Annotated in this window: 100 protein-coding genes, 2 tRNA genes and 1 pseudogene (1 of these 103 running past the window's edge); 48 read left to right on the forward strand and 55 right to left on the reverse strand. The window is 48.7% G+C overall.

All coding sequences use genetic code 11. The features are described from left to right. Positions 1 to 324 (forward strand): annotated as a pseudogene (locus BM202_RS19660) (hypothetical protein); the annotation flags it as partial. Here the strand turns inward: BM202_RS19660 and BM202_RS19665 are convergent. From BM202_RS19665 to BM202_RS19680, 4 genes are all read right to left on the reverse strand, one after another. Beyond that, on the reverse strand, positions 285 to 3,521 hold the full coding sequence (locus BM202_RS19665) for an FG-GAP-like repeat-containing protein (RefSeq protein ID WP_177236632.1): 3,237 nt from the start codon (positions 3,519 to 3,521) through the stop codon (positions 285 to 287). The pseudogene BM202_RS19660 and the gene BM202_RS19665 sit on opposite strands and share 40 nt — an antisense overlap. Positions 3,522 to 3,889: 368 nt before the next feature. Further along, complete coding sequence (locus BM202_RS19670) at positions 3,890 to 5,002, reverse strand: ligand-binding sensor domain-containing protein (RefSeq protein ID WP_143100718.1); 1,113 nt, start codon at positions 5,000 to 5,002, stop codon at positions 3,890 to 3,892. Between the two features lie 58 nt (positions 5,003 to 5,060). Continuing rightward, positions 5,061 to 8,897: a hydantoinase B/oxoprolinase family protein gene (locus tag BM202_RS19675; RefSeq protein WP_093829273.1), complete on the reverse strand. Its 3,837-nt coding sequence runs from the start codon at positions 8,895 to 8,897 to the stop codon at positions 5,061 to 5,063. A 47-nt stretch (positions 8,898 to 8,944) separates the two neighbouring features. Continuing rightward, entirely contained in the window at positions 8,945 to 9,697 is a 753-nt protein-coding gene (locus BM202_RS19680; protein WP_093829275.1) for a DeoR/GlpR family DNA-binding transcription regulator, read from the reverse strand. 54 nt (positions 9,698 to 9,751) lie between these two features. Between BM202_RS19680 and nudK the strand changes: the two genes are divergently transcribed. The 3 genes from nudK (at position 9,752) to BM202_RS38750 (ending at position 10,770) form a co-directional block, all read left to right on the forward strand. Next, positions 9,752 to 10,333 (forward strand): GDP-mannose pyrophosphatase NudK, encoded by a 582-nt coding sequence (nudK, locus tag BM202_RS19685; RefSeq protein ID WP_093829277.1) that lies wholly within the window; start codon positions 9,752 to 9,754, stop codon positions 10,331 to 10,333. Between the two features lies 1 nt (position 10,334). Then, the gene (locus BM202_RS37830; RefSeq protein ID WP_218160587.1) at positions 10,335 to 10,550 is read left to right on the forward strand and encodes a hypothetical protein; all 216 of its coding nucleotides are present in this window, start codon (positions 10,335 to 10,337) and stop codon (positions 10,548 to 10,550) included. An 85-nt stretch (positions 10,551 to 10,635) separates the two neighbouring features. Continuing rightward, the gene (locus BM202_RS38750) at positions 10,636 to 10,770 is read left to right on the forward strand and encodes a hypothetical protein (protein ID WP_262507699.1); all 135 of its coding nucleotides are present in this window, start codon (positions 10,636 to 10,638) and stop codon (positions 10,768 to 10,770) included. Here BM202_RS38750 and BM202_RS19695 read toward each other — a convergent pair. From BM202_RS19695 to BM202_RS19720, 6 genes are all read right to left on the reverse strand, one after another. Beyond that, a complete protein-coding gene (locus BM202_RS19695) occupies positions 10,767 to 11,495 on the reverse strand; it encodes an endonuclease III domain-containing protein (RefSeq protein WP_093829279.1) in 729 nt (242 codons plus the stop codon). The two genes, BM202_RS38750 and BM202_RS19695, sit on opposite strands and share 4 nt — an antisense overlap. A gap of 364 nt (positions 11,496 to 11,859) precedes the next feature. Next, a complete protein-coding gene (locus BM202_RS19700) occupies positions 11,860 to 14,418 on the reverse strand; it encodes a PIG-L family deacetylase (protein WP_093829281.1) in 2,559 nt (852 codons plus the stop codon). Between the two features lie 182 nt (positions 14,419 to 14,600). Continuing rightward, positions 14,601 to 16,031 (reverse strand): SusD/RagB family nutrient-binding outer membrane lipoprotein, encoded by a 1,431-nt coding sequence (locus tag BM202_RS19705; RefSeq protein ID WP_093829283.1) that lies wholly within the window; start codon positions 16,029 to 16,031, stop codon positions 14,601 to 14,603. Between the two features lie 49 nt (positions 16,032 to 16,080). Continuing rightward, positions 16,081 to 19,368: a SusC/RagA family TonB-linked outer membrane protein gene (locus BM202_RS19710; RefSeq protein WP_093829285.1), complete on the reverse strand. Its 3,288-nt coding sequence runs from the start codon at positions 19,366 to 19,368 to the stop codon at positions 16,081 to 16,083. A gap of 423 nt (positions 19,369 to 19,791) precedes the next feature. Further along, positions 19,792 to 20,316 carry a class I SAM-dependent methyltransferase gene (locus BM202_RS19715; RefSeq protein ID WP_093829287.1) on the reverse strand — a complete coding sequence of 175 codons (525 nt, stop codon included), beginning with the start codon at positions 20,314 to 20,316 and terminating at the stop codon, positions 19,792 to 19,794. Positions 20,317 to 20,343: 27 nt separating this feature from the next. Continuing rightward, entirely contained in the window at positions 20,344 to 23,364 is a 3,021-nt protein-coding gene (locus BM202_RS19720) for a DPP IV N-terminal domain-containing protein (RefSeq protein ID WP_093829289.1), read from the reverse strand. A 263-nt stretch (positions 23,365 to 23,627) separates the two neighbouring features. On the opposite strand from BM202_RS19720, the gene BM202_RS19725 reads away from it, so the two are divergent. After that, on the forward strand, positions 23,628 to 26,309 hold the full coding sequence (locus BM202_RS19725) for a sodium-translocating pyrophosphatase (RefSeq protein WP_093829291.1): 2,682 nt from the start codon (positions 23,628 to 23,630) through the stop codon (positions 26,307 to 26,309). Positions 26,310 to 26,471: 162 nt separating this feature from the next. Next, complete coding sequence (locus BM202_RS19730) at positions 26,472 to 26,744, forward strand: DUF4242 domain-containing protein (RefSeq protein WP_093829293.1); 273 nt, start codon at positions 26,472 to 26,474, stop codon at positions 26,742 to 26,744. Between the two features lie 65 nt (positions 26,745 to 26,809). On the opposite strand, the gene BM202_RS19735 is transcribed toward BM202_RS19730, so the two are convergent. The 4 genes from BM202_RS19735 to BM202_RS36690 all read right to left on the reverse strand — a co-directional run bounded on the left by BM202_RS19735 (position 26,810) and on the right by BM202_RS36690 (position 29,586). After that, positions 26,810 to 28,042 (reverse strand): efflux RND transporter periplasmic adaptor subunit, encoded by a 1,233-nt coding sequence (locus tag BM202_RS19735; protein ID WP_093829295.1) that lies wholly within the window; start codon positions 28,040 to 28,042, stop codon positions 26,810 to 26,812. A 219-nt stretch (positions 28,043 to 28,261) separates the two neighbouring features. Further along, positions 28,262 to 28,633 carry a YtxH domain-containing protein gene (locus tag BM202_RS19740; RefSeq protein ID WP_093829297.1) on the reverse strand — a complete coding sequence of 124 codons (372 nt, stop codon included), beginning with the start codon at positions 28,631 to 28,633 and terminating at the stop codon, positions 28,262 to 28,264. A 50-nt stretch (positions 28,634 to 28,683) separates the two neighbouring features. Next, positions 28,684 to 28,935: a YtxH domain-containing protein gene (locus BM202_RS19745; RefSeq protein ID WP_093829298.1), complete on the reverse strand. Its 252-nt coding sequence runs from the start codon at positions 28,933 to 28,935 to the stop codon at positions 28,684 to 28,686. Between the two features lie 483 nt (positions 28,936 to 29,418). Next, the gene (locus BM202_RS36690; protein ID WP_111348847.1) at positions 29,419 to 29,586 is read right to left on the reverse strand and encodes a lmo0937 family membrane protein; all 168 of its coding nucleotides are present in this window, start codon (positions 29,584 to 29,586) and stop codon (positions 29,419 to 29,421) included. A gap of 475 nt (positions 29,587 to 30,061) precedes the next feature. Here BM202_RS36690 and BM202_RS19750 point away from each other — a divergent pair, with 475 nt between their 5' ends. Beyond that, positions 30,062 to 30,436: a response regulator gene (locus BM202_RS19750; protein ID WP_093829300.1), complete on the forward strand. Its 375-nt coding sequence runs from the start codon at positions 30,062 to 30,064 to the stop codon at positions 30,434 to 30,436. A gap of 92 nt (positions 30,437 to 30,528) precedes the next feature. Beyond that, positions 30,529 to 32,004 (forward strand): sigma-54-dependent transcriptional regulator, encoded by a 1,476-nt coding sequence (locus tag BM202_RS19755; protein ID WP_093829302.1) that lies wholly within the window; start codon positions 30,529 to 30,531, stop codon positions 32,002 to 32,004. 93 nt (positions 32,005 to 32,097) lie between these two features. Here BM202_RS19755 and BM202_RS19760 read toward each other — a convergent pair whose 3' ends face one another. After that, positions 32,098 to 32,733 carry a porin family protein gene (locus BM202_RS19760; protein WP_093829304.1) on the reverse strand — a complete coding sequence of 212 codons (636 nt, stop codon included), beginning with the start codon at positions 32,731 to 32,733 and terminating at the stop codon, positions 32,098 to 32,100. Positions 32,734 to 33,401: 668 nt separating this feature from the next. On the opposite strand from BM202_RS19760, the gene BM202_RS19765 reads away from it, so the two are divergent. From BM202_RS19765 to BM202_RS19790, 6 genes are all read left to right on the forward strand, one after another. Further along, positions 33,402 to 33,821: a response regulator gene (locus BM202_RS19765; protein ID WP_093829746.1), complete on the forward strand. Its 420-nt coding sequence runs from the start codon at positions 33,402 to 33,404 to the stop codon at positions 33,819 to 33,821. Between the two features lie 69 nt (positions 33,822 to 33,890). After that, entirely contained in the window at positions 33,891 to 35,369 is a 1,479-nt protein-coding gene (locus tag BM202_RS19770; protein WP_093829306.1) for a hybrid sensor histidine kinase/response regulator, read from the forward strand. 344 nt (positions 35,370 to 35,713) lie between these two features. Further along, positions 35,714 to 35,896, forward strand: a complete 183-nt coding sequence (locus BM202_RS19775; protein ID WP_245776720.1) for a DUF2188 domain-containing protein — start codon at positions 35,714 to 35,716, stop codon at positions 35,894 to 35,896. 30 nt (positions 35,897 to 35,926) lie between these two features. Next, positions 35,927 to 36,343, forward strand: coding sequence for a four-helix bundle copper-binding protein (locus BM202_RS19780; RefSeq protein ID WP_093829310.1), 417 nt, complete (start codon positions 35,927 to 35,929; stop codon positions 36,341 to 36,343). A gap of 174 nt (positions 36,344 to 36,517) precedes the next feature. Beyond that, positions 36,518 to 37,021, forward strand: coding sequence for a pyridoxamine 5'-phosphate oxidase family protein (locus tag BM202_RS19785; RefSeq protein ID WP_093829312.1), 504 nt, complete (start codon positions 36,518 to 36,520; stop codon positions 37,019 to 37,021). 100 nt (positions 37,022 to 37,121) lie between these two features. Then, complete coding sequence (locus BM202_RS19790; protein WP_093829314.1) at positions 37,122 to 37,850, forward strand: DUF3891 family protein; 729 nt, start codon at positions 37,122 to 37,124, stop codon at positions 37,848 to 37,850. An 80-nt stretch (positions 37,851 to 37,930) separates the two neighbouring features. Here BM202_RS19790 and glgX read toward each other — a convergent pair whose 3' ends face one another. The 5 genes from glgX to BM202_RS19815 all read right to left on the reverse strand — a co-directional run bounded on the left by glgX (position 37,931) and on the right by BM202_RS19815 (position 42,106). Continuing rightward, a complete protein-coding gene (glgX, locus tag BM202_RS19795) occupies positions 37,931 to 40,045 on the reverse strand; it encodes a glycogen debranching protein GlgX (RefSeq protein ID WP_093829316.1) in 2,115 nt (704 codons plus the stop codon). Between the two features lie 142 nt (positions 40,046 to 40,187). Continuing rightward, the gene (locus BM202_RS19800) at positions 40,188 to 40,649 is read right to left on the reverse strand and encodes a ferritin-like domain-containing protein (protein ID WP_093829318.1); all 462 of its coding nucleotides are present in this window, start codon (positions 40,647 to 40,649) and stop codon (positions 40,188 to 40,190) included. A gap of 121 nt (positions 40,650 to 40,770) precedes the next feature. Further along, on the reverse strand, positions 40,771 to 41,118 hold the full coding sequence (locus tag BM202_RS19805) for a DUF3140 domain-containing protein (RefSeq protein WP_093829320.1): 348 nt from the start codon (positions 41,116 to 41,118) through the stop codon (positions 40,771 to 40,773). Positions 41,119 to 41,120: 2 nt separating this feature from the next. Next, entirely contained in the window at positions 41,121 to 41,333 is a 213-nt protein-coding gene (locus BM202_RS19810; protein ID WP_093829322.1) for a hypervirulence associated TUDOR domain-containing protein, read from the reverse strand. Positions 41,334 to 41,353: 20 nt separating this feature from the next. After that, entirely contained in the window at positions 41,354 to 42,106 is a 753-nt protein-coding gene (locus BM202_RS19815) for a YiaD family glycine zipper/OmpA-like lipoprotein (protein WP_093829324.1), read from the reverse strand. 439 nt (positions 42,107 to 42,545) lie between these two features. On the opposite strand from BM202_RS19815, the gene BM202_RS19820 reads away from it, so the two are divergent. Continuing rightward, positions 42,546 to 43,745 (forward strand): alpha/beta hydrolase family protein, encoded by a 1,200-nt coding sequence (locus tag BM202_RS19820; protein ID WP_093829326.1) that lies wholly within the window; start codon positions 42,546 to 42,548, stop codon positions 43,743 to 43,745. Here the strand turns inward: BM202_RS19820 and BM202_RS19825 are convergent. From BM202_RS19825 to BM202_RS19835, 3 genes are read right to left on the reverse strand one after another with little or no spacing between them, the layout of a single operon-like run. Beyond that, the gene (locus BM202_RS19825) at positions 43,729 to 44,847 is read right to left on the reverse strand and encodes a hypothetical protein (protein WP_093829328.1); all 1,119 of its coding nucleotides are present in this window, start codon (positions 44,845 to 44,847) and stop codon (positions 43,729 to 43,731) included. The genes BM202_RS19820 and BM202_RS19825 overlap by 17 nt on opposite strands. A 47-nt stretch (positions 44,848 to 44,894) precedes the next feature. Next, the gene (locus BM202_RS19830) at positions 44,895 to 45,566 is read right to left on the reverse strand and encodes a response regulator transcription factor (RefSeq protein ID WP_093829330.1); all 672 of its coding nucleotides are present in this window, start codon (positions 45,564 to 45,566) and stop codon (positions 44,895 to 44,897) included. Then, the gene (locus BM202_RS19835) at positions 45,563 to 46,882 is read right to left on the reverse strand and encodes a sensor histidine kinase (protein ID WP_093829332.1); all 1,320 of its coding nucleotides are present in this window, start codon (positions 46,880 to 46,882) and stop codon (positions 45,563 to 45,565) included. The genes BM202_RS19830 and BM202_RS19835 overlap by 4 nt, the downstream gene beginning before the upstream one ends. Before the next feature lie 232 nt (positions 46,883 to 47,114). Here BM202_RS19835 and BM202_RS19840 point away from each other — a divergent pair, with 232 nt between their 5' ends. Further along, positions 47,115 to 47,507, forward strand: a complete 393-nt coding sequence (locus tag BM202_RS19840; RefSeq protein WP_093829334.1) for a DUF1573 domain-containing protein — start codon at positions 47,115 to 47,117, stop codon at positions 47,505 to 47,507. Between the two features lie 143 nt (positions 47,508 to 47,650). Here BM202_RS19840 and BM202_RS19845 read toward each other — a convergent pair whose 3' ends face one another. The 4 genes from BM202_RS19845 to BM202_RS19860 form a co-directional block, all read right to left on the reverse strand. Beyond that, entirely contained in the window at positions 47,651 to 48,733 is a 1,083-nt protein-coding gene (locus BM202_RS19845; RefSeq protein ID WP_093829336.1) for a peptidoglycan DD-metalloendopeptidase family protein, read from the reverse strand. A gap of 107 nt (positions 48,734 to 48,840) precedes the next feature. Next, a complete protein-coding gene (gene trxB / locus BM202_RS19850) occupies positions 48,841 to 49,806 on the reverse strand; it encodes a thioredoxin-disulfide reductase (RefSeq protein WP_093829338.1) in 966 nt (321 codons plus the stop codon). Between the two features lie 198 nt (positions 49,807 to 50,004). Next, positions 50,005 to 52,053, reverse strand: coding sequence for an OmpA family protein (locus BM202_RS19855; protein WP_093829340.1), 2,049 nt, complete (start codon positions 52,051 to 52,053; stop codon positions 50,005 to 50,007). After that, positions 52,008 to 52,658: a 7-carboxy-7-deazaguanine synthase QueE gene (locus BM202_RS19860; RefSeq protein WP_093829342.1), complete on the reverse strand. Its 651-nt coding sequence runs from the start codon at positions 52,656 to 52,658 to the stop codon at positions 52,008 to 52,010. The genes BM202_RS19855 and BM202_RS19860 overlap by 46 nt, the downstream gene beginning before the upstream one ends. Positions 52,659 to 53,028: 370 nt before the next feature. Here BM202_RS19860 and hisG point away from each other — a divergent pair, with 370 nt between their 5' ends. The 15 genes from hisG (at position 53,029) to BM202_RS19935 (ending at position 67,740) form a co-directional block, all read left to right on the forward strand. After that, positions 53,029 to 53,889 (forward strand): ATP phosphoribosyltransferase, encoded by an 861-nt coding sequence (gene hisG, locus BM202_RS19865; protein WP_093829344.1) that lies wholly within the window; start codon positions 53,029 to 53,031, stop codon positions 53,887 to 53,889. A gap of 90 nt (positions 53,890 to 53,979) precedes the next feature. Continuing rightward, positions 53,980 to 55,269, forward strand: a complete 1,290-nt coding sequence (gene hisD, locus BM202_RS19870) for a histidinol dehydrogenase (RefSeq protein WP_093829346.1) — start codon at positions 53,980 to 53,982, stop codon at positions 55,267 to 55,269. A 31-nt stretch (positions 55,270 to 55,300) separates the two neighbouring features. Then, positions 55,301 to 55,540 carry a hypothetical protein gene (locus tag BM202_RS19875; RefSeq protein ID WP_093829348.1) on the forward strand — a complete coding sequence of 80 codons (240 nt, stop codon included), beginning with the start codon at positions 55,301 to 55,303 and terminating at the stop codon, positions 55,538 to 55,540. Continuing rightward, entirely contained in the window at positions 55,537 to 55,854 is a 318-nt protein-coding gene (locus BM202_RS39080) for a PIN domain-containing protein (RefSeq protein WP_093829350.1), read from the forward strand. The genes BM202_RS19875 and BM202_RS39080 overlap by 4 nt, the downstream gene beginning before the upstream one ends. Positions 55,855 to 55,920: 66 nt before the next feature. Next, positions 55,921 to 57,105, forward strand: coding sequence for an aminotransferase class V-fold PLP-dependent enzyme (locus BM202_RS19885; RefSeq protein ID WP_093829352.1), 1,185 nt, complete (start codon positions 55,921 to 55,923; stop codon positions 57,103 to 57,105). Continuing rightward, positions 57,102 to 57,605, forward strand: coding sequence for a peptide deformylase (locus BM202_RS19890; RefSeq protein ID WP_093829354.1), 504 nt, complete (start codon positions 57,102 to 57,104; stop codon positions 57,603 to 57,605). The genes BM202_RS19885 and BM202_RS19890 overlap by 4 nt, the downstream gene beginning before the upstream one ends. A gap of 86 nt (positions 57,606 to 57,691) precedes the next feature. After that, positions 57,692 to 58,120, forward strand: coding sequence for an antitoxin Xre/MbcA/ParS toxin-binding domain-containing protein (locus BM202_RS19895; protein ID WP_093829356.1), 429 nt, complete (start codon positions 57,692 to 57,694; stop codon positions 58,118 to 58,120). After that, positions 58,120 to 58,581 (forward strand): RES family NAD+ phosphorylase, encoded by a 462-nt coding sequence (locus BM202_RS19900; protein WP_093829358.1) that lies wholly within the window; start codon positions 58,120 to 58,122, stop codon positions 58,579 to 58,581. The genes BM202_RS19895 and BM202_RS19900 overlap by 1 nt, the downstream gene beginning before the upstream one ends. Then, the gene (hisC, locus tag BM202_RS19905) at positions 58,581 to 59,714 is read left to right on the forward strand and encodes a histidinol-phosphate transaminase (protein WP_093829360.1); all 1,134 of its coding nucleotides are present in this window, start codon (positions 58,581 to 58,583) and stop codon (positions 59,712 to 59,714) included. Before BM202_RS19900 ends, hisC begins: the two co-directional genes overlap by 1 nt. A gap of 16 nt (positions 59,715 to 59,730) precedes the next feature. Then, positions 59,731 to 60,273, forward strand: coding sequence for a hypothetical protein (locus tag BM202_RS19910; protein WP_093829748.1), 543 nt, complete (start codon positions 59,731 to 59,733; stop codon positions 60,271 to 60,273). A 73-nt stretch (positions 60,274 to 60,346) separates the two neighbouring features. Next, the gene (locus BM202_RS19915) at positions 60,347 to 63,688 is read left to right on the forward strand and encodes a UvrD-helicase domain-containing protein (protein ID WP_093829362.1); all 3,342 of its coding nucleotides are present in this window, start codon (positions 60,347 to 60,349) and stop codon (positions 63,686 to 63,688) included. Between the two features lie 27 nt (positions 63,689 to 63,715). Then, positions 63,716 to 64,591 (forward strand): phosphatase PAP2 family protein, encoded by an 876-nt coding sequence (locus BM202_RS19920; protein WP_093829364.1) that lies wholly within the window; start codon positions 63,716 to 63,718, stop codon positions 64,589 to 64,591. A gap of 52 nt (positions 64,592 to 64,643) precedes the next feature. Continuing rightward, positions 64,644 to 65,603, forward strand: coding sequence for a methylenetetrahydrofolate reductase [NAD(P)H] (gene metF, locus BM202_RS19925; RefSeq protein WP_093829366.1), 960 nt, complete (start codon positions 64,644 to 64,646; stop codon positions 65,601 to 65,603). A gap of 188 nt (positions 65,604 to 65,791) precedes the next feature. Next, positions 65,792 to 67,156 (forward strand): glycoside hydrolase family 88/105 protein, encoded by a 1,365-nt coding sequence (locus tag BM202_RS19930; RefSeq protein WP_093829368.1) that lies wholly within the window; start codon positions 65,792 to 65,794, stop codon positions 67,154 to 67,156. A gap of 179 nt (positions 67,157 to 67,335) precedes the next feature. Continuing rightward, positions 67,336 to 67,740, forward strand: coding sequence for a hypothetical protein (locus BM202_RS19935; RefSeq protein WP_143100719.1), 405 nt, complete (start codon positions 67,336 to 67,338; stop codon positions 67,738 to 67,740). An 80-nt stretch (positions 67,741 to 67,820) separates the two neighbouring features. Here the strand turns inward: BM202_RS19935 and BM202_RS19940 are convergent, their stop codons facing one another. Both BM202_RS19940 and rhaT read right to left on the reverse strand, forming a co-directional pair. After that, positions 67,821 to 68,291: a hypothetical protein gene (locus tag BM202_RS19940; RefSeq protein WP_093829372.1), complete on the reverse strand. Its 471-nt coding sequence runs from the start codon at positions 68,289 to 68,291 to the stop codon at positions 67,821 to 67,823. 543 nt (positions 68,292 to 68,834) lie between these two features. Then, on the reverse strand, positions 68,835 to 69,872 hold the full coding sequence (gene rhaT / locus BM202_RS19945; RefSeq protein WP_093829750.1) for an L-rhamnose/proton symporter RhaT: 1,038 nt from the start codon (positions 69,870 to 69,872) through the stop codon (positions 68,835 to 68,837). Positions 69,873 to 70,155: 283 nt separating this feature from the next. Here rhaT and BM202_RS19950 point away from each other — a divergent pair, with 283 nt between their 5' ends. Further along, positions 70,156 to 71,298 carry a glycoside hydrolase family 88/105 protein gene (locus BM202_RS19950; RefSeq protein ID WP_093829374.1) on the forward strand — a complete coding sequence of 381 codons (1,143 nt, stop codon included), beginning with the start codon at positions 70,156 to 70,158 and terminating at the stop codon, positions 71,296 to 71,298. Positions 71,299 to 71,315: 17 nt separating this feature from the next. Next, the gene (gene rhaM, locus BM202_RS19955; RefSeq protein WP_093829376.1) at positions 71,316 to 71,630 is read left to right on the forward strand and encodes an L-rhamnose mutarotase; all 315 of its coding nucleotides are present in this window, start codon (positions 71,316 to 71,318) and stop codon (positions 71,628 to 71,630) included. A 50-nt stretch (positions 71,631 to 71,680) separates the two neighbouring features. On the opposite strand, the gene BM202_RS19960 is transcribed toward rhaM, so the two are convergent. From BM202_RS19960 to BM202_RS19985, 6 genes are all read right to left on the reverse strand, one after another. Further along, on the reverse strand, positions 71,681 to 72,187 hold the full coding sequence (locus BM202_RS19960) for a hypothetical protein (RefSeq protein WP_093829378.1): 507 nt from the start codon (positions 72,185 to 72,187) through the stop codon (positions 71,681 to 71,683). Between the two features lie 299 nt (positions 72,188 to 72,486). Then, positions 72,487 to 73,116 (reverse strand): dioxygenase family protein, encoded by a 630-nt coding sequence (locus BM202_RS19965; protein WP_093829380.1) that lies wholly within the window; start codon positions 73,114 to 73,116, stop codon positions 72,487 to 72,489. A 109-nt stretch (positions 73,117 to 73,225) separates the two neighbouring features. Then, complete coding sequence (locus BM202_RS19970) at positions 73,226 to 74,392, reverse strand: endonuclease/exonuclease/phosphatase family protein (protein ID WP_093829382.1); 1,167 nt, start codon at positions 74,390 to 74,392, stop codon at positions 73,226 to 73,228. 47 nt (positions 74,393 to 74,439) lie between these two features. Beyond that, positions 74,440 to 75,390, reverse strand: coding sequence for a hypothetical protein (locus tag BM202_RS19975; RefSeq protein WP_093829384.1), 951 nt, complete (start codon positions 75,388 to 75,390; stop codon positions 74,440 to 74,442). 76 nt (positions 75,391 to 75,466) lie between these two features. Next, complete coding sequence (locus tag BM202_RS19980) at positions 75,467 to 76,849, reverse strand: sensor histidine kinase (protein WP_093829386.1); 1,383 nt, start codon at positions 76,847 to 76,849, stop codon at positions 75,467 to 75,469. Beyond that, positions 76,849 to 77,529: a response regulator gene (locus tag BM202_RS19985; RefSeq protein ID WP_093829388.1), complete on the reverse strand. Its 681-nt coding sequence runs from the start codon at positions 77,527 to 77,529 to the stop codon at positions 76,849 to 76,851. Before BM202_RS19985 ends, BM202_RS19980 begins: the two co-directional genes overlap by 1 nt. Positions 77,530 to 77,813: 284 nt before the next feature. On the opposite strand from BM202_RS19985, the gene BM202_RS19990 reads away from it, so the two are divergent. Genes BM202_RS19990 through BM202_RS20000 form a run of 3 tightly spaced genes read left to right on the forward strand, consistent with a single transcriptional unit; the run spans position 77,814 to position 81,630 of the window. Continuing rightward, positions 77,814 to 78,353, forward strand: a complete 540-nt coding sequence (locus tag BM202_RS19990) for a (2Fe-2S)-binding protein (protein ID WP_093829390.1) — start codon at positions 77,814 to 77,816, stop codon at positions 78,351 to 78,353. Next, positions 78,350 to 79,369, forward strand: a complete 1,020-nt coding sequence (locus BM202_RS19995; protein ID WP_093829392.1) for an FAD binding domain-containing protein — start codon at positions 78,350 to 78,352, stop codon at positions 79,367 to 79,369. Before BM202_RS19990 ends, BM202_RS19995 begins: the two co-directional genes overlap by 4 nt. Further along, positions 79,366 to 81,630 (forward strand): xanthine dehydrogenase family protein molybdopterin-binding subunit, encoded by a 2,265-nt coding sequence (locus BM202_RS20000; protein WP_093829394.1) that lies wholly within the window; start codon positions 79,366 to 79,368, stop codon positions 81,628 to 81,630. The genes BM202_RS19995 and BM202_RS20000 overlap by 4 nt, the downstream gene beginning before the upstream one ends. A 161-nt stretch (positions 81,631 to 81,791) precedes the next feature. Here BM202_RS20000 and BM202_RS20005 read toward each other — a convergent pair whose 3' ends face one another. The 4 genes from BM202_RS20005 to BM202_RS20020 all read right to left on the reverse strand — a co-directional run bounded on the left by BM202_RS20005 (position 81,792) and on the right by BM202_RS20020 (position 89,470). Next, positions 81,792 to 83,384, reverse strand: coding sequence for a serine hydrolase domain-containing protein (locus BM202_RS20005; RefSeq protein ID WP_093829396.1), 1,593 nt, complete (start codon positions 83,382 to 83,384; stop codon positions 81,792 to 81,794). A 96-nt stretch (positions 83,385 to 83,480) separates the two neighbouring features. Further along, positions 83,481 to 85,274: a glycoside hydrolase family 9 protein gene (locus tag BM202_RS20010; RefSeq protein ID WP_093829398.1), complete on the reverse strand. Its 1,794-nt coding sequence runs from the start codon at positions 85,272 to 85,274 to the stop codon at positions 83,481 to 83,483. A gap of 117 nt (positions 85,275 to 85,391) precedes the next feature. Further along, positions 85,392 to 87,557, reverse strand: coding sequence for a plastocyanin/azurin family copper-binding protein (locus tag BM202_RS20015; RefSeq protein ID WP_093829752.1), 2,166 nt, complete (start codon positions 87,555 to 87,557; stop codon positions 85,392 to 85,394). Positions 87,558 to 87,583: 26 nt separating this feature from the next. Then, positions 87,584 to 89,470 (reverse strand): 3-keto-disaccharide hydrolase, encoded by a 1,887-nt coding sequence (locus BM202_RS20020; protein WP_093829400.1) that lies wholly within the window; start codon positions 89,468 to 89,470, stop codon positions 87,584 to 87,586. 149 nt (positions 89,471 to 89,619) lie between these two features. Here BM202_RS20020 and BM202_RS20025 point away from each other — a divergent pair, with 149 nt between their 5' ends. Further along, positions 89,620 to 90,129, forward strand: a complete 510-nt coding sequence (locus tag BM202_RS20025) for a YybH family protein (protein ID WP_093829402.1) — start codon at positions 89,620 to 89,622, stop codon at positions 90,127 to 90,129. Positions 90,130 to 90,386: 257 nt separating this feature from the next. Here the strand turns inward: BM202_RS20025 and BM202_RS36695 are convergent, their stop codons facing one another. Together BM202_RS36695 and BM202_RS20035 are read right to left on the reverse strand one after the other, a co-directional pair. After that, entirely contained in the window at positions 90,387 to 90,668 is a 282-nt protein-coding gene (locus BM202_RS36695; protein WP_143100720.1) for a hypothetical protein, read from the reverse strand. 270 nt (positions 90,669 to 90,938) lie between these two features. Continuing rightward, complete coding sequence (locus tag BM202_RS20035) at positions 90,939 to 92,651, reverse strand: glutamine--tRNA ligase/YqeY domain fusion protein (RefSeq protein ID WP_093829404.1); 1,713 nt, start codon at positions 92,649 to 92,651, stop codon at positions 90,939 to 90,941. A 390-nt stretch (positions 92,652 to 93,041) separates the two neighbouring features. Here BM202_RS20035 and BM202_RS20040 point away from each other — a divergent pair, with 390 nt between their 5' ends. The 6 genes from BM202_RS20040 to BM202_RS20060 all read left to right on the forward strand — a co-directional run bounded on the left by BM202_RS20040 (position 93,042) and on the right by BM202_RS20060 (position 100,801). Next, entirely contained in the window at positions 93,042 to 94,382 is a 1,341-nt protein-coding gene (locus tag BM202_RS20040; protein ID WP_093829406.1) for a TolC family protein, read from the forward strand. A gap of 91 nt (positions 94,383 to 94,473) precedes the next feature. Further along, a complete protein-coding gene (locus BM202_RS20045) occupies positions 94,474 to 95,637 on the forward strand; it encodes an efflux RND transporter periplasmic adaptor subunit (RefSeq protein ID WP_093829408.1) in 1,164 nt (387 codons plus the stop codon). Positions 95,638 to 95,745: 108 nt separating this feature from the next. Beyond that, the gene (locus tag BM202_RS20050; protein ID WP_093829410.1) at positions 95,746 to 98,994 is read left to right on the forward strand and encodes an efflux RND transporter permease subunit; all 3,249 of its coding nucleotides are present in this window, start codon (positions 95,746 to 95,748) and stop codon (positions 98,992 to 98,994) included. A 252-nt stretch (positions 98,995 to 99,246) separates the two neighbouring features. Continuing rightward, positions 99,247 to 99,882 carry a cupin domain-containing protein gene (locus tag BM202_RS37835; RefSeq protein WP_218160590.1) on the forward strand — a complete coding sequence of 212 codons (636 nt, stop codon included), beginning with the start codon at positions 99,247 to 99,249 and terminating at the stop codon, positions 99,880 to 99,882. Then, on the forward strand, positions 99,851 to 100,213 hold the full coding sequence (locus BM202_RS37840) for a cupin domain-containing protein (RefSeq protein ID WP_218160588.1): 363 nt from the start codon (positions 99,851 to 99,853) through the stop codon (positions 100,211 to 100,213). The genes BM202_RS37835 and BM202_RS37840 overlap by 32 nt, the downstream gene beginning before the upstream one ends. A gap of 114 nt (positions 100,214 to 100,327) precedes the next feature. Then, positions 100,328 to 100,801 carry a Dps family protein gene (locus BM202_RS20060; protein WP_093829412.1) on the forward strand — a complete coding sequence of 158 codons (474 nt, stop codon included), beginning with the start codon at positions 100,328 to 100,330 and terminating at the stop codon, positions 100,799 to 100,801. Between the two features lie 50 nt (positions 100,802 to 100,851). On the opposite strand, the gene BM202_RS20065 is transcribed toward BM202_RS20060, so the two are convergent. From BM202_RS20065 to BM202_RS37305, 7 genes are all read right to left on the reverse strand, one after another. Further along, positions 100,852 to 101,829 (reverse strand): S41 family peptidase, encoded by a 978-nt coding sequence (locus BM202_RS20065; protein WP_093829414.1) that lies wholly within the window; start codon positions 101,827 to 101,829, stop codon positions 100,852 to 100,854. A gap of 295 nt (positions 101,830 to 102,124) precedes the next feature. After that, positions 102,125 to 103,549: an alpha/beta fold hydrolase gene (locus BM202_RS20070; protein ID WP_093829416.1), complete on the reverse strand. Its 1,425-nt coding sequence runs from the start codon at positions 103,547 to 103,549 to the stop codon at positions 102,125 to 102,127. Between the two features lie 67 nt (positions 103,550 to 103,616). Further along, a complete protein-coding gene (locus BM202_RS20075) occupies positions 103,617 to 104,426 on the reverse strand; it encodes a helix-turn-helix domain-containing protein (protein WP_093829418.1) in 810 nt (269 codons plus the stop codon). Positions 104,427 to 104,476: 50 nt separating this feature from the next. Then, positions 104,477 to 105,409, reverse strand: a complete 933-nt coding sequence (locus tag BM202_RS20080; protein ID WP_093829420.1) for a sugar phosphate isomerase/epimerase family protein — start codon at positions 105,407 to 105,409, stop codon at positions 104,477 to 104,479. Between the two features lie 246 nt (positions 105,410 to 105,655). After that, entirely contained in the window at positions 105,656 to 106,408 is a 753-nt protein-coding gene (locus tag BM202_RS20085; protein ID WP_093829421.1) for an SDR family oxidoreductase, read from the reverse strand. A gap of 47 nt (positions 106,409 to 106,455) precedes the next feature. Beyond that, positions 106,456 to 107,022, reverse strand: a complete 567-nt coding sequence (locus BM202_RS20090; RefSeq protein ID WP_093829423.1) for an NADPH-dependent FMN reductase — start codon at positions 107,020 to 107,022, stop codon at positions 106,456 to 106,458. Between the two features lie 71 nt (positions 107,023 to 107,093). Continuing rightward, positions 107,094 to 107,264, reverse strand: coding sequence for a hypothetical protein (locus BM202_RS37305; RefSeq protein WP_177236633.1), 171 nt, complete (start codon positions 107,262 to 107,264; stop codon positions 107,094 to 107,096). 63 nt (positions 107,265 to 107,327) lie between these two features. Here BM202_RS37305 and BM202_RS20095 point away from each other — a divergent pair, with 63 nt between their 5' ends. The 3 genes from BM202_RS20095 to BM202_RS20105 all read left to right on the forward strand — a co-directional run bounded on the left by BM202_RS20095 (position 107,328) and on the right by BM202_RS20105 (position 109,010). Continuing rightward, entirely contained in the window at positions 107,328 to 107,636 is a 309-nt protein-coding gene (locus tag BM202_RS20095) for a hypothetical protein (protein WP_093829425.1), read from the forward strand. Positions 107,637 to 108,091: 455 nt separating this feature from the next. Then, positions 108,092 to 108,295 carry a hypothetical protein gene (locus tag BM202_RS20100; protein ID WP_093829427.1) on the forward strand — a complete coding sequence of 68 codons (204 nt, stop codon included), beginning with the start codon at positions 108,092 to 108,094 and terminating at the stop codon, positions 108,293 to 108,295. Between the two features lie 451 nt (positions 108,296 to 108,746). Further along, positions 108,747 to 109,010, forward strand: a complete 264-nt coding sequence (locus BM202_RS20105) for a hypothetical protein (protein WP_093829429.1) — start codon at positions 108,747 to 108,749, stop codon at positions 109,008 to 109,010. A 96-nt stretch (positions 109,011 to 109,106) separates the two neighbouring features. Here the strand turns inward: BM202_RS20105 and BM202_RS38755 are convergent, their stop codons facing one another. The 4 genes from BM202_RS38755 to BM202_RS20115 all read right to left on the reverse strand — a co-directional run bounded on the left by BM202_RS38755 (position 109,107) and on the right by BM202_RS20115 (position 111,275). Beyond that, positions 109,107 to 109,232, reverse strand: coding sequence for a hypothetical protein (locus BM202_RS38755; protein WP_262507700.1), 126 nt, complete (start codon positions 109,230 to 109,232; stop codon positions 109,107 to 109,109). A gap of 4 nt (positions 109,233 to 109,236) precedes the next feature. Beyond that, entirely contained in the window at positions 109,237 to 109,407 is a 171-nt protein-coding gene (locus BM202_RS37310; RefSeq protein WP_177236634.1) for a hypothetical protein, read from the reverse strand. A gap of 315 nt (positions 109,408 to 109,722) precedes the next feature. Further along, a complete protein-coding gene (locus BM202_RS20110; RefSeq protein ID WP_093829431.1) occupies positions 109,723 to 110,982 on the reverse strand; it encodes a sensor histidine kinase in 1,260 nt (419 codons plus the stop codon). A 211-nt stretch (positions 110,983 to 111,193) separates the two neighbouring features. Continuing rightward, a tRNA-Leu gene (locus tag BM202_RS20115) sits at positions 111,194 to 111,275 on the reverse strand. 151 nt (positions 111,276 to 111,426) lie between these two features. Between BM202_RS20115 and BM202_RS20120 the strand changes: the two genes are divergently transcribed. After that, positions 111,427 to 111,837, forward strand: a complete 411-nt coding sequence (locus BM202_RS20120) for a DUF3127 domain-containing protein (protein ID WP_093829433.1) — start codon at positions 111,427 to 111,429, stop codon at positions 111,835 to 111,837. Positions 111,838 to 111,890: 53 nt separating this feature from the next. On the opposite strand, the gene BM202_RS20125 is transcribed toward BM202_RS20120, so the two are convergent. Continuing rightward, positions 111,891 to 111,963, reverse strand: a tRNA-Lys gene (locus BM202_RS20125). 67 nt (positions 111,964 to 112,030) lie between these two features. On the opposite strand from BM202_RS20125, the gene BM202_RS20130 reads away from it, so the two are divergent. After that, entirely contained in the window at positions 112,031 to 112,774 is a 744-nt protein-coding gene (locus BM202_RS20130; RefSeq protein ID WP_093829435.1) for a tetratricopeptide repeat protein, read from the forward strand. Between the two features lie 51 nt (positions 112,775 to 112,825). Here the strand turns inward: BM202_RS20130 and BM202_RS20135 are convergent, their stop codons facing one another. Together BM202_RS20135 and BM202_RS20140 are read right to left on the reverse strand one after the other, a co-directional pair. Then, on the reverse strand, positions 112,826 to 113,638 hold the full coding sequence (locus BM202_RS20135) for an SDR family oxidoreductase (protein ID WP_093829437.1): 813 nt from the start codon (positions 113,636 to 113,638) through the stop codon (positions 112,826 to 112,828). A gap of 61 nt (positions 113,639 to 113,699) precedes the next feature. Beyond that, positions 113,700 to 115,343, reverse strand: the 3' portion of a protein-coding gene (locus BM202_RS20140) for a T9SS type B sorting domain-containing protein (protein WP_093829439.1). 609 nt of this gene lie beyond the right edge of the window; the window shows 1,644 of its 2,253 coding nt (coding positions 610–2,253); the start codon falls outside the window, past its right edge; its stop codon occupies positions 113,700 to 113,702.

Below are 115,343 nucleotides of genomic sequence, written 5' to 3' on the forward strand. Positions count from 1 at the left end.
CCTGTTTTAAACATCTCAAAACTCAGGGATTCAACCGCACGGGCGGCCCCGATTGAAGACCTCAACTTCAAAAACGATGGTAAGATCATGTTACTCATTGCCATCGTCGTAATGGCTTATGTATTATCCTTAAAAGAAGCGTTTGAAAAAGGCTCCTTGAAGCAGAAGGTGTACCGAAATGGGAGCCATTCCATGTCCGTTTCGTTCTTTCGGCAAGGCATCACCAGTCTGCGTCGTCATGTACAATCATTAGCTCAATTTATCCGCTACTTGGAATCCATTGCTCAATCACTTTTGACGCCCCAATGGATGTATGTCCAGTAATCTGTAAGTAATACACCAAAGCTAGCCGGGATGCTACCACTCAGTTGATTATTGCTCAGATTAATAAGCTCTAAATTAGTTAATACGCTATAACTGTCTGGTATGCTACCAGTCAATCGATTATTACTCAGATCGACAGATTGTAGCTTGGTGAGTGAACTTAGACTGGTCGGCAGGCTGCCACTCAGTTGATTATTCCTTATGGAAAGATATGATAATTTTAAAACTGCACTCAGACTGGTCGGGATGCTGCCACTCAATTGATTATTTTCGAGATGAATAGCACTAGTATTCGTTAGTCCGCTAAAGCTTTCAGGAATGCTGCCGCTCAGTTGATTATTGTTCAATACAAGGTTTATCAGGTTTGATAACGTACCTAAGCTGGCAGGTATATTGCCGCCTAATTGATTCACCGACATGTTAAGATCTTGTAGATTGGTGAGGGCGCTCAGGCTGGTTGGGATACTCCCTCTTAGGTTATTGTCATATAGATTGAGCCCAGTTACCCGACCATTGGTACACGTAACACCAGACCACCCACAGGGATTGCAACCGGTCAGCCAGTTGGTTTTGGACTTCCAGTTTGGCCCATTGGTCGCATTGTAGAGATCCAATAAGGCCGCAGATTCCGCATTGGAACCAGTACAGACCGATATAATAAAGCTGGTTTTGGCCGAAAGTCTGTCAGGTCCTATGGCAGTAATTGTCACACTGCTCACCCCTCCGCTGATGGGAGTACCTGATATCACTCGTGTAGTTGCATCAAAAATCAGCCCATTGGCTGGAGTAATGCTAGCCGAGTAACTAAGCGAATTGGGGGTTTCTGCATCGGTGAAGGCATTGACGGTATAGGAAAACGCAATTCCCACCGTAGCAATTTGATCCGTATTGGTAGTGGGGCGGGGAGGAGTGTTAATGGGCGTACAACTGCCTATACTATTCGCGCAAAACGCAGCAAAATCTCCCCCGCCAAGCAATCCCGAATTGTTCGATAAATCAACCGTATTTCTACACAGTGCCGACAAGCTGGCTGGTAAACAACCACTTAGCTGATTTGAGTACAAAATAAGTGTCGACAGGGCAGGGAGGGCACCTAAGTTGGTCGGGATGCTACCACTTAGCTGATTGTTGCTTGCTATTAAAGATTGGAGATAAGGGAGCGTTGTCAAACTGGCTGGGATACTGCCACTCAATTTATTATTATTTAGTTGAATAGATTGTATACTTTTTAATGAGCCAAAACTAGACGGAATACTATCGGTAAATAGATTGTTTGATAGATCAAGATGTAGTAAGTTAGTCAGCATACCCAGACTGGCCGGGATGCTGCCACTCAACTGATTATCGCTAAGAATGAGCGTTTGTAAGTTGGTAAGGGTGCCCAGGCTGGCTGGAAGAGTTCCAACTAACGGGTTGTTATCCAATCTGAGTTGACTTACCCTGCCCTTGTCAGTACAAGTGACACCATCCCAGGTACAGGGATTACAATTTTTCAGCCAGTTACTGCCGGAAGGCCAGTTTGGCCCATTGGTTGCATTGTAAAAATCCACCAAAGCCGCGTAGTCCGGATGGCTGCACGATGCAGTAATAGTAAAGCTAGTGCTTGACGAAAGTCCGATTGAATTAGTCGCGATAATGTTTACGCTACTCTGCTCTGCGTTCACAGGTGTGCCGGAAATGATACGTGTGGCAGGATTAAAAAGTAAGCCGTTAGGAGGAATAATTTTAGCTGAATAGCTGATTGAACTGGAGGCTTCGGTATCAGTAAAGGCATTGACGGTATAGGAGAATGTTGTTCCTACGGTGGCATTTTGGTTGCCATTAATAGTGGGTTGAGGAGGAGTTCTGGTCGTAATGGTAATGGAAAAACTAGTAGCGGCCGATAGCCCACCAGGGTCCACAGCGGTGATAGTAACATTGCTCACACCAGTGCTGGTAGGCGTACCCGAAATAAGCCGGGTTGTGGCGTCAAAACTGAGGCCGTTGGCCGGATTGATGTTAGCCGAGTAGGTTAGTTTAGTAGGCGTTTGATAATCGATGAAAGCATTCGGGGTATAAGAGAAGGGTTGGCTTATCGTAGATACCTGATTGACATTGGTAATTGACACGGGTGCCGTGTTGACAAAGGCAGTACAGTTTAAAAATACCGAAACAGTGTTGCCTGCCGTTACCAGATCAAGCTTATCATCCCCATTAAAATCACCCGAAGCCATCGAATTAATGCCATTGTTTGTGGTTAGATTGACAGCCGTGCCGAAACTTCCGTTGCCATTCCCCAACAGCACCGATACCGTGTTCGAATTACTGGTCGATGCTATATCAAGCTTACCATCTCCGTTGAAATCATTTACATTTACGGATGTTGGGCTTTTTTCCAGCGCTAAGTTGGTTGGAGAGCTAAAGGTCCCGTTACCAAGGTTGAGTAACACAGAAATAGTGTTCGATTGTAAATTGCCAACCGTCGCTATGTCAATTCGGCCATCCTGGTTGAAATCACCTGATACTACAGACAATGGCAACTGATTCAGATCTAGCCTGATAAGGTCTGATGAAGTAGCGCCAAATTTTCCTCCGTCATCACCCAGCAGTATCCACCCGATTCCAGACTTAACCTCTATCTTCACCAAGTCAGGCCTGCCATCCCCGTTAAACTCTCCTAGAGCTATCGAATTAAAGCCTAAATCGCTCTTCTTGACATAAGCGTCATATTTAGTGATAAATTCTCCTTTGCCATTACCTAATTGTACTGTGATTGCGAAATAAGTATCTGTCGCTATATCAAGATTACCATCTCCGTTGAAGTCGCCAACTACTGAATTACCGCCACTAATATTAGTTTCAGGACCAAATTCCCCGTTGCCCTTATTTAGCAACAACACAAATCTCGAAGAAGTAGACAATCGATCTAAAAGGCCGGCCATTAAGTCGGGCCTGCCATCCCCGTTAAAGTCACCTACCAGTAGCTGATTCAGGCTAATCCCACTCGTTTTAATGGTTATGGTCGTACCAAAGCTTCCGTCGCCATTGCCAGGTAAAATCGATATTGACGATGCATTGGCATTTCCCATTGCCAGGTCATTTTTGCCATCTCCAGTAAAGTCACTTACTACTACTGCCAAAGGTCCACTCACCTTGATGGTGGAAGGGGGGGCGAAACATTGCCCCCACGCCGAATGCGTCAGTGTGATAAGGAGCAACGTACTCAGCCAATTGGATAGGCAGCTATTACCAGTAGAATGGAAAGAAATCGGGTTGAACCTGCTTAAACTGACCGCTAGACGTAATGTTGTAGGCATATTACGGGTGTAATAAGGTGGCAATTTATAAGGCCGAATAGCAGGAGTGTAATTACTCCTTACCTACCTTACAGTTTGTGGTGTAAGGTAGTAAAAAAAGAATTTGTGTTGATTACTATGTGCCGGTTATTCACTTTCAGAGTAATTCCGAATCCACGCAGATATAACCTTTGTTAGCCAACCAATAACATTTCAATACACTGTTATGCAAGTTCAGTACGCTAACTGGCTTCATAAATGAGCCTTCGGGGAAGGTCAATCCCCCTTACTCAGCGAACAAAGCGTAGCTTTTTTCCTTCGTAAATACCAAGTCCTTCGTGTTCGGTTAAGAAAAGCAACGTACCGTCGGCCGTGAACTGCATTTTTAGTACGTTCATCGCAGGGCCAGCGGCATAGGGGCTTCCTCCAGTCCAGGTAAGCGCTGGTTTGAGGATGTTATTCCATTGTTTTATGCTCGATAAATCTGTGCCTGATTTACCCTTGAAAAATCCATTCTGGGAGTAGAAATACAGGCATTTATTAACAGGATTGTAAGCGCTGGGACCAATTTGGTGTCCACCTCGCCAGCCTATTAACATTCCCTTTTGTTTCTTGCCGGTTTTGGGATCTTTGGAAATAGTCTCTATTTCTGTTTCACGGTCTTCTGCTTGCAAAACGGACGTAGCCACTCCGTTTGTAAACCTGGCAATGCTGCCGTGTCTCCTAAACAAGTGTGCTATGCCACCCGACATATAAACGTTTTGTGGGTCCTCGCAAAAGCCACTCACCGGATTCATTGTCATCTCAAGACTATCCATTTTCAGGGGAGAAAAGACTCGTTTCCGGGTATCAAAAACAAAGACATCGCCACCCCATTCGCCCTGATTGAAACCAAGCCACAGGTTATCCTGACGGTCCATAAAACAAACCGGTGGCAGAAACCAGCTACCCTTGTACCGGATCTCAGTATTTTTAGAAAAAGCAGCATCCGGGAAGTAGATTGCATTACCTGCTACATCGACAATGCCTTTATCAGTTATCAAAAAACACTGGTTTTGGCTGTTAAAAACAAGGCCGGTTAACTTGCCAGAATAGCGGGACACTAGGTGCCACGTTTTTTGCTTTTCATCGTAGGACTTGACTAGATGATTGGTTTCGCCGATGACAATATTTCCCTGACGATCTGCACTCAACGCTACGATTGGCGCGTCTGTATCAATGGATATGCCGGGCTCGCCGGATGCTACGTCGATTAATTTAAGCTGGCCTGTTTTGGTAAGCAGCAGGACATTCTTTCCCGTCAAAACAAAATCTTTGTAGCCCTCCGTAGACTGGGCATACGCAGCGCCTGTTTTGAGCAACAGCAGAAAAGTGAGCAGAACAAGTGAACACATTGGACGCATACATGAGTGAGTTACGATCTCCCAGATAACGAGCAATTTGACGCCTAATTTCCACAAGTCATTCCCGGTTTATTCCTACTCCACCGCCCCCAGGCGTTTCAATACGTATGCGCTCGCCGGGATGCATCGCCCGGGTGAAAATGCCCGGTAGTACCTCTTCATTGCCGTCGGTATGAATTAACGTTTGGCGACCCGTTGCACCCGGTTCACCACCGTTTAGTCCATACGGGGCCACCATACGATGCTGGCTCAACAGTGTCGCCTGAACCGGTTCCAGAAACTCAATTTCGCGGATAATGCCGTCGCCCCCGCGCCATTGACCAGCTCCTCCGGAACCACTACGTATGGCAAACTGATGCAAACGGACAGGATAACGTCGTTCAAATTCTTCAGGATCAGTGAGTTTGGTATTGGTCATGTGCTGGTGCACCGCCGACCGTCCATCGGCACCTTCGGTAGCCCCGGCGCCCCCGCCAATGGTTTCGTAATACCCAAAAGGTTCCGGGGTCACTGGTGCGCCGGTTCGAGCCGACTTGCCGAATAGGAAATTATTCATCGTTCCCTGACTACAGGCGGCCAGTCCCAGCGCCTTTAGCAACGTATCGACCAACCGTTGACTCACTTCCGTATTGCCACCCACGACAGCTGGACATTCCGCAGACGATTCGGGGAAGATCGGATTCAGAAAAGAAGCTTCGGGAAGAATCAGGTCAACGGGAACCATCAACCCCTCATTCAGCGGAATGTCACGGCCGCACCACAGCCGAAGGACGTAGAGAACAGCGCTGTACAGAATGGAAATATTGGCGTTCAGGTTGTTCGGGTGCACGCCCGACGTTCCGGTGAAATCGAACGTAATACGCCCATTGTTGACCGTCAGCTTTACCCGGATGATATGCCCGTCGTCGAGAGATTCTTCGGCTAAATACGTCTGACCATCAAGAGGTTTCAGGATGGTGCTGATGGCATCGGTTGCCGACTGCTGCAAGCGGGTCATGTAGTGATGCACCGTTGCTAAGCCATGCTGTTGAACAAGAGTTTGTAAGGTGGTTTCGCCCGCTCGAAGTGAGGCTAGCGCGGCTTCAATATCGGCGCGATTTTCGGCTAGCGCGCGGGTTGGATATGGCCCATCTGTAAAGCGAGTGGCTATTCCGCTGGGCCCTTCCCACTGAAACATGCCCTCTTTTACGATGAACATCGGTTCCAGCACAACGCCTTCTTCCACGAGCGAAACCGCATCGGGCGGCATTGACCCCGGTACTTTGCCCCCAATTTCGGCGTGGTGCGCCCGGTTGATAACGTAACCAATGAGTTGAGGAGTGCCTTCTATATTTCTGTCGGCAAAAACCCCACTCAGCAACGTAACGTCGGGCAAATGAGAGCCGCCATATTTCGGATGGTTGGTAATGATAACATCGCCCGGTTCGAGGGGTAGATTTTCCTTCGCCAGCTTAGCCAGGATGAGTCGTGCGCAAACGCCCAGGCTACCCAGGTGTACGGGTATGTGCGGGGCGTTGGCAACCAGCTCGGCACGGGCATCGAGCAGGGCACAAGAGAAATCGAGCCGTTCTTTCACGTTCACCGAAAAGGCAGTACGTTGCAATTGAGCACCCATTTCTTCGGCAATCGCCCGGAACCGCTGCGTGAAAAGTTCGAGTTGAATAATTTCGTTTGTTTCGGCAACCGTTGGTTCATCGGTGTCTTCAATGTAGTCTACAACTGCGTTTTTGTCGGCCTGTACGATGAGCCGCCAGCCGGATTCGATGAAGGCAGAGGACGTAGTGTTGAGTAGCAGAGCCGGTCCCCGGAACGTATCGCCTTCCTGCAATTGAGTCCAGTCATAAACGGCGTACCCATTGACCTCAATCTGCCTTGCCGGAACGGCGTGGCGATGGCTAACCGGCTGACTATTCACCGGCTTTTCGGTGCTTACGGTGCTGACGATAACCCGAATGCTTTCGACTTCTACGGGCCGTTCAGCCGGGAAATGGCCATACAGATGCTGGTACTTCTGCTGAAAATCAGGTTCCAACTGATTGCTGAATGGTACGTCAATGGTCGCTTCCTGACCCGATAATCGTAAGAATACAGCAACTGATTTTGTTGAAACGGGTACGCTGTTACCAACATCCTGCTTGAGCAAATGAGTAGCTGTATTAATCAGCTCATCAACCAACCCTGGTAGTTCACTTTCAAATTTTGACAACGGTTGCAACACCGATCGTGATGCCATTCGCTCAATTTGGGCTTGTCCAATGCCATAGGCACTCAGTAATCCGCCGTCGAAGGGAAGAATGATGCGTTCCATGCCGAGCAAACGCGCGATGGCACAGCCATGTAATCCCCCTGCACCCCCAAATACTAGCAAGCCGTATTCTTTGGGATCAAAACCACGCGCTACGGAAATCTTCCGGATTGCACCAGCCATCGTTTCATTGGCGATACGCTCAAAACCACGTAGCAGCGCACGCCCGGTAGGAGCGGAGCCCGTTTTGGCTTCAATTTGCTGAATTAACAGATCAAGAGCCGCCTGTGCTTTTTCTGGAAATATCGGAATGCCAAACTGCTGTGCGTCAAGTTTGCCCAGCAGTAAATTAACATCCGTAATGGTCAGTAACGGCGTTTGATCCGGTTCATTCGCCGAACGCAGCCCGGCTCCATAACAGGCCGGTCCGGGATTCGCGCCCGCGCTTTGTGGCCCAACGCGCAATTGTCCAGACGTCGATCCAGTTTCATCGAACCAGCAGACCGACCCGCCACCAGCGGCTACGGTTTCGATGGCGAGCGATGGCAATTGCAGGTCGAATGGCCCAATTTTGGTCGAGAAGCGGTAATCCAGATTTCCCTGAATGCGGGCAACATCCGTGCTGGTGCCGCCCATATCGAGGGTTAGTGTATTTGACTGTAGGAGGCTATCGGCTATGGCGGCTGCCCCAATAACGCCCCCCGCCGGACCGCTCAACAAGCTATCTTTCGGCCGGAATAAATCGGCGCGAACCAATCCCCCCGCGCTGGTCATGATGCGAACGGGTTGGTTGCCAAGTTGCTGTTGCACATTGTCTAAATATGACCGCATAACCGGCGTCAAATAGGCGTCGACTACGGCGGTTTGCGTACGTGCTATGTATTGTGGGGCCGTCGATACGTCGGTCGAAATCGTTACGTAGGGAAAGCCCGCTATTTTTAGGGCATCACGAAGTTTCTGTTCATGAGTGGGATTACGGTACGCATTTAGCAGTGAGACAGCCACTGCATCCGGCATTGCCTGCTGAACCTGGGTAATCAAGGCGGCAATAGCCTGATCAGATAAGGGTGTTAACGTCTGACCATCGGCGGCCATACGTTCAGCTACTTCCAGGACTGAATGGTAGAGCACCTCGGCGGGTGGAATGGCCAATTGAAACAAGTCCGGGCGTTGTTGCGTGCCTATCTTCAAAAGGTCTTTGAAGCCTTTTGTAACGAGCAGCACTATGTTCCCACCTTTTCGTTCCAGTAATGCGTTGGTGCCTTTGGTTGTGCCGAGCCGCATTTCCAGATTCGGAAATGGCTGGTTTATGGGGGTTTGCGTTAACAAGCGAGCGGCTAAAACGGGCGCTTCTTCACCCGTGAAAAGCTCAACGGTTCCCTGAACGGGCGAATCAATTCGCCCGTTCAGGGAAAAACGTCCATTTACTTGCAGTGATTCCAGCGTAAACACCTCATCTGTCTCAACGATGCGTAATTGATACCCATTAAAAATAGGTGCGGTAAGCCAGGGCGCAACGAGTTTTCCATTAATTAGTTGACCCCGTAAGCGGCTACTACTCAAAACTTTGGTGCGGTGCAGGCTTCTATTAGGGTCAAGAGCGAGACCGTCGGTGAAGGTGCCACCAGTGTCAATCCAGATTTGGTACATGAGGTATCACGGTTTTCAGACCGTTGTATGATCCGCAGAAAATAAAGTCAGTTAATCAACGTAACGCCTGCATCACGGTAGGCCGCCACGACTTCCGATGGTGCTTCGTTATCCGTAATCAATACGTTAAACAGGCTTAATGGTGCAAAATAGAGGTATTTGTTGGTTTCTAACTTCGACGAATCACAAAGCAGATACACTTTATCACTCTGTCGGGCGATGGCCAGCGTAGTACTGGCTTCTTTTTCGCTATTAGCGCTGAGACCATGCTGGAGCGAAATACCGTCAATCCCGACGAACGCCCGATTGGCACGGTATCGGGCCATGTGTTCTTCGGCAATGAGTCCATGTACGGCCTGGCGCTCTTTATCCACTTCGCCACCCACTAAATTAATCGTCACCTCCGACGACATTAGTTCAGCCACAATGGGCAACGAGTTCGTTACGACCGTGATACGTTTGTTGCGGATGAATTGACAGAGCCGAAACACCGTACTGCCGCAATCCATGAAAATGACATCGCCCTCCTGAATTTCGTTGGCTGCCAGTTGACAGATGTAATCTTTTCGCTCGGGATTTACGGCTATTTTGTTGGCAAACCGATGCGTATCAGTTGCCAGGCTTACTTTCATGGCACCACCCCGCGTTCGATACAGCAAACCTGATGCCGCTAATTGAACCAGATCGCGCCGAACAGTCATCTCCGACGTTTGCAGTAAAGCGGCTAATTCACTGACTTCAATGGAGCCGCGTTCGTCTACCGTTTGTACAATAAGTCGCTTCCGGTGTTGGAAATTCATAGGCGATTGATTTGTTTTGTTCAAAAATAAACAAACTCAAACAACTTTAAACAAATGACTGCTGAACGCATACAAATAACGGAGGAGAAGCTGCTTTCCGACAACTGGTACGTACTAAAACGTTTTACATTCAAGTATCTGGGTAGAAATGGTCAATGGACAACCCAGCAGCGGGAAGCGTATGACCGGGGAAATGGCGCGACCATATTGCTCCATAATTCGCAAACGGATACGGTTATTTTGACCCGGCAGTTTCGTTTACCAACGTTTGTCAACGGTAACCGCGACGGCATGTTGATTGAAGCCTGCGCGGGATTGCTCGATAATGATCATCCCGATGACGCGATTCGACGCGAAATGGAAGAGGAAACGGGCTACCGGATTCAGCATGTACAGAAGGTAATGGAAGCTTACATGAGTCCGGGTTCGGTGACGGAAAAGCTGTTTTTTTACATTGCCCAGTACACCGCCCATACCGAACGTAACGCCGGAGGTGGCATCGATGAGGAAGAAATTGATATTCTAGAATTGCCCCTGAGTCAGGCGATGGCGATGGTCGCCAATGGGGAAATTATGGATGGGAAAACTATTATGCTCTTGCAATACCTGCGCCTTCAGCAACTAACCCAAAACTAGTATGCTAATTCTCATGGCTGGACCGTATCGCTCGGGCACAAACGACGCGGCCGACCTTATTGCTCAAAATATGCACGATATGGAGGAAGCTGCGCTGGCCATTTACCGCAAAGGTCACACGCCGATTTGTGGCGAATGGACGGTCCGGCGCTCCGGTTGCGTTACCGCTATTAAAAACGGCAGGTTTAACCCAACTCGGCGACGCTATCTTCAATGAAACTTTCCATCCTGTAGCCGTACGATTAATCGATCATTGCGACGCGGTACTACGTGTTGGCGGACCATCCGTTGGAGCGGACGAAATGATGAAGCAAGCTACGTTGAAAGGAAAGCAGACGTTCTGGACGATGGAGGAAATGTCAGATAATCAAGTTTTGCAGAGTAAATCGGCAGGTAAGAACGTAGCGGACCAACAATCCCGATTTATTTTTCACTAAGCATTTAAGGGTTTCTTTCGGGTCGGCGTACTACTCAGGAGAGCGGTTCCTCCGGATTGATAAAAATCACATATGTCGCGTAGCACGCATTCGCTGCACTTCGGATAATACCAGGTACATACCCGCTGTCCGTGCCAGTAAAAATGTTTGTGAAAATTAAAGAGCACCAGTGAATCCAGCGGTAAGTAAGACAACAGTAATGTATGGGCCTTTTCCGCGCTCACTTTAGGGCCAATGAGTCCCAATCGCTGCGTGACCCGATGGACATGCGTATCGACGGGCAGTACCGGCTTATGAAACTTGAAAAGCAGGACAATGGTGGCCGTCTTCAAGCCGATTCCGGGAAGAGCCATGAGCCAGTTCATAGCCTCTTCGGTAGATAGTTTGCCCAGAAAATCAAGGTTGGCCGCCCCCGTTTCCTGGAAGAGGTGCCGCAACAGATTTTGTATGTAAGGCGCTTTTACTTCGGGATAATTAGCCGCTTGTATGGCGTTGATCAGATCGGGGAGTGGCGCATCCCGAACCTCTTCCCAGCTCGGAAATCGGTCGCGCATGGTGCGATAGGCAGTCACTTCATTGGCATGGGTCGTTCGGTGCGACAAAATGGTGCCAACCAGTTCATGCATCGGATCAGAATAGCCCTGAATGGCCTGTGTGCCATATAGTTCGGTCAGCCGCTGATGGGCGCTACGTGTTTTGTCGGCTGGACTGGAACTGGGTTGCATACAAAAACCGGTTGTCGGCTGTTTTGTGATGCTAGTTTGAACCCATGTTCATCAAGAATGTTTCTCCTTGTTTGGAACTGGCTTGGCCGGGCCGTCTATATACTTAAAATAACGAATCTGACTTTGTTGTTGGCTGGTGTTCTTCTGTCCCGTTAGATCGGTGGACGTGCGAAGCATTTTTTGAGAGCGAATGAAAAATTCGACAATTCCTGAAATCCCCAACTATGCGAAAGTTTAGTACGTTCGACGGCGTTGGGAGTTTTCATTGATGATAAAAGTATGGCCCTTCTGATCAGAGAAGACAGATCCTCGTCAACACACGAATTAGCCGTACGTTGACGAGGAAGAAGGTTTTTTCGCTGTCCTAGTTCCGGTTTTGCGAACCCGACACCGAGGCTGCTGGAGTGGCTCCCACCGAAATCAAATTTGCGAACAGGCGATACGCGCCGGGCACGCCAGCGGGCAGCTCGCGGAAGAAGACGAGGCCGGTGTAAATGAAGTTTCCCTTGCCGTATTTGGCGTAAATCAGGCTGCCTAACTTGGCCGCTTCGTTCTGGTCGTTGGCCGAGAAGATCGGTTCGTAAGCTTTGTCGTAATCTTTAGCAAAGTAGATGCCCCGCTCCTGAATCCAGCCGCTGAAATCGGCCTCGGTTATTTTATTAGGGTAATTCAATAACCGATGCTGTGGGTTCACAAACGTCATTTTAGCGTCTTCCTCAGTTACGCGTTCGGCACCAACGGTAAATGGATAAGGGCCCATCTGGTTAACTTTCAGGCCGTTCTGAATAAATCCATTACCGCCCGGTGTTACGTACTGAACGACCATTGTACCCCCGTTTTTAACGTAATCCATGAGTTTGGGCTGATAGAGGGCTAAATAATCGTTGGTGTTGTAGGCCCGAACACCCACGACAATGGCGTCAAAACCGGCCAGGTTTCCGTTCAGTTGGGCGGGTCCGAGCAGCGTAACGTGGCAACCCATCTGCTGTAAAGCAGCGGGTACTTCATCTCCCGCCCCAACAATATACCCGATGTTCTTCGCGGTTACCTTCACGTCCAGTTTCACTAGTTTGGCTTCAGACGGTGGGAACAGCGTTTGCGTTGGAATGTGCTTGTAGGCAATCTGCCGAAGGCTGGTCGCGAAGGTTCCATCTGGCGTGGTCATTACGGCCTGCAACTTGCCATTCTGTGCCTGGGCGGTTGGAATGATCTGGAACGTAGCCCGTTGCTCACTGCCTTTGGTGGTCAGGGAAAAAGGCAGTGAGGCCGGTTCAACACGCCAGCCGGTGGGAACGTCAATTTTCAGCGTACCTGCTACGTTCGCCCGTCCTGCTTTGAGCACGATCTCGGCCGTTTTGGGTATGTTGTCGCTAAACGCATATACACGTTCTGTTAAATTGGCGGTTACCTCGGGCTGAACGATAAAGGGACGGTAAATTTCACCATCGACGGGGTCGGTTGATCGGTAAACAACCGGGCGGCCGAACGTAAACCGCTGTCCACTGATCTCAAAGGTGTAGCTGGCCGATACCGCAGGGGGATTTTCGGGCAGGCCGATGAGTTGCTGGTTATCGACCTGAAAGACGCCTTTGATAATGGGTTTTTCGAGCCAGTAGGGTTGCGAAATTTTCTGTGTTTTCGGGATCGTTACGTTGGTTGGCAACAACACTACGTCGTTGGGCTTGAGTGCCATATTGAGCGTCGTATCCTTACCGGTGGAGTAGCGAACGTTTACCAACGTAACTGGTACGTCGGCGCGGTTGACGATATTGGTCGTGAGTTTAATCGTTTCGCCGGGCGTGGCTGCGTAGTCGGCAGGGTTGGTTTCAAACCACAGTCCCAGGCATTGCCGAATCAGCGTTTCCACTTCCTGCCGCTTGGCTTTAACGTAAATATTGGCCGTGTCCAACTTCGTGATGGCGCCATACAGTTGCACCAGAGCCGGAACCGACGCTGCGGGTTGATCGGGCTTGAAGCTGCTGATAGTTTGCGTAACAAGCGATTGAACGACGTCGCTGTTAGGCACGCGTTTCCAGGTCAGGTCAATGCCTTCGAGCGGGTCTTTCTGGACGGGATCGCCCCCTTTTAATAACAGGTAATCAATGCGGGCACCGCGATTGGGCGCTACGCCAAATCCCTGACTTTTATGCTGGCTGCGGCTTTCGGAAGCAATTTCACCGTACGAACGACCCAGCAGCGGATTGTATAAACCCGTTTCAATACCGATCAGGTTACCCGCTTCTTCTGGTTTTTTATTACTCAGGAAAGCACCCGGAATAAACATGTTCCACATGATGCGCCGGGCCTGCCACGGTTTCACATACGCCAGCTGCTCCGGAAATTTAGTGGCGTCATTGGAGATTTTAAACGCTTCTTCAGCCAGAAATCCCGATGCGCTGTGGTGACCATGACCGGCGCGGGCGTCGGGTGGGAAACGGGTGATAATCACATCGGGCTGGTACTTGCGAATCATCCATACGACGTCGGCCAGTATTTTATCCTGACCCCAGGTGCGGACGGCCTCATCGGTCGACTTCGAGAAACCAAAATCATAGGCCCGACTGAAAAACTGATCGGGACCGTCGATGCGCCGGGCTGCCAGCAATTCCTGTGTTCGAATAACACCGATGTTTTCACCCTGTTCGGAACCGATGAGATTTTGTCCACCGTCGCCCCGCGTCAGTGATAAATACCCCGTCCGAACCAGTCGATCTTTAGCCAGATAAGCCAGCATCAATGTATTCTCATCATCGGGGTGAGCCGCTACGTAGAGGACGGAACCCAGTACGTTCAGTTTTTTGAGATTCGACAGGATTTCACCCGATGGCGTTGACTTGATAGGACCGTAGGGAACCTGAGCGAAGGAAATCTGGGACAGAAAATAACCAAACAGGAATGCAGGCAGGAGTTTACGAAGCGACACAGGCAGAAGATGATTATAGGCGTATTAGGCAAATTTACGATGAAGCCTACATTCGCCAATGTGTAGCAACCAGTTAAGTTGGTAGAAATGGGATTAGTTATACGAAAAGACAGCAAAAGAAAAGGCTATCCCACATCGGAATAGCCTTTTACCGTACATACGTTACCTAACAACAAAACGTATTACTGGAAGATCGTCACTTTGGTGAACTGATCAGGTAGGGGTTTCGGTACGTTGGGGTTGGTGTTAACCTCACCCTGTGGGTAAATAAACCGTTCTGGTTTTTTCGCACCACTGTACAGAGGAATGGGGAGTTGAACGATAGGCGTGGCCTTTTCCAGTCGACGAACATCGTTGAAAGCCTCATACTGCATGAGGAAGAAAATATAACGCTGAACAACAATTTCATACAACAGAGCCAGTTGCGTTGTAGCCGCTTTCGTTGGATTGGCCAGACCGGTAGGCGCGAAGTCCGTCAATACGTAGGGATCATACTTACGCCCTGTTGTCGAAAGCGTTTTGCCGTTGATGGTGCCACTAGCTAGCCCCGCTCTGACCAGATTAAGCGCTGCCAGTGCTTTGTCGGGAACACCCAGGCGGGCCTGCGCTTCGGCAATAATGAGCTGGTTTTCGTAATAGGTAAGAATTGGGTGGGGCGCATTTGAGGTAAAGGCACCGTCCACTACGTTGGGGTCTAACGTGCCCGCTGAAACCACGCCAACCTTAAAATAGTGATTATAAAGCGCCGTTTCGTCGGTTTTCGTATTCGCCGATTTAATTCTTGAGTTCATCAGCATGGGCAGATAGGCGCCATCGAAGCCGGTGTCGCCTGGTCGGTTGACCCGGAAAAAGTCATAGTTCTGATTGTAGTCAATGCCCTGGCTGGTCCCATGAGGAACGAGCGCATCGTTTGCCGAACTGCTGATGCCCAACGCCCCACTTTCAATCGCTTTGGCATAATTACCGACGTGCAGATAAAGCCGCGCTTTCAGTGTATAAGCAGCCGCTTTCCATTTCGACACATCGCCTTTGTAGATGAAGTCCTGACTGGCGAAGGCTAGACCACTGGCGGTTGACAGGTTCGTAATGGCGTTGTCCAGCGTTGTTTGCAGGGCAGCATACACATCCACCTGTTTATCGAATACGGGCGTTGGGTATTTAACGTCGTCAAACGCCTGGCTGTAAGGAACGTCGCCGTAGAGGTCTGTTGCTTTGGCAATCAGCAGCGCTTCCAGCACCTGGCCAACACCTTTGGTCCATTTATCGCTTACCGCATCCGCTTTGGTCTGGATGAGTCGCGCCTGACTGGCGGCTGGGTACAGTGGGCTCCAGGAGAAATTCTGCGCCGACACGATGTATTCGGCATATCCCTGATGCTGACGGCTCAGCCCATTGAGCTGGCCCGCCCAGATGGCGGAAATCCGAACATCGGTATCCTCGTGCAGCATGGTTACACCCACCAGCGTGCCAGAAAGCAACGTTGGAATATCAACATCGGTAACCGCGTTGGGGTTACTCTGGATGTTCGGTTCGTCGAACAATTTGCTGCAACCGCTTAGCAGGGTAAGGGCTAACAGCGAGGCCGTAATTTTATATGAAAATGATTTTTTCATGATCTGAAAGAAGTTTATGTTCCCGGAACGGAGGTTCCTGAAATGGCTTTTAGTAGGTGATTCGTAGCGAGAACAGGAGCGATTTCGTATTGGGGTTCGTAAACCAGTCTTGTCCGCGGGAGAGACCTGCGCCCGTAATATTCACCTCGGGGTCCGTTCCGGTGTAGTTGGTCCACAACAGGAGATTACGACCGGTGAGGCTGAAATCAACGTTCGACAGGTGCGTAATCCGGCGGAAACCTTCACTGCGGAGGCTGTAGGTCAGTGTCACTTCCCGTAATCGAGTTGAGCTGCCGTCTTCGATGAATTGCTTATACGAAGCCGAGTTAAACGACGTACCTCGACCCTGATACCAGGCCTGGTTCAGCGCCACGGGTCCCGCACCGAAATCTTTGATCTGACCCTGAAATGACGTACCGGCCGCAATCGTGTTGCCGTTCACATCTTTTATGCCACCGGCTGGTGCCACGGCTGTGCCGCCCTGATCGGCATGAACACCGAAGCTATAGAGTGCACCGCGGGTTCCGTTGTAGAAATCGTTACCGGCTACCCGATCGAACAGTACGGAGAGCGACAATCCTTTGTAGGAGAACGTACTTCCTAAACCACCGCGCCATTTTGGGTTTGGATCACCAATGATTTCGTTACCCGTTCCACCCTGTGGAAAACCGTTCGCGTCGAGCTGATACTTGCCTGATTCATCTTTCAGGAAATCGGTCGAGTAAAACACGCCGAACGGCTGGCCTTCAATCAGTGACGCATTCTGCTGATAACTGTCGGGCAACGTCTGGGCGGCTGCTCCGGCCAGTGATACAACCTTGTTGCGGTTCAACGAGAAGTTTGCCGACAAATTCCATTTGAAATCACCGAGGGATAATACGTCAGCACCAGCTTCCAGCTCAATCCCTTTGTTCGAGAGTTTAGCCGCGTTGACATTCCGGATGCTGTAACCCGTTTCGTTGGGTACGTTCAGCGAAAGAATGACATCTTCGGTCGAGTTGTCGTAGGCAGTTGCCGAGACGTTGATTTTGTTGTTCAGGAAACGAAGATCAAAGCCAACTTCGGTTTCCGTTTTCCGCTCAGGGCGCAGAAAGTCATTACCGGCGGTTGTACTGCGAACGTAGCCACCACCATACAACGCACTGGCCGATTTCAGACCACCCGCGTAGGCATCGGTATAAGCCGCTGGTGAAAACGTCGTGAAATTCTGATAAGGCTGTGGCTGGATACCCACTTGTCCCCAGGTGACCCGTAGTTTACCAAAGCTAAGTACCGAACTGTTTTCAAGACCTTTCAGCTTCGAAAACTGCCAGGCTAGCGCGGCCGATGGGAAAAAGAAACTACTGTTGGTCTTTGAGCCAAAGGTCGAAGCACTTTCGGTACGTCCGGTCAGCGTCAGGAACAGCATGTTATAGGCCTGTACTTCTGCCTGACCGTAGTAGGCATATGTACGAATGAGCGAATTGTAGTTGCTGATCGAACTGTTGGAGTTCAGCGCGTTGGTGAGAATGTCGGGTGCATTGGGAACGATGAAATTGGTAATCTGATCGCTCATGTATTCTTTCCGGCGGCTGTTGTAGTTCAAACCGACCAGCAACGAACCACTGAAGTTATTGTTGAAAGTATGCGTTGCATTGGCAAAGACATCGGTATTGAACTGCTTTTCGGTAATCCAGTTTTTGGACAATAAACCGGTTCCGTACGAACCTGAGTTACGGGCAAATCGCTCAAGCCGGTAATCGGTAAAATTGTCAATACCGGTACGGCCCGTAATGCTCAGCCACGACGTTGGGGTAATGCCTATTTCGGCGGTACCCGTAATTCGGTCGACATCGGTTGTGTTTCGGTTGTTGTTGATGTTCCAGACGGGGTTGGCATAAATCGTGTTCTGATCGACGCCCAGCGGATTCCGGAACGATACGTGTGCATCGTTGAACGTCTGTCCTGCTTTATTCGTGTAAATCCCGGTGTAGTACTCGTTGTTGAAATCGCCCGGTGTCCGGAAGCCACCCAGAATGATCCCATCGAGGTTGTCACCCTGCTGAACACGGGACGAGTAGCTTTTGGTATAGCCAATATTGGCCGAAGCCCGGAACCACTCGGTAAACTGGCTGGCTGCGTTGAACCGAACCGTGTTACGCTGGTAGGTGCTAAACTGCTTGATAACCCCCTCCTGATTCAGGTTTGAGTAGCTCAACAGGAAATTGCTACGGGCATTGCCACCACTGAAATTGATAGCGTTATCGGTGAAATGGCCCGTCTGAAAGACGTCCTGCGTGTGGTCATACGTATCGCGCGAGTTCTTGCCACCGTGTGGATTAGCGGCCGTTCCGGCTGCAATGGCGTACCGTTTTGTGCCATCCGGAAACGTAACGAATCCCTGATAACCCGCTGCGGTTGGGTCCGTGATAAAGTTGTCGACGCCACCGGCACGGGCCGAAATCAGGTCGCCGAAGGTATTCCGGCTGCCTTGCTGATAAAGACCGCCCGATCCCTGGCCGTAGTTCGTTTGTAGTTTGTGGTTTTTGTTGACTCTGTCGAATGAAACGGTCGATTTGAAGGTGATGTTCACCTTGCCTTTGGAATCTTTTCCTTTTTTGGTCGTGATCACAATTACGCCATTGGCGGCCCGCGTCCCCCATAAAGCAGCCGCAGAGGCTCCTTTCAGCACCTCCATGCTCTCGATGTCGTCGGGGTTAATGTCGTTGATACGTGACTGCTGGACAATGGAATTACCAGCGGCTGAGCCATTGTTGTCGCTGGAGTTACTGACCGGCACACCATCGACAATAAACAGTGGCTGGGCATTACCGTTGATGGTGTTTTGCCCGCGAATCTGAATGTAGGCGCCCGCTCCCGGATCGCCCCCATTGCGGGTAATGACAACGCCCGATGCTTTGCCACTCAGGCCGGTAAGCAGACTGGTTTCGCCCGATTTAGCGATGTTTTTTCCAGATACGGTCGAAACCGATGAGGCAAATTTATCGCGTTCTTCTTTCAGGCCAAGCGCCGTAATGATCACTTCATTCAATTGCTTGGTATCGGTTTTGAGCTTCACGTCAATGACGCTACGTCCCCCAATCACTTCTTCGACGGTTTGCATGCCTACGGCTGAAAAGACCAGCGTCGTGCCAGATTCGGGAACAACCAGGCTATAGGCACCTTTAACATCGGTTACGGTTCCGATCGTTGTGCCTTTCACCACCACAGTAGTACCCGCAAACCCATCAATGCCTTCATCAGCAGCCACAGTGCCGCTGATCTTTCGACCCTGTGCCAGCGCCAGCGAGCAATGTAAACCTACCAGAAATAGGCTCATCAGTAATGATTTTTTCATCTTGTTTAATTTGGTTAAGTACTGTAACGTATTACATGCAAAACTATAGTTATCTGATCTATTTCAAAATATTATTCTGAATTTTAATATTAAATAATTATAATATTTTGTATATACAATTAAATGAAGAATAAATTACATTTTAATGTCAATTTTAGTCTATTTACGCACCGATTAAGTACATATACTTAATGGTTGAAGCTTGTGCCAGTGGCTATTGGTTGGTTGTTCGCTGGTAAAATAGGGGTGGTAGAAGAGGGGTTTAGACGAAATACATGTACTCAATAAAAAAGTAAGCACTCTTTAACGCAATTATGCCTTTGTTTCGCAACTACCTAGGCAATTGCAAAACAAAGGCACAGAACAATGAGTAATTTCAGTAGCGAAGTATATAGCGCTAAAACTCCTGGGCAGATTGCTATACTACCGCCTTATATACGTAGCATACAGGTTCGCTGACCCATAGCGTGAAGGCATTTCCTGCAATTTCTCAATCGAGGTAAAACCTGCCTTTTTAAATAAATTCGCCAGCGTATAATAACTAAGCGGGTAGGGGACCCAGGGATTGGCGACATCTGTATCATACTCGACAAGTAGTAGGCTGCCCGATTCGACAAGGTAGCCCTGTATTTTGTCAATCAACGTCCGTTTATCCTGAACGTAATGCAAAGAGTTGGCCATCAACAGGCCATCGATACGTTCGAACGGCCACTCGTCCCGGATAAAATCCTGGCAAACGGGTTGAATTGTAACGTCTTCGTACTTGCTGACAGTAGATAAAGAAGCCTTATTCATGTCAATGCCATAAATAAGACTACCCGGCTGGAGTAAGCTGGCCAGCGCACGCGTGAACAAACCTGTTCCGCAACCCAGGTCAGCCCACGTTGACGGTCTGGCCGGGTAACGTTCGTCGTGCTGGATCAGGGCTATAGCGTCGCGTAACTGCATGAGGTCAATAGATTCCCTGGTTTAGTATCAGGGGCGCGTCAGTAATTGGTCGATGGGGAATACAACACCGTTCTTGATAACCTGCTCAACGTTCAGGGCATCCTTGATGTTCGTTAATGGATCACCGTTGACTATGACCAGATCCGCCAGTTTGCCCGGTTCTATGGAGCCTAGATCTTTGCTAACCCCTACGGTTTCGGCGGCCCAGATCGTCGCTGAACGTAGCGCCTGATAGGGTGTTAGCCCCGCATCGACAAATACCTGCAACTCGGTATGCAGGCTCAAGCCGTAGGGCACAAACGGGCTATCGGTGCCGGTTGTTACGTGTGCGCCGGCATCGACCAGTGCTTTAACTCCTTTCTCCAGGTTGCCAAAATTGCTTAAATAACCGGGACTCAGTTTCGCATACTGAGCCGAGCTGGCCTGAAGGGCATTGCTGTAGTCTTCGGAATAAAAAGCCTTGTATTGACGATTCTCGTAAAGTTTGGGATCTCTGGTGCCTAATACCGAAAAGCCACCCTGCAAGGAAGCCGTTGGCGTAATGTTCATGCCCGATTTGGCCAGCAGTTGAATCACGTCCTGATAGCTCCGGTTCATGGCCGTAATTTTGGGCGAATACCCACGCCGACTTGTTCCGCCAATGTGTTCGACGGCGTCCACATCGTAGCGCATAGCCGGGAAAATCTCGTGCGATGACACCGGCATCCCGTGTGCGTGGGCGAACGTAGTGATACGTTGCTGCATGGCGTCGGGCATTCGGACATACGTTTTAATCAGGTCGTAGCCCAGTCGGACGGAGCGGTTGAGTTCACGGTCGAGTTGTTCGTCGGAGTTGATGCTGGTGGCGGCTCCGTAATAAATCCGGGTACCGTCGGTCAGGCCACCGGTAAAAAACTGGCGCGGGCCGGGGCGGGTGCCGCTTGCCCAGGACTCTTTTCGTTCGAGTGCATCGTAGGGATCGGCACCGGGTTCGCGCACCGACGTAATGCCGAACGACAGCCACAACCGACCGATTTTCTCGCCAACCATCGAATGCTGGTGCGTGTGCATCTCAAACAGACCCGGCATAACTGTCTTGTTCGATGCATCGATTACTGTGCCGGTCCGACCAGCCTGGTGCGGAACAATGCTTCGAATCCGGTTTCCATCAATCACAATGTCCACGTTCTGACGATACGTATTGGTTGTTCCGTCGAACAATCGTCCGGCATGAATAACCAGTTGGGCGGTGGGCTGGCTGTTCTGCCAGGTTAACTCCATTGGATGCGATTCGATATGGCCATCAGTCAGGTACACCTGCTTCAGTGTTTCTGTGGCCAGAAACAGCAGACTTTTGGAGTCGCCGGTCCAACTGGGTGTATCGGATTGTTCAGTTGTTAATTGGCGAGGTTTGCCCGTAATTGAGCCATCGGCTTGTACGTCCGTCACATAGAGCAGACCGTCGAGCACATAAGCCATTTTCGTGCCGTCGGGCGACCAGACTGGGCCATTCTGCCCGCGCGTAGCGAGACTGTGAGCAGGGGCAGGTGATACGTAGCGGTCATTCTTGCCATCGAGTGAAAGCAGCAGTACTTCACTCACGCCCTCGCGGTAGCGCGAAGAATAAGGGTGAAGGGCCGATATGGCAATGGTTTTCCCATCCGCCGACCAGGTAGCCTGGCTCGGTACAAAGACTGATTCGTGGAGTTTCCGGGTTTTCGGTACAGTAACGTCAGCTGTATACGTAACATCGACGGTGTATAATGTGCTACGTCCCCAGGCATTGCGCGGATCACTCTGGTAAAAGGCCACCTTGCTTCCGTCGGGCGACCAGCTTGGATAGTGCAGATCATCCGTCATATCTGACAAAAGTTTATCTTCCCCCGTCTTCATATCTCGAATCCACACATCCATATTGCCATTGCGATCAGAAACATAGGTGAGCTTTGTACCATCGGGTGACCAGTTCGGCTCAAGTTCCATCGTCGGCCCTTGTGTCAATCGCTGCGGGGTTTTCGATCCTTTGGCCAAAATCCATAAGTCTCCCAGTGCTGCAAAAGCAATTTGTTGGCCGTCGGGCGCGATGGTGGCCCCTTTTATACCCAGTACTTTTTGCGGGGTTTTTGCATCGAAGTCGTAGGTTTTACGTTTGTAGGTGTTTTTGGGCAGGGAAATAATGGCCTGAAACGGAATTGTCTGGGCCGTTGTGCTGCCCAGTTTGCGACGTTTCAGTAAACCATCTGCCGTATATAGGTATTCGTTCGCCGAGAACCAGCTTGCCCGAAACGGGAATACGTCTTCTGCTACGTCGGTCAGCATCTGCATTTTACTGTCCGATACCGATACCGTAGCCAGACCACTTTGCGCATTTGTCAGGGCATTATAGAATACATGCGAACCCGTTGGTTGCCAACTTGGTCCGGCGAGTTTGGCGTTCGTCGGCGAAATGATTTTCTCAGTACCGCCTGGCGCTACTACATAGATACCTGGTGCATCGGTCCGGTCAGACGCAAACGCCACCTGCGTGCCATCGGGCGAAAAGGCGGGATTGAACTCATTCGCCGGATTGCTGGTGAGTTGGGTAAGTTTGCCATCGGCCAGCGTGAGTTGCCAGATGTCGTAGTTGCCGCTACGGTCCGATGAAAAAACGATCCGTTTGCCATCGGGCGACCAGTGCGGTTCGCGGTCGTCGTAAATACCGGTCGTCAGTTGTTTTGGCTTACCCCCGTTTTTAGAGACCATCCAGAGGTGATACCGGCCATCCCAGAAAGCGTGAAAAGCAACCTGCTGACCATCGGGCGACCAGCTTGGCTGGCGGCAGTCACCTAAATTATCGGTTATCGGGCGGGCTGTGCCACCACTGGCGGGAACGACCCAGATAGTACCCTGCAAATCAATGGCAATTTGCGATTTGTTGGGCGAAAGGTCGGCAGCCATGTTGGTGCCCTGCGTTACGTTTACCTGTATGGAGTCGATGCCAGCCGCTCTTATATGGGTCGTAAATAGGCAAACGAAGATGAGAAAGGGCACGGATGCGTTCCGCCAGACAGGTTCGTAAACGGTTTTCATAGAAGCGAGGAGGACAATAGGTTGATGAAGCGTGACGTAGCAAAGGCAGACGTTTGCCTACTCAACCTACACCGTCGAGCCAAGACATCCAAGTAATGAGCCGATTTGGGACCCTACAAGCGGAAATTTCCTAAAAAAAACGTACTTATCCTTAAAAAAAGTCTACGGGTGTAGCTTTGTACGTTGGGTTATGCAAGGTCAAATTCTATATTTGTGAGCAAACCTTTTTTCTAAACCCATTTTATAACCTATTAACTAATCGCATGAATTATAGTGTCTATTTAGTTCCCGTGTTGGGTATTATTGGCCTGGTAGTAATGTTTACGAAATTTCTTTGGGTTTCGCGTCAGGAAGCTGGCGATGCCCGGATGCAGGAAATTGCCGGATATATTGCTGATGGGGCAATTGCCTTCTTAAAAGCAGAGTGGCGTGTGCTCACGTATTTTGGTATTATCGTAGCGGTTCTGCTTGGTTACTCTGGTACATTAGTTGAAAACTCCAGCCCAGTTATTGGCCTTTCGTTCATTCTCGGCGCGTTTTTGTCGGCGCTGGCAGGTTACATTGGCATGAACATTGCCACAAAAGCGAACGTCCGTACGGCCCACGCTGCCCGAACTAGTCTAGCCCGCGCTCTGGACGTATCCTTTACGGGTGGTTCAGTTATGGGTATCGGAGTTGCCGGTATTGCCGTTCTGGGACTTGGCAGTTTATTTATTGTTCTTTATCACTTATACGTTGGGGCCTCGGGCGACGTCAATGGACTTCCAATGGAGAAGGCTCTTGAGGTGCTGGCGGGTTTCTCGCTTGGTGCTGAGTCGATTGCCTTATTCGCTCGTGTGGGTGGCGGTATTTACACCAAAGCGGCCGACGTTGGTGCCGATCTGGTTGGTAAAGTGGAAGCGGGTATTCCCGAAGATGATCCACGTAACCCGGCTACCATTGCCGATAACGTGGGCGATAACGTTGGAGACGTAGCGGGTATGGGAGCCGATTTGTTTGGTTCGTATGTCGCCACGATTCTGGCAACGATGGTACTTGGTCGTGAAATTCGGATTCCTGCGGATATGAATATCTACGGTCACGCACCGATTGTGCTGCCGATGATGATTGCTGGTCTGGGACTTATTTTCTCGATTATCGCTACGTATTTCGTTCGTATTAAAAACGACAGCAGCAGCGTTCAGGCCGCGTTGAACCTGGGCAACTGGGCGTCTATTGGTATTACGTTGGTGGCGTCATACTTTCTGGTCAGAGCTTATCTGCCCGATATTACGATGGAAATCCGGGGTGTTGAGTTTGGCCGTATGGATGTGTTCTACGCGATCGTAACGGGTCTGGTTGTCGGCGCGTTGATGTCCATCATCACAGAATACTACACGGCTATGGGCCGTCGTCCGGTCATGTCGATCATCCGTCAATCGGCAACGGGTGCCGCTACGAATATTATTGGCGGTCTAGCCGTCGGGATGGAATCGACGGTATTACCGATTCTGGTACTGGCCGCAGGTATTTATACGTCTTATCATTTTGCGGGTCTGTATGGCGTTGCTATCTCAGCCGCTGGTATGATGGCAACTACGGCCATGCAATTGGCTATCGACGCCTTTGGTCCCATCGCCGATAATGCCGGTGGTATCGCCGAAATGAGTTACCTGCCCGAAGAAGTCCGTGGACGTACCGATATTCTCGATGCCGTTGGGAACACCACCGCTGCAACGGGAAAGGGGTTTGCTATTGCCTCTGCCGCGCTGACAGCGTTGGCCTTATTTGCGGCATTCGTCGGCATTTCGGGTATTTCGGCCATTGACATCTACAAAGCGGACGTATTGGCTGGACTCTTCGTCGGTGCCATGATACCGTTTATTTTCTCGTCGCTGGCCATCGCTGCGGTCGGGCGAGCCGCTATGGCCATGGTGGAAGAAGTACGTCGCCAGTTCCGCGAAATTCCGGGCATTATGGAAGGAACCGGCAAGCCTGAATACGAAAAATGCGTAGCCATTTCGACGAAAGCATCCATTCGTGAGATGGTGCTACCGGGCGCTATTGCACTGACCGTGCCCGTTATTGTTGGGTTTATTTTTGGGCCTGAAGTACTGGGTGGTCTGCTGGCGGGTGTAACCGTGTCGGGTGTATTGATGGGTATCTTCATGAACAACGCCGGTGGTGCGTGGGATAACGCCAAGAAGTCATTCGAAAAAGGCGTTCTGATCAACGGGGAGATGTACTACAAAAAATCGGAGCCACACAAAGCGTCGGTTACGGGCGATACGGTGGGAGACCCCTTCAAAGATACCTCTGGTCCATCGATGAACATCCTGATCAAACTGATGTCCATTGTCTCGCTGGTCATTGCGCCCTATATTGCCGTACAATCGACTGAAACACGAGGCTATAATGTTGAGGGTAAAGAAGCCGCTGGAACAGAAGTTCCGCTGGAAGAATCGACTGCCGCCGACAATGATAAAGTTAGTACGCCCAACGCCAAACTCGGTGAGTTCAGTATTCAGAAATTGACGAGTGGCATTGAGTTGAACATTCCTGAGTTTGGTATCGAAAACAAGTTGCTGGCCTTTATCAAAAGCGATAAAGCAGTTGATAAAGAAACCTGGTTCGATTTCGATCGACTTTTATTCCAGACAGGCAGCGCCACACTGGAGCCCCAATCGCAGGAGCAGTTGAAAAACATCAGTGAAATTCTGAAAGCTTATCCGAACGTGAACGTCAAACTCGGGGGCTATACAGATAATACGGGCAATGTTGCCAGCAATTTAAAACTATCGCAGGACCGCGCCAATTCAGTACGTGTCGAACTAGAGAAAATGGGTATCGATAAAGATCGCCTGGAGGCCGAAGGGTATGGCCAGGAGCACCCAGTTGCCTCAAACGACACTGAGGAAGGGCGTGCGCAAAATCGCCGGATTTCGATTCGGGTGACGAAGAAGTAAGATCATTTTACCGTTAAATAAAGCTTTTTACCTGAAAGTCAGTCTTTTAATAAGGCTGGCTTTTTTTCTTTAAGGTTTGTGCTAAAGTCGGCTTGATGGCCAGAACGAGTAAAACTGAGAATTTGGAAATCAAACAGTAGTCACTACTAAACCCTTTTAATCATGCCTAAATACGTAATTGAACGGGAGATTCCCGGTGCGGGTAAGCTATCTGCGGACGAACTGAAAGGTATCTCGCAAACCTCCTGTGGGGTGTTAGTGAATATGGGGCCACAAATTCAGTGGTTACAGAGCTATGTGACAGGCGACAAAATCTATTGTATATATATTGCGCCCAACGAAGAAATGGTTCGTGAACATGCAAAACAAGGTGGCTTCCCTGCCAATTCTGTCAGTGAAGTATCTACGATTATTGATCCAACGACGGCCGAGTAACGTGTAAAAAAGCCGCCCGAATGTATGATATTCGGGCGGCTTTTTTACAGTCAGAGTTGTAGTTCTTAGTTGCCTAACGCATTATAAATCAGCAGTTGATTGGTTGTTACAACGCGATCGCCAGGGGCCAGGCCGCCTGCCAGGTATGTCTTCTGGCCAATAGTTTTATAGATGTTTACCTCACGCACGATTGGCTGGTTTTCTTTATTGACCATCACCACAAAATTTCGGTTTTTGTCGAAAACAACGGCCCCGGCGGGAATCGCAATACGTTGGTCGTGGCCAGCGTAACTAACACTTACATTGGCAAACATTTCGGGCTTTAGCCGGTAATCAGCATTGTCGAGTGTAACACGTACTTTCAGGGTTTTGCTGTCAGCGTCCAGTACGTTGAAGATCTTGTCAATTTTACCCCGGAAAATTTTGTCCGGATATGAGATAGTTGTAATCGTAGCCTGATCACCCTCGTGTACGTTGGCTAAGTCAGACTCATATACGTTCGCCAAAACCCAGACATGATCGAGGTTAGAGACAGTGAATAAGTTTTCCGGGTCATCGGAGCGAAGTTCCATGCCTTGAGATGCTGTCTTTTCAACGACAAACCCACTCATTGGAGCTTTCACCAAATAAACTGAACCCAATCCACCAACAATCTGGCGTCGCTCGGTTACCCGATTCACTTCACCTTTGGCCGCCTGCAACTGTTCCTGACTGGCCACCAGATCGCGTTGCGAACTCAGGCCGGCCTTGGTCATGTCTTCTGTTACCTGCTGATTTTTCTGCGCTACCGCTAACTGACCTCGGGCGGCAACGGCCTGTTGCTCCAAGTCGGCCAGATCGCCCGACCGTATCACCGCCAGGATTTGCCCTTTTTTTACATAATCACCTAAATCGGCTTTGAGCGTTTCAATGTGGCCTCCTACTAATGGAAACACCTTGACTACCTGATCCTGGTTGAAGGTGATTTTGCCAGTTAGATTTAACTCATTTTTAGCATTCTCTAACCTGGCCGTATCGAAGGTTGCCGTTGCGAGTAATTTGGTATCCTGCTTCGATTTGGTAAGTGGAGTTTCATCGGTTTTTGCTGAACTACCACAACTACTTAGGCCAGCCACAAGCAAGAGACAAGCTAAAGCAGCAACTGCCCGGTATCGCAGGATTTGGCCAACTGAGTCTTTTGCTACGTGTACCAGCAAGCCAAACGAATGATTCTGTACGTTGGTCAAGTGTTTATTGGGAGTAAGCTCCAGTCGATTTCGGAGTTGGGGTGAAGAGACTATAAGAGGATATTTTTTCATTGTGTCTTAAGTACCCTGCTTATCTGTATTCAAACGTTATCGGCACACGGTTAAAACGATAGCTCATTGGGTGTACAAAAGTCAACATAGCTAATTAAAGGCTTCTTAAACCAGAATTAAAAGGTAGTTAAACCCACTAAAAAGACGTAACCCCCGCTGGATCTATAGATCCAGCGGGGGTTACTTTTCAGAGACGTTGAGTAAATCGGGTAATCGTACTTATGCTTTAACTGACGACTGAGCGTTGTCAACACCAGCTTTGGCATCGTCGGCTAACTCGTCAACCTTATTGTTATAGGTTTCCTTAGCTTCTTCCTTGTTTTTGTCGAAAGTTGCTTCGGCCTGACCTTTGTATTGATTATACTGTTCTTTTGCTTTGTCAGTATACTGACTGACCTGACTCTTAGCTTGGTCAAGGCCTTCTTTAACCTGAGAAACCCCTTTCTCCCATTGGTCTTTCAGGTCGCCGGTACGCTTGTTAGCTTCTTCGGTCAGTTTATCGCGTGTTTCCTTGCCGCTACGTGGGGCTGTCAGAATGCCAATAACAACGCCTGTAATGATACCGGTTAGAAAATCTCTTGTGCTTCTCATTGGTTTGTGTATTTTTAGGTGAGTGTCAACTACTTTCAGGTAAGTAGTATTTATTGCTTAATCTTACGTTTTGCCTGGCCAACTAGTTCCTCGGTTTTACCGGAAGCTGTATCAATGTAGTCGTTGTATTGGCTTTTGATGCTATCTAAACCCGACTGAAGCTGGTCCTGAAGATCTTTGAAGAAAGAATCTGACTCAGACGAGATACGTTTCCGTGTTTTAGTGCCACTTTCGGGAGCAAGAAGAATGCCTACAACTGCGCCAACGGCTAATCCTACTAATATACCTGGTAGTGATTTCATGATGTTTAACTTTTGTGAATGACTATGTACAAACAATGACAACTTTATAGAAAATTCTGTACCACGAATAAAAAAAAATGATAAGTGGTTGTTGTTGAGTTAATTGGGGGTACTTCCTGGGTTCCAGTGAGAAAGCCTTATTGAGGAGTTTTCTCTACAAGGACGTCCACGTTTTACGCAATTCTCCCCGGATAGTTATTTAGCACGCTTCCTGTTGCCAGGATCTTTTTACTGGTGATAACAGCTAGATAGTCGATGCTCAATTCCACCTGTTTTGAATATCTACCAAGTAAACAGGCCAAAAATAAAAATCCCCGCGCTCAACTTGGCGCAGGGATTCCGTACCCACCGTAACTTGTACTTAACCTAAAATGCGTTTTGCGGGAGTTTCCGCACCTAAACCGACTTGTTCGTTAGGTATACTTTGTATTACTATGCGACATTAATACAATGTCACGTACTGTCTTTGTGTTAAAGCCTTCTTCAAACTCCGCGTCCCTGTATCAGACGTAGTATGATTGCGATGACCGCAATAACCAGTAGGACATGGATCAGGCTACTGCTACCAATTCCGGTTCCCAAGACTCCTAAAAATCCCAAGAGCCATATGATGATTAGTATCACAGCAATCGTGTAAAGAAGGTTTCCCATGATGTTTCGTGAGTAAATCAGAAGTTATTATCTCGCAATCGATTATCTATTTAGAAAAAGTTGTGCCAATTGTGCCAATACTATTCATACTCTTACATCTTTAGCCTTATACGCTTGTAAATGAGCATTTAATCTACTCGGTGACTTACTTCTGTGCTTCTATCAAGAAGTTTCCCATAAAATGAAAGTGTGGATGAAATTCTACACCTGTAGAATAAGCGTAGAAAAATAGCGCAATCGCAATTCTATTACTAACATATTTGTCACTAGTGATCTGCCTTAAATTAATCAATGTTAAAACGCAAATGGTTAACCTATTGCACGTTAGTGAGGGTTATACTATGGATTTTGGAGAAGCTCACTATTTTCGGCACTAAATTTATAGAGTAGTGTATGAATAACACATTATAAAAAATTGGCTGTGGTAACAACGACAACAGGAGTTAGCCCGGGACACCAGTACAGACCTATCGCAATGAATACAGTATCTCTGGCAAAGCGCGTATTAATTGTAGACGATGAAACTGACATTTGTCTTTTGCTCTCCGGCTTATTGAGACGCTTAGGTTATCAGCCTACTTGCGCTCATTTTATTGAGGAAGGTCGACAATGCCTGAGCGCCCAAAAATTTGATGCTATTTTTCTAGACTTGAATCTGCCGGATGGCTTGGGTTTCGATTTGCTGCCGTCTATTAAGGAAGGGCAAACTGAGGCTAAAGTAATTATGATTAGTGCCTTCGATGGGCAGGCTGAACGTCGGCGGGCTACCGAGCAGGGTGCTGATTATTTTATTGGGAAACCATTTACCCGTCGTTCGGTCGAGATGGCTTTGCAAACCATTGAGGTTTGAGTAACTTTGTTTATAAAGCCAAAGAAAGAGCCATCCATTGCTGCACACTACTAGTTGGGAATGGGCTTTCTGAATAGGCTCTATTCCTCTTCATGGAAAAAATTCTGATTGTTGACGATAACAATGATATATGCCTGCTCTTAGAACGGTTTCTAAGTAAACAGGGCTATAAAACAGCGTCGGTCCAGCGGGGAGATGACGGGCTTACTCTACTGCGAAAGGAAACGTTTGAACTAGTTATCTGCGATTTTAAACTTCCTGATATTGACGGTCTTGAGATGCTACGCCGGATTAAGGTGATGCATCCAACAACGGCCGTCATTATTATCACTGGCTATTCCGACGTCAGGATGGCCGTACAGACCGTTAAGCATGGGGCGTATGACTACGTAACGAAACCCCTCTATCCCGACGAAATTCTTTATACCATAAAAGCGGCTCTTGAACGACGTACTCAATCACTGAACCAGACGAAAGATTCGACGGTAACGACGACAACAGCTTCCAGTAAAGCAAATTCTGTAAAAGCATCGTCCGCTAAAGTTTCTCTTACGCCCGATGGGAAGCGATTTATTTTTGGCAAGAGCCGGTTTGCTGAACAACTCCAGAAACACATCGATCTAATTGCGCCAACCGATATGTCGGTTATTATCACGGGCGAAACAGGTACTGGCAAAGAGTTCGTGGCGAATGCCATTCACCTTAAAAGCAAGCGTGCCGACAAACCGTTCGTGGCTATTGATTGTGGAGCCCTGGGTAAAGAGCTGGCGGGGAGCGAGTTGTTTGGTCACGTAAAAGGGTCTTTCACAGGGGCAATGGCCGATAAGGCTGGTAGCTTCGAATTTGCAAATGGGGGCACCATCTTTCTGGATGAGATTGGGAATTTGTCCTACGACAATCAAATCAAATTGCTGCGTGTACTACAGGAACGGAAAATTCGGCGGATTGGTAGTAATCAGGATATTCCGGTAGACGTTAGAATTATAGTTGCTACCAATGAAGACCTGAGAGAATCCGTTCGACAAGGTAAGTTCAGAGAGGATATTTACCATCGCATCGCCGAATTTGAAATGCATTTATCGCCTTTGCGGGAACGTAAAGCTGATATCATGATTTTTGCTGACCACTTTCTGGATTCTGCCAACAGGCAATTAGAGAAAGATATTCTGGGATTTGAGGAGGAAGCGAAAGAGAAGTTAAAAGAGTACTACTGGCACGGTAATCTGCGCGAACTACAGAATGTAGTGAAACGGGCCGTATTGCTCACGCAGGGAGAATACATCGAGGCAGACGTACTACCCCAGGAAATTGTTACGCCACAATATTTGGCCCCCGAAGATACAGGCATGAGTAATGTTCAGATTAACTACGATCCAGCCCGTCCGGGTGTACCCGTATTTAGTCAGTCGGCAGCGAATCTGAAGTCGGTTTCGGAAAATGCAGAACGAGCAGCTATTCTAAAAGTGCTCGAGAAGACAGGCTATAACAAGACCAAAGCTGCTGAAGTACTTAACATTGACCGCAAAACGCTTTACAACAAGCTAAAAGCGTACGATATACATTTATAAAGCATAAGTGCGAATAATCGAAAGGGCGATAAACTAGTGTAGTTTATCGCCCTTTCACCGCTCCGGCGGCCCGGTCATTCATTTTTTCACTCATTAATTAAGGCTAAACCCAACCGACAGTAGGCCTACACCGTTCTTGGCATTACCAAGTAATGTTTGAGCCGCGCCACTGCTGGCAATCTGTTTGAATCCCTGTTCGTATCGAGCCCCAATAAATGCTTTCCCAAAGTACAGATTCAAGCCACCTGCAAGTCCATAGTCAACTTTGTTGAAATTGCCACGACCGATAGTGGTCTGAAAGCTTTCGTTAGAGCTAATACTTGAGTTGAGTAGGTAGGATACGTACGGACCTGCCTGTATTTCAACTGATTGTCCCAACTTGAACGTAGCAAGCACCGGTAGTTCAGCGTAATTAAGTTTAAATGTGTTTTTACCGTTTAAGCCAAGTACGTTGTAATCAGCCGAGGCTCCCTTGGTCGTGTAAAGCAATTCAGGCTGAATGGCAAAAAACTCACCGATAGGCGCTTGTGCAAATACGCCCAAGTGGAAACCAATACGTTCATTTTTATTGGAAACCCCCTGACTATCGTAATACAGTGAACTGGCGTTAAGGCCTCCTTTTATACCGACACGAGTGCGGCCCTGCGCCACGGCATCGGTAGAATTCAGCGTGAATGCACCGATTGTTAGAACAGCGGCTAGTAGTAAGGTATTGACTGACTTTTTCATAACATCAATGTAGTTAGTGACAGATTTTGGATTGGCTCTGTTTAGTTAAACAATATGTTAATTTCGTGCCACAAATGCTAAAATGGCTTCTATTTGAGGTATACACTTGCATTATACCTATTTATAGCTTTTCGGGAGCCTTGCTAATTTGTGTCGAATTATGAAAAGTTGAGTAAGAAATTCCCCAATGTGTAGAACCTTCCAGTCAACTTTTTTTATTGTCGTAACAATTCAGCTCAAAACTGGTTGGCCAGCGTAGCCTAAAAAAAGCAATGAGAAACATGCCGAAAGCCTGTCTAATTCATACAGGAATAGCGCTTCAATCGACTGGTAATTTTCGAACAGCTAATTAGTAACCCAAGCCAGATTGTACATTTGGTACCGTAAGTTTTATACGAAAACCTGGCAAAGAGTACGTAGGTAAAGGGATAGGAACCAGGGAGAAAGCATAGGTTAAAAGCGTATTTAATTACCTGAAAAAGAAAAGTAGTATAATGTTTTTGACTACTTTTGGAGAGAGTAAATCTGAACTTTACTACGTTGAAATAACATGTCTGTTCGACACCCCAACGTCCAGATTTGGCTCTTCAGACCTTCCACTATTTATTCAAAGCTTGTTATTGGCTACCGTAATTTATCTCGTGCCTATGCATCATGATCCTACTTATATGACCATCCTGATTGCCGAAGATGATACTGATGATCGACTATTTATGGATCGGGCACTTCGGCAGTCAGGATATACACACTCCCTGGAGTTTGTTGAAGATGGCGAAGAGTTAATGGACTACCTTCGTCGTGAGGGTCGATTCACAGAACAGAATGCGCCCTGGCCAGATTTATTAATCTTGGACTTGAACATGCCCCGGAAGAATGGTTTTCAGGCTTTAAGCGAAATTAAAGATGATCCTAAACTTCGCAGGCTCCCAGTAGTTGTTATGACTACGTCCTCTGCTGAAGAAGATGTAGTGAAAACGTATAATCTTGGCGTTAATTCATATGTGACGAAGCCATTTAATTTTAATCGGCTGGTTGAAATGGTCAGTGCATTAAAAACGTATTGGATGGATACCGTTAAATTGCCTTAAGCCGTTATCGGTAAACACCAGTCGAGATAACTTCTCCCTGGTAGAGCTTATGGTTAATTAATCATAGTTATGATACCTGTTGCAACTGCAATCGATGTTACTGAAGAAAAAGAAACGATCAGCGTTCTGCTTATTGAGGACGATGAAGACGATTATCTACTAACGAAAGCTTTGGTGTCGGTACGGGAAAATGCCTCGATCAAACTCGATTGGGTCGATAGCTATGACCGGGCACTGACAACGATTAAAAGCGATAAATACGATGTCTATCTCGTTGATTATCGCCTGGGCCATCATACGGGAATAGACCTGATTCAAGAGGCTTTTCGGATGGGTTGTCGGGCACCGATGATCCTGCTTACCGGTCAGGATGACTTGACAGTAGATAAATCGGCCCTTGAGCTTGGTGCTGCCGATTATCTGGTAAAAGGACGTATCGATGCCCAGCTCCTTGGCCGGAGCATTCGTTATGCGCTCCGCCAGGCTAGTGTATTGGCCGAAGTCGCCAGTAAAGAAAACAAATATCGGACGCTCTTCGAACGGTCAATCGACGCGATTTTTGTGGCAACCGAAGATATGCGTTTTCAGGATGCCAATTCATCTGTTGAGCAGCTGTTGGGCTACAATCGTGAAGAGCTGAGAAACCTGAATCCTGCGCGTCTTTTTGCTGATCTGAATCAGCTACGGAAGCTACGTTTTACCGTGCGCGAACACGGCCAGATTAAAGATTTTGAAACAATATTAATCCAACGGAACGGGCGTAAACGGATCTGTCAGATTTCTGTTTGGGAGGTAGAAGACAGGGTAGGCCAACCCGAATGGTATCAGGGAATTGTGCGCGACATCACCGACCAAAAGCGGGCGCAGCAGGATCTTATCCTTGCCGAAAAACTGACGATGACGGGTAAAATTGCCCGTAGCATTGCCCACGAAGTACGTAATCCACTCACGAATCTGAGTCTGGCGCTGGAGCAGTTGAAAGACGAGCTGGATACGGACAGTGAGTATGTTACTATGTTTACGGACATAATCGGCCGTAATGTAGACCGTATTGGGCAACTTATTACAGAAATGCTCAATTCGTCCAAACCCCGGGATCTGGAACGCAACAAGCAGGATTTCAATATTGTCGTTAAGGAAACGCTTCAGTTGGTAAGTGATCGCATTAAGTTGAAGCGTATGCGGCTCGAAACAACGTTTGCCATCGAAGACTGTTACACGTTACTTGACCGGGATCAGGTCAAAACGGCCCTGTTGAACATTCTGGTCAACGCTGTTGAAGCGATGGAAGAAGGGAAAGGAGTACTGTCTGTTAAAACAAATTGTACGGACGACAACAGAGTGTATGTTGAAGTTAGTGACAATGGGGGCGGTATTACAGATGCTGATCGACAACGGCTGTTTGACCCATTTTTCACCGGGAAATCAGGGGGGATGGGGTTAGGCTTAACGGCAACGCAGAATATTATCAATAGCCATAAAGGGTCAATAGAGGTAGAAAGTAAAGTGGGGCAGGGCACTACGTTTCGCCTATACTTTCCAAGGTGAAAAAATGGGGTCTGAGCCTTCGATACCCTCGGGAAGCTCCTGTGAAATTCACAATTCCACAAAAAAACCAGTCCTGCGCGCAGGACTGGTTTTTTTGTGGAATACATATGTGTAAAAATATACCCACCTGCCTTTACAATTTCCACAAATGGCACATACACAGCGTCCGGTGTCACTGTGGGCAAAGTGACTAGTGGATTTCGTAACGTGCTGAAAAATAGATGCTTGTTATAACGTTTTGTGAAATTAATAGGCTCTTTGTAGAAATGGCACAATATAAGCTACTGTCTATGCAACACTCAACTCATATCCTTATGTGGTCTATCACTCACTTTCCATCAGCTATGCGATCACTGAATCCGAGCGTTCGGGCGAAAGCAATTGAGATTGCCAATCAACTGCTGGAGCAGGGGAAGTTGGACAAACAAAGTGTTGTTATGCACAGCGTTGACGAAGCACGTCGCTGGGCCCGTTGCGAACGGTCCGATCAACAGTGGTCAGTTGGTAACGTGCAGCGCTACGTCTGATTAGATTTATTATACAACCCATTTACTACCATGATCTGGAAGAAAAACATTTACGATTCGCTAACAAGCTGTGCTGCCCTTTGCAATGAGTTTGCCACGGAATGCTCTAATTCAGAAGAATTAGAGACGTATTATCGAAGCATTTTTCTGAACCTCGATTGCGCTGATATGTGCCGTAACTTGGCTATGCTCTATGTGCGGGGATCTGAGAACGCATATTTACTAGCTAAAGCCTGTATAGAAGTGTGTGAAAAATGCGCTGAAGAAGTGAGTCAGTTTACTTCCGATCGTAGTAAACAAGTATACGCCATATGCCAGCAAACAATTTGTAGCTGCGTTGGTATCATTGATATGGCTCCCCGGACTGAACACGAGTCCAGAAATCCATCTGTAACACCTGCATCGCTGTTCTACGGGATTGATGTACGGGATACGCTTATCAATTAAAAAAGGCGTGAAAACGCAGCGCCTTGCGACAACAGACTGCAAAGAAGACAAATAGAGCCGAATAGCGGCTATTGTTTAATGATAATGCACTGATTAAACCTTTGCGTTCTCTGCGGTTTGTTGTTGCGGGTTACAGTACATAGTCGATTGGTTGACAGGAAATTTCTCAACATTATGGAAACTACAACATTAGATAACAAGCAGTTAGAAAAACTTCGTGACATGATCGAGGACATTCGTATCGCGATGATGACGACTGTTGACGGGCAGGGTAATCTGGTGAGTCGCCCAATGGCTGCTCTTCAGGTTGACGAAAATGGTACAGTCTGGTTTTTTACAAAGCGTTCGTCGCCCAAAGTTGATCAAATTGATAACAGCGAAAATCGCGTAAATTTATCGTTTGCGGATGTAAGCGATGCTACCTACGTATCGGTGTCGGGTACGGCGCAGGAGTTAGACGATCGGGCGAAAGTAGATGAACTCTGGAATCCTCAGGCAAAAGCGTGGTTTCCAGATGGGAAAGAAGATCCCGATTTAATCCTGCTGAAAGTACATATCGACATGGCTGAGTATTGGAATGCGAGCGATAGTACCATGGTTCGGATCATACAGCAGGCGGCTTCTGTTATTACGGGAAATCCACCAAAAATGGGGGAGAACGTAAAAGTTTACAATTAAAACAGAAAAGGCCAGCATACGAAAGGGAGAAATGGATGGAGATGGTAAATAAACCTTCTTCCCATTTCTCCCTTTCGTATGCTGGCCTCTTTACTTTTCTATGATCGTTATACAAACAGACACTGGCTGGCAACTCATTAATCAGCAGGCCCATGGCTTACTTGCCGTACAGCTTGCTTTACACTGGCGAATGGACAAACGACCCGTTAACTGGGTAGAAACGTTGATTGCTTTAACGGAACATGATGACGGACAAGATCCCTGGGAGGGTCGGAATCATCTCACTACGGCTGGGGCTCCACTTGATTTTCAGCTTCTGGATTACTCCGTGGCTCAATGCCGGCAAATGATTCAGATCGGCCTGCAAAAAAGTCGGTGGAATGCACTGCTTATGTCTATGCACACATCCTTCCTGTATGAGCCAAAGAGAGGCACCGATAAGGCATTGGATATATTTCTGGATCAGCAACGTACCAATCAGACTAAATGGCGAAAGGAAGTTAAAGCGTCGAAACCTGAAGCTGAATATGCTTATGCGTTCCTTCAGTGGTGTGATGCGTTATCGCTGGTTCTGTGCATGGACCGCATTCCTCCAGAAGGCCGACGGCTGGAAGTAAGCATAGGTCCAGATACGGTTTCCTATTATATCCATGAGCGAACGGATGGCTCTTTATGTCTTGAGCCCTGGCCATTTGATGTGCCAACGATTGACGTACATGTCGAATCATTTCAACTGTCGCAACTGGTCTTTAAAAATGATAAGGAACTCTACAATGCCATTCAGGATGCGCCCATCTTAATGAAAATGTGGACGTTTAGCGAGCAGTAAGCTGTGGAAGCTTACTGCCCTAATCAGGTGTATTTTGTTCTGCTGACCAACGTACCGGTCAGCAGAACAAAAAATGCAGTTTATTTAAGGCGCAGTAGCATAGATGACCGAGCTGGTACATCTACCGTATGACCTCCCTTTATCAATTCACTACCGGGGTAAACCTTACCAGCGGCTGTGTCTACAACAATTTCCCACGATGAACTTTTACGGCCAATTTTTGGCAGTAAAAAAGAAATATTCTCCCAGTAAGCGTTCAGAATCCAGATCAGTTGTTCGTCACCAATGTCCTGACCGTCTTCCGTTTGCTCCGTTACGCGAACTCCGTCAATAAACAAACCAAGGCAGTGGGTTCCGGGATTTTCCAGGTCGTCGGTGGTCATCTCGCCCCCCTCAGGCCGTAAAAAGGAAACTTGCTCGCTACCGAAGAATTTCCGTCGGCTCAACAGCGCAATATCGCGACGAAGGGCAGTAAGCTGGCAGGTGAAATCGAACAATGCCTGCTGCTTTTCGCTCCATTGCCAGTCCATCCAGCTAATCTCGCTATCCTGGTTATACCCATTGTTGTTACCGTGTTGTGTTCGACCATTTTCGTCGCCCATAACAACCATAGGGGTGCCTTGACTCAGCAACATCGTCGTCAGGAAATTACGCTTCTGACGCTCCCGAATGTCATTGATAACCGGGTCGTCAGTTGGACCTTCAGCACCACAGTTCCAGCTAAGATTATCGTTGGAGCCATCGCGGTTATCTTCACCATTAGCTTCGTTATGCTTATCGTTATAACTAACCAGGTCATTCAGCGTGAAGCCGTCGTGGGCCGTTATTAGGTTTATGCTATTAGCCGGAGACCGACCATCCTTGGCGTAGAGATCAGGACTACCAAGAATTCGGATAGCTGTTTCATTTGCTTTTCCATCATCGCCTTTCCAGAAAGATCGGAGCGTGTCGCGGTATTTTCCGTTCCATTCCGACCAGCGAACCGGGAAGCCTCCTACGTTATAAGACTGAATATCCCAAGGTTCGGCAATGAGTTTAACCTGGGCCAGAATTGGGTCCTGCGCCACCGTGTCTAAAAACGACGATACGCTTCCAAACTCCTCATCAGTACGTATCAGCGCCGAGGCCAGATCAAATCGGAAGCCATCAACGTGCATATCAGTTACCCAATAGCGCAAACTGTCCATCACCAGTTGCAAAACCCGCGGATGGCTTAGATTGAACGTATTGCCGGTGCCCGTATAATCCATGTAGTACTCCGGACGATCGCCAACCTGATGATAATAAATCCGGTTGTCAATGCCTTTGAACGAGAGCGAGGGGCCAAACTGATTCCCCTCCGCGGTATGGTTGTATACTACGTCCAGAATTACTTCAATGCCTGCTTTGTGCAGATCTTTGACCATTTGCTTGAATTCTGTCACCTGCTCACCAGCCATACCAGAGGAGGAATAGGTGTTTTGGGGAGCAAAGAACCCAATGCTGTTATAGCCCCAGTAACTCTCATCGGTGAATTGATGCACAGGCAATAGTTCAACGGCTGTGATACCCAATTTTTTTAGGTAGTCAACACTTTCTGTCGAACCGACACCTGCGTATGTCCCCCGAATTTTTTCAGGCATAGTGGGGTGAAGGTGCGAGAATCCTTTTACGTGCATTTCGTAAATGACAGACCGGTGCAACGGCGTGTCGGGGGAGGCATCTTCTTCCCAATCGAACGTAGGATCGACCACTACGCACTTCGGCATCGTTGAACTGCTATCTTCTTTACTTATTGTTAGATAGCGGTCGTCGGATGGGTTTTTGTAATCATAAGCAAGCCACGAATCATTATGAGTTACGGGCGCGTTGATAGCGCGGGCATAAGGATCTAATAGTAACTTGTTGGGATTGAAAAAGTGACCAGCCTGAGGATCATATGGGCCATCGACCCGAAATCCGTAAAGTTGCCCGGCGTGCAGGCCTTCCAGGTAAATATGCCACACTAAATCTGTCTGTTCCTTCAGCAGAATGCAAGCAGTTTCAACACTAGGGTCACTGGAGTCATACAAGCACAGGTGAACGGCTGTTGCATTTTCACTAAATAGGGTAAAGTTAACGCCTTCGCCATCGTAGGTAGCGCCAAGTGGATAGGGTTTGCCCGGTTTTGATTGGATAGAATCAGCAGATAAATCAGTTTTTACTTGTTTACTCATGACGTAGCACGTAGCTGTGGTTTTGTGTGATTTGTACACTTACTTGCTAATAACCGTAGGTGAATTAAGATTGTTTTCGTGTACATTTCGACACAAAAAAGCCTGCCCCCAACGGAGGCAGGCTTTCCAATCCCACCATTCACTACACTACCAATGCCAAACGAGCCATCGTCGAATTAGCCGATTCGATGCTTTGTTTTTGGCGAAGTAACAGCTCTCGGGTGCTGGCCACCAGATCAGTCTCCTGAAGTACAGAATTATACGCGTCAAGGGCTTCCTGATCACCTCTATGACACTCTTCTACAGTGGCTTTGTCATCATCCGAAGAGAAAGCAGATTTTATATTTATCCAGGCGCGGTGTAAATCAGCGGCAAGGCTTGTGCCCGTGTCGGGATCACCCCCTAAAGCCCGGATTTCGCGATCTAGTTCTTGAGAAAATTCTGACCGCTGACGTGATTGCGTCAGAAACAGACTTTTTAATTCATTATCCTTTACATTTTCCGAAGCTTCCTGATACCCTTTTTCGGCATCATGACTACGTGTTAATAATCGGCCTAACTGGTCAAGAATTTCAACTCGTGTTGCTTTTACGTTCGTATCCATAACGTTGTTTGATTTGATCAGGTGTTAATTAATAAAACAGATATTATTTGTAGTTGAGTAAATCAGAAAGCAAATTTTACCAAATGCTCTATTTGCTATTCATATATAGCCTGAACAAGGCTTACTTCTTATCAGGATCATGGCCCCAATTTTTCAATGAATATTCCCAATTAGAATCTGCTACGTGAGCAGGTCGTTGAGCGCTGTGACGTTTGACATAACTAATAACTTTGCTCATATGCTCGTAATCATTGGCTGATAGGTCACTAGTCTTTTTGCTGAGAATATCAATAATACGCTCACCAGATTTGTGGCCTATCGATTCATTATCGCCATCCTTAACTTGTCCAACGGCTTTTGACTCGTCTGTTTTCAGCCATTTCTCGAGTTGCGAAGCAGACATATTAACAACGCTGTCAAAGTCTTGCCTAACGGCTTTTTTCTGGGCTTCATCAAGGTTTGTTGCCATGACTAATCTTTTTTTACTTCACTGGCGGACTTTACGATTTTTTTGCTGCCTTGTTTGATAACCAAGGCTGGTTCGTCAGCCGAGCCTTTACGTTTAACCGTAGCGCCTTGAACAGTCCTCTCGACGTCATTCTCATGAACTTCGGAAATTTTGCCTTTGGCCTTACCTTTTCCATAGTTCCAGGTTACATCGTCGCCTTTCTTTACAGTTGCCATTGTGTCCGTACTTTTCAAAGTTAGTCACCTAATTTTCCGTCTTTGGCGTCCTGCTGCATCTTTTTATTGGCAAATACAGCAATATCCACCCGACGATTTTTACGGCGTCCTGCTTCAGTTGTGTTATCAGCAACCGGTTGCACTTCCCCATATCCTTTCTCATCGACCCGTGATGTTCTCACACCCTGTGTCTCGAGGAAATTACCAACTGTTGTAGCTCTTTGTTTTGATAATTTCAAATTGTGATCTTCTGGTCCGGTAGCATCCGCATGACCCTCAATCCGAATGTCGGTATCTTCATACTTATTGAGCGTCTGTGCAAACTCGATTAACTGCTTTTTCGTCTCTGGTTTCAGTGCATAGGAATCCACATCGAATAGAATATCAGAGCCTAAAGAAATCTTGATGCCTTCGCCAACCCGCTCCACCTGAGCTGTTGGCATCTGACGTTTTATTTCTTCGGCCTGCTTATCCATCCGGCGGCCAATAATGGCTCCACCGGCACCACCGACCGTAGCGCCCAGGATAGCGCCCAAAGCCGTGTTACCTTTTCCCTGACCAAGTACGGCACCAATGACGGCCCCGCCTGACGCACCGACAATGGCTCCTTTCTGAGACTTGCTCAATTTACTCTTACTGGTCTTATCTTTTGGTGTTTGATTTACAGCCTGAGCTGATGATTTGCAACTCGTTAAAACGTTACCTGATAGAATACCGGCGACTAATAGCATCGCTAGTGGTTTCGTTCCGGCTGATTTCAACTGATAATTCATAGTGTTGTGAATATTTGGTACTGTCTTTAGATAACCAAACTCTATACCAGTTTAATGATTTGATAGTCCATGAAAAGCAATTATCTTGCTAAGTATTTACTTATCAGATACTTATCTCATGGAAAGATGATGATACATCCGTAAGAAAGGACATTGAAAACGAGTAATCAGATAGAGTAAGCGGGAAGTGTGGTGCCTATTGTTGTGGAAGCACTTCCCCAAATAGTTGGCTACTGTAAGCACGTCAATAAATTGAGTCAGTCATTTATAGGCAATACCTTTGCCGAAGTTTGTAGGTTACTTTGAATTTTTATTAATCAATCGGTTGATTTTTAACTATTTACGTATATTGGTTGTCGGGTAGATTGATTGGCTAAAATAAACGAAAAGCGTCCGGCGAACGTTAAAATTATATCAGCTATATCGTTAATCCATCTACATGTTACTAGTTAAAACAATTCTTTTATGGCTTCTAATCGGGAGCCTGGTAATCGTTGCGCCCACTGGTTGCCAACAAACTAACGTCGACGAACTTGTTACGCCTACACCCAGTCGTGTATTGGTTAGCAGCTCCCTCATTGGAGAATATTCGGTTGATCAGCTTCGGAGTCGGTATAGTGGTGTCAATGCAGCACTTCAGCTTTTCATCCGCAATCCGATTAAAGCGTACCGGCTGGAATACACAACGACTAATTCTGACGGAACAAGTATTAAAGCATCTGGAGCACTTCTTGTTCCAACCGTAACAACGGCAGTGCCCATGCTGAGTATGCAGCATGGTACTATCACGAGTGAGAATGATGCGCCCTCTAACTTTGCTTCAAGCAGCGAAGCCTATAGCTTTGGATCAGTATTTGCCTCGCAGGGGTACATCATTGCCGCACCGGATTATATTGGTTATGGGTCCTCAAAAAACCTGCCGCACACCTACGAACAACGTAACGGTCTGGCGACGGCTTCACTTGATATGATACGGGCATCCCGCGATTTCCTGAGCGATCAAAAAGTGAATTGGGACAAACGACTTTTTGTGGCTGGGTATTCAGAAGGTGGTTACGCAACGATGTCGCTGCAAAAGAAAATTGAAGAAGAAACCGGTAATGAATTCAACTTGGTGGCGTCGAGTTGTGGGGCTGGGGCTTACGATAAACCAGCCTTTATGAAACAAATCATTAATGAAAAGACGACGGGTGTCGACTATGTTAACCGGCTCTACGTGTGGGTTTTACAGACCTATGACCGCATTTACGGGCTCAATCATCCCATGAGTTATTATTTTAAGGAGCCTTATGCCTCGCAAATAACAGCCCAGGGTAATGCCGTATCCATTAATGTTAGCCTGAATCAGACATTTACGGATAGTTTCAAGCAGGGCATCAACGATGGTACCGACAAAACATTTCTGGCGGCCATACAGGACAATGACATTCATGACTGGAAACCTCGTGTGCCAACGCGCCTTTATCATGGAACGGCCGACGAGATTGTGTCCTTTCTGAATTCACAGAACGCCTACGATGCGATGCAGAAACGGGGCGCAACGAATGTCAAACTCATACCCATACCGGGAGCAACCCATGGTACGGGTGTTATTACGTTTATTACCGGGACGTATGAGTTTTTTAGTTCGATACAGTAAGGATTGTATAAGCAGCCTGATTGGGGTGTCGAGTCTGGGCCCCAATGGTTGTGAGTCCACGGTCATCGTCGCAGATAAGCAGGAGCCGATTGGCGTCTAAAGGGGTCAGGTCTTCGGCTTTGTGGCCAGTTGTGTGTACTGGTTGACCCTGGGCGTTGCGGACAAGCGTAAATGGTTTGTTGGTAGCCAAATCCTCGGGAGAAATTGACCAGAGATAGGCGTCGAACTGCCCGTTATTCTCAAGCGACGTCAGCATCCAGAATCGTTTGCGAAACGGATCATATTCCAGACTGGACAAGGCCAGGTTTTTAGGTAGGCTGGGTTCAGCTTTGGCAATGTCGAAATCGTTAATGATCTTCCAGTCGTCGTTCAGGCGAATACGTTCAGCATCACCGGTTTTTTCAAGCTTGTAGGATACACTAATGACTTTTGCCTTATAAGTGAAACTCTCATACGATTTCCCTTCTTCCCGAATTCCAAACAGCAGTTGCTTGTCTGTAGCAGCCAACCCTTCAATCTTGAAATAGGGCATGGCGCCGGGAAATTCAGCATTGACCAGTACCTGCGCAATACGTTGGCGATAGGCAATTGATGTGCGGCTGGTGTCGTCGGGAGCCAGCACATGCGGGTGCTGTTCGTCGCCACCGCGCCAATATAGAATTGTATTATAGCTATCCCAATCGTGGCTCCCGGCCTTTACCCGATCAAAACCAGTCGTGAGCAGCACAAGCTGATGATCGGGCGTTTGAGCGAAATCTTCATATTTACGGGTGGCCGAGAAAATGGGTTGCGTGAGGTATGTTGGAGATTGTGTTGAGTCACTCAGGCTTGCCAGCGTTTTCATAAAGACCGGACTCTGACCGGCTGGCATATCTTTATCGTTGGCAAACAGTACGTTCCTGCCATCGAACAAGACCGCCGAAGCCTCACACCAAACGGTTTGGCCATTGAGGGACGTTCTGGCCGCAAAGCAGTTTAGAAACCCTTCTTCGGATACCGAAGCGGTGATTGGAGCCGCAGGACGGGTGGAAAGTTTGGCCGTTTTACAGCCATAAGCAACTAGTAAGGCCGTTAGCGCAACAACAGATAGACGATATTTCATGGGATAGATAGACTGACTAAGTAAAACCAGCCTGCAAACTAAACGGATTACTGCCGTAAAACGAATCCTACACCATGCACATTTTCAATACGTAGCGTCGGGTCCTTGGTAAGCCGTTTGCGAAGTCGGGAAATAAATACGTCGAGGCTGCGACCCATGAAATAATCATCATCCCCCCAAACGGTACGTAGCAGCTCGTCGCGCCGGACGAGTGTATTGGGCCGGTCGAGCAGGTAAGCCAATACATCGGCTTCGCGTTGGGTGAGTGTTTGCGTTTGGCCGTTGACTAAGAGGGTTAAATTCTGTCGATTAAGAGCCGTATTTGCGTGCAGAAAGGGTTCCGTAGGTGTGGCCGTTCGGCGCAGAAAAACATTGATTTTTAGAATTAACTCTTCAACGCTGAACGGCTTGGTCAGGTAGTCGTCAGCGCCGAGCCGTAACCCTTGCAATCGATCATTCTTATCCGCTAATGCACTCAAAAATAGGATCGGAATCTGCGTGTTTACAGCTCGTATCTGGCGAGCCAGCGTAAACCCATCCGTTTGCGGGAGCATGACATCGAGCAGGCATAAATCAAAATGACCTGCCTGAAACGTGGCCCACCCATCAGTCCCGGTCGTGCAGTGCGTGACCTCGAACGGTACATTTTCGAGCGTATCGCGAACAACAAAGCCGAGGTTAATGTCGTCCTCAATAAACAGAATATGCGCATGTTTCACAGGCGGAATTGTGAAAGAGTGAATGTGCGAATGAGTGAATAGTTCTGCGTCAGCTTTTCGCTCATTCGCACATTCACTCTTTCGCTCTTTATTTCAAACCTACTCCCCTGACCGGGTTTGCTCATTAGCGTCAGTCGCCAGCCGTGCGCCCGAATAACCTGCTGGACGTAGTAGAGCCCCAGGCCAAACCCTTTGACATTGTGGGTATGTCCGGACGCTACGCGAAAGAACTGGCGGAAAACAGCTTTCTGATGCTCCGGCGTAATACCAATTCCATTATCGCTGACTGACCAGATTAGCTGACCGTGTTCAAGTCGGGTCTGTAAAATAACGCAGGGGGTTGTGTCGCAATACTTTATTGCATTGTCGATCAGGTTATTGAGCGCCGTTTCCAAGTGATAACCATCTGCCATAATTTGAGCATTCGTGGCAGCCAGGTCGAGTGTTACATACGGTGCGAACCCATCGGCAACAGTCCTCATAATGTCGTGTAAATCGACATCTGTTTTGTCGAGAACAAATCCACTACGTTCGGAACGAGCTAGTTGGAGCACGCTGTTGATCTGCTTTTGCAACCGCCGACTCTCTTCTCCCAACACTCTGGCGTATTGCTTCAATCGGTCGGGTTGCTGAATGATCGTGTCGGATTGGAGCACATCGGCAGCGATGCGAATGGTGGAAACGGGTGTCTGGAGTTCGTGGGTGATATTATTAATAAAGTCACGCTGCACCTCCGTCAGCCGCCGTTGTTTCAGCACGACACTAAGCGTATAGCCGAAGAAAATAACAACCAGCAACACCGCTACTGTTGACCACAGCCAGCCACTCAATTGACCCGCTACAAAACCCGTTTGATTTGGAAAGCGAATGCCAAAGTAATACGTATACCGAGGAAATTTTGGCAGGTTTTTCTCCTTAATGCCTGTTTTCAGTGGGGTTGAACTACTGGTGCTCACATAAGCCCCGTAGACCATACGATCGGTTTCGCAGTTGTAGATGCCGTATTCAAAATCAGTAATCAGGTGATGCTGCTGAAGCGATTTCTGAATGAAGCTTTCTAGTGTAACCGGATCTATTGGGGCGTCGGTGTTGACAATAAAATAATCCGCCGATAGCTGAGTAACCGCATATCGATTGATGGTAAACTGATTTAATCGGGCAACCTCATCGGCTACATCCTGCAAGGCAATAAAGGCTGACTGGCGAAACTGCCGCTCTCGTAAGGCGTACGCATTTCGTACCCAGATCGCCTGCACCGCGAGGATGCCGATGATTGACAAAACCGAGAGCACGACCAATAGCCGTAAACGGGACATAGTAGTAATGAGTGAAAGGTAGAATAGGGCGTGATCTTAACATGTGGATCACTCAGTAAAGTACGTACTATTCGTCCATTCACTCAATGATTTACCGTCTAATTTCTACTACGTTAACAACTCATTAACAAACGTTAGGAAGCGCTTAACAAGGGTGTTGAAAAGAGTGGGGTAGGTTTGCATGGTCGCTTAGGTGAGCGGTTCTATAAACCTTATCAAACTTAGTTAATTTATGAAACGTATCCTGTTCTTCGCTTCGCTTGTCCTGTTGACGGCTTCCGTCGCTATGACCAATGCCACTGCGCTATTCAATTGGAAAACGACTACCCACGATTTCGGCCGTATTCCGCAGGGAAAACCCGTTACGGTAGAGTTTACTTTTTCCAACAAAGGCGAAGCCCCGCTTCTTGTCAGTACCGCTAAAGGTTCCTGCGGTTGTACGGGCGTCGACTGGCCAAAAGCGGCTGTGTTGCCCGGTCAGTCGGGAAAAATAAAGGCGACGTTCAATGCGGCTGCCGTTGGGGCATTCAGCAAAACTGTTACGGTAGAATCAAATGCTGAGGGTGGTTCGCAGACGCTGTCTTTCAAAGGCGAAGTGGTTAAAGAGGCTGTGGCAGCGCAGTAAAGACAGGCAAAAGGCCTGTTTTAAAACTAACAATAAAGGCCCGGAAGCCTAAGTTGCTTTCAGGCCTTTATTGTTTTATGAGCGTGCTACGTTCGCTTTTACATGTGGCTAGTGCTGTGTGACAACGACAACAAGACCTAAAACTAATGCACACGCAACTTCTGCCCTGGCCGCAGCCGTGAGCCAGACATATGATTTTTGCGTTTCAATGAGGCTACTGACATACCATATCGGTCGGCAATGGAGCTAAGCGTTTCGCCCGAACGTACCCGATGCAATACGGTACGTTTGATTTTCGGTTTGAAGTCGATTTCGGCAGAGGATGACGACGAAGACGAACTTCTTCCCCCACGCAGATAATCCCAAACGGAAGCTGTCAACAGAAAGTGATCAGAATTGATTGTGTTGTCCGGGAAGGTATAAATGTTTAGTGGACTGAATGGATTGCCTTCGTAACGCGTCTCGAAGTGCAGGTGTGGCCCCGAACTTCGGCCCGTGCTGCCTCCTAAACCGAGCTGGTCTCCAGCCTTAACAAGCTGACCGGTTTCGACGGTTTGCTTGGACATATGCCCATAAAGGGTTTCGAGACCGTTGTAGTGCCGAACCAGAACGTAGCGCCCGTAGCCATTGCCATCCCAGCCAACCACGCGCACAATCCCATCAAAGGCAGCATATACGGGGTCGCCGGTTTCCAGATCGAGGTCGGTGCCGGTATGCCAGCGTCCCCAGCGGAACCCGAAATTCGAGGTCATCTTCCCTTCGGTTAGCGGGGCCGACCAGTAGCGGTTGGCGGTTGGGTCATACAGCCTGATATCAATGGCTTCGTTGAACTCCAGCGGATTAATGTTATAGGGATCGACAGTGCGCGAATCCCAGACCGCGTAGTAATCGGCGATTTTAACCCATTCGTTACCAACCAGTACAGAATCAATTACTTCAACAACACTGGTTTCTCCCTGGTCAATCTGGCTGGTGTCTTCGCTGACAACCGGGTTTAATTCTTTTTTCGGTTCAAACTGGCTGTTATAGCGCAGTTGAGTTTTTTCCTGTTCAAACTGGTCGTCCGCTTTTTGAGGCTGATCAACGACGGGGGCATTCGGGGTAGGCTGATTTTTTGGGGTAATGCGCAGGTTGTTTTTAAATCGTCCGCGCTCCTGAGCTTGTGCTGTTACGGTCAAACACAAACATCCAATGGCCAGCAGCCACTGCATAGCGGTTTTTCTCATCGTAGATGAGTCGTCAGTCGATAGTCAGTAGTCGTTAGTAAAAAGAGGTTTCTCTAAACTGACGACTACTGACTATCGACTGACGACTATATTTATTTTATTAGTGATCAAATTTCTTCAGCCTGCATTTCCAGCGTGACCAGATAACGTTCGGCGTCGAGAGCGGCCATACAGCCGGTTCCGGCCGCGGTTACGGCCTGACGATAGATGTTATCCTGAGCATCTCCGCAGGCAAACACGCCGGGTATGTTGGTTCGGGTACTTCCTTTTTCGGTCAGGATATACCCACTTTCATCCAGTTCGAGAAAATCCGAGAAAATACTCGTATTTGGCGTGTGGCCAATGGCCACGAAAAAGCCCGTTACGTCTAAAATTCGCTCTTCGCCGGTTTCCGAGTTTTTTACCCGAACGCCCGACACTTCATCATCGCCTAACACCTCTTCGGTAGACGTATTGTACAGAATTTCGATGTTGTGTGCCGATTGAACGCGTTTCTGCATGAATTTCGAAGCTCGCATTTCATCCCGACGAACAAGCATATACACTTTTCGGCAAAGGTTGGCCAGATAGCTGGCTTCTTCGGCGGCTGTGTCGCCTGCGCCAACAATCACTACGTCCTGACCCCGGAAAAAGAAGCCGTCGCAAACGGCACAGGCCGATACACCCCGGCCATTGAGCCGCATTTCGGAGGGCAGACCGAGCCATTTGGCCGAGGCACCCGTTGAAATAATGACAGAGTCAGCGGTAATTTCGTGTTTGTCGTCAACGATTGCGCGGTGAGGGTTATCGTGCCCAGGTTGATCAGCAAAAAAAACTTTGGTGACCATGCCGTAGCGAACATCAGTTCCAAATCGCTTGGCCTGTGCTTCCAGATCCTGCATCATCTGCGGACCCTGAACCCCTTCTGGATAGCCCGGGAAATTGTCGACTTCATTGGTGATCGTTAGCTGACCACCCGGTTGTCTACCCTGATATAAAACGGGACTCATGTTGGCCCGCGCTGCGTAGATAGCGGCCGTGTAACCGGCGGGGCCGGAACCTATAATTAAGCACTTAACGTGTTCGGAAGTCATTGCAAGTAGAACCAGGTCGTCATAGAACTAAAAATACCCGTATCCTGAATTGACGGGGGTATTGGGACAACATACACAAAATTGAAAAAAATCCCACAGAGAAGCAAAGATTTGGGAGCCTAGGGGGCGGAGCATGGAGCCTGGGGTCAGGAGCTTGGTAAGATAGGTACCCCCATGCCCCCGGCCCCGCGCCCCATGCTACAACACGCGCCACTCGATTCGCCGGTTCAACTGTCGATTTTCGTCGCTTGTATTGGGTGCCAGAGGGCGGGTTTTTCCATAGCCCATGGCCCGAATTCGGTCTGGTTGAATGCCAGCTTTGGTTAAGTACGTCACAACGGACTGCGCCCGTTTTTGTGAAAGAGTCAGGTTGGCGGCCGCATCGCCTTTGTCATCCGTATGGCCCGAAATCTCGATTTTAACGCTCGGATTTACCTGCATAAACGTCGCTAAACGATCCAATTCTGTCCGGGATTTATCGGCCAGATCGTAACGGCCCGTTTCAAAGAACAGATTATTCAGCGTTTCATTCGCAGTGTTTCCGGACGATACAGGCTCCAGCGGTACGCTTAGCGTCATGCCGTCACCTTTCGTTTTCTGGGTAAAATCGAACGAAAGACTTTTGAACAGATACCCCTTCGTACTTACATAAAGGGCGTATTCTCCTCCGCTGGGGAGCACGGCCGTGTATTGACCAGTTTGAACATCAGTTTGTACCCGCGAAACAATTTGATTCGTTTTCAGGTCAATTAACTCCACCGTGGCCCCCAGTGGCTTTTTGGTTTTCGCATCCGCCACTATGCCTTTTAGAAAACTCACCGGCCGCACGCGATCACGTAGCGATTCGGGTAACTCGAACGTATACAACCGCGATTTCTGTGATACGCCATCTTTTTGTTCTTCGTAAGAATAATAAGCCCGTGTGCCGTTGGCCGAAACAAATAGGGAAGCCTGATCTTCGGCCGTATTGATCGGGTAGCCCAAATTAGTTGGCATGGACCAGACCGTGCCGCGATCTGTTGATTGAACATGATCCGTCTCGTTAGGCCTTGTCACAAACAGGTCATAACCGCCCATACCGATATGGCCGTCCGACGCAAAAAATAAGCTTTGTCCGTTGGGGTGAATGAATGGAGATGCCTCATTGGCGGGCGTGTTGACGGGTACCCCCAAGTTAACGGGTTGGGCCCAGGTGCCGTCAGCATTAAGATCGCTCTGCCAGATATCACGTCGCCCCTGACCACCCGGGCGGTCGGAGACAAAGTAAAGTCGGCGTCCATCAGCCGATAAGGCGGGCTGCGATTCGTAGAAATGGGAATTAACGGTAGGACCGAGATTTTCGGGGCTCGACCAGTCGCTGCCCGTTTTTTTGCTCACGTATAAATCGCAGCTACCAAAACCTTTACGTCCCTGGCAAGCCGTAAAAACTAACGTTCGGCCATCGGCAGAGAGGCTGGCCGTTCCTTCGTTGTCAGGGGTGTTTATGTTAGGCGAAAGCGAGACGGGTGGCGACCAGGTTTCTCCGTTGAACGTAGCGGTCATCAGGTCTTCGTCGCCTTCGGGTTTCAGGGCTGTAAAAACCAACGTTTGTTCATCGGCGGTCAGCACCGGGAAATACTGCGAAGGTGTGGTTTGCAAAACTGACGACATCGGTTTTGGGTCTACCGCCTGCGGGTGTTGCATCGCTTCCTGACCAAAGCGGGCCGTTTCCAGTTGCCGGGCGATTCGTTTGGTCTGCGCGGATTGCGGAGCAAACAACGTCTGAAACTTTTCGAGATAAGGCAGGGCGTCTCCGTAGCGACCCAGCCGAAGTAACGTATTGCTCAGCGCCTGATAGGCGGCACCGGACGTTGGACTGTCGGGTTTAAGCTGGATGGCACTTCGGTAAGCCGAAACCGCCTGATCGTAGCGTTTCGTAAACTCATACAACTGGCCGAGTTTCAGGTGGGCCTCTATAAAGTTGGGGTCCTGTTTGACCGCCTGCTCCATGTAGGGTATGGCCTCACTTGCTTTTCGTTCACCAAACAGTTTAATCGACTGGGTGTAGAGTTCCTGCGCTTTTTTATCCTGAGCAAAGAGCAGGGAGCAGGGAGCGAGGAGCAGGGTAATTAGCAGGGAGCAAAGAGCAGGGGGCGTGAAGAATAACGTAACGAAGTATTTACTCCACGCCCCATGCCCCTTGCCCCATGCCCTACGCTCCTTTATGGAATATCCAGGTATTTGTGTGTCTGCAACGAGATTTGCCATTGCGGATTATTTTTTACGTAATCAACGATGAGAGGCAGCATTTCATTGGATCGACTCCATTCTGATTGCAAAAACAGTTTGCAATTGGGTCGTAACTCGTGCACAAACGACTCGGCGAAGGCAAAGTCTGACTGATTATAAATGATTACTTTAAGTTCGTCGGCTTTCCGGTAAATATCGGGGTTCGGTTTCTTGAATTTCTTTGGTGAAAAGCAAATCCAGTCCCACGAGCCCGTAACGGCTTTGCACACGCCAGACGTCTCAATATTCGTTTGAAAACCAGCCATTTGTAACGTAGCAGTCAGGCGGGTTAAGTCATGCATGAGCGGCTCGCCACCCGTAATAACAGCCATACGGCCGGGGTGTTGTAAGGCACCATCAACAATAGTGTCAATCGGTATTTTAGGATGGACATTGACATCCCAGGACTCTTTTACGTCGCACCAATGGCAGCCCACTTCGCAGCCACCGAGCCGGATAAAGTAAGCCGCCCGGCCCGTATGGGCCCCTTCGCCCTGGAGCGTGTAGAACGCTTCCATGACGGGAAGAGACGCCGTTGGCTCGGTTGAGGTTATTATCGTTTGTTGTTTCTGTTCCAAAAGCATATACAAAGATACGGAGTTCCAATAGCAGACCTATAGGATTTCGAAAACCTTATAGGTCTGTAAGTCCTGCTGAAATTGTTTATTTGGAGAGGAGTATCATCTTTATTCGCTGAAACAATGTCGATTCGATTTCTTTCTGCCTACCTTTGCGCTATGATTTCCCAACGGGCTACTCATTCTCCTTTCCGACATCGTCGCCATCATCGCGGCTGCTAAGCCTGTGCGTCGAACCGTCCCGTTTTTCACGTACTTTTGCCCCTGATTACAAAAGCGATCGTCCAGCAAATTCATTGCTGAAGGATTTGTATTAAAATCAACTAGTTACGTGGTGTTTGGCCTACGTCATACATCACACATCATACATCTCTTAATGTCTTCTGTATTACGTATTGCCCTGCAAAAGTCTGGTCGTTTGAGCGAAGATTCATACCAGCTTTTTAAAGAATGCGGTATTCGTTTCGACTACGGTACCGGTAAATTAAAGTCTGTTTCGTCAAACTTCCCGGCCGAATTCCTGTTCCTTCGCGATGACGATATTCCTGGTTACGTTGAAGATGGCGTGGCAGATCTGGGTATCGTTGGCGAGAACGTAGCGGTCGAAACGGGTCGTCCTGTCGAGACCATTCATAAACTTGGATTCTCGAAATGCCGGTTGTCTATCGCCGTTCCGCGTGGCACCGACTGGGTTGGTATTCACAGTCTGAATGGAAAAAATATTGCTACGTCCTATCCGAATCTGTTGGGTAATTATCTGGCTGGACAAGGTGTTCAGGCCAATATTCACGAGATCAGCGGATCGGTAGAAATTGCGCCGAGCATCGGGCTAGCCGAAGCCGTTTGCGACATTGTTAGTTCGGGTAGTACGTTGTTAAGCAATGGATTGAAGGAAGTTGAAACCATTTTTCGTTCCGAAGCCATTCTGATTGCCCGGCCCAAACTTAATGCTGATAAACAGGAATTAGTTGATAAACTATTGTTCCGCATCAAGTCGGTTCAGGCGGCCAAAAATAACAAGTACATTGTGCTGAATGCACCAAATCACGCCCTTGATCAAATCACGTCGCTGTTGCCCGGTATGAAAAGTCCGACCGTAACGCCATTGGCAACGGAAGGCTGGAGTTCGGTACATTCGGTACTTAACGAAAACGAATTCTGGGAAAATATTGAAGCCATCCGGGCCGCTGGTGCCGAAGGCATTCTTGTCATTCCAATTGAGAAAATGATCTACTAAACAATGATGAATGATAAATGATGAATGATGAATGAGCACCTGTGGGAAAATCATTCATCATTTATCATTCATCATTCATGAATCATATTCATGAACATCATCCCTTTTCCCGACCGCGCCGAGTGGCCCGCGTTACTGGCTCGTCCGGTGCAGTCAACACAGCAGATTGAAGCAACCGTTGCGCCAATTCTTGAGCAGGTACGTAGCGGTGGCGACGCAGCTCTGATCGTGTTGGCCCAGAAATTTGATAAAGTCGATCTGTCGGAAGGTGGCCTGGAAGTTGCTACGTCGGAAATCGATGCGGCTGAAGACCAGTTAAGCGACGAGCTGAAATCAGCAATTCGGCAGGCGTATCAGAACATACGTCTGTTTCACGAACGGCAAACGCAACCGGTCGAGAAAATTGAAACCATGCCGGGCGTTACGTGCTGGCGCAAAAGCGTTGGGATTGAAAAAGTTGGCCTGTATATTCCAGGCGGTACGGCCCCACTTTTTAGTACGGTGCTGATGCTGGGTATTCCGGCGCAACTGGCCGGTTGCCGTGAAATTGTCCTCTGCACGCCCAGTAACAATCCCGCCATTTATTTTGCTGCTAAACTCGTTGGGGTCACAAAAGTATTCCGTATTGGGGGGGCTCAGGCTATAGCTGCGATGGCCTACGGAACTGAGTCTGTCCCGCAAGTCTATAAAATATTCGGGCCCGGCAATCAGTACGTTACGTCGGCGAAGATGCTGGTTGCGAAAGAAGGGATGGCCATTGATATGCCCGCCGGGCCGAGTGAAGTCGCCGTTTACGCCGACGATTCGGCCATTCCCGCTTTCGTTGCGGCCGATTTGCTCTCACAAGCCGAACACGGAGCCGATAGTCAGGTTTTGCTGGTGTCGACCAGTAAGAAGTTGATTACGAGCGTTAATCTGACGCTTACAACGCAACTCGGCAAATTATCCCGGCAGACGCTAGCGGCTAAAGCGCTGGAAAACAGTAAAATGATTCTGGTCGAGAGTCAGGCTGATGCGATTGATTTACTAAATGCCTATGCCGCTGAGCATTTGATTCTGAGCGTTGAAAATGCCGAAACCGTAGCTGAGCAGATCATTAATGCGGGCTCTATTTTCCTCGGAAATTACACTCCCGAATCAGTGGGTGACTATGCGTCGGGTACGAATCATACGTTGCCAACGAACGGATTTGCGCGGGCCTATAGTGGTGTTTCGCTGGACAGTTTTGTGAAGAAAATCACCATTCAGCACATCACGCCCGAAGGGTTGCAGAACGTTGGGCCAGTTGTGGAAGCAATGGCCGAAGCCGAATCGCTCGACGCACACAAGCGGGCCGTCAGTTTGCGACTGGCCAGTCTGGCCGAAGCGAATCCGGTCTGATTTTGTTATCTTGCTAAAAAACGAGAAAGCCATGAGTCAGTTAATAATTGAGATGGACTCCGATGAAGATGAAGCTCTACTAATTCAATTGCTCCCCCGATTGAATGGGCGATTGGTTGAAAGGAAGCCAATCCCACATAAAGAACAGTTGAAAGACGTGTTAGAGCGTATTATTCAGGCAGGTGGTGCTGGAGAGTCGTTTGGGAATCCGTCTGAGTGGCAACGGGAGATTCGAAGTTGGGATCGCGTACTCGATGGTCGGGAAGAATGATTTTAGATAGCAATATTACCATCTATTCGGCAAGACCGGAGTACATACAATTGGCTAGATATCTCCAGACGAATCAGGCTCTTGTTTGGGTGTCTCTTATCTCCACAATTGAGGTGTTAGGTTTTAGTCGTTTAACGTCAAAAGATAAATTGACGTTCGAAACATATTTGGCTAGTGTTGAGATACTGCCTCTAGGACGAGAAGTGATCACTGAAGCCATTCGATTACGACAGCAACGTAAACGATCGCTTGGCGATTCAATCATTGCCGCCACGGCCCTTCTGTATAACCTTCCTGACGAACAACACCCCTGATTTTGCCGATATTCCTGGTCTAAAAGTCATCTCAATGGCGTCAGTTTTGTAGTTCGTAATTTATCTATGCTGGATCTTATTTCTCTCCGTGCTGAAACACCCGGCGTTCAGCACGTTGTTCATTTTAATAACGCTGGGGCGTCGCTGATGCCAAAGCCGGTTATTGATGCGATTACCGCACACATCAATCTGGAAGCTGAAATCGGTGGCTATGAAGCCGCTGTCGTTAAGAAAGAAGCGATCCAGGATTTTTACGTCTCGACGGCCGACCTGCTCAATACAACGGCCGACAACATTGCCGCAACGGCCAATGCCACCGATGCCTACGCTCGTGCGCTGTCGTCTATTCCGTTTGATCGGGGGGATGTAATTCTGACCACGATTAACGACTATGTTTCCAATCAAATCGCGTTTCTGTCGCTTCGAAAGCGATTCGGTATTGAAATTGTTCGCGCGAGTGATATTCCATCTGGCGGTGTCTCGGTGGCCGATATGGCCGAAAAAATCAGGTTACTACGTCCTCGCTTAGTAGCCGTTACGCACGTGCCAACCAATTCGGGCCTTGTACAGCCGGTCGAAGCGATTGGTCAGATTTGTCAGGAATATGATGTCCTATATCTGGTTGATGCATGCCAGTCGGTAGGGCAATTGCCGGTCGATGTGACGCAGATTCACTGTGATTTTCTGACTGCCACCTGCCGGAAATTTCTGCGCGGGCCGCGTGGAATGGGCTTTCTCTACGTATCAGACAAGGTTTTATCCAGACATATGGCTCCTTTGTTCGTTGACCTGCACGGAGCTGCCTGGGAATCGGCGGATACATTTCGGCTAGAACCGACAGCTAAGCGTTTTGAAGATTGGGAGTTTCCGTACGCGCTGGTTCTGGGTGCGGCCGAAGCTCACCGGTATGCCCTTAACGTTGGTCTTTCGGCTATTGCCGAACGTAATGCCGAGTTATGCGCAAAGCTGCGAAGTCAATTAATTGAGCTTCCTGGGGTTCATTTGCTGGATGAAGGCGAACAATTATCCAGTATCATTACATTGTTCTGTGAGCAACAAGCAGCAACTAATTTAAAAGACATCTTGCTGACCGAGCATATCAACACGTCGCTTAGTATGCACGGAGCGGCTATTATTGATTATGACCGGAAAGGCATGAAAACCGCGACCCTGCGGATTTCGCCCCATTATTTCAATACGGAGGACGAGATTAATACGTTGGTCGAAACACTGAAGCGCACGCTGGCATGAAACATCTCGCCGATCTTTTGCTTTTAGGTGATCCGCGCCTGTACGAGACCTGCGAACCCGTTTTGGAGTCTGAACTTTCCCTTGTAGCCGGTTGGGTTGCTGATCTGCATAATGTGATGGAGGAAATCCGGGCAACGTATCAGTTTGGACGGGGCATCGCGGCTCCGCAACTGGGCATCATGAAGCGGTTGATCTATCTGAATGTAGATCGGCCACAAGTCATTATCAATCCGAAATTGGTAGCTGTCAGTGACGAAACCGACGAGCTTTGGGATGATTGCATGAGCTTTCCGAATCTGCTGGTACGTGTTCAGCGGCATTGTAGCCTGACAATCACTTACCGCGATGAGCATTGGGAGCCGCATACCTGGAACATAGAGGATTGGCCAATATCGGAGTTAATTCAGCATGAATACGATCATTTGAATGGGGTGTTGTGCACGATGCGGGCTATTGATGGCCAATCCTTCCGGTGGCGGCCAACGCCAGTGGTGGGGTAGTCTTAGTCAGGAGTAAGGTTTGTAGAGAAACCTGAATTTGTGTCCGATGAAAAACGTCTGTATTTTTAAGGAAATAATTCTTGGTTATGACAGTCGTAGCTATCGCAAACCGATTGGGGGGAAATCAGGTGCTTGGCCAGAGTATCCGTAGTGAGGCTGATTTGATGCATCTTATTGAATTGGGTGTTCCTAAAGCGACAATTCGCTATCTGGCTGATTCACTGGGAATCGAACCTAAAGAATTAATTCAATATCTGCCTGTTACACCCCGTAATCTTCAACGCTATCAGGAAGAGGATCGACTAAGTGAGATTGTATCTGACCATATTGTCGCGCTGGCAGAGTTGTTTGAGCACGGCGAAGAAGCACTGGGAAAAGATTACTTTCGCGATTGGCTGCACGGCTCAATTTTATCATTAGGAAATAGGCGGCCCGTTGAGTTTCTTAAAACGCATAAAGGTATTGGTATGGTTGACCGTGAGTTAGGACGAATTGAGCACGGAATTTTTGCCTGATGGAAATTTTTCGCGTAACCCGCCAGAAATATTCAACCGATTTGTCAGGTAATGGTGCCGCAGTAAATGGTGGTCGATGGAACGAGATAGGTAAGCCAGTGTTATATGCCGCCAGTAGTCGATCATTAGCGATATTGGAAACATTAGTTCATTTGCGACAGCCACAACCTCCACCAGATTATCGTGTTATGGTGCTTTACGTACCTGATAATGTGTCGTTAGCAAGCGTTACGGATCGGCAATTGCCCGGTACTTGGAAAACGGATGAAACTTGCACACAGCAGGTTGGTGGTCAATGGCTTAAAGAAAATGAGTATCTTTTATTGCGAGTACCCTCCGTCATTGTAAAGGCCGAGTATAATTATCTGCTCAACCCAGCTCAGGAATTTTTCACAGAAGTACAAATAATGGCAATCGAGACGATTGAGTTCGAGCCTCGATTTTTTCAGAAATTAAGATAATGCAGTCATTCAATCTCAATAACTTACTCCGCTCCCACATTCTGAACTTAACACCCTATTCATCCGCTCGCGATGAGTATACGGGTAAAGTGGGCGTGTTCCTGGATGCCAACGAAAATCCACTTGGTTCTACGACAGATGCCGGTGATTATAACCGGTACCCCGATCCGCACCAATGGCCCATTAAGCAGCGGCTGGCTCCGATTAAGGGCGTTCGGGCTGGGCAGATTTTTCTGGGTAATGGCTCCGATGAACCCATTGACTTGCTCGTTCGGGCTACCTGCGTACCAGGTAAGGACAATATTTTGATCATGCCACCAACCTATGGCATGTATGAAGTGTCGGCGGCTGTGAATGATGTCGAACTTATCAAAGTGCCGCTGACCCCTGATTTTCAGGTCGATGTAGAGACTGTTTTGACTTCGATTACGGCCAATACGAAACTCATCTGGTTGTGTTCACCCAACAATCCATCCGGAAACCTGCTTCAGGCCGACGCGATCCGCACGATTCTTGCCGCAGCCGACCATTCATTAGTGATTGTTGACGAGGCTTACATCGACTTTGCAGACACGCCTTCGTGGACGAGTGAACTGGACAATCATCCTAATCTGGTTGTATTGCAGACCTTTTCGAAGGCGTGGGGCCTGGCCGCACTGCGTCTGGGTATGTGCTTCGCGTCGGAGGAGTTGATTCATGTGCTGAATAAAATCAAGCCACCCTATAATATCTCAGCCCCAACACAGACGCTTGCACTTGAAGCGCTGAATCATGAAGCCGAGAAGAATAAAATGGTGACTGAACTATTGGAGGAACGTCAAACGTTGGTTGAGAATCTGCGTTCTTTGCCTTCAGTGCAGGTTGTTTATCCTTCCGATGCCAATTTTTTGCTGGTTCGTTTTGACGATGCAAAGGCAGTATTTGAGCATCTAATTGATAAACAAGTCATTGTACGCGACCGCTCAAAAGTTAAGCTGTGCGATGGTTGCCTGCGGATTTCAGTAGGAACAAAGGCTGAAAATGAACGCCTTTTAGACGTACTGAGCCACATGAAAAATGACACGGTGTCAACCAATCTACCACTAGGACCGGGGGAGTTGGCCAGTAAACCAGAGTTAGTATCGAATGCGTAGCTTGTCGCTGTTCCCTATGAGAAAATTACTTTTAACTGTACTACTTGCCTTATCTGGCTGGCTAATGACGTCGAATGTGGCTCAGGCTCAGTATAATAACTGGTCGATAGGCGCCCGAATCGGGGAGCCCTCAGGTGTAAATATTCGAAAGTATTTTGGGAATAACCATGCTTTTGATCTGAATATCGGTACGTACGGTGGCATTTACGGCACCACACGTAGCTACCGGTCCGGGGATTATAAAACCGTTGGTCTGACTATTCAAGGGCACTTCTTATGGCATACGGCCCTTACAAAAAGCGAAAGCCTGCGGGCTTACTACGGCTTTGGCGGTCAGATCAACAACCGGAAATATTATCCGGACTATTTATCAGGTCAACCTATTGATTTCGTCAAAGGGAATATTTCGCTGGGTGGGTCGGGTATTGGTGGACTGGAGTATTTTCCGGTCAACAAACCCTATTCGATTTTCCTGGAAGCGGGTGCTTATCTTGAAGTCCTCCCTGCTCCATTTTTCCTCAATTTGAGTACGGGAATAGGAGCGAGGTATAATTTTTAGTCAATAGTTAAGAGTCGTCGGTCGTTAGTTTACCTAAGTACTGACGACCGACAACTATCGACTAACGACTCTTATGTTTAAAATCTATAGTTCTTCGGCTGGGTCGGGGAAAACGTACACACTCACCAAAGAGTACCTAAAACTGGCGCTGCGACCGGGTGTGGCCGATAGTTATTTCCGGCATATTCTGGCAGTAACGTTTACGAACGCGGCTGCCAACGAAATGAAGAACCGGATTCTGAAAAATCTGGCGGGTATTGCCGGACAGGAGGAATCTCCTTTATTGGTTGAATTGGTGACCGAACTCTATGGCACCCCACCCGGTACCGATTCGTTTGCTGTTTCCAAAGCCGATTTACGTCAGAAGGCGTCGGCCGTTTTTAAAACTATCCTGCACCGCTACGCTGATTTTAGCGTAACCACCATTGACTCCTTCACGCAACGTATCGTTATGGCTTTCACCGACGAACTCGGGTTTCCGTATTCGTTTGAAGTGGAGCTGGAGACCGATGAAGTGCTTGAACTGGCTATCGACAATCTCATCGAAAAGGCCGGAACGGAGGAAATGGATGAGATCACGACGATTTTAAGCGAGTATTATACGTATACCGCGGCCGAAGGAAAAAGCTGGAATCAACTGCCCGAGTTGCTGAAGGAATTCGGGCGAAATCTAACGTCCGATCAGTTCTACGAGTCCGTTAATGCCGCACAGGAACTATCGCCAGGTGCGTTGCGCACCATTCGGGCGCAGTTACTGGCGCATAACCAGCAGGTCGAAGTGGAGATTGTCGGGCAGGGACAACGTGCCTGGAAACTCATAACGGATGCTGGTTTAGATGAAACGGATTTCAGCTATGGTGCGAGTGGGGTAGGCGGGTTTTTCAAAGCTGTCGCCGATGGTAATGTCCAGAAAGACGTAGGGATACGGGTCAATAAAGCGCTGACAAACGACGAGTGGTATACAAAAAAAACACCCTTGCCAGTTCAGGCGGTGATTGATAGCATGACCAGCGAGTTATGCAATTGTATCACGCAAATAATAGCGATACGTGCTGAATATGGCCAGCAGGTGACGCTCTTCGACTGTCTGTTGCCTCATTTGCAGAAACTGGCGCTGTTGAAACAAATGCGGGTAGAATTCGACGATCTTCTACGTAAGGATGGTCGCGTCCATATTTCAGAATTCAATAAAAAGATTCTGAATATTGTCGCTTCTGAACCGGTGCCGTTTCTGTATGAGCGACTTGGCACCAAATACAACCACATTCTAATCGACGAATTTCAGGATACGTCTCGTCTGCAATTTGCCAACCTACTGCCGTTGATCGAAAACGCGCTGGGTGGCGACCATTTCAACCTGGCTGTGGGCGATGGAAAGCAGGCAATTTATCGCTTCCGGGGGGGCGACATGGATCAGATAGTTTCGCTCCACCGGCAGGATCTGGAAAGCCTGAAAATAGCGCATAACCCTGACTCCTGGACGTCCGAACGTATCGGGATGCTCGATGGTCATTTGCAGGGCGATTTGCTCGATACCAACTGGCGTAGTGCTGAGCCGATTGTTAAATTCAATAATAACTTCTTTGAATTTACCGCCCGCAAATTTGAAAGCCAGCATCCGAAAGTTGCCGACGTATTCGACGCCGAACAGGTATTCCATCAGAAAGCGCAACCCGACGCTCGTCTGGCGGGTCATGTGCAGATCGACTTTGTCGAAAAAGCTGAAGAGGAAGGGAAAGATTTGACGGCAGGCATGCTCGACATAACCATCGCGCATTTGAACAAAGCCCTGGCCGATGGGTATCAATACGGTGATATTGCGATTTTATGCCGAAAGAAAGCCCACGCGAAAGCTTTAGCTAACGAATTAAACGCTCGCCAGATTCCGCTGGTGTCGGCCGATTCGCTGTCGCTGGAATTTTCGGACCCCGTTAAGTGGCTCGTGACGCTCATGCAGGTGCTTCAGCGACCTGACCAGTTACTGCTACGGTATGAACTGCTGTATCTGTTTCATCGGGTCGTGCAGGGTATTTTCCCGGATGATGCGCTGACGGAGAAGCTACGGGCCGTAGCCAACGGCGATCCGTCGGGCGTGTATGCGTACCTGACGGCAGCGGGTTATCCGCTCGATCCGCATGCGTTGGGGCAATTGAATCCGTACGAACTGGCTGAGCGATTGACGGCTCAATTTGGCCTGTTCAATCAGGCTGAACACAATCCATTTCTGTTCCGGTTTCTGGATGAAGTGCTGGCATTTAACCAGAAACGTAGCGGTCACCTGAGTGATTTTCTAGTGTACTGGGAGAGCGTCCGGCAGAAGATCTCGGTCGAAGGTAATGCCCGAAATGCGGTGAGTATTCAAACGATTCACAAAGCGAAGGGACTGGAGTTTCCGGTGGTGATCATTCCCTTTGCCAACTGGAAAGTGGAGCCGATCAGCGAGAGCACCATTTGGCTCGACCTGACTGGTATTCGAACGGATGTGCTGACTCACGAAAATGGTGTCGGAAAACTGACGCGATTGCTATCTGCTCCGTCGAACACAACCAGCAAGCTGCGCGGTGCGCCCGAGTCAATTTCGGCGCAATATGAAGATGAAATGACCCGTACGTTTCTGGAGAATATGAACCTGCTCTACGTAGCGTTCACCCGCCCGACGGATCGGCTCTACGTGATCAGCGAGGCCAAAGACTTTAGTAAAGGCCAGCAAAATACGATTAGTCACTGGCTTCATGCGTTTTTGCGGGATAGTGAGATTGCCCAAAATTGTGGCTGTGCCTGGCAGGACGGTCAACTTACGTACCAGATCAGTTTGTGCGACGACTCGTTCTCGAAGAAAAACACCGACGAACTATTGGACGAAATTTTTCTGGATGATATCATCAGCGGCCACCGGGGACAGGATATGCAGCTTCGTCGGCAGGCCGATCGGATGTTCGACGTAGCAACCTTTGAGCGCACCCGCGAACGGGATCGCAAATTGTGTGCGGCTCTAAGCTTGATTAAAGACCCAGAAAGCATCGACAATGTACTCCGTCAACTGGTGAGCGAGGGGCTGGTACGAAATTCAGAACGTGCAGATTTAAAGCAAAGCCTGATGACTATTGTGATGCATCCGTCTTTGGCTTCTTTATTCGACCCAACACTACGTATCGACACCGACCGGAATATACTGAGTAGTAAACGAATGCATGGCGCTCCGCATCGGGTCGTCCATTATCCGGATGGCAGCGTGGTGCTGGTTCAGTATGAGTCGGTTCAGGTAGCAGTGTTGGCTTCTCAATCGGCACAAACGATTGATCCGGTTGATTCGTTACGTTACTTTACAAGTCTCTACCGGGACATGGGGTTTCCAGAAGTCGAAGGCCGACTGGTGTATCTGGCCGATGAACCTGAAGTTATTCGGGTAGTGTAAGAGTGAATTATAAATGATGAATTATAAATGATAAAGTTAAAGTCAGTCGTTGAAATTTCCCCCAAGTCTTTCCTCAGGAAGAGTCAAACTATCATCGCTGCATTCATCATTTATCATGCATCATGCATTATTTCTTTCGCGCAGTCGCCTTATGAATTGAAAACGGCGCGTGAACTAACCTGGGTAGGCGTAGGAGTTGCTTCGATGGGCGTATCGCTGGCGCTTGACCATACAGTTGATCCGTTGACGCAAAGCGAAATTGCTACGCTGAATCGAGCCGAGATTAATGCCTTCGATCGAAACGCTACGTATCATTGGTCAACGCGGGCTGGTCGACTGAGCGACGTTACCCTGCTGGGTAATGTGGCGTTGGCAGGGGCACTGGCATTAGGTACAAAACCCATGCGGCAAGATGTTAAAACAGTAGCCATCATGTATGTCGAAACAATGCTGCTGGCGAATGGCATCGAAGGATCGGTAAAGGCCATTACGCAGCGTACTCGTCCGTTCGTTTATAATTCAGATGCGCCACTCGATGAAAAACTCACTCGGGACGCCCGCCAGTCGTTTTTTTCGGGCCATGCGGCCAGCTCGTTTGCCACCGCAGTTTTTACCGGCGAAGTGTTCCGACATTATTTTCCGCACTCCCGATTGAAACCGGTTGTCTGGATTGGATCACTGGGATTAGCTACAGCAACGGCAGTGCTCCGTTATGAGGCTGGTAAACATTACCCAACCGACCTGATCACCGGTGCTGCGTTTGGAACGCTGGTGGGCTGGGGCGTTCCGAAACTGCATGAGGTGAAGAACCGGAGTAATTTGGGCCGTCGGCTCGATGTGCAGCCCTGGAGCAACGGATCGACTAACGGAATCTATGTGCGGTTGGCGGTGTTTTCACGTTAACTTTGCCTCGCCTTATCTGGCGTAATGAAGTAGGCAAGCGACTATCTGAGGAATGACAAAAATTACCGACCACATTAAGGCCGCTAACGGCAAACCGATTTTTTCGATTGAAGTAATTCCGCCCATTAAGGGTGATAATCTGAAGAATCTGCTCGACAACATTGAGCCACTGATGGAGTTCAACCCCCCATTTATTGACGTTACGTATCACCGCGAAGAATACATCGAACGGCCAATGCCCGATGGCACGATTCAGAAGATTGTGACACGAAAACGGCCCGGTACGGTTGGTATCTGCTCGGCTATTATGCACCGGTTTGGCGTGGATGCGGTACCGCACGTACTCTGCGGAGGCTTTACCCGTGAGGAAACCGAAGATTTTCTGATTGATCTTCATTACCTCGGCATCGACAACGCACTGGTGCTACGGGGCGACCCGGCCAAGCCGTTCAGTACGTTCAAGGCAAAAGAAAATGGCTACAACTACGCCAGCGAACTAGTGGAGCAGGTGGCTAACATGAACCGGGGAATTTACCTGCACGAAGAAGATACAGCCCTGGCGCCCAGTAACTTCTGTATTGGCGTAGCAGCCTATCCTGAGAAGCACTTTGAGGCCATTGATCATGATTCGGACTTCAAATACCTCAAACAGAAAATAGATAAGGGAGCGGAATACATCGTTACGCAAATGTTTTTCGATAACAGTAAATACCTTGACTTTGTCGACCGTTGTCGGCACGAGGGGATTACGGTTCCTATTATTCCAGGCTTGAAACCACTTAGCACGCGCAAGCAATTACAGATTTTACCCAAGCTATTTCACCTCCAAATACCCGACGATCTGGTTCGGGCCGTGGAAGCTTGTGAGAATGATCAGCAGGCCCGGCAGGTTGGTGTAGAATGGTGCATTCAGCAAGGGCACGAACTGACAGCGGCCGGTGCGCCGGTACTCCATTTTTACACGATGGGGAAAGCTGATAATATCATGAAAGTTGCCAGAGAGTTGTTTTAGAGCAAGGTGCCTGGGGCTAAAAACGCTGCATTTAAGCGAAAGCTAATTAATCCTGAGTGTAGTTCTGCTCACTTGCAATTAAGCTGATTTCCACCCTACAACGCAAAAATAAGTAGCCTGGCGAAGTGTCAGGCTTTGTTCTGCTGTATTGAATCTGCATACGGTACCTGTTTAAGCCATTATACTACATGATAAAATTCTCCAAGTCAGTCGCAATCCTGCTGATCGGGACCGCCACGGTTTCGTCGTTCGGTCAGAATACACCTCCTAAAGCCAACGACTCGACTACACCGTTACACTTGCTCCAACCCGATTATCCGGTACCCTATGGCCAACCGAAAAAGGAGGATGTTATAAAAGTTCTTGATCGGGTTTATACCTATCTGGACGAAACAACACCTATGCAGGTGATTGATAAGCAGACGCAGCAACCCATAACGGACTTAACAAAATTCAATGCCAACGCTATTATCAAGCCCGGTGATTTTCGACTGACTAGCTACGAATGGGGCGTCACGTATGCGGGCATGTTACTCGCCAGCGAAGCCACCGGCGACCCGCGTTACGCTGATTACACCAATAAACGACTCACGTTTCTGAATTCACTACGTCCCTACTTTCGCGATCAGGTGAATGCTGACCCCAAGGCGAATACATCCCTTCGGCAGATGCTGGCTCCTCACGCGCTCGATGATGTGGGGGCGATGTGTGCAGCCATGATCAAAGCAGGCCGAGCCGGAGGGGTCAAAGCCGATATGCGGCCACAGATTGACGCTTTTATTACGTATATCATGACGAAGGAATACCGACTGTCGGATGGTACGTTAGCGCGCAACCGTCCGCAGCCAAATACGCTTTGGCTCGATGATCTGTTCATGAGCGTTCCCGCGCTGGCGCAGATGGGTAAGTTGACCAATGACCGTAAATATTATGACGAGGCTGTTAAACAAGTGCTACAGTTCTCGAAGCGTATGTTCAACAAGGACAAGGGTTTATACATGCACGGCTGGGTTGAGGGGATGACGGTACATCCGCAATTTCACTGGGCGCGGGCCAATGGCTGGGGCATCATGACGGCGGTTGAATTGCTGGATGTTCTGCCGGAAAACCATCCAGGACGTCCGGCTATTCTGGAGTTACTACGTGCCCATGCGCATGGCCTGGCCGCTTGTCAGTCAGGGTTGGGATTCTGGCATCAGTTACTAGACCGTAACGACTCCTACCTGGAGACTTCGGCCACGGCTATTTATGTGTACTCTATTGCCCGAGCCATCAACTGGGGCTGGCTGGATGCCAAAGCGTACTCGCCTATGGTACTGCTCGGCTGGAATGCTGTCTCAACGAAAGTTACTGATAAAGGGCAAATTGAAGGAACTTGTGTGGGTACGGGGATGGGCTTCGACCCAGCTTTCTATTACTATCGGCCGATCAACGTATACGCGGCACATGGCTATGGACCAGTGTTGCTGGCTGGTGCCGAAGTGATCAATTTACTGAACAGGAAAACCTTTGAAATCAACGATAGCTCGCTGCAATTGACGGAGAAGAAGTAACACATAAAAATGCGTTAGCGAGTTATATATTAATGGTGAAGAAGAACTGAAAATATGTAAGTTGCCTATTTGATACAGTCAGGTTTCCCATCTGGTTAACATAACGTTTGATTAAATAACAAAAGAATTTCCTTTTTACAGCTTTACTTCTCTAAACTCGTTACACAATGAAATACTCAATGCGTACCCTTCTAGTTTTGGCAGGCTTGGTCAGCTCGACTACTTTATTGGCTCAAGTTAAGGTCACTACCGAGGTTAGTGGTGATGCCGCTACTGGCAAACAACTTATTCAGGCCAAAGCAACTGGTGGATCTGGCAAGTACAGCTACGCCTGGGGTCTAACCACACCAGGTGCCGTTCCGTCAAACAATGCCTCAGAGGTGTTGCTAGTACCGTCTCAAGAAGCGGAATACATTGTTTTTGTTCGAGACAAGGAGACAGGCGCTAGTGCTTATTCGACGGTAGTAGTGAAAACATTGGCTGTGAACGAAAAGCACCTGATTAGAATGCCGGGTGAAGATTACAAAATGAAGCTCCGTTATTCGGCAACCGGAGCGCTGCCAGCTAGTCCAGCTAGAAAGTAGTGAGAGCGATCTACAGCGTTGGCGACATAGCCAACGCTGTAGATCGCTCTAAGGTTAACGTAATGCCACTTATACAACACTTATTTGGGTTGGAGAATATCTCTTGAGTCAAATCCCTCGCTTGTTCGTAACCATATTTCTTTGCCTCCTTTGACCGCAAATTTCCATTCCAAGCCATGAATCAACAGTGGTGCTTCCTGCAAGATCAAACCATTCTGGGCTTGAGCTGGAGCCTTCGAGAACTCATTGGGTAACAGGGGTCGTGCGTATCTGATCAAGTCAGCAAAGGCAGTTGTGTCACGAATAAGAAGTATTTCGTTTAAATCAGACTTAACTCGACTGCTGAAAAGTAGTACGTAGTTGCCACATTGGCCCCAAGGTAACTGGGCATAGTCTTTAATACTTTCAAAAAAGTAAATTTTTGCCAAATCATATTGGTAAAGGCTATCTTGCTTTTCTACATTTACTATAATGAATTTAGCCTGAGTTGCCTTCGCATATTCATTCAGATTCTTTTCAAGTACTTTATCTGTCAAATAGATTTTCTGCATAGGTGTTAGCTTACTCTGGCTTATACCGGTGGTGCTTAGGGCACAAGTAAAGAGAACAGACAGAATTGTGCGAATAAAGGCTATATGCATACTCTACAGAATTGATCATTTCCGATAAATAGATGGAAAGTATACTAAATTCCACAATGGAATATTCCCTTTACATAATCGTAGTTATGCAACAGATCTCCTTAAAGTACAAGACTCGGCACTTTCTGTAGAACAGCCGATCTTATATTTTAAGAACGTGTTGGGAAATTTTATTTGGTTTTTACCCACTGCTGCTACTCCTCTAGTTATATAGCACCCAACTAGACCAGTTTACCAAAGAAAATAGGGTTTAAGCTATTTGGCTAGTTGTTTATCGGACAAGGGCAGCTCATATGAAACCAAATACTCGCATTTAATTTGCTGAAAATCAGAATCTTAAAATTCCCCAACACGCTCTAAAGAGATCTGTTAGTAGGTATGTTGAACCTTGAGAGCTAAAATTAGGTAGGTCCCTATTTATCGGCCATTACCGGTAACAACTTCCCGCAGACACTAAGCTCCTAAATAATTGCCAATTCCGACGATAACGGTTGAGAGCACAACCAGCGAAATGCCCAGCGAAATGGTACGCATGGTTGGTGCATTAGCTCCTTTCCACTCGTGCAGATACAATCCCCAAAAGCTACTAAAAGCAATAATAAAGGCCATGTGGAGTGTCCATCCCGAAAACCGGTATTCGCCCATTTTACTGTCGCCCATGCCGTAGAAGAAGAACTGGAAATACCACGTAAAGCCGGCTAAAGCGCAGAAAATGATGTTGGGTACGATGGGGGTCGATAGGTTGGTGTAGTCCGTATAAGTCCGGTTGCGGATGTTCAGGTAAACTGTCCAGATGGCATTGGTTGTCAACCCCCCCAGCAGAATAATAACAAGTGGGGCATTATTCATATAAAGCGTATCCGTTCCATGCTGGACAGCTAATTCTGAAATAGACTGCCCCGCCGTAAGACCGAATGACATACAGGCGCTCATTACGCCCGAAAAAACGGCTACTAATAATCCTTTCTTCAGGTCGAATTCAGTAATGACAGCTTTCTTTTGCGCGTCGGATAGGGAGCGTTCTTTCATCATGCCAGCGATACCACAAACGGAAATGCCCAGTACGCAGACGGCCAGCCCCAGCATGATAACCCGCCCGGACGTAGTGCTGACAAGCTTTGCAAATTCGCCCTGCCAGATGGGTGGAACCAGCGTACCGAAAACGGCGCATAAACCCAGGGTGACGGCCATACCAAGCGATAAACCTAAATAGCGCATGGCCAGGCCAAAGGTTAGCCCCCCAAAACCCCACATAACGCCCCAGAAGTATGTCCACCATAGCGTGTCTGTGGAGGCCTGACGCAGTACACCAAACAGATCGGAGACGGTGAGTGAACCCATGATGAGTGGGGCGGCTAACCAGGAGAACAGACCGCCGACGAGCCAGTAGCTTTCCCAGGCCCATCCGCGAACTTTTTTATAGGGTAAATAAAAACTGCCGGAGGCAAATCCTCCCAGCGCATGCAACACAACACCCCAGATTACACCCATTTTTTCGTTATTTTTTACAAATATATCCTGTTCGATTTCTACCACTTTCCTGTTCTTTCCTGTAATTACGCATACTAAAACAGACTAGCGCGGCAGAAAGCGTCCGTGCTACGTTAGTAGGTTAACAGCCAGGTCAAAAGATGATGTTAATCACCAGGGAGGTGCATATTAGCAGGAGAAAGCAAGTGAAACGTACTTTGTCTAAAACAAAATGGGGGTCACTTACTACTTATCTTAGCCAGATTATGAAAAGTCGCTCTCAGTTAAACGATTTAACATATAGATGACAATCAGACAGTTAGTTGGCCAGGTTGTACTGTTAACGATAACCGTTATCTCGGTTGGGCGGGCGCAAAAACTTCCGGATAAAAGAGAAATTGTGGCCAAATTAACCCTGGCTAATGATTATTTTATGAAAACTTGGCCTGATCCCGGGAAGGAAATCGTGACGAATAAAACCCGCCCCAGTAATATCTGGACACGGGCAGTATATTACGAAGGGTTGATGGCGCTGTACGGCATTGACAAGAAGAAAGCCTACTACGAGTATGCCGTCGAGTGGGGCGAAAAGCACAATTGGGGGCTCCGAAGTGGAATCACTACGCGTAACGCCGATGACCAATGTTGCGGTCAAACCTACATGGATGTATACCTGACTGATCGACAGCCCAGTCGAATTCAGGATATCAAAGCGTCGATAGATGGCATGGTACGTAGCGACAAAATAGACGACTGGAGTTGGGTCGATGCACTGCAAATGGCAATGCCCGTGTTTGCAAAACTGGGTGTCTTATATAAAGACGAATCGGCTGCTTACTACGAGAAGATGTACCAGCTGTATATGTACTCGAAGATGAAACACGGTGGGAACGGACTATATAATCCTAAAGATGGTCTATGGTGGCGGGATAAGGATTTTGTGCCGCCCTACACAGAACCAAATGGCAAAGACTGCTACTGGTCGCGGGGAAATGGCTGGGTTGTGGCGGCTTTGGTACGGGTACTCGACATCATGCCGAACGATGCCCCGCACCGGGATGAATACGAAAAAACGTATCTGGAAATGATGCGCGCCCTGCCGCCACTGCAACGCTCTGACGGTTACTGGAACGTAAGTTTACACGATCCAGCGAATTTCGGCGGGAAAGAACTAACCGGAACCGCGTTGTTCATTTACGGTATGGCGTGGGGCGTCAATCATGGCTTACTCGATGGGAAAACGTATCGCCCGATCATTACCAAAGCCTGGAATGCGATGGCAACTGATTCCGTACATCCGAATGGTTTCCTGGGCTACGTGCAGGGAACGGGCAAAGAACCCAAAGATGGTCAACCTGTTACGTACGACAGTAAACCTGATTTTGAAGACTACGGTCTCGGCTGTTTCCTGTTGGCTGGCACGGAGTTGTATAAAATGAAGCGATAACTAACTACCGAAGACTTATGGAAGAAATAGCCTTTACAATGAAACTGAAGCCGGGCGTAGCGGTCGAATACCAGCGCCGTCATGATGAGATCTGGCCGGAGCTGTCGGCGGCTTTAGTCGAAGCGGGCATTCGCGATTATTCCATTTACCTCGACCGCGCTACAGGAACGTTGTTTGCAGTTCAGAAACGTATCGCTAACCACACGGCGCACGAACTACCGGGACTGCCAGTAATGAAGCGGTGGTGGGCGTATATGGCCGATTTAATGGAAACAAATCCCGATAATTCGCCGGTTGCCGTGCCGTTGGCGAAGGTATTTCATATGGAGTAGCGGAGAGCAAAGCGTTCTCCGCTACGTACCAACAATGGGTTCCTGATGAGCTATATCGCTCTCAAAGTCATGATCGTCTTATAGGGATTGGAAGGCTCAGTGACCGAAATTTCAACTTTCAGGCCGCTGGCTGAAGCGTCCAGCACTCTCCAGTCCGAAACATCGGTTGCGTCGTTGTCTTTTACAATGTGGATGGTTTTTGTTTGCTCATTATACGTCCAGTGACTGGGTTGGGCTACCGAAGGGTCTGTTTCATTGTCAGAGCAGGCAAGTGGTCCATTGCTGCCCGATAGTTGCCCGTTTTTCTCGAATACAAGGTTGTTGTCTTTTTCGCAGTCACGCAGAAAAACGGTCAGATCAGTATCCAGTTTGCCATCTCCGTCGAGGTCAATGGCTGGATTAACTTCAAATGAGGTCATCCGTAGGTTTTTTCCGACAAATATTAAATTGTTGTCAGTAGCCATAGGCTGAACAGAATCGCTTTCTTTTTTACACGACGAAAGGGTCAGCACAAAGGCGGCAACTGCAGTCAATAGGGGGGTAGTAACGCGGTTCATTGTATTTAGTTGTTTAGGGATTGTGTGGTAAAAAGTGGTTCGACAGATTAATAGAGGAAGTATTAGCTACTACGTCCAGGCGTTTTCATCTGCGGAACGATGTAAAATTGGCGTACCGAAGACAGGTAGCCCATAGTCAGCTCAATCAACCGGCAAAAGCTGCGAATGAATTGCTGTAATGGAGTGGTCAAGTGTTTCTGATTCGCACCTATAATAAATCACCGGGTTGAAGTCCGGTGCAATGGCATACTATTACCTGCACCGGACTTCAACCCGGTGAAATTAACAGAGCCGACGTATTAGTGGTTGGCTGGGTAGTTTGGAATGTTTTTGCCGAGGTATATAAGCCGTTCGGCCTTGAACATGGTGCCTACATCCTTGAGTTTCAGGATGCCACTGCCGCCACGGTTTTCCAGCTTCTGTCGTTTTTCGGATGTGAGCAGTGGATCATCGTCAAACAGGTATTCGTCAATGTAATATTCATTGAGACCCGGTTCTTTCACCGTAACGTGCACATGAGCGGGTTCGGAATGGTCTGGATATGGCGCCGGGCGCCACGTAACAAATTTATATTCACCCTTCTCGTTCGTGCGCATCCAGCCGCGTAGGTAGCCGTGCCGTTTGCCCCAGCCGGTTTCGTTTCCTTTTTTCGGGTAATGCCCGGTTTCGTCAGTATGATAGATGTACAGAATGACGCCGGGAGCGGGCGTTTTTCCGTCGGCTTTATAGACGATACCGTTAATGTCCAGCGGTTTTTTGCCTTCGCGGCTAGCGGCTGGCATCTTTAAAAAGGAGTCCAGCTTACTGAAGGGAACAGGACTTTCATGAATTGCTTCACAACCCTCGCAGGGACCGCCCACTATCTTGTCCTGACCAAACGCTTTTAAGGTAATGACTATCAAAATCAGGGCAACCCATTGATTTTTCATAGTACAAAATAGTGTATGTGCCTGAAACTGGACAATTCTTTTTAGCTATGATAAAAAGCTAATAGCCAGGTCAATATAACTATCCTGATACGTAATAACTACGGCTATTTTAGTGCAGTGCCAGTACGTCGGCTGGCGCATGCAATGATTTCTTTAGTACGTACTGAGCCAGGACGGGGAAATGGTCGGAAAAAGAAATGCCCGACAACGTTTGACAGGTTTTGATGTGCCAGTCGCTACTAACGAACTGTTGGTCTATACGCACGCAATAAGGATGACGGTTCAAGGTAAAGCCAAGTCCCTGTCCCGCTTCTTCGAACGCATTTCGGAAATTCTGACTAAGCTTCCCATATGAATAGCCAATGGGTGGTTCGTTAAAATCCCCACAAATAATGACCGGATACCGACTGCCTACTACGTAGGACTCGACCTCCTTCAACTGCTCATTTCGATGGCCAAATCCTTCTTTTAGCTTACAAAACGTATCGAAAACCTCGAACGAAAACTTGCCAATGTCGCCTGATTTTAAGGCATCTATCACCTGATTGGTGCGCACACCCATCGACCATAGATGCACATTAACCACCCGGATAGTATCGGCTCCGTAGGCAATATCGGCGCATAGAAACCCATTGATATCGGGGCCATTGGGCCGGTTCCAGATACGACCATACTGATTCACGACCGGGTACTTGGAAAATAAAGCCAGTCCAATTTCCCGACCTCGATCAAAGCAGGTTAGTTTGGCAATTTTGGTCTTGTATTGACTTTCGATCTGGGAATTGGGTGAATATTCCTGAAAACAGGCAATATCAGCCTGTAGCGTAGCTGGATTAAAGCCCGTATTGAGTCCCACGGGAAATGTTTCGCTGTTGAAACTCAGTACGTTCAGCGTCTGAGCCTGACTTGTATTCAGACTATTTGTAGCAGAACTGCTTATTCCCACTAACCTTTTTACAACGACGAACGAGAACAAAACCCAGATCAGACCGGCCATTGCCACCGCTTTCTGATGTTTAAAGAAAAGATAAATACAGGCTATTAATCCGCAGGGAATCGCCAGCGGTAAACTCATCATGACGAAGCCTGTTAGCCAGTGTCCATCCAACGGATAGTAGCAAAAGGCCATCGTGAAAAATAGGAAGCTCAGTGTCGTGTAAGCAATCGGGAACTGACGGTATTCGCTGAACAGCCACTTTGCTACGTCAAATGATCTGTTCAGGAAAAGCACAAAAATGGGCAGCAGAAAATCTACCGATTTATTAAAAGTCTTCATAGGCTGAGTGAGTGTTGGTTAATTACATCAATCCCAAACTAGTGGGATTATTTCACCTGAAAATGAGCATCACCGATTTTGATGCCTTCAGAATATAACTCTGCCGTATAAGCTCCTGGTTTATAGGGAGCTTCCCGCCGAAAAAGTAGGTCGACCCGCTGGTCATTGTTCTCAAAAGGAACCGTTTGCCGGAGACTGTAACCGATTTCATTTCCATCAACCAGCAAGATTCCGCCAATGCCACTTTCACTTACAACCGCTCCATTCGCGTCCAGCAAGCGTAGGTAAATGTCTTTGTCATTCGTTAAGGCGACTGGATTTGATGGCAGAATGAAGGTTATCTTCAGCCGGTCAATACGTGATGCTTTATAGGAACCGCCCCGGCGCTCTTTGCCGTTGGAGGCCACCGCATTGACTTCCACATTTACGGCTTTCATGGTGGAAGCCAGCGTTACTTTATCCTTTAAATCAGCATTTTGAAGGGAATAATTGACCACCGTCTGGGCTAGTGCTGCTTTCTCGTTCTTGAGCCCTTCGTTTTCGCTGAGGATGCTTTGCTTTTCCTGCTCAAGGGCGCGTGTCTGGCTGAGTAATGAGCCGTTTTCAGCCTTTAGCTTTCGGGTATCGTCCTGATGAAGCGTCAGGAAATTTTTGTAGTCCCTGATTTTTAAGGTGTATTGCTGAATCGAAAAGGAGAGGTCGTATTTCAGTTTCTTCTTGTCATTCTCCAACTGCCGCTTGATACGTTCCAATTCGACAACGCTACCGCCAAGCCGACGTACTTCACTTATTTTCTCATCCAGCTTTGCTGAAATGGAGTCGAGCTTGATTTGGGTGGAGGCAAATTGCTCTACTTTAGACGTCAGAAGTTTTTGAATTTCAAGGGTTTCGTTTCTTGAGCCAAGAAATAAGTAGGCCAGCAGCGCCAGAATGCCCACCAAAGCCCCGATCGTCATGTTAATCGCTCCCTGCTTACTACTCGTCGCTTCTGCTTCCATCCTGTTGTTTGAGTAGGTACGTTACAAAGCAACGACATGGAACTTAAGCAGGGCTTAAGCTGACCTTAAATTTACCTTAAAATGAATCGGGGTTGGCGAGCGTCAGCATGAAGGTAGTACCTGATAATGTTGAGTTTACTGCAATCTTGCCCTGGTGGATTTGAACAATTTGGGCGACGATGGCGAGTCCCACACCGTGCCCGCTGATCGACTGATTCGTTACGTTGCTTCGGAAGAAAGGCTGAAAAATGAACGGTAAATCGGCCGCCGGTATCTGCGTTCCTTCGTTGAAAACGGTTATCGTAATCGTTCCTCCTGTCGATTGAAAGTTAACCTTAGCCGTTTTGGTCGGTGAAAACTTACAGGCATTGTCGACAAGATTCATCAATAACACCTTAAGCGAAGGGCGGTTCCCTAAAGTAATCAGAGCCTCTTCGTCGTCGGGAAAATCAGTGAAAACAAGCTGAATTGTATAATCTTCGTGCCACTCCTGAAGTTGCGTTTTCGTTTCCCAGATCAGCTCATCCATCCGAACTGGCTCAAACAGCATCGTATTGCCCTGAATGGACGTATTGGCCAATTCGAGCAACGTATTGGTCAGTTGGGTGAGGGAGCGGGTATCTTCCTGTAGTGACTTAAGCGTACGTTCATATACGTCGGGATTTCGTTTCTGAATAAGCGCTACGTCGATCTGGGAATTAATTTTAGTGAGCGGGTTTTTCATCTCATGCGATACGTTCGCGATGAACATTTTTTGCGTGTTCAGGGCCTGCTCGATGCGGTCGAGCAACTGGTTGAACGTAGCAACCAGTAACCCAATTTCGTCCGAGCGATTGGGGTGCTCTACGCGTCTCGTCACATTCGCTGGAAAGATGGTATTGACCTGCTGAATAATGCCCGACATGGGCGCCAGCGCCCGGCTGGCAAACAGCCAGCCCGAAATACCAAGCAGAAGAATGGCCGCCAGAATCATGACCATTAAAATCTTCTTCAGGTCGACCAGCGCTTCTTCGCCCGTTTTGTCAATGCCGCTCACAATCACCCAGTTACTGCTGTTTCCGCGCGCCAGACGAATGGCTACGACCTGATACTCATTTCGGTGCAGGAACAAAGTCTGAGCTGCCGAATCGAGTAGTGGAATAAACTGCTCGTGGAATTGGGTATTCGCCGGATTGGTGGAAAAGAGTACCTTTTTATTGGTCTCGTTGTAGACCGAAATGTTCTCATTAAGCAGTGGTTCTTTATTGTCGGCGTCGATGAGCCGCAGCACGGTGCTATCCGTTTGCTTCAGGTCAAAAAGGAGCGTGGTCGTGGTAATGGCACGATCCTGAAGGCGCTTGAAAAACCGTTTTTCAAGATAAAGTTTGCTGAAAAAATAAACACCGAGCGAGAAGAACAACAGAATCAACGTCACCAGAAAGACAAACTGATAGGTGAGTCGGGTTCGAATATTTACCATTACGACAATAGTTTTAGAACATAGCCCATGCCGATCTGCGTGTGTAGCAATTTGGGTTCGAAATCTTTGTCAATCTTCTTGCGAAGGAAATTTATATAGACTTCAATGATATTGGTGCCGGTGTCGAACGTTAAATCCCAGAGTCGTTCGGCCAGTTCAACTTTAGAAATTACCCGCCCCTGGTGCCGAAGAAAGTACTCAAGCAGTTGAAATTCTTTGGCTGTCAGCGCGATTTCCTTACCGGCCCGCACCACTTTTTTTGCATCTGGATCTAATTCCAGATCAGCGATTTTTAGCAGATTGGCCGTTTGTGCCATGCCCGTGTTCCGGCGGGTCAGCGCTCTGACGCGCGCCATTAACTCACGGAACTCGAATGGTTTAACCAGGTAGTCGTCAGCTCCGGCGTCGAGTCCCACAATTTTGTCATCGGTCGTTCCCAGGGCAGTCAGCATCAAAATTGGGGTGGCTACATTGGCCTCCCGCAGTTTTCGGCAAAGCACCAGGCCATTCATGCCAGGTAAAATAATGTCTGATATAATAAGTGCGTAGGCTGACCGGGTGGCTAATTCAAAACCCATCGTCCCGTCGTAAGCTACATCGACCTCCCACTGGTGCTCTTCAAGCCCCTGTTTGATACTCTGAATGGTTTTGACCTCATCTTCAATAATCAAAATTTTCATGGTACGGCAGTATCGTCAGTCGAATTTAGGCGAAATAATGCAATAGACGCGCTTTTTTGATTGAAGTCGCCAGTTTTACTACGTATCGATACAAGATATTTTCTGAATGCAACTTCTGTTAAATCTGATTTTCAGGGCTGACCGGCACAGTTTAATGGTCTGGAAGGTTTCGTGAGATTATTGGTCATTCGCTGCCTTGATTTCCCCATTATCTGGTTTTTAAAAACAACTCCTCCTGCTAACGGTTTTGGGACTAGATACTAATAAACTCATCCCGAAACGTTATGATGCCTGCTGTAGAATCAGGTACGCTTGAGAAGCGGCCACCTTCTTTACCTTCTGTTCAAACCGTCACGCTGACGGTGAATGGTAAAGAAACTAAATTACAAATTGCCCCCTGGACTACGTTGCTCGATGCGCTTCGGGAGTATATGGACTTGACCGGCACCAAAAAAGGCTGCGATCATGGACAGTGCGGAGCCTGCACGGTACTGGTAAACGACAAACGTATCAATTCCTGCCTGTCCCTGGCGATCATGCAGGAAGGCGCGAAGATCACCACGATCGAAGGTATTGCCGGAACGTATACCGATGCCCCGGCGGGCCTTCATCCCCTTCAGAAATCCTTTATTGAGCGCGACGCCTTTCAATGCGGTTACTGCACACCGGGTCAGATTTGCTCGGCAGTTGGACTGATGAACGAGGGGAATGCCAAAACTACGGCTGACATTCGAGAGCTGATGAGCGGAAATATCTGCCGGTGTGGAGCCTATACGAACATTGTGGACGCGATTGAGGACGTACTAAACGAGAAAGCCGCATGAACAGCTTCACCTACACCCGAACCGAAGACGTAGACACCGCTGTGCTCGAACGGTCATCAGAGCAGACGTCCAAATTCATTGCGGGCGGCACTAACCTCATCGACCTGATGAAGGAAAATGTGGAGCGTCCCACGCGCTTGATCGACATAACGCACCTTCCGTTGACCTCAATTACCGATACGGTAAACGGAGGTTTGCGACTGGGTGCGCTGGTAACTAATGCCGATACGGCTTATAACGAGCAGGTTATTCAACGCTATCCGCTTTTGTCGCAGACAATTCTGGCGGGTGCGTCGCCCCAGTTACGGAATATGGCGACCGATGGGGGAAACCTGCTGCAACGTACCCGCTGCTACTATTTTTACGATACCGCTACGCCCTGCAACAAACGGGAACCCGGCTCTGGCTGTTCGGCGATTAACGGCTTCAATCGGATTCACGCCATTCTGGGTACCGCCCCAGACAATAGTGGGCTGGGACAACCGCAATGCATCGCTACGCATCCGTCTGATATGTGTGTCGCACTGGCGGCACTGGAAGCGGAGGTTCGTGTGACCGGAATCAATGGGGAACGTACCATTCCTTTCGCTGACTTCCATCGGTTGCCCGGCAATACGCCCAATATCGACAACACACTTGAACCCGGCGAACTCATTACATCCATTGACCTTCCTGCCAAAGGTTTCCCGAAATATTATGCCTACCTGAAACTTCGTGATCGGGCGTCGTATGCCTTTGCGTTGGTGTCGGTAGCCGTTGCACTGGAAATGGACGGCGATACCATCACTACCGCCCGAATTGCCCTTGGTGGCGTAGCGCATAAACCCTGGCGTAAGCCCGAAGCCGAAGCAAAACTTATTGGCAAACCGGCGACGAAAGAAAATTTCCAGGCTGCTGCCGAACTGCTGCTGGCGGGTGCCCAGGGATTTGGTCATAACACATTCAAAATTGAACTGGCTAAACGTGCCATTGTGCGCGCGCTGGGACAAGCCGCTAAACTCGAACCAACCGCATGAGCACACCACAAAAAATAAACAAATCCGTCGGAAAGCCCATTAGCCGCGTTGACGGAGTCGAAAAGGTAACGGGCAAAGCCAAGTATGCCGCTGAGTTTAACGTACCGGATTTAGCCTATGGTGTTGTTGTCTCCAGCGCCATTGCGAAGGGTAAAATCAAGTCACTCGATACCAGCGATGCATTGGCGCTTGATGGCGTATTGCAGGTGTTTACGCACGAAAATCGGCCGAAGATTGCGTGGTTTGACATAAGCTATAATGATCAGGATGCGCCACCGGGCTCGCCTTTTCGACCACTGTATGATGCGACGATAAAATACAGTGGCCAACCGATTGCGCTGGTCGTTGCCGAGACCTTCGAAGTGGCGCGATATGCCGCTACGTTGATCCGGGCTGATTACGAAGAAGCGACGCACGAAACCGATCTGGAAGCCAATCTGCACAAAGCCCGCAAACCTAAATCTGGTATTGCTTCGTTGCTGAAGCCCCCACCACCCAAGCCACGAGGTGATTTTGATAAAGTGTATGAGGAAGACCCCAATAAAATAACTGGCCGCTACGTCCATGCGGCTGAACATCATAATCCGATGGAGCTGTTTGCGACCACGGTTGTTTTTGAAAAGGGTGGGAAAGACGGTAAAGGCAAACTGACGATTTACGACAAAACGCAGGGCGTTACGAACAGTAGCATGTACGTGTCGCAGGTGTTCAATATTCCTTCCGACGATATTCGGGTGTTGTCGCCTTATATGGGTGGTGGTTTTGGATCAGGGTTAAGACCTCAATACCAGCTATTTCTATCGGTACTGGCGGCTCGCGAGCTGAAACGATCGGTGCGGGTTTCGCTAACGCGCCAGCAAATGTTCACGTTTGGACACCGTCCCGCAACGGTGCAGAATGTCGCCCTGGGTGCGCTGGAAGATGGAACCCTGAATGCTCTTTGCCATGATGCGACAGGCGAAACCTCACAGTTTGAGGACTATACCGAAATCGTGGTTAGTTGGGGCGGGATGCTTTATCCGCCAAAGAACGTAACGATGGAGTACAAGGTGGTTCCGCTGGATGTCTACAGTCCGCTCGACATGCGTGCACCGGGGGGGGTAACGGGCATGCATGCCCTAGAAGTGGCCATGGATGAACTGGCTTACAACCTCGGTATGGACCCGCTTCAGCTACGGTTAAAGAACTACACCGATATCGACCATAACGAAGACCGGCCTTTTTCCAGCAAAGAACTTCGGGAGTGTTTCCGGCAGGGGGCCGAACGCTTTGGCTGGTCCAGTCGTAATCCGGAACCACGCTCCATGAAGAAAGATCATAACCTGATTGGCTGGGGAATGGCGACCGGAATCTGGGATGCGAACCAGATGCCCTCGCGTGCTGAAGCGGTCTTGATGGTGAATGGCAAACTGCGCGTAAGCTGCGCTACGGCCGATATTGGGACAGGTACGTATACCATTATGACGCAGATTGCCGCCGACACGCTCGGTATGCCGATGGAGGATGTTTTGTTCAAACTTGGCGACACTGACTTGCCATTTTCGCTGATTTCGGGTGGTTCCTGGACAGCCGCCAGTGTTGGATCGGCGGTGCAGGAAGCGTGTCAGGCTGTCGGAAAGTCACTGCTCAAGCTTGCCAAAAAGATGCCTGCCTCACCCTTCAAGGGGGTGAAATGGGAAGATATTGAATTTGCTGACAGTCATCTACGGCTAAAAAGCGATCAATCTGTTGCGGTTTCCCTGCAAACACTGGTTGATCAGAACGGCGGGAAAGCCGTTCGGGAATCCGTAACCTCATTGCCTAATGCCTTCAAGCAGAAGGACTACACCCGCAGTGCGCACTCGGCGGTTTTTGCCGAGGTTATGGTCGATGAAGACCTTGGCACGGTGAAAGTTACCCGCGTAGTAAGCGCTATTGCGGCTGGTCGTATTCTGAATCCCAAGACATCGCGAAGTCAGATTCTGGGTGGTATGGTTTGGGGAATCAGTAAAGCGCTGGAAGAAGAAAGTGCTATGGATCACAACTTTGGTCGGTTTATGAACCACAGTCTGGCCGAATACCACGTAGCGGTCAACGCCGATATTCACGACCTCGACGTCATTTTCGTGGAAGAACACGACGATATTGTGAATCCCTTGGGCGTGAAAGGACTAGGTGAAATTGGCATCGTCGGGATGCCCGCAGCCATTGCTAATGCTGTTTTCCACGCCACCGGTCGTCGCGTACGAGATTTGCCGATTACACTGGATAAGCTGTTGTAGTTTTTCTGTCATTTAGTTTGTCACGCTGACGTCAGGAATCATCTTGAAATTACCTATTAGTCAAGCCTAAGATGCTTCCTGACGTCAGCGTGACAAATTAAAAACACCCGTGCCACAGTCTTGAATTGTGGGACGGGTATTTTATTCAAACGAAACACAACTTAAGCCACGACTTTCCCTTCCAGTACAGGTCGTTTGTCTTTCGTTTTATTAATAATGCTGAGGCTGCTCTGAAACTCCACCTGTACACCTTCTTTCCCGAACCGGCAGGTGACCATATCGTAATGAGCCGTTTCGATAAATCGCCAGATCATGACAAACGTATTGGCGTCTTGCCAACTGCCGCTGCCTGCCACTTTTCGGGAATTCCCACCGGGTACAACGGTTGGCGTCAATGTAAGCGGGGCCAGCGAAAATGTTGTCGTGCTATCCCGCCAGCGATTTACCCCACATAATACCTGATGATCCCCCTGGTCATCCTGAAGTTTGAAGATGCAACCATCTTTTCCGAAGGTCAGCGTTACGTCTTTTACGTGTGTTGAATTGTCGGCAATTGCGTAAGTCTTGCCGCTTATTTGAGACGCAATCGACGACGCTACATTTGTCGCGGCTGGCAAGAGTGTTAACGTTGCCAGTTTTTGTGCCAGAGCGGCCTGTTTGATTTTTTCGCCTGGCAATCCGTTTCCCTGAAGCGCGGGCAGAATGTGATTCCAGACCGCATCGAGAATACCCTGCATATTTCCCGACTCCGACGTAATGGCAACAACAGCATCCTCTTTGGGCAGCACGATACAATATTGACCAAACGCGCCATCACCCCGGTAGGCATCGTGGCGGCACCGCCAGAACTGGTAGCCGTAGCCCTGAATCCAGTCGTTCACACTCTCGTCGCCTTTCCCGCCTTTTGACTCCACTTCTTTGCGGGTTGCGTCGGCAATCCACTCTTCCGAAATCAGGCGTTTGCCATTCCACATGCCTTTTTGTAAATAGAGCTGGCCAAATTTGGCTATGTCTTCGGTGCGTAGCCGAAGGCCCCAGCCGCCGGTGTTGATGCCATTCGGATCGACTTCCCAATCTTCGCCTTCAATGCCCAGCGGGCCGAACAAACGCGGTTTCAGGTACTCAAGAACGGTCTGGCCCGTAAGTTTCTGGACAATGGCCGAGAGCATATACGTAGCACCGCTGTTGTACACAAAAAATGTTCCTGGCTTATGCTCAACGGGAAGGTTTAGGAACGATTTAATCCAATTAGTATCAGAGCCATTCCGAAGTGAAGGCGTCGAGTCTTTGTCGTGCCCGGTCGACATCGTCAGTAAATCCTTCACCCGCATAGTGGCCAGATTTTCGCTGATCGTTGCCGGTACGTCTTTCGGAAAGAACGACACAACCTTATCTTCAACTGTCAATCGTTTTTCCGCAACGGCCATGCCAACCGCCGATGATGTGAAGCTTTTGCTCAACGAATACAGCGTATGCTTCAGTTGCGGTGCGTAGGGTGCCCACCAGCCTTCGGCCACGACTTGCCCATGACGTAGCACCATGACACTGTGCACGTTGAGTTTCTCAGACTCGATCGTATTCACAAAATCCAGCAGTCCCCCGGGTGCAACACCCTGCGTTTCGGGCAGGCTTCGCGGGAGTTTAGCCGTCTTGGCCGGTAACGCCCAACTGGTGTCTGGTAACGTAGTGGCAATCGTCAGGCCAACGGCACCAAAGCCCAGTTGACGAAGAAAATCTCTGCGGTTCAGGTTCATTGTTTTCAGTAAAGGGAATAGTGTATGACAACGTCAATGTTATAAGGCAGGACATAGCCGTTTTTACCACTGCTTTTTTAGAAGAATCGAGGTAGACTATCGTAACTTCTGTTCGCTCTGTAAAGCTTCCAGAGCCGTCGCCAGATAGACGAGTGGCGCATTCCAGTTGATGGCAATCTCGTTGGAGGCATACGAACAGTCGGCGTCGATATACACCTCGTCGGCTAGGGTCGTTGTGTAGCCTGCACATTTGTCCTGCCTGGCGGCATTGGCGTTTGTGCCACCCGATAACAGACCCGGTACAGGCTCGTCGATGCCATCGGCAACAGAAGGGCGATGGTGTGGATGCATGGGCGGTTTACTGCCAAATCCCGTCACAAAGGAGTAGCCGACTGCGTTACGTCCCAGCAGATAATCCAGGTTGCCCAACGCGTAATGAAGATATTGCCTGCGATTAGGTGCATCGGTCAGCCGATACGCCTGCAACAGCGCAATTCCCTGATTAGCCGCTTCGGCACTACTGCCCCAAATGAAATCTTTCGCCGATTTACCCATTACAGTTTGAAACGCCTGTTTATCAGCTCCCCGAATTAACGAATCGGCCATGGAGATAAGATGTCGTTTCACCAGCGGCAACTGTTTTTTACCGATAGCGGTCAGACTTTTCGCGGAACGAGCCAGTGTGTAGTAAGCCAGCGTGCGAACCTTCGCCCATGACGGCAAGGGCGTTTTGTCATCGGGAAACAGATTGACGGCGGTATAATACGTATCATCGTTGGTTGTAACGTAGAGTTCAGCAGCGGCCCAAATCCATTCATCGCTGGCATCGCGGTCTTCATAGCCGCCCGTCACGACGTCGGGGTCGATTTTGGCGTTCATGGCGTTCTGGTTATACGCCAGGTTCGGGTTGGCTTTCGCCCATTTCCAGGCATTGACAGCCGCCGACAGACAGGAGTCGGCCAGACCGGGAAGTTCGCGGTTATATGGTTTGAAAATTCGGCTGGCCTGTGCCATAACAGCGGCAAAATCGAGGGTTGCTGTGATGCTTTTTTGCACGACGTAGCGGTCTTTTACGGCGCTATCTGGCATGATCATTCCGTCGAAGCGAGCGTTGGTGAGTTTATGGTACACCCCGCCGTCGGCCGGGTCCTGCATGGTAAGCATCCACCGTAGGTTCCAGAGAACTTCGTCAAGCAAATCGGGTAACTTATTCTGGCTTTCGGGAATATTGCCCGGTAGCGATTTCGTGTAGGCCGGAAAGTCTTCATACAGCGATAGGAGCGTTCCCATTGTAATCCCTGAATTGACAATGTATTTGTTGTAATCGCCCGCATCATACCAACCTAGTGGCGATGAAATGGTCGTTCCTTCCGGGCGGCTTGCCGACGCTGCGGACGGATGAATTAGTACATGGTTATCTGGATGACCCGCCGGACGCGCCCACTTTCCCGCAAATTTAGTCGGCAAATCAGTGGAGGCCCGCTGGTAGTAAAAGCCTTTCAACGCGCCGATCGCTACGTCCCGGTGTACATTCGGGCGAATAGCAAATGAGTAGGAGTGACCCAGGCCCGGAATGACGACAACGTATGTTCCAGCTTTGGTAAACGTCGAAAAATCGGCGCTATGAGTTGTTTTGCCGGAAATGACGTTCTGCCGGGCTGTACCCAACGTGCCAGTAAATACTACTTTTTTTAGATCTGATGTCATCAGTTGAAACGGTCCTTCAACCGTACCGACAACCACCGCAATTTTAGCCGCAGTGGGATAATAGCCAATTTGGTTAAGCCGGATCACTTCTGATAAGGCCTGCCCACGAACTATTACATTGATTGAGAAGAGCGATAGGAGTAGAGGAAGAAAAAACAGCCGGTTTGTTTTGAAAAGAGTCATGGGCGTAGGTCAGATTTTAAACAAATATGGTGTCAGTTTCTTAAAACCGACACCATATTTGTTTGAGGCTTCCTGGCGCGGGTCGGTCCTGCGATCCGGTTCACCCGTGTCAGGAAATTATTTAACTACTTTCATTGTGCCCTGCATGACGTAGAAATGGCCCGGTACGGAGCATTCGTACATGTAGTCGCCGGGGGTTGATGGGGCGGTGAAATAGATGGTTTCGTTGGTGTTCGGCTGAAGCAGATTGGTATGGTGCAGCACCTTGTCTGATTGAGGAATGTAATTTTTTTCCTGACCTTCAAGCCCTAGTTTCATCGCGAGTTCGCCAACCTGAATCGCTGAGCCGGGCGTTACAACAACGAAGTTGTGCAGCATATCGTCCTCATTATTAAAAACAACCCGAACCTTGCTGCCTGCTTTTACCTGGAACTGTTCCGGGGTGAATTTTAGCCCCGGTTTAGTGCCAAGGGTAATCGTATAATCCGGTTCGCCCCAGGAAGCCGGCATTTCCGTCACCCGTTTCATGGCACTACTGGCCGTCGCCTTTGTTGCAACAGGTTTGGTTGTTTTTCCTTTCGTTGCGGTTGCTTTTGTACTGACTGGTGGTGCCGTTGATGTAGACGCCATCACCATCGCCGAGTGATCGTGCTTGGGTGCTACGTCGGCAAGGGCCAGCTTTTCACCATCGGGAATGTTGTTCAGCGTATAATAGCCAACGTTGTGCAATAAGGCCCGACCATTGGCCGCCCGTACACCGTTCGTCGTGATCTCGTGAATATACCCCAGCCGCAGGCTGTCAACCACCAGACGCGCTTTCATGCCGTCTTTCGACACCACAATGCCGCGAATCGGACAGCCGCCCCGGTTAATAACCGGGCTGCCATACGTGGCGTGGTACTTGTAGTTGAAGCCCGTCACTTTATAGGATGCTGGATCGGCGGCCAATTCCTGATCGACCGGAGCCGTGAATTCGATTTCAAAACCATCCGGCATCGCGTGGATCGTTTTCATCTCAAAAGGCGTCTTTCCCGTCCAGACAAGGCGTTGTAAGCTAAACAATTCTTTACCCGTCGACGACCAGCCCCGACTCGTCATGCCCACGAACATGGAGGCATCATGTCCCCACACCATACGTAGTACGCCGGATGAAAAACCTTCGCGGAATGGAAACACAACACCCTGATATTTGCCCTTAACTTTTTCCAGATCAACGCGCGACAGGATGCTTTGCCCCTGATCACCAATGAACATCTGGTTAGCGAATGGCCCAAATTTCCCGGCTGTGTTATCCGTCAGTAAACCCGATGTCGAGATGCCTAGGATACCATGCGGTAACCAAACGGCGGGCGCTTTCAGTGCCGTAAATCGTTTTGATACGTCGTAGAGAGGCTCGCCCGTGTTCGGTACGTCCTGCGGTTTGATGGTCAATGGCGAACCCGGCATACCCGTCCACCGAAGGCTCTCGGCATTGCCCAGAAAATCCCCTTTTTCTACCTGCGAAATCCGTCCTGAACCAACCCAGTCACCCTGGTTTTCGGTATAGAAATAGTCCCCGGCTGCGTTGAAGCCGTAGCCGGCGGGTGAGCGCATGCCAGCCGCGAACGGCGTCATTTTGCCATCAGGCGTCAGTTCCAGCGTCCAGCCGCGCCAGGGGACCAGACTCACGCCATGTCCCAGGCTATTGCTCCAGCCGACGTTCAGCGTAACCAGCATGTTGCCGTTTGGCAAAAACGTTGGGCCATACGAATATTCATGGTAATTGCCCGACAGCGGCCAGGAGTAAACTTTATCGTAGGAGTCCGCTTTTTGATCACCATCGGTATCGCGCAGGCGGGTCACTTCACTACGTTGGGTTACGTAAATGTCGCCGTCTTTGTAGGTCAATCCCAGCGGTTCATGCAGGCCAGACGCAAACCGTTTGTAAACCGGGCGTTCGGAACCGCTGATCGACGGATTCGACACCAGCCAGACTTCACCCCGACGCGTACAGACGGCCAGACTACCATCGGGCATCGTAACCATGCCGCCCACTTCCAGAATGATGTCTTCAGGAACGGGCAACGAAATCAGTTTATAGAAATCCTCCTCTTTTTCGGGATCAACTTCCGGTTTTGCCAACCCTTTTGGCGCCGGAGCTGGCTGTTTGCTGCTGGAGCTTACGGGCTTGCCATCTTTCGACTGGATCTGCGCCAGCGCGGGCAACGTACTAAAACAGGTCAGGCTGGTAGCAACCAGGGCCGCCAGTGCCAGACGATTTATCGATGGATGAGATACGTTCATGAGAATATTTTTCAGAAAATTGAGCCTTACCAAACAATTGAATAGGTTACGACGCCAACATTATTCGTCGCTTTCACCGGAAGCAACATTTCCTTGGTGTTCTGCGCCGTATTGCGGATAACGGGTTTCGCAGTGCCCGGCAGCTCAATAAAATACTGCTTGTCGTTTATCGCGTACAGACCATTTGGCAACACGGTGATGTCTTTTCCTTCGGCAACGCGACACCAGATTTCCTTCGTTTCGGAACCTGGAGTGACCGTAAACGAGTGCGCCAATTTTCGGCCCTCGTCCGTGGACGCCAATGATTCGCGTACGTTTGCTCCCCCCAACGTATACTTGAAAACCGGCCGACCTGATTTGTCAACATCGTAGCCCAGGTTAGTATACGTAGCGTTTGAATCGGGCCAGGCCGCATTTTGATCGGTCAGGAACGTAAGAGATGGCTTGCCCGGTAACTCAATCACGCTACCCAGCGGAACGGATAATTGGGTTTCGCCCCGACCGTGCCACATGGGCGTTGTGTCCAGAAAATCGCCCCGCCAGATTTGCAAAAATTCACCCTTGCGAAGATCGACCGTGTAGTTCGCGTCATTGGGTTCGCCAACCGAAATGGTATGCGTGTGCTTGATGCCGTGATGATTTACAAAACCCCGTTGCATAACCGGCTCATTGGTCGCTATCTCTTTGATCTGACTAACGGCTTCTTCAATACGTATCACCGGATTCAGTGGCGTATATTGAACGCCGGGGCCTTCGATCGTCAGCTGAATGTCATTGCTGCGGGCGTACCAGAATCCGAAGTTTTTATAATAAGCCAGTTCAAAGGGAAAATCGCCCGCTTCCAGATTCGTGGTAATTGTTGCAAAATTGTTGTCCTTGCCAGTTATGGTCAGGAGTTTTTTACCCGCAATGGATAACTCGCCCGCTCCGTTTGGATTCGTGGGAAGCGTTTCATTGGGAATAAAACGTAGCGTCAGATTCAGCAGATATTGCCCGGCGCGGGGAATGTGAATCGTACCGGTGATTTTTCCGCCAAAATTATCCCGGCTACCCGGTGCCTGATGCGCTAGAATCTCAATCGGCATCTCCCGTTTCGGCGTGAGCGCGTTGAAGTCGTCTACTGATTTGAATTTGCCATCGTAGGCTTTCAGCGTAAGCTTGGTTAAAGTAACTGGCTCAATACCATACGCTTTGTACTTGATATTCCGAATCGCTACAGGGCCGTGATCGCCCTGAATCATGAGTGGCCCGGTTGGTTTTTCATCCTGAAACGCAGCGGCTCGCGTTGGCCCGGTTACTTCAATGTTTTCATGGATGGTAACGCCATTCTGGATAACCTTGATGAACTTGGCATTAGCAATTTTCTCCCCTTTTTCATTGAAGCGTGGTGCGCGGAACACAATTTTAAAATGCTGCCATAGCCCAGGAGCTTTGCTGACATTCTGCGAGGGTGGATGACCTTCGTAGCCTTTGCGACCTTCGGGACGGCTTTCGTCCCAACGTTCATAAATCGATCCGCAATCGACTGACTTCGGGTCTTTTTCGCCCCAGCTATCGAACAGTTGAATTTCGTACCGGCTTTGCAGATAAATGCCCGAATTAGAGCCTTTCTCCATCATGAAATCCAGCTCCAGCTCCAGGTCACCGTGTTCCATTTTGGTGAACAACTGATCTTTACTCTTTCCAGAAAGATCGTTGACCAGAATGCTGGTTCCTGCTTTGGTACTTGCTTTGCCATTTTTGTTGATGTCGTAGAAGACATCGCCAACGATTTTCCAGTTTCCACCGGTTGGCTTAAAGTCGTTGAGATTCTGAAGGTTAAGCGTTGCGTAAGGTAATTCATTGGTTTGCGCCGATACACTAAATGTATAGAGTAACAGGCACAAAAGAGACCAACAGACAGGACGTTGCATAAACAGTAAATAAAAAAGGATTTTTCTACCCCAAAGTTAAGTTTTACTACGGTACCTACCCAAAAAGAAAATTAAGAGTGGGTGAAAATATGGGCGTGGAATAACTTCTCATCATTGCCATACTGTAAAACCTGCCCTATCTTCCGCCAATGAAGAAATTGCTACGTATTGATTTACTGATTGTCGCCTTGGCGGTAATAACACCGCTGGTCTCCCCGGCTCAGAACACACCGAAGCAGCAGGCCGCAACAACGGATGAGGCTGCTATTCGAGCCTTGCGCGCCCAGTCGAATCAGGCTATTCAGTCGCGTGACCTCACGGCCTTCGGCCAGACCATGTTGCCTGATATTGACGTAACGCGGGGGAGTGGTTCACACGTATCGGGCCGGGATTCGGTGCTGGCATCCGTGGCACCACAATTTAAAGACGCTACGTTCCTCGGGTACGTCCGCACCACCGACAGCATCCAGATCAGTACGTTCAATCCCCTTGCTGCCGAGCATGGTCACTGGACCGGCCGTTTCCAGCGTCCCGACGGCATTCAAACAATTACGGGTACGTATCTGTCCATGTGGCGCAAAACCGAATCGGGCTGGAAAATCCGCTCCGAACTGTTTGTGAGTTTAGGTTGCACCGGGAGCGCGGATTGTGGGAAGTGAGGAATGAAAACCTATACGTTTGGAATACGACCTATTTTCTGACTTCGTTCGATTGGCGTACTCGATTTAATCACCAATCCTCCGTTGTCTGACGGTGGGTTTGCGGGATTTGAGTAGTAAATAGCCTTAGCCCGCCGAATGAGTTTCAGCGCAGCCGCTAACCGTTCCTACAGTGTTTTGGCCCGCCAATATTCTTTATCGTAAGCCGGAATGTCGTCGAAATTGCTCGATTTGTGGATGAGCGGCATGAGCGGAAACTAAAAGACAGGACTTACTCCAATGTGCAATTCCTGAAACCAGCCTAATAATTGAGAGCCAGTAATTGAAAAAGAGTTAAATAAAGCTACCTGATACACTATTACAGCAATCATATGCCAATAGCCAAGCTTAGCAATAAAGAGATCTCGTTTCGGGTAATCTTGTTTCAATTGATCACATAATATTCTATACTCAGTATAGTCTTTTCCCAAAAAGGAACCACCAGTTAGCTTGGCAATGAATTCATTGCGTGACCAATTCCTAGCTTTAAGATCATGCAAATGGGCAATTATAAAAAAATGATTGAGTGCAAAAATTATACCCCATATTGGCGATTGACATTGATAGGCAGCAACTGCTCCTGCAAGCAGTAGTAAGCCTTCTTTTTGAAGTTAGCTATCAACCTCAGACCATGAATGTTGATTTTTCATAACACGTGTATAAAAAGATTTAGACCGATCTATTTAGATCGGTCTAAATCTATATAATTGATTTATGATTCTCAAATCACCCCTTCTTCACTTCCTTATAATTGATTTATGATTCTCAAATCACCCCTTCTTCACTTCCTTCGCAAACGAATCTTTCAACGTAACGGTCCGGTTGAAAACGGGCCGGTCGGCGGTGGAGTCGGGGTCGAGAATGAAGTAGCCTTTGCGCATGAACTGGAAATTGCTTTGCGCACCAGAACGGGCCGCTTCCACCAACGCCGGTTCGACAAAAGCACGTACCGTCGACAATGAATTTGGGTTCAGCAACTCTTTGAAATCGCGTTCGTCGGCGGCAGGGTTCTCGACGGAGAATAGTCGGTCGTAAAGACGGACTTCGGCTTCAACCGCATGTGGCACCGATACCCAGTGGATCGTGCCTTTCACGCTCATACCCGACGTATCGGAACCGCTCTTGGTTTCGGGAAGGTAAGTACAGCGCAGCTCGATAATCTCGCCCGCGTTGTCTTTCACGACTTCGTCGCATTTGATGATATACGCGCCTTTCAGCCGTACCATACCGCCCGGAAACAACCGGAAGAATTTCTTCGGCGGATTTTCCAGAAAGTCGTCTCGCTCAATGTATACCTCGCGACTAAACGGTACGTCGCGTTCGCCCGCCGTTGGGTCTTCGGGACTATTTTCGATCCGCATGATTTCCTCGCGGCCCACTTCATAATTCGTGATGACGAGTTTTAGCGGCTTTTCGTCCAAAACGGCCATTACGCGGTGGGTCGTTTTGTTCAACTCTTCCCGGATGCAGAATTCCAGCAAACCCACGTCGATTAGGTTGTCGCGCTTGGCGATGCCAATGCGGTCGGCGAATTCGCGGATGCTAGCGGGTGTGTAGCCTCGCCGACGAATACCGGCAATGGTCGGCATGCGAGGATCGTCCCAACCACTCACGTGGCCTTCTTCCACCAATAGTTTCAGTTTCCGTTTGCTCATGACCGTGTAGGTCAGGTTGAGCCGCGCAAATTCAATCTGGCGGGATGGGAAAATGTTCAGCTTGTCGATAAACCACTCGTACAAGGGACGGTGTACTTCAAATTCCAGCGTACAGAGCGAGTGCGTAATATGCTCGATCGCATCCGATTGCCCATGCGCGAAATCGTACATCGGGTAGATGCACCACGTATCGCCCGTGCGGTGGTGATGGGCGTGTTTGATGCGATAGATGATCGGGTCACGCAACTGCATGTTCGGCGACGCCATATCGACTTTGGCACGTAGCACTTTTGCCCCGTCGGGGTACTCGCCTGCTTTCATGCGCCGGAACAGATCGAGGTTTTCGTCCACGCTCCGGTCGCGGTATTGACTTATCCGACCGGGCTCGGTAGGCGTGCCTTTTTGAGCCGCAATTTCTTCCGAGGTCGAATCATCGACATATGCCAGTCCCTTCGAGATCAGGGTTTCGGCGAACTGGTAAATCTGGTCGAAGTAATCAGATGCGTAGAACTCATTCTCCCAGTCGAAGCCGAGCCAGTGAACGTCATTCTTGATGGAATCTACGTATTCAGTGTCTTCCGTAACCGGGTTTGTATCGTCGAACCGTAGATTGGTTTGGCCGCCGTATTTATCGGCGAGTCCGAAATTGAGGCAAATCGACTTGGCATGGCCAATGTGCAGATATCCGTTTGGCTCGGGTGGAAAGCGCGTATGAATTCGCCCACCGTTTTTGCCGGATTCAATATCCTCTTCTACGATTTGTTCAATGAAGTTAAGAGACTTTTCGCCAGATGTACGTTCGTCGGAGTCTTTGGGTGCTTCGGTCATGTCGCTTAATCGCTACTGATAAAGCCCCGAAATTACGGCCTTTGAGTGGGTTTGACAAACCGGAGAGCGAGTTGTTCTGAAATGTAAGGGTAGGTAAGGGATGGCTGTGAACCGACAACGTTTTATCGTTTCCACTACTTACTTATAACAAATGTAGCGCATTCGCTGTTACGATTCGACTAATCGATATTTCAGGTAAATTGCCTCTGTATCAGGTAGTTTTGTGTAGTTAATTTATGGGTTGAATCTCCGGATTATTACTTAGGCAACTGATGGATGGCCGTTAAATTCTTAGTTGTAAACGAACAAAACGCTAATCGGAAATAGTTGTTAGATAGTACACGTTGTTGACTAATGTTGTTGCCGTGTATTATTGCACCTCACTGTCTTATGAAGAAGAGTTGGTTTACATTACTTGTTGGGGTCTTTAGCGTGTTTGGGCATTTGGGGTTTGCGCAAAAAACGTCTGATTCATTGGCAAAACAGGCATACCTGACGGACTGTGTTCAGTATGCGCTAAGTCATCAACCCGTTATCCGTCAATCCCTTATTGATCAGGAAGTTGCCGAACGTACGGTTCAAAGTTCGCTGGCGGCCTGGTATCCGCAATTGTCGGCTGGGTACAATCTTATCCATAACCTTAAACTACCTACTACGATTTTCCCCGATCCAACGACCGGCGAAAGCGTTCCCCGGACAATCGGTGCCAAAAACACCTCGACAGCGTCCCTTTCGTTAACCCAAAGCATTTTTAGCCGGGACCTGTTGCTGGCGAGCCGAACGGCTGATGCGTATCGGGCGCAGGCGACTCAGGTGACGGTACGTAATAAAATCGACGTAGTGGTTAATGTCAGCAAAGCGTTTTACGACGTCATTCTGACACAGCGGCAGGTTGACATCCTGAGTGAAGACATTACCCGGTTGCAGCGTAGCTTACAGGACGCCACCAACCAGTATCAGGGCGGGATTGTCGATAAAACTGATCCACAGCGAGCCAAAATTGCCCTCAATAATTCCCGCGCCCAGCAGAAGCAATTTCGCGATCAGGTGGGCGCCAAAGTCCAGACGCTTAAGCAGTTAATGGGGTATCCGCCAAATATGGTGCTCAACGTAAGCTATGATACGCTTCAGTTATTTAACGAAGTTGCTATGGACACGACTCTACTGGTGAATCCGCAGCGCCGTATCGAGTACCAGCTTTTGCAAACGCAAGGTCAGCTACTGGCGGCCAACGTGCGTTACCAACGATGGGCTTATCTGCCTACGGTAGGCGCCTTTGCCAATTACAACCTGCTCTTCCAGAACAACGCTTTCGGACAATTATATAGCCAGAGCTTCCCTAACTCATTGATGGGTCTGTCATTAGCCTTGCCCATTTTTCAGGGCGGGCGACGCATTCAGCAGACGAAAATTGCCGAATTACAGGTTCAGCGGTTGAACTGGGATTTGAGTGCGTTGACCAGTGCCGTCGACGCTGAATATGCGCAGGCACTTTCCAACTACAAAGGCAATTTGGCTAATTATCTGGCCTTGCGTGAAAATCAGTTATTGGCTGAGGATGTGTATCGGGTTATCAACCTGCAATACCGATCCGGCATAAAAACCTATCTGGACGTTACCATTGCTGAAGCTGACCTGCGAACGGCCCGCCTGAACGTATTCAATGCGTTGTATCAGGTATTAATCAGCAAGCTGGATGTTCAGCGAGCGTTGGGTGAAATTCGATTTTGACGTATCGTCGGGTTTTAACTCCGAGTAAGTTTATAAGTAAGAAATACAAATGAGTTGCCTCGGTCCGGGGTTTGATTGAATACAACACACAATGAAAAAATACATCGGTATCGTTTTTGTAACGGCCAACTTATTTCTCGCTGCCTGTGGCGGCAAAAAGGATGACCAGCAACAAGCTCCTCCACCACCCACCGCCGTTTCGGCGGTAAAGGCGGAGAAGGGAAATGCAGTTTATTATGATCAATTCCCGGCTACGGTAACGGCCTTGCTTGAAGTGGAGATTCAACCGCAGGTAGCTGGAAATATTACGGGTATCTTTTTTCAGGATGGTCAGCGGGTTAGCAAAGGGCAGAAACTGTACACGATTGATCCGCAGCAATACCGCGCTGGCTATGATCAGGCCGTAGCGAATCTGAACGTGCAGAAAGCAAACCTGAATCGTGCTCAGAAAGACGCTAATCGCTATAATACACTGGCGGAACAGGACGCTGTTGCCAAGCAACTGGTCGACAACGCCAACGCTACGTTGGAAGCGGCAAAAATGCAGGTAGAAGCCTCTCAGGCGACGATCCAGCAAGTGGCAACAAATCTGAAATACACGACAATTTATGCGCCACTGGACGGTACGATCGGTATTTCGCAGGTTCGGCTTGGCGCAGCTGTAGCGCCGGGGTCAACGCCCCTCAATACGATCTCGTCGGACAATCCAATTGCTGCCGATCTTCAGGTTGACGAAACGGAGATTCCGCGTTTTCTGAAATTGCAGAACCAGAAAAATTTGGGTCGTGATTCAATTCTGGTATTAATTCAACCCGATGGGAATCAGTATAAATATCCTGGTACGGTACGTATCATTGATCGCGCCGTTGATCCACAAACCGGTACGCTCCGCGTCCGGGTCGCTTTCCCAAATCCGGATAAGCAACTGAAACCTGGCTTAAATGGGAATGTTCGTGTGAAAAATACCACGGGCCAGCCGCAGTTGTTGATTCCGTATCAGGCCGTGACCGAGCAGATGAGCGAGTATTTTGTATTTGTCGTTGGCGATAGCAGCAAAGTATCCCAGAAAAAGGTGACGCTGGGCGCACGAATCAATGATAAAGTTATTGTAAAAGAGGGCATCAAAGAAGGCGATATGGTTGTGACAGAAGGCACTCAGAAAATTCGTGAAGGCGCTAAAGTTCGCATTAGCCAACCCGGCCAATCGGGCGGTCCAAAACCTGATTCCAGTAACAAGCAAACGGCAGCAAAATAGGTTACAGTTTATGGTATCTGGTTTACGGTTGGCTGACACATAAGCTATTCGTGAGCTGGCCAACCGTAAACCAGATACCGTAAACTGTAACCGTCAAACTCAACAAGTATGTTCGCAGAAATATTTATAAATCGGCCGGTTACTGCCATCGTCGCATCCATCGTGATTGTCGTGCTGGGTGTGCTGGCTTTGCTCAGTTTACCTGTCAGTCAGTACCCTGACATTACGCCCCCGGTCGTGCAGGTAACGGGCACGTATACCGGCGCTGATGCCCAAACGGTGGAGCAGACGGTAGCGACGCCCATCGAAACCCAGGTAAACGGTACGCCGGGCATGGATTACGTTCAAACCAATGCGACCAACGATGGCCGGATGACCATGAACGTAACGTTCAAAGTCGGTACCGACGTGAACATTGCCGCGCTGGATGTGCAGAACCGGGTCGGTATTGCGCAGCCGCAGTTACCGCAGGAGGTTACGCGTCTTGGCGTTGTGGTTCGGAAGCGGAATCCATCGCTGTTTATGCTCGTGGCTATTTATTCGCCCAATGGCACGCACAATGTGTCGTTCATGGATAACTACACCAACATTTACATCCGTGACGCGCTGTTGCGGGTGCCGGGTGTGGGCGATATTTTCAGCCGTGCCGATGACTTCAGTATGCGTATCTGGCTCAAACCCGACCGGCTGGCACAGTTGGGTATGACACCTACAGACGTAGTGAATGCCCTTCAGGAGCAGAATTTACAGGTCGCCGGTGGTTCGGTGGGGGCAGCACCACAGCCGTCTTCACAGGCCTTTGAATATTCAGTCTTTACCAATAGCCGACTCAGTAAAGAAGACGATTTCAGAAAGATTATTGTCCGAAGTGATCCAGGCAAAGGCTCACTGGTCTATCTGGCTGACGTAGCACGGGTGCAACTGGGTAAGTTTTCTTACGCCAGTAACTCGTTCGTGGATGGCAAACGGGCGTCCTATCTGCTTGTGTATCAGTTGCCGGGAAGTAACGCCCTCGCGACGGCCAAAGGTGTGTATGATGCGATGGACAAGCTGAAAACGACCTTCCCAAAAGACATTGAATACGTAGTGCCGTTCGAGTCGGTTTCGGTTATTCAGGTGTCTATTTCCGAAGTGGTCGAAACGCTGCTCGAAGCCCTGGTGCTGGTTATCCTGGTTGTGTTTTTATTCCTGCAAAGCTGGCGGGCTACTCTCATTACGTTACTGGCCATTCCGGTGTCTATCGTCGGTACGTTCGCGCTGTTTGTGCCGCTTGGCTTTACAATTAACACACTGACACTCTTTGCGTTCGTCCTCGCCATTGGTATCGTGGTCGATGATGCGATTGTGGTGGTGGAAGCCGTGCAGGTGAACATCGATAAGGGCATGTCGCCCAAAGATGCCACCAGAGAAGCCATGCGGGAGATTTCGGCGCCGGTTATCGCCATTGCCCTGATTCTTGCCGCTGTGTTTGTGCCGGTTGGTTTTATTCCGGGTATTGTCGGGCGATTGTACCAGCAATTTGCCATCACCATTGCCGTTTCGGTACTGATTTCCGCGTTTGTCGCCTTGTCACTGACGCCCGCGCTGTGTACACTGCTGCTACGTCCGATGCACATCGACGAAAATGCGAAGGGATTAAATAAGTTCTTCTATAAGTTCAATCAGTGGTTTGAGAAGGTTACGAACGCTTACTCAAATGGTGTGCAGCGCCTGATTAAAGCCACTCCGCTCGTGATTGTCGGGCTGGTAGTTGTCTACATCGGAACCGGGTTATTATTCCGCGCCAAACCAACGGGTTTCATCCCGACAGAAGATGAAGGACGCCTGATTGTCACCTACGAAATTCCCGAAGCGGCTTCTACAGCACGTAGTCTTGTTGTTCTGAACAAGATGATGGAGATTCTAAAAGCGCAACCATACGTTAACCACTTTGCGGCATTGGGTGGTCTGAATGCCATTACGTTCGCATCGAAATCAAACAGCGGTACGATCTTTATGTCGCTCAAACCCTGGGATGAGCGCAAGGAACGTAACATGCAGGCCGACTCGCTGGTAGTCAAGATACAAAAGGCGCTGGCGGGCTTGAACGATGCACGCCCGCAGGTGTTGCAGCCACCGGCAATACCGGGGCTTGGACAGTCGTCGGGTTTTACATTCGAAATTCAGCAACGCGAAACCAACGATGATGTAGCGGCCTTTGACAACGTAGTACAAAACTTTCTGGCCGAAGCGAACAAACGTCCCGAAATAGGCAGAGCCTTTACGTATTTTACCGCAAAATCACCCGCGTACCGGGTTGACGTAGACCGCGATAAATGTAAAAAACTGGGCATCTCAGTTAGCGATGTCTACACTACGATGCAGACATTGCTGGGTAGCCAGTACGTCAATGACTTCATTATTTACGGCCGTAAATTCCGGGTGGTGGCCCAGGCCGATACCATGTACCGGACCGATATTAAAGCGCTAAATCAATATTATGTTCGTAATGGAGCAGGTCAGCTGGTACCAATTAGTACGGTTATTAAAACCAGTGTCATTGAAAACGCACCGCTGATTTCACACTTCAACCTGTTCCGCTCTGTTGAGTTGAACGGGAGCACGAAGCCGGGATATAGTAGCAGTCAGGCTAATGAAGCGTTGCAGGAAGTAGCCGCTAAAGTACTCCCGGCGGGGTATTCCTACGATTTTGGCGGCTTGAGTCGCGAGGAAATCAATGCGGGTGGTACGTCGATTTACATTTTTATGCTGTCGATTGGCTTTGTATTCCTGTTCCTGGCGGCTTTGTATGAAAGCTGGTCGGTGCCGTTCTCGGTATTACTCTCGGTGCCCATTGGCGCTTTGGGCGCTATCACAGCCTTGATCATTTTCCCGTATTTGACTAACAACGTTTATGCCCAGATCGGTTTAATTACGCTGATTGGTCTGGCAGCCAAAAACGCCATCCTGATTGTCGAATTTGCGAAAGAACGCGTCGATAAAGGCGAAGATTTGCTCGAATCGACGATTGAAGCGGTACGTCTGCGACTTCGCCCAATTCTGATGACCTCGCTGGCGTTCATTCTGGGCGTATTCCCGCTGGCGCTCGCGAGTGGGGCCGGGGGCGTTGCCCGCGCAACCATCGGACGGACGGTACTGGGTGGTATGTTGGCCGCTACGTCGCTGGCCATTTTCGTAGTGCCTGTTTTATACGTAGGCATTACCCGGTTGGCCTACGGTAAGAAAGGGTTGGAAGAGTTGAAAAAGAATGCGAAGAAGGACGAAAAAGCGGAAGACCATCCGAGACCTGAACCTCAACCTGCGCTAGCCAATGGCCAGAATGGCGACGGACGTAGCGCACAGGTTAAAAACGTGTAACAGAAAAATCCCGCTAACATCCTGAATGTTAGCGGGATTTTTTTTTGCCTTTTTTGAGCCCGAGAGAACATCTTGAGTATCAATACATCCGCTAATTGGGAACTGGTGGGATTACTTATTTTCTTTCGTATATAGGCACTCGAAGGTACTTTCCTCTAAAAAGTAAATGTTATCCTCGTTTGTATGGCAAAAGAATCCTTACGATTTCGGTATTAGCTAGAGAAAAAAGAGCCCCGATTAGGGCCGGGAGGTATCACTCGTGGCGCATCGGTACGCGACTTCCCGGCATCTGTTGGCATTGCAGGTGTATCCATGCGGCTGGCACCGGGTGGCATGCGGGAATTACACTGGCATGTCAATGCTGCTGAGTGGGCCTATGTACTGTCTGGTCATTGCCGAACGACAATTATTCACCCGGATGGAGCCACGTATATCGATACGTTCGGACCGGGCGATACGTGGTATTTCCCCAAAGGGTATGGACATTCAATCCAGGGTATCGGGCCGGACGAATGCCATTTTATCCTCATTTTTGATAATGGAGATTTTTCCGAAGATCATACCTTCAGCGTCACTGATTTTATTGCCAGTGTTCCTCCCGAAATCGTGGCGCAGAATCTGGGTATTTCGCTGGAGGAGGTTGACAGGCTCCCTAAAAAAGAAGCTCACTTCGTTTTGGGCGACGTGCCTGACGACCACTCGGCCATTTCGGCGACAAGGGCGTATCCGGAATTAACCAGTATGCACCGCTATCCACTAGCTGCCCAGCAACCCAGACGAGCGCCCGGCGGAGGAACGCAACGCATCGTTACGGCTACCGAATTTCCCATCAGCACAACCACGACCGGCTCTGTTCTTGAACTACAGCCAGCCGGGCGCACTGCGTGAAATGCACTGGCACCCGAACGCCGACGAATGGCAGTATAACATAGCGGGAACGGCAGAGATGACCGTTTTTCTGGCAGAAGGGGAAGCCGTAACCGAACAATTTGAGGCTGGGGACGTGGGCTACGCACCCATGGGGGCCGGGCACTACATTAAAAACACCGGCACTGACGTATATCGGATTTTAATTGGGTTTAACAGCGGCCACTACCAGGCAATTGATTTGAGCGAATGGCTGACGGGAAATCCGGAAGCACTTTTAAAAAGTAATTTTTCGATTTCAGGTGATTTGGTACAGAAATTGCCTTCTAAAAAGCTGTTTATTGTGCCCTGAATACAGGTCGCTCATTCTGAGCGGTAGGGCATTTTACAGCGAACTTTGGGGTTTATTTCGGTACGCTCCTCGCAATCTGTAATCAATACATTTCACCTTTTAAAACGACCATTCATGAAAACGCTTATTGGCATTTCAGCCGAGAATCGGGAAGTAGTTGCGCATCAACTGGCTAAGTTATTGGCCGATGAATTTGTGCTCTACACTAAAACACTCAATGCCCACTGGAACCTGGAAGGAAAGGATTTTCATTCGGTACACCTCTATTTTGAAGAATTGTACAATCAATCGGCTGAGATCGTGGATAGTGTTGCCGAGCGTATCCGCCAATTGGATCACTACGCCCCCGCCACGCTGAAAAACTTCCTGCAACTGACGCACCTGACCGAGCAGGACGAAGATGGAAATGACAGCCTTAGCCTAATCAAAAAACTTCTGAGCGATCACGAAAGCATCATTGAATTTATTCGCGGAAACATCGATGAGTTTGCCGATGCACACAAGGATGCCGGTACGAGTGATTTCATCACCGGTCTGATGGAAACGCACGAAAAAATTGCCTGGATGTTACGGGCGCATACCAAATAAAAAGTAAGCAACACCGGGTTAAAACCCGGTGTTGCTTACTACCCTGATGACTACTGAAGAAGCCAACTCATGGCTTTATCCACGGCTGCGGCACCGACCAAAACCTCATCGGGTTGAACAGAAGTAATGTAAAGGCGTTTGCTCCGATCGGCCATTGTAGATTGCGTTAACGTTAACCGGGCGCCGTCGCTGAGCACCGTATCAATGTTGGCTGTAGCCACTCCGCAGGTATTGACGCCAAAACTACGGGTAGCGGGTCGGCCTTTAAATGCAATGGCGATGGCTTCTCCTGAACTGGCCGTGGCCCGATCGGTTAACACGGCAACCTTGGGCGAAGCCGTGAGTAGCGTGTAAGGATTGTCGACTTTTACGAGTTCTGCCTGTTCCAGTCTGGCAACGCCTTTCTGGTAAGACCAGGAAGACGTAGCGCCTTCTGGATCAATAAAATAACCCACAGTTCCTTCGCCTAAGATGGGTCCAATACCCGCCAGCATGGGCCACATATTGCCCCCCGAATTACCCCGTAAATCAACGATCCAGCCGCGAATAAAGTCTGAATCTCTCTGTTTGATGCTGCTCTGAATCGATTGAGCAAATGTGGTCGCTTCAGCGCCAGATCCCGTAAAGCCAGTGACTTTAATATACCCGATGGCGGGATGTGTTGTGACATCTGTTGGGGGGGTATCGGTGCAGGTTAACGAAGTAATACCTCTAATAATGGTACCGTCTGACGTAGTATAAGCGCTCTGATTATCGCCTAGTAAGGTCAGCGCCATCTTAATGGCGGGGTACGTATCGGCAATGCTTTGGGCACCCTGGGCTTTTGTCGTTACCTGCTGTTTGAATGTCGTCCAATTAAGGTTTTTTCGATTGATTGAATGGGTTTGCATGTAATTGATTACCTCCTGAACATACAACTGCGCTTCTGAGGATGTGGCCGATGGGCCATCGGTTGGATTACAACTGATCAGATAACTCAGCAGGAGCAGTGCAACTAAAGAAAGCGTCTTCGTTCTGAAAATAGTCATTGGTCAGGTTCACAATTGAGCTGTCACTTATGGGTAGTGCTATACGTAACTGGAAAACAGACAGTGAGTTAAAAGTACCTAATTAAACCCAAATTTAATTAGGTAAGTGTTCATCTCTCCTTATTTCTGCCCGTTTGACTTGCTTTCAATAACTCCCTGCTCAGGGTCAAAATAGCGTGTGGATGTCTCGACAATACGTAAACTTAACGGAGTGATTCATTCCGCTGGGATAAACCGCTCCGTTAAGTAGTATAAGCCGATTATAACTAATCTTCAGGCCAGTTTACACGCTCGTTTAATAAGCAACAATGTCAACCTTGTTCGATTCTATTTTCTGGTAGGGGTTATCCAGGAACAACTGCATAAAACGGGTCATGTCATCTCCGCCAACCCCGTGTGCGCGCTTCCGAAACAGCAACCGCTGGCTATTGGGCATGTAGTGATGGATCATGTCGATATAGAGAGGTCGGCAGGCGTTATCCAGCTCGCCATCGGCCAGTAAGGCCGGTTTAGTGGAGTAAACCGGTTGTTTGGTTTCCGGTTTTATGGGTGGTACGTTCCAGCAATCGCACATTTCCCGGTATACATCATTGATGTGATACCCCTTCAGATATGGGTAAGCGTCGTAGAGCTGTTGGCTGATTTTCTCCTTGTGATAGGCCGTCTGATCCGCGCAATACACCGATATCCGCATGCCCGACGGAGCGCTATTTTCGAAAATATGATCCAGCACTTGTTTGATGTAGCCATAATGGTTTCCTTTAATCATTTCGGTGATTATAAAAGGGATATCTTTCATCGGAGCGTTAACGAGATAGCCCAATAAATCTCGTCGGGTGTATTGAATACGTACCGTATCAGTAGTGCCCTTCTCCAGATAGGGAATGTGAAATTTCGTATCGCCGATGGCGGAAAAATAGCGTTGAAAATTTTCTTTTAAATTTCCGTAGAGTGCTTTATTCGTCGAGTCTTTTTCGACATGCCCGAATAAAATGGTCAGCGCTTCGTGGAAATTAGCTGGCTCATCTTCATCAATCGGAATGAACGTCGGGAGGGGCGAGTCCAGAATCAGGGATCGGATTCGGGAAGGATCTTTCTGGAGTACGGCCAGCATGAGCCCTCCACTATACGAAATTCCCGACAGGTTGATCGAATCAATCTTTAATGTGGCCAGCAGATCGTGAATGTCGGCTACGGTTTCGTCGGTATTATAGTCGGAAAGATCAATGCCCCGCGTTTCCAGCGCTTTTTTATAGCGCCTGGTGCCAACCACCATCATGCTATCCTTATTTAAGTTTTTTCGGTAGGATTCTTTGATCGCATCATCCAGTTCTGGTCCCCATACATTGGGCAAAGCGTATCGGGTGCCTCGTTGCTCAAACGCAATACAATCCCGATCATTGATAAGTGGACTCCGGGCCGCTCCCCGTGCCCAACCCAGTGAACTACCTCCGGGTCCACCACCCGTGAACAGCAGCGGATCTTTCTTCTTATTCGGGTTCTTGCTTTCGACAAGAACAAAGGGGAGCTTAATAGTTTTCCCATTCTTCTTTGTTCGGTTTTCGGGCACGATCAGGTAGGCGCAACGGGTGCGGAAGCTGGTATCCACCTGAACGGGACAGGCGCAAGGCTCAAGGGTACGTATCACTCCCGGCTGACCCTGCGCCAACGTGACGTGAAGGAGAGAAACCAGTAATAGCGACGGCGAAAATTTGTTCATCGTAAGACGTAATTTTCGACAAAGCAACGGGGTTCCTGACAGAGATTTTAGTAAAAAACGGACATTCTTACGCGCCGTTTTCGCTTAATTTCCTGCCCGTAAACTTGACGACATCTTTATAAAAATGGCTCATATCGTAGTAGCCGTAGTCGTCGGGTGTGAATCGATCTTTATTGGCAACGTAATTGAGCAGGGCCGTTCTGGCCCGTAACGTAGTGAAGTACTTTTTAGGGGGCGTTCCAATAACCCGATGAAAATATCGATTGATCGTTTTGGAGGTTAAAAACATACGCTCGGCCAACTGGTCCGTATTCAGTGCCAAGCCGCTGGAATCAAATGTGCCGATCGTACTGGTCACCAATTGTCGGTAATGATCGGTTTTTTTTCTGGTGTTAAATTGACTCAAAAAGAAATTCTGGAGGAGTTCGATACGTTCCTTAAAATCAGTCAGTTGTTTTAGACTACGAATCAGCATTGCCGGTAAAACGGTGTTTAAGTTGACGACCTGATCGACCAGTTGAACCTGATTGATGCCCAGGATGGCTTCCAGTCCACCCGGAAAAAACTTGACGGTGAATATATGATCCGTTGGCAGGTTATGCCGTTCAACAATGTTATTTCTCAGGATGAGTACGTCCGTACTCTTTTCAATCCAGTAGTGAGTAGGTCCGACGGTTAACTGATAGGGTTCACCCAGATTTATGTAAAATGTGGGTGTCCAGCTGGGGAACATTCTGATTGTAAACCGATTATCTGCTACGTAGTGATACGTCTCCTGGGCCGATGATTCGGAGAAAAATTCGATATAATCCGTCAGTTCGTTGTCTGGAACGTGGAATCTGTACAGCTTTCGAATGTTATCAAAAATTTCCGTCATCGGCTGAGTAAGCGTTCGATACAAAAAAAATACGCTCCTGCTTACTTTTTCTAATCAATAGCCTCCAGTGCTTTTTTTACTTTTTCGTAGAAGGCAGGAACCTTCACCTTCGGGTCTCCTCTGCCCAGTGTTTCGATAGGCAGATAGCCCCGGTAACCCGATTCGCGTACGATTCGCATGATTTTGGTCAAATCCGTGGGCACTTCCTGTCCGTTGACAAACAGATTTTCTTTGATCTGCCAGGTAGCCGCATGGGGTGCTACACTGGCAATCTGTGGGTAGGGATCGCCTAGTTTAAAGCTCCCAATATCCAGGTTGACCGCCAGCCAGTCCGAATGTACCCGACGCACGATTTCCAGAACATGATCGGCCGTTTGAATGAAATCGGCATGATTCTGTACCACAATCATAACGCCCCGTTTGGCTGCATATTCTGAACAGTCACGAATCGCATCGACTACCCACGTAGTGACCTCCTCCCGGTTATAACCAACCGGTAATTCTTTACCCGTACCGGCGAAGACCCGAATAACGGGTGCGCCCAAACGGGCAGCTACGTCCGTCCACTTTTTGACCAACTCAATCTCGGCTTTCCGGCGGTCGAGGTTGGGAAGGGTAAAATCGTTGCGTACGCCGGTTCCACTAATGTCGAGGCCGAGCCGAAACGCTCTCCGCTTGATTTGATAGAGGTAGCTATCATCGGGTACGGTCGGGTAGTTGGGGAAATAATAAGCAGTCGGGTCAACAGCGTTGAAACCAAGTTCGGCACAAAAGGTCAGTACCTGTTCGAGGGTCATCTGGCCGTTCATGAGCGGTTCATTGAACGAATAGAGGTTACAGCTCAACCGGAGATGGCTTGTCCGACTTTTTTCCGGGCTAGTTAAAACTTGCTGGATAGCGGGTGTTTCGCCAACTGTCGCCAAGGGTAGACTGGCTAGCGCCGTTTTGAGAAAGTTTCTTCGGTCTGGCGGTGGGGTATCCATAGGCGTAGATAGGTTAGGGGAGCAGCAGCTTGTTTAACTTTTTCCAGTAAGACTCAATAGCCAGAAAATACTTCATATACGGACCCTCCAGCCGATTTGGATTACCCCTGATTATTCCAGAAATTCTGGAGAAATCGTCTTGAAGCCGGTTAAGAGTTGAGTTGTTGAGCGAATGGTTGCAAAACCATCAGACTGAATCGCCTAATGCTAAGGCGAGGTCGATGGGGTAACCTTCTCCTCATCTTCTCACAACGTCATACCACCATCGACAATCAGTTCGGCACCGACAACGAACGATGAATCGTCGGAAGCAAAGAATAGCACGACCTTGGCAATTTCTTCAGGTCGACCAAAGCGATGGAGTGGGATTTTCTCGATAATGCCCTGATTCATGTCCTCTACTTCTTTCTCCGACAATCCCAGTTTAGCCGCCGTATGCAAGGGGGTAAATATGGGGCCTGGGCTGACAGCGTTGACGCGGATGTTACGTTCAATCAGTTCAACCGACAGGTTTCTGGCCATTGACAGCAAGGCCGCTTTTGTCGCAGCGTAAACACTGGCACCAGGCGCACCGATATGTGCGTTGATAGACGTGTTCAACACAATAGACCCGCCCCGGTTCATGAACGGCACCAGCGCCTGAATGGTGAAGTAGGCGCCCTTGACATTGGTACGGATGCTTTCATCAAAGATTTCGGGTGTCATTTGCTCGAACGTACCAAACTTGGCGACGCCTGCATTGATAAAAATAACATCGATAGCGGGAAAATTGGATTCAATGAACCCCGTAACTTCAGCCGCATCGGTTGAGTCACTGGCATCCCAGACCAGTCCAAAAGCCCTGTCGCCCAAGTCCGTCGTAACACGATCCAGCGTTTCCTGATTGCGGCCGGTAATGATCACCGTGGCTCCCTGCGCCAGAAATTCTTTAGCCGTTGCCAGGCCGATCCCACTGCTTCCTCCGGTAATGAAGGCTACTTTATCCTGAAGACGATTCATGCTTGTGTTTTTTAGCGTTCAAAGAATGGTGGTAGGACTTCTATTTATCAGTTACCCCGCAATGACTTTAGGGCGGCTGTCCAACGTATCAGTTCATGTAACATGATGTCAGCCGCTTTCCCGGACGCTTCACTAGCGTTGAAAATGCCTTCATCATCAATATATTGCTCAAAGAAAGCTAATGTGACAGACTCCGTCAACGGGACCATTTTCAGCGTAGTAAGCACTTGTTTCAGCATCTGAACGCCCCGTGTGCCACCCGAAACACCCCCATAACTGACGATGCCAACGGGCTTATACGCCCATTCCTGAAATAAGTAATCCAGCGCGTTCTTGAGGGGCGCTGGCATCCCAAAGTTGTATTCGGCCGTTACAATGACAAAGGCATCAGCTTCCTCGATGGTAGCACTCCATTTTCGGGTATGTTCGTGCTGGTATTTCCGGAGTCGGGGATGAAGGGGTTCATCCATCATGGGTAAGTTGATTTCGCCCAAGTCCAGTAGCTCGACCTCGAAGTCAGGGTAGTTTTTGGCAATGGCCGTTAGCCAGGCCGCAACAAGGGGGCCTTTCCGTCCGGGCCGGGTTGTTGCACTGATAATCTTTAACTTTAACATTCAGGTATCGTTTTTCTAAATGCAAACTAGCGATTAAAAAGGGATTGTCTGGAATCTCTAGCAACACTTATTTACGGCATCACCGTTGATTCTTCCAGTATATTAATCAAGTTACGTACCACTGATTTGGACCTCTGGTGTTTTACCGGACAAATTCCCAACAGTGCGTTGATGATGTTAATCACGCTATCCCGATAAACATCCATGGATAACGTAGTGGACCCGCTTGTTACGCGTGCCATAGTCAACAATTAGCCTGGTCCACGAGTTAACAGACGAGGGATCATTTTGCCCTTTTTCTGGATATGGACAACAAACAAATTAAACGAAAGATATTAACTGAATACAAAGCACTGTTGACGCTTAAGTTCGATAGTCCAGAAGTGATTAAAGACAAGCTTAAGCTTCTTGGAGAGCACATCCACCAGCTCACCAGTCCTGTTCAAGAGGAGAATGATACGTATCGAAAGGCCGCTATTCTAATAAAAGAGGCCCAGACAACTGAATATGTGGGCTTCATTGACGCGTTGACCGATGACGATAAAGAGCAGGCCTTAGCGGTACTAAAACAAAAAGCCTCCGCAGCCTGCCAGCTTCTGCATATCCACGAGTAGCATCCTGTTGTGATAATGTTATTAGCCATGAAGTAGCCCGGATCGCTTATGAAAAGCGGGATTGAGCCAGCCGACAGCAACGGAGTGCTCTGGTCATGACGGACGATTTAGGCGTCTTAACGTTCCCTGGATACTTATTGGGTATTGCCAAAGTCACGAACGTAACGGATCAACTTTCAACTGTCAACGGGCAGGGTCGTAGTGAAAGTCCGCTAACCACTTCCCATTGCCAACGCAACTGAGTGGAGCGACAGCGTATTGGCTCCCGGTTAGCAGCTGCTCCAGCAGGTAGTGCCTAAATCAAGATAGCCGTCCGTCAGCTATCAGGGTAGAAGGGGTGCTATTTTAAACGGATACAGGCGTTAGATAGACATAACGGCATGGACTGACAAACTGTTTTTAACACTTCATGAACAAACTAGGTTATTCCCTTTTTACATCAATTTACAAATCACATGGAACCAACTAATAATGAGCAGACGGGCGGATCTACTTATGAACCAGCCGTTGAATTTGCCCTTGTCAAACTAAAGGCGAACGAGGACCTGGATAGCATTCGGGCGGTCATAATGGATCGATTTAATCTGGGGGAAACTGAACTTGATGAGGTTATGAATCTGGCCACCAGTCAATACGAGCACAAAGAAAAAAAGGTCTGATTTGCCAAAACACCCGGCCTTATGCAGGGCCGGGTGTTGTAATTAACGTAGCAAGCACGTTTAATTTTCGTTACCTGTGCCCATACCCATAAGGCTAAGAAATAAAACGGCTACTACTCAGGCAAGTAGCGCTTGTAACGCATTCTTTTTTTGTCATCTTTTTCCTATCATTAACATCCGGTAAACAGGTATGGCTGATTATGGAAGAGAAGGATATAAACAATCCCGATTGGGCCATGAAACAGAAATACCTATTTCCCATATAGGTTAAACAACCTCCTGATTCAAGCTTAGATCTAAGGTTTCAACTCATAAGCCTACTGCTAATCAGTGCCATCTAAACATTTAGGTCCGGTATGAAGTATATGAGAATGAGCCTGAGTAATCACCCTCAACGTAGTGTAATGCCTATCCGACTCATACAGATTGATTTATCAAACCGAACCTGATTATGGAACCACACAATTCAGAAAAAGACCAATTCCAGCCAGATGATCAACAAAATGCTTTAGTGCCGAAAGGTATCGAGATCTACAAAAAAGCACAGACCGAACTAGGGGAAACTGCCACCAGCGAAGACGTTCGGTTAGCCGCCACCAATGAATTGATTACCTGGTATCATCAGGAAGTCAAAGGTCCTTTTACCGATGGGGATTTAAATACAGTCATGAATACGGTCATTGCCGCGGTGACCATGAATATTGAGAACGAGTAACGTACTAAACCTGGAATGCCAGTCCATTTCTGGTTGACGTTTTGGCAGAATTAGTCAGCGAAATCGAACTAGCTGGTCGGACGATTGGCTAGTTTTTTATAATGTCCCCTTATATACTAGCATGCCATACACCAGCGCGGCCAGGGCAACCCCAAAGCCAATGATGCGCAGGATCACTTTTACTAGCGTATCTGCATCTGGTTCTTTTTCCTGATCCTCCATCTTTTTATTTCATATCCTGCTTTCTTACTTCTCTGTATTGCGCCCATAACAGTGCTACACATAAAGCGATCCCAGCTGCGTAATAATGCATGTACCGGGTGTGCGTGGCCAGTTCCTCAGGACTATAGCCGCTCGACTCCCCTTTAGTGATCCAGTCCGATAAAAAGTCAAACATATCAGTTATTTTTTACCTGCCATTACTTTATCGACAGTAGAATAACAAAGCCAATAAAATCAAACCTATACCCAACGACCTCGCGAAATGAGTTGGCGACAATACATGGCCACAAAAATACATGAGAATTGACGGTCCGAATGCGAAAGTTAGCGTCAATCAGACAAATACGTGTAGGAGCCAGAACAAAGTATAACTGAAGTGGCGTGTAGCTTGCTGACAAGGCTTTTTTTCGCTAGTTGTCTTTGGTCACTTACTCCACCATACGGTCAAAACAGTTGAGTAACTGCGCTTATCGATAAATCGGTGGACAGTTTACTGGGATTGATCGATCAAGAACCGAATCCGAATCAGAGTCCCCTGACCTACAGCCGTTTCAATATCCATGCTGGCCTTTAAAAGCTCACAAAAGCGCTTGACAATAAATAAGCCCAGGCCGTCCCCCTCTTTTTTCGTCTTAGTGACCGGCACTTGCCCACTAGGGTACTCAGGCGGGCCTTCGGGTTGATGGGCACTGGTCAATTGGGCTAAGGGCCGTAACTGGTTGGCTAACAAAGCAGCGGGGCCACTGCTCAAACCCGGCCCCGAATCCTGAATACTCAGGAGCCAACGGGTATCGTTCTCCTGAGCCCAGGATACATACACCGAACCGGAAGCGGTATACGAAAGGGCGTTGATCAGCAGGTTCTGCACAATCCGCTGAATCTTGACCCGATCACTTTTAATTGCCAGCGGGTTGGGTCCTTCGGCTTTCAGCTCTATATGCCGGGCTTGTGCCGCGGGCTGGGCCTGGGCAACCAGATCCGCCAACAGAACTGCCACATCGAACGCCTTGACATCGACTTGTTCATAGCCGGCCTCTATCCGGGCAAAATCGGTTAACTGCATCAACATATCCCGGATGGAGAGCAGGTTACGATTAAGCATATCAAGAAAGGTAGCCTGTTCGACTTTCGTATGAGGTAGCTGAAGCAACTGGGTAGCCCCCATCAGCACGCCAAAATTCGCCCGCAGGTCATGAGAGGTCATTTGCAACTGCTTACTACGTTGCTCGCCCAGTTCGTTGAGGCTATCCAGCGCCTGTTGCAGGTTATTAGCCTGTTCGGCCGCATTGGTTTGGCGTAAGTCATCGTAGTACATCACGCTGCCCATATAGGTGTCACGGCTGATCTGGTAGAGTTGACGGTGCACTTCAGCGACGGCATCGGGTGATATATCGGGGTGTAGTTCGATGTAGACCTGGAACTCCTCTAGCAGGACCTTGTAGAGCAGGTCCAGTTCGGTCAGGAGTTCGCGCAGGGAGTAGCCTCGTTGCCAGCGGTGCAAGCCATGTTGACCCGCCTGTTGAACAGGATCACTTTCGGTTTTTTTTCGTTCCAGGCGTTGGGCCAGAATGTTGAGGATGACCGGTATCTGATCGTGGAATTCCTCCCGGGAAAAGCTGGTCCGGGTGCTCAATAAGGGATCAGTAGCACATACAGTACGCCAGTGATTAAGAATGGACTCCCGTCGTAGGTAGAGATGAGCAACCAACAGGTCAATCTGGTCTTGAAAGATGGGTGTTTTCTGTATCATTCGCTCAGCCAGACTAAATCCATGTAGTAACTTACTACGTTCCGCTGTCAAACGTACTTAATTACTGACTGGATTGCTAATGATCATTAAGGCTGGCCTAATAAAGGCGACATTACAGGACAGAAACTAACTAGTTTCAACCAGTAATACAACTGACAAATAAAAAAGCACTTACTTGAATAGGTAAGTGCTTAGTTTTTAAGAGATTATGTGACCATGGGGAGATTCGAACTCCCAAGCCTTGCAGCACCACCCCCTCAAGATGGCGTGTCTACCAATTTCACCACATGGCCAATTCGTAATAGCGGGTGCAAAGATAGGAATCCTGCCATATTTGTCCAAACCAAGCTGGGAAACTTTTGCTTTTTTGCGCTGAAATACCCCAAAAATGGACAGAATTTCGTACATTTATCCTTTTAAATCACGTTTAAAAGTCCAAGTAGTATGGCACTGGAATTAGTCGGAAAACTCATAAAAGTTCTACCCGAAGTATCGGGACAAAGCCAAAAAGGTCCCTGGAGCAAGCAGGAATTTGTTATTGAAACACTCGATGCTTCATATCCTAAAAAAGTATGCCTGACCGCCTGGGGAGACAAAGTAGCTGATCTGAAACAGTTTGCAGATGGCGATACGCTTAAAGCTACGTTCAGTGCTGAGTCGCGTGAATACAACGAACGCTGGTATACCGAACTTCGTGCTTTCCGTATTGAACTAGCCGAAGGTGACGGTGGCTCTGCACCCGCTGCACCCCGATCTGCACCTGCACAACAGGCTCGCCCGGCTCAACAAAGCCAGCCCGTTGCTGCGTCGTTTAACTCCGCTTTCGACGAAGAAAGTAATGACCTGCCGTTCTAAAAACGGCTAAAATGAAAAAAGCCGCTACGTAGCGGCTTTTTTTGTGATTTCTGTGATCCGGCTGGGATTCGAACCCAGGACCCATACATTAAAAGTGTATTGCTCTACCAGCTGAGCTACCAGATCCTCTAAACAGTTTTTCCTATGTGAATAGGAGCCATTTAGGGGTTGTTGTAAATTGTGGTGCAAAATTATGGCCTTATTTAATCCGTTGCAAGCCATTCGTCTTAAAAAAAGCCTATTTTTTTGTTTTCTGTCGTTCAGCGCGCTGGGTCAGATCGTGTCTGTCGATTCACTTCGGCGAGCCGATTCGTTGTTTGCCGCTGGGGATCAGGTAAATGCAACACGCTTGTATGAAATGGCCTTAGCCGAGGGACATACCGCCACTGATCCGATGTTATTGAAGTTAGCCAGTGCCTACGAACAGCAAAGCGACGTTGCACGATTGCTGTACTACCTGGATGTTTATTTCGAGCGCCATCCCGACGATGCGGTGCTACGTCGAATGAACGACATTGCCCGCGCCAATAATCTCAGCGGCTACGAAACGGATGATCTTAATTACTTCTACCTTTTCTACCGCAAATACGGCATCTATTTCCTGATTTTCCTACTGATTCCGGCCCTGTATGTGTTCAGCGTACTACTGATTAAGCGGCTTCGGAAGGAAGAAGTACCGGGACGGCAGAAGTGGATTGTATTCGTGTATTTGTTTCTACTACTAATTTTTACGAATCTGCCCGAAGGGGTGCAGTCAGGTATTACGAGTCATGATCGCGTGTTGCTACGTACTGATCCATCGGCCGCTGCGCCCGTAGTCGATGTCATTGGACGAGGGCATAAGGTCAATATTCTGGGCACCAAAGACATCTACCTCCGTGTGCTCTGGCACAATGAACTTTACTTCATCCGGCGGGATAATGTGTGGATTATTTAGTCGTCAGTAATTAGTCAATAGTCGTTAGTAACTGACGTTGACGACTAACAACTATCGACTCTTCAACGGTGAATCCTTCTCTTTAGCCAACGTATTGTAAACCAGAGTATCCATCAGGCCAGGCAACCATTTATTCATGAAGACGGTAAATTTCCCCTGACCGGTCAGAATAAGTTCGCGCTTGCGACTTTTCACGGCCTTTAGAATATGGTCGGCGCACTCTTCCGCACTCATCATCGAAGACTCATCGCGCATGGTTTCGCCTTTTGCCTGCCCATGTGCATCCAGTGCCGAAACACGAATATTGGAGGCTGTGAACCCCGGACAGGCTGTCAGTACGTGTACGCCCGTATGCAGCAACTCCGTCCGAACCGCTTCCAGAAAACCGTTCATCGCAAATTTTGAAGCCGAATAACCACTTCGCACCGGCAGGCCCCGGTAGCCCGCAATGGACGAAATACCAACGATCGATCCTTTCGACTGCTGAATGTAGGGCAGGGCGTAATGTGTTGCATAAACCGTTCCCATGAAGTTAATGTCCATCACTTTCTGGATGACAGCCGGATCGGTGTCAATCAGCATGGAGCGCATGGAAATTCCCGCATTATTAATCAGAATATCGAGTCGGCCGAAATGGGCAATGGTTTGATCGATCAGCTGTTTGACGTCCTGCTCAACGCTCACATCGGCTGTCAGGGAGAGAACAGTAATGCCAGCCTGACGTAATTCGTGACTGACAGTTTGAAGTGCTTCGGCTTTACGGGCACAGATAACAATGCTGGCGCCCTCGCGCCCGAACGAAAAGGCCAATGCCCGACCAATACCCGATGAAGCACCGGTTATGAGAACTATTTTATCTTTCATAATGAAGCTACAAAGATAGGAAAGAAGGTGTGCTACGCCTTACGCCCTCTACGCCATCTTTTTACCTCATTATCGTTACGGGCCCTTTGAACGTTCGGCTAGTGGTTAAAATGAGGTAATAGTACGTTCCTGCGGGGGAGTTGTTGCCATACCATCGGAAATTCGGGTCGGTCGATTTGTAGATCGGCTGGCCCCATCGGTTCGTAATATCCACCGATTTAAACTGTTCGGCGCAGGAATTTTCGGGCATGTCTTTCACCGCGAAGTAGTCATTCAGGCCGTCTCCATTGGGCGTAAACACATTCGGTACTTTAATTTCGTTGTTTACCTCCGGGTTCTTAACGTGGAACGTAACGGTGGTCGTGTCGGTATGTTTGGGCTGGCAGGAGCGGTCATCCACCACGAAATCGACCACGAACGTAGTGTCGGTTCGTCCAGCCATCAACTCGCAGGTTGGTTTCCAGTTAAACAATGACGCAAGGGTTGGCAAACCCGTTTTGCTATTGAATTCCATGCCCGCGGCCTTTACATCGAAACCGCGTCCAACACCCGTTAACCGGAGCGTGTCGCGGTCGGGATCATTACCCAGCACATCGAACGTAGTGTGACCCGTCGAGTCGCTGGGGCTAACGGTTAACTCGACTACTTGCTGAGCAAGGGTTGTTTTAATCGTGGGTGGTTGACTGGGTATTCCGATGGCCGCCAGATTTACCGTAACTGTATCGCGCAGATTGCGGTTGCAGCGCGTGTCGGTCACAATAAAATCGACCAGATAGGACGTTTGCGTAGCCTGCGTACAGGTGGGTTTCCAGACGAACGGGCCTGATACTTTTCCTACGCCCGCGCCCGACGTAAAACTCATGCCTGCCTGCGCGAGTGTAAAGCCGCGCCCAACGGCCTGAATCGTTACGTTATCGTTGTCCATATCGGTGCCAAAAGCGTTGAATGTCAACGACGATCCTACCGTCACCTTCGCCAGATTGTTGAACAGATCCGTGCTGGCTTTGGGTTTGTTGTTGGCCGACGGAATGATGTTTAACTGGATGCTGAGCGTATCCGTAAGCCCCTGCGGGCAGCCGTCGTCCGTGGCCCGGATCATCAACGTGAAGGGTTTGCCGTCCCCCACACATCGGCCGAAACAGAAGCTGGCTTGTAGCGTATCGTGGCTGGTGCGGGTCTGCAAATCACCGGGCCCGATGGTCAGGCCGGGTATGGAGCCACTCATATTTGTGATGGTAATACGTTGATTGGGGTTAATATCCGTTACGTATAAACTCAGGCAGTTCGTGTCTTTCTCGGCAATGGTCACTACGTTTCCTTCTTTATAAAACGAATTCTGACCCGCCGGGCGAAAGAGAAGTTGAGGAGCGTTGTTATTCTGACAATCCGTAACCAGTACCTGATAGTCGCGTCGAACGAGGCCAATCAATCGTTTATTCCGATACTCGCCTACTTCCACTGAAAATACAAACAGACCTGCCCGATCGGGCGTCACGGTAAGCAATCCCGTGGTGGCGTTTACCCGTAACGGAACCCTTCCCGGAATTTCGTTGGCGACGGAAATGCCATTAATCCAGCGAACAGGTGGATAGGGCCCTGATGCGAACGTTGGCGGTGTTGGTCGATTGAGCGCGCCTGGATTTGGGACGCCCATTGAACTGTACCCGTTATAAGGCGTTACCAGCGTATAGGTCAGGCTATCCCC

It is taken from the genome of Spirosoma endophyticum, from assembly GCF_900112365.1.
GTDB lineage: Bacteria > Bacteroidota > Bacteroidia > Cytophagales > Spirosomataceae > Spirosoma > Spirosoma endophyticum.

Excerpts from the sequence above, each read along its gene's own strand:
- BM202_RS20015 (WP_093829752.1), bottom strand. The coding sequence starts at position 87,557 with ATGAACGTATCTCATCCATCGATAAATCGTCTGGCACTGGCGGCCCTG.
- BM202_RS19710 (WP_093829285.1), bottom strand. The coding sequence starts at position 19,368 with ATGAAAAAATCATTACTGATGAGCCTATTTCTGGTAGGTTTACATTGC.
- BM202_RS38750 (WP_262507699.1), top strand. The coding sequence starts at position 10,636 with ATGATGAAGCAAGCTACGTTGAAAGGAAAGCAGACGTTCTGGACGATG.
- BM202_RS19740 (WP_093829297.1), bottom strand. The coding sequence starts at position 28,633 with ATGAGAAGCACAAGAGATTTTCTAACCGGTATCATTACAGGCGTTGTT.
- BM202_RS19855 (WP_093829340.1), bottom strand. The coding sequence starts at position 52,053 with ATGGCAAATCTCGTTGCAGACACACAAATACCTGGATATTCCATAAAG.
- BM202_RS19895 (WP_093829356.1), top strand. The coding sequence starts at position 57,692 with ATGACAGTCGTAGCTATCGCAAACCGATTGGGGGGAAATCAGGTGCTT.
- BM202_RS20045 (WP_093829408.1), top strand. The coding sequence starts at position 94,474 with ATGAAAAAATACATCGGTATCGTTTTTGTAACGGCCAACTTATTTCTC.
- BM202_RS20060 (WP_093829412.1), top strand. The coding sequence starts at position 100,328 with ATGAAAACGCTTATTGGCATTTCAGCCGAGAATCGGGAAGTAGTTGCG.
- BM202_RS19810 (WP_093829322.1), bottom strand. The coding sequence starts at position 41,333 with ATGGCAACTGTAAAGAAAGGCGACGATGTAACCTGGAACTATGGAAAA.
- BM202_RS20085 (WP_093829421.1), bottom strand. The coding sequence starts at position 106,408 with ATGAATCGTCTTCAGGATAAAGTAGCCTTCATTACCGGAGGAAGCAGT.
- BM202_RS19990 (WP_093829390.1), top strand. The coding sequence starts at position 77,814 with ATGATGCCTGCTGTAGAATCAGGTACGCTTGAGAAGCGGCCACCTTCT.
- BM202_RS19765 (WP_093829746.1), top strand. The coding sequence starts at position 33,402 with ATGACCATCCTGATTGCCGAAGATGATACTGATGATCGACTATTTATG.
- BM202_RS39080 (WP_093829350.1), top strand. The coding sequence starts at position 55,537 with ATGATTTTAGATAGCAATATTACCATCTATTCGGCAAGACCGGAGTAC.
- BM202_RS20005 (WP_093829396.1), bottom strand. The coding sequence starts at position 83,384 with ATGAACCTGAACCGCAGAGATTTTCTTCGTCAACTGGGCTTTGGTGCC.
- BM202_RS20120 (WP_093829433.1), top strand. The coding sequence starts at position 111,427 with ATGGCACTGGAATTAGTCGGAAAACTCATAAAAGTTCTACCCGAAGTA.
- BM202_RS37310 (WP_177236634.1), bottom strand. The coding sequence starts at position 109,407 with ATGTTTGACTTTTTATCGGACTGGATCACTAAAGGGGAGTCGAGCGGC.
- BM202_RS19745 (WP_093829298.1), bottom strand. The coding sequence starts at position 28,935 with ATGAAATCACTACCAGGTATATTAGTAGGATTAGCCGTTGGCGCAGTT.
- BM202_RS19725 (WP_093829291.1), top strand. The coding sequence starts at position 23,628 with ATGAATTATAGTGTCTATTTAGTTCCCGTGTTGGGTATTATTGGCCTG.
- BM202_RS20050 (WP_093829410.1), top strand. The coding sequence starts at position 95,746 with ATGTTCGCAGAAATATTTATAAATCGGCCGGTTACTGCCATCGTCGCA.
- BM202_RS19750 (WP_093829300.1), top strand. The coding sequence starts at position 30,062 with ATGAATACAGTATCTCTGGCAAAGCGCGTATTAATTGTAGACGATGAA.
- BM202_RS19910 (WP_093829748.1), top strand. The coding sequence starts at position 59,731 with ATGAGAAAATTACTTTTAACTGTACTACTTGCCTTATCTGGCTGGCTA.
- hisD (WP_093829346.1), top strand. The coding sequence starts at position 53,980 with ATGAACATCATCCCTTTTCCCGACCGCGCCGAGTGGCCCGCGTTACTG.
- BM202_RS19845 (WP_093829336.1), bottom strand. The coding sequence starts at position 48,733 with ATGAGAAAAACCGCTATGCAGTGGCTGCTGGCCATTGGATGTTTGTGT.
- BM202_RS20105 (WP_093829429.1), top strand. The coding sequence starts at position 108,747 with ATGGAACCACACAATTCAGAAAAAGACCAATTCCAGCCAGATGATCAA.
- BM202_RS20130 (WP_093829435.1), top strand. The coding sequence starts at position 112,031 with ATGGCCTTATTTAATCCGTTGCAAGCCATTCGTCTTAAAAAAAGCCTA.
- BM202_RS20095 (WP_093829425.1), top strand. The coding sequence starts at position 107,328 with ATGGACAACAAACAAATTAAACGAAAGATATTAACTGAATACAAAGCA.
- BM202_RS19960 (WP_093829378.1), bottom strand. The coding sequence starts at position 72,187 with ATGAACCGCGTTACTACCCCCCTATTGACTGCAGTTGCCGCCTTTGTG.
- hisG (WP_093829344.1), top strand. The coding sequence starts at position 53,029 with ATGTCTTCTGTATTACGTATTGCCCTGCAAAAGTCTGGTCGTTTGAGC.
- BM202_RS19705 (WP_093829283.1), bottom strand. The coding sequence starts at position 16,031 with ATGAAAAAATCATTTTCATATAAAATTACGGCCTCGCTGTTAGCCCTT.
- BM202_RS19680 (WP_093829275.1), bottom strand. The coding sequence starts at position 9,697 with ATGAATTTCCAACACCGGAAGCGACTTATTGTACAAACGGTAGACGAA.
- BM202_RS19790 (WP_093829314.1), top strand. The coding sequence starts at position 37,122 with ATGATCGTTATACAAACAGACACTGGCTGGCAACTCATTAATCAGCAG.
- BM202_RS19900 (WP_093829358.1), top strand. The coding sequence starts at position 58,120 with ATGGAAATTTTTCGCGTAACCCGCCAGAAATATTCAACCGATTTGTCA.
- BM202_RS19780 (WP_093829310.1), top strand. The coding sequence starts at position 35,927 with ATGATCTGGAAGAAAAACATTTACGATTCGCTAACAAGCTGTGCTGCC.
- glgX (WP_093829316.1), bottom strand. The coding sequence starts at position 40,045 with ATGAGTAAACAAGTAAAAACTGATTTATCTGCTGATTCTATCCAATCA.
- nudK (WP_093829277.1), top strand. The coding sequence starts at position 9,752 with ATGACTGCTGAACGCATACAAATAACGGAGGAGAAGCTGCTTTCCGAC.
- BM202_RS19770 (WP_093829306.1), top strand. The coding sequence starts at position 33,891 with ATGATACCTGTTGCAACTGCAATCGATGTTACTGAAGAAAAAGAAACG.
- BM202_RS19980 (WP_093829386.1), bottom strand. The coding sequence starts at position 76,849 with ATGGTAAATATTCGAACCCGACTCACCTATCAGTTTGTCTTTCTGGTG.
- BM202_RS20100 (WP_093829427.1), top strand. The coding sequence starts at position 108,092 with ATGGAACCAACTAATAATGAGCAGACGGGCGGATCTACTTATGAACCA.
- BM202_RS20080 (WP_093829420.1), bottom strand. The coding sequence starts at position 105,409 with ATGGATACCCCACCGCCAGACCGAAGAAACTTTCTCAAAACGGCGCTA.
- BM202_RS19875 (WP_093829348.1), top strand. The coding sequence starts at position 55,301 with ATGAGTCAGTTAATAATTGAGATGGACTCCGATGAAGATGAAGCTCTA.
- BM202_RS19805 (WP_093829320.1), bottom strand. The coding sequence starts at position 41,118 with ATGGCAACAAACCTTGATGAAGCCCAGAAAAAAGCCGTTAGGCAAGAC.
- BM202_RS37830 (WP_218160587.1), top strand. The coding sequence starts at position 10,335 with ATGCTAATTCTCATGGCTGGACCGTATCGCTCGGGCACAAACGACGCG.
- rhaT (WP_093829750.1), bottom strand. The coding sequence starts at position 69,872 with ATGGGTGTAATCTGGGGTGTTGTGTTGCATGCGCTGGGAGGATTTGCC.
- BM202_RS19670 (WP_143100718.1), bottom strand. The coding sequence starts at position 5,002 with ATGCGTCCAATGTGTTCACTTGTTCTGCTCACTTTTCTGCTGTTGCTC.
- BM202_RS20090 (WP_093829423.1), bottom strand. The coding sequence starts at position 107,022 with ATGTTAAAGTTAAAGATTATCAGTGCAACAACCCGGCCCGGACGGAAA.
- BM202_RS19730 (WP_093829293.1), top strand. The coding sequence starts at position 26,472 with ATGCCTAAATACGTAATTGAACGGGAGATTCCCGGTGCGGGTAAGCTA.
- trxB (WP_093829338.1), bottom strand. The coding sequence starts at position 49,806 with ATGACTTCCGAACACGTTAAGTGCTTAATTATAGGTTCCGGCCCCGCC.
- BM202_RS19930 (WP_093829368.1), top strand. The coding sequence starts at position 65,792 with ATGATAAAATTCTCCAAGTCAGTCGCAATCCTGCTGATCGGGACCGCC.
- BM202_RS19785 (WP_093829312.1), top strand. The coding sequence starts at position 36,518 with ATGGAAACTACAACATTAGATAACAAGCAGTTAGAAAAACTTCGTGAC.
- BM202_RS19825 (WP_093829328.1), bottom strand. The coding sequence starts at position 44,847 with ATGAAATATCGTCTATCTGTTGTTGCGCTAACGGCCTTACTAGTTGCT.
- BM202_RS19915 (WP_093829362.1), top strand. The coding sequence starts at position 60,347 with ATGTTTAAAATCTATAGTTCTTCGGCTGGGTCGGGGAAAACGTACACA.
- BM202_RS19820 (WP_093829326.1), top strand. The coding sequence starts at position 42,546 with ATGTTACTAGTTAAAACAATTCTTTTATGGCTTCTAATCGGGAGCCTG.
- BM202_RS20135 (WP_093829437.1), bottom strand. The coding sequence starts at position 113,638 with ATGAAAGATAAAATAGTTCTCATAACCGGTGCTTCATCGGGTATTGGT.
- BM202_RS19715 (WP_093829287.1), bottom strand. The coding sequence starts at position 20,316 with ATGCAGTTACGCGACGCTATAGCCCTGATCCAGCACGACGAACGTTAC.
- hisC (WP_093829360.1), top strand. The coding sequence starts at position 58,581 with ATGCAGTCATTCAATCTCAATAACTTACTCCGCTCCCACATTCTGAAC.
- BM202_RS19995 (WP_093829392.1), top strand. The coding sequence starts at position 78,350 with ATGAACAGCTTCACCTACACCCGAACCGAAGACGTAGACACCGCTGTG.
- BM202_RS19920 (WP_093829364.1), top strand. The coding sequence starts at position 63,716 with ATGATAAAGTTAAAGTCAGTCGTTGAAATTTCCCCCAAGTCTTTCCTC.
- BM202_RS37305 (WP_177236633.1), bottom strand. The coding sequence starts at position 107,264 with ATGGCACGCGTAACAAGCGGGTCCACTACGTTATCCATGGATGTTTAT.
- BM202_RS19840 (WP_093829334.1), top strand. The coding sequence starts at position 47,115 with ATGAAACGTATCCTGTTCTTCGCTTCGCTTGTCCTGTTGACGGCTTCC.
- BM202_RS20020 (WP_093829400.1), bottom strand. The coding sequence starts at position 89,470 with ATGCAACGTCCTGTCTGTTGGTCTCTTTTGTGCCTGTTACTCTATACA.
- BM202_RS19760 (WP_093829304.1), bottom strand. The coding sequence starts at position 32,733 with ATGAAAAAGTCAGTCAATACCTTACTACTAGCCGCTGTTCTAACAATC.
- BM202_RS20110 (WP_093829431.1), bottom strand. The coding sequence starts at position 110,982 with ATGATACAGAAAACACCCATCTTTCAAGACCAGATTGACCTGTTGGTT.
- BM202_RS19775 (WP_245776720.1), top strand. The coding sequence starts at position 35,714 with ATGCGATCACTGAATCCGAGCGTTCGGGCGAAAGCAATTGAGATTGCC.
- BM202_RS19675 (WP_093829273.1), bottom strand. The coding sequence starts at position 8,897 with ATGTACCAAATCTGGATTGACACTGGTGGCACCTTCACCGACGGTCTC.
- BM202_RS36690 (WP_111348847.1), bottom strand. The coding sequence starts at position 29,586 with ATGGGAAACCTTCTTTACACGATTGCTGTGATACTAATCATCATATGG.
- BM202_RS19860 (WP_093829342.1), bottom strand. The coding sequence starts at position 52,658 with ATGCTTTTGGAACAGAAACAACAAACGATAATAACCTCAACCGAGCCA.
- BM202_RS19940 (WP_093829372.1), bottom strand. The coding sequence starts at position 68,291 with ATGCAGAAAATCTATTTGACAGATAAAGTACTTGAAAAGAATCTGAAT.
- BM202_RS38755 (WP_262507700.1), bottom strand. The coding sequence starts at position 109,232 with ATGGAGGATCAGGAAAAAGAACCAGATGCAGATACGCTAGTAAAAGTG.
- BM202_RS19800 (WP_093829318.1), bottom strand. The coding sequence starts at position 40,649 with ATGGATACGAACGTAAAAGCAACACGAGTTGAAATTCTTGACCAGTTA.
- BM202_RS19755 (WP_093829302.1), top strand. The coding sequence starts at position 30,529 with ATGGAAAAAATTCTGATTGTTGACGATAACAATGATATATGCCTGCTC.
- metF (WP_093829366.1), top strand. The coding sequence starts at position 64,644 with ATGACAAAAATTACCGACCACATTAAGGCCGCTAACGGCAAACCGATT.
- BM202_RS19695 (WP_093829279.1), bottom strand. The coding sequence starts at position 11,495 with ATGCAACCCAGTTCCAGTCCAGCCGACAAAACACGTAGCGCCCATCAG.
- BM202_RS20000 (WP_093829394.1), top strand. The coding sequence starts at position 79,366 with ATGAGCACACCACAAAAAATAAACAAATCCGTCGGAAAGCCCATTAGC.
- BM202_RS19815 (WP_093829324.1), bottom strand. The coding sequence starts at position 42,106 with ATGAATTATCAGTTGAAATCAGCCGGAACGAAACCACTAGCGATGCTA.
- BM202_RS19890 (WP_093829354.1), top strand. The coding sequence starts at position 57,102 with ATGAAACATCTCGCCGATCTTTTGCTTTTAGGTGATCCGCGCCTGTAC.
- BM202_RS19985 (WP_093829388.1), bottom strand. The coding sequence starts at position 77,529 with ATGAAAATTTTGATTATTGAAGATGAGGTCAAAACCATTCAGAGTATC.
- BM202_RS19720 (WP_093829289.1), bottom strand. The coding sequence starts at position 23,364 with ATGAAAACCGTTTACGAACCTGTCTGGCGGAACGCATCCGTGCCCTTT.
- BM202_RS19965 (WP_093829380.1), bottom strand. The coding sequence starts at position 73,116 with ATGAAAAATCAATGGGTTGCCCTGATTTTGATAGTCATTACCTTAAAA.
- BM202_RS20025 (WP_093829402.1), top strand. The coding sequence starts at position 89,620 with ATGAAGAAATTGCTACGTATTGATTTACTGATTGTCGCCTTGGCGGTA.
- BM202_RS19950 (WP_093829374.1), top strand. The coding sequence starts at position 70,156 with ATGACAATCAGACAGTTAGTTGGCCAGGTTGTACTGTTAACGATAACC.
- BM202_RS19835 (WP_093829332.1), bottom strand. The coding sequence starts at position 46,882 with ATGTCCCGTTTACGGCTATTGGTCGTGCTCTCGGTTTTGTCAATCATC.
- BM202_RS20035 (WP_093829404.1), bottom strand. The coding sequence starts at position 92,651 with ATGACCGAAGCACCCAAAGACTCCGACGAACGTACATCTGGCGAAAAG.
- BM202_RS19975 (WP_093829384.1), bottom strand. The coding sequence starts at position 75,390 with ATGGAAGCAGAAGCGACGAGTAGTAAGCAGGGAGCGATTAACATGACG.
- BM202_RS20075 (WP_093829418.1), bottom strand. The coding sequence starts at position 104,426 with ATGACGGAAATTTTTGATAACATTCGAAAGCTGTACAGATTCCACGTT.
- BM202_RS20070 (WP_093829416.1), bottom strand. The coding sequence starts at position 103,549 with ATGAACAAATTTTCGCCGTCGCTATTACTGGTTTCTCTCCTTCACGTC.
- BM202_RS20040 (WP_093829406.1), top strand. The coding sequence starts at position 93,042 with ATGAAGAAGAGTTGGTTTACATTACTTGTTGGGGTCTTTAGCGTGTTT.
- BM202_RS19735 (WP_093829295.1), bottom strand. The coding sequence starts at position 28,042 with ATGAAAAAATATCCTCTTATAGTCTCTTCACCCCAACTCCGAAATCGA.
- BM202_RS20065 (WP_093829414.1), bottom strand. The coding sequence starts at position 101,829 with ATGACTATTTTCAGAACGAAGACGCTTTCTTTAGTTGCACTGCTCCTG.
- BM202_RS19935 (WP_143100719.1), top strand. The coding sequence starts at position 67,336 with ATGCGTACCCTTCTAGTTTTGGCAGGCTTGGTCAGCTCGACTACTTTA.
- BM202_RS19970 (WP_093829382.1), bottom strand. The coding sequence starts at position 74,392 with ATGAAGACTTTTAATAAATCGGTAGATTTTCTGCTGCCCATTTTTGTG.
- BM202_RS19885 (WP_093829352.1), top strand. The coding sequence starts at position 55,921 with ATGCTGGATCTTATTTCTCTCCGTGCTGAAACACCCGGCGTTCAGCAC.
- rhaM (WP_093829376.1), top strand. The coding sequence starts at position 71,316 with ATGGAAGAAATAGCCTTTACAATGAAACTGAAGCCGGGCGTAGCGGTC.
- BM202_RS20010 (WP_093829398.1), bottom strand. The coding sequence starts at position 85,274 with ATGACTCTTTTCAAAACAAACCGGCTGTTTTTTCTTCCTCTACTCCTA.